This window comes from Streptomyces venetus (assembly GCF_039540295.1).
Lineage (GTDB): Bacteria > Actinomycetota > Actinomycetes > Streptomycetales > Streptomycetaceae > Streptomyces > Streptomyces venetus.
Genome location: NZ_BAABET010000012.1, coordinates 1 through 115,343 on the forward strand (window position 1 = coordinate 1; position 115,343 = coordinate 115,343).

Below are 115,343 nucleotides of genomic sequence, written 5' to 3' on the forward strand. Positions count from 1 at the left end.
GATCGCGGGTCTGTCCGTGACGGTGTGGGCGCACCACATGTACGTCACCGGCGGTGTGCTGCTGCCGTTCTTCTCCTTCATGACCTTCCTGATCGCGGTCCCGACCGGTGTGAAGTTCTTCAACTGGATCGGCACCATGTGGAAGGGCTCGCTGTCCTTCGAGACACCGATGCTGTGGGCGACCGGCTTCCTGATCACCTTCACCTTCGGTGGTCTGACCGGTGTCATCCTGGCCTCGCCGCCGATGGACTTCCACGTCTCCGACTCGTACTTCGTGGTGGCCCACTTCCACTACGTCGTCTTCGGCACCGTGGTCTTCGCGATGTTCTCCGGCTTCCACTTCTGGTGGCCGAAGTGGACCGGCAAGATGCTGGACGAGACCCTCGGCAAGATCACCTTCTGGACGCTGTTCATCGGCTTCCACGGCACGTTCCTGGTCCAGCACTGGCTGGGCGCCGAGGGCATGCCGCGTCGTTACGCCGACTACCTGGCGGCCGACGGCTTCACCGCGCTGAACACGATCTCGACGATCAGCTCGTTCCTGCTCGGCATGTCGATCCTGCCGTTCTTCTACAACGTGTGGAAGACGGCCAAGTACGGCAAGCCGGTCGGCGTCGACGACCCGTGGGGCTACGGCCGCTCCCTGGAGTGGGCGACCTCCTGCCCGCCGCCGCGGCACAACTTCATCACCATGCCGCGGATCCGCAGTGAATCCCCGGCGTTCGATCTGCACCACCCGGAGATCGCGGCTCTCGACCAGCTCGAGAACACCGGTCACGGCGAGAAGGCCATCGCTGGTGGCAAGGAGGCCGGCAAGTGAAGATCCAGGGCAAGATGTTCATGTGGCTGAGCGTCTTCGTCCTCGCCATGGCGGTCGTCTATGGCGTGTGGTCGAAGGAGCCGGCCGGTACCACGGCCCTCTTCCTGGCCTTCGGCCTGTGCATCATGATCGGCTTCTACCTCGGCTTCACGGCCAAGCGGGTGGACGTCGGCGCACAGGACAACAAGGAGGCGGACGTCGCCGACGACGCCGGCGAGGTCGGGTTCTTCAGCCCGCACAGCTGGCAGCCGTTCTTCCTGGGCATCGGTGGTGCCCTCGCCTTCCTGTCGGTCGCCATCGGCTGGTGGCTGATGTACTTCTCGCTGCCGGTCATCCTGGTCGCCGTCTGGGGCTGGGTCTTCGAGTACTACCGCGGTGAGAACCGCACCCAGTAGCACGAGCCGAGCGCTTCAGGGCCCGGACACTCCGCAGGGAGCGTCCGGGCCCGTGCTTTTGCCGCAATGCGTGTCACCCGTTCGTAGTCTCCTGGCGTGCCGCCCTTGACGCGGCTTCCTAGCGTGAGGTCATGAGCCACCCAGTGATCTCCCGCCCCCGCACCGCCGTCAGCTGCACGCTGCTGGTGACAGCCCTCTGCGCGGGCGTCACCGCCTGCGGCTCCGACGGCAACCCGCTCTCCCACCGCCCCTACGACGCGGCGGACCAGATCTCCGTGAACGCCCCCTCGGAGGGCCGCAAGAAGGCCGACCCGGACAAGCCCCTGGAAGTGGTCGCCGAGGACTCCGACGGGCGCATCACGGACGTCACGGCCTACGACGCCGACGGACGCTACGTGGCCGGCGAACTCGCCGCCGATGGCGGCCGCTGGCACAGCACCTCACCGCTCGCCGCCAACGCCAGTTACACCGTCCGCGTGAGCACCGAGGACGAGGACGGGGCACCGGGCCGCAAGGTCCTCGCCTTCGACACCGGCAAGCCGACCACCCAGAAGCGCCTGGACGTCACCTTCGGCCCCAAGAAGGGCACCTACGGCGTCGGCCAGCCCATCACGGCCGCGCTGAGCCAGCCCGTCAAGGACAGGGCCCAGCGGGCCGTCGTCGAGAATGCGCTCAAGGTCTCCTCCACGCCCGCCGTCGACGGCGCCTGGCACTGGGTGGACGACAAGACGCTGCACTACCGCCCGCAGGAGTACTGGCCCGCTCATGCCACCGTGCAGGTCCGCAGCAACCTCGCGGGCATAAAGATCGGCGACCGGATGTGGGGCGGCAAGGCGAAGCCGCTGACGATCAGCACCGCCGACAAGCTCATAGCCGTCACGGACGCCGCGGCCCACCAGATGACCGTCTACAAGAACGACGAGGTCATACGGCAGATACCGGTCACCACGGGCAAGCCCGGCTACGACACCCGCAACGGCGTCAAGGTCGTCCTCGCCAAGGAGGGCACCGTCCGTATGACCAGCGCCAGCATCGGCTCCTCGGACTTCTACGACCTGATCGTGCACCACTCCGTCCGGGTCACCAACAGCGGCGAGTACGTCCACGCCGCCCCCTGGTCCACCGGCTCCCAGGGCTTCGCCAACGTCAGCCACGGCTGCACCGGCATGAGCACCGAGAACGCCGCGTGGTTCTACGACACCGTCCGCGAGGGCGACATCGTCCAGGTCGTGAACTCCGGCGGCGAGACGATGGCCCCCTTCGGCAACGGCTTCGGCGACTGGAACCTCGACTGGGCGAAATGGCGTACCGGCAGCGCCCTCACCGACGGCACCCCCAACGGCCCCACCCCGGCGGACAGAGCCCGCCTACGCCCTCAGAGCGTCTGACCGCAAGGGGCGCGGGGAACCGCGCGACCAGCCCCCACGCACCCGCACACGCGCAACCACGTGCGGTCCCGAGCCCCTAGGCGTTCAACGCAGCCTTCTCCCGCAGCAGGGAAGCCAACGCGGAGGCGAACTCCACCGGCTCCACCGGCAACGTCACCGCCGCCTCCGCCCGGCTCCACGTCGCCAGCCACGCATCCTGCGGCCGCCCGATCAGCAGCAACACCGGCGGACACCGGAACACCTCGTCCTTGATCTGCCGGCAGACCCCCATCCCCCCCATGGGCACGGCCTCACCGTCCAGCACACAGACGTCGATCCCACCCCGGTCCAGCTCCTTGAGCACCGCGGCCGGAGTCGCGCACTCCACGAACTCCACCACAGGAACGTCCGGAGCCGGCCGTCGGCCGGTCGCGAGCCGCACCTGCTCGCGGGTGTTGGAGTCGTCGCTGTAGACCAGCACCGTGGCGGTCGGCTGCATTGTTCCTCCGTGACGTCAGCGTCGTAAGGACAGGCCCGTGGGGCGGATGCTACTCCCTTGAACACCACGTCAACACCGGTACGACCGGCTCAGACACTCCGAACGGCACCCCCCGGAGTGAGGGCGGGATAAGCGACCGACATAATGTCGGTCGTGGCGACAGCAACGACAGTAGAAACCGGGCACGCGCACCCGTCGGTCAATCGGCCGAACCTCACCAGCGTCGGAACCATCATCTGGTTGAGTTCCGAGCTGATGTTCTTCGCGGCCCTCTTCGCGATGTACTTCACCCTGCGATCGGTGACGGGTCCCGATCACTGGAAGGAGATGGCTGCCCATCTCAACTTCCCGTTCTCGGCGACGAACACCACCATCCTGGTGCTCTCCTCGCTCACCTGCCAGCTCGGCGTCTTCGCCGCCGAGCGCGGTGACGTGAAGAAGCTGCGGATGTGGTTCATCGTCACGTTCGTGATGGGTGCGATCTTCATCGGCGGTCAGGTCTTCGAGTACACGGAGCTGGTCAAGGACGCGGGCCTGTCCCTGTCCTCCGATCCGTACGGCTCGGTGTTCTACCTGACCACCGGCTTCCACGGCCTGCACGTGACAGGCGGTCTCATCGCCTTCCTGCTGGTCCTCGGCCGGACCTACGCGGCCAGCAGGTTCACCCACGAGCAGGCGACGGCCGCGATCGTCGTGTCCTACTACTGGCACTTCGTCGACGTCGTCTGGATCGGCCTCTTCGCCACGATCTACATGATCAAGTAGCCGGGCCCGCCCGCGCGCCCGACGTGGCACGCATCCCAGAAGCATCGACGCAGAAGATCCTGACACCGGGGTAATCCGTGAAAAAGCTCTCCGCACGACGACGCCACCCGTTGGCGGCGGTCGTCGTCCTACTCCTCGCTCTGCTCTTCAGCGGGGGGCTGTACGCCGTGTTCGCACCCACGAGCAAGGCTGAGGCCGACGAAACCGCCCAGTCCCTCACCATCGAGGAGGGCAAGAAGCTCTACTCGGTCGGCTGCGCCAGTTGCCACGGCACCGGCGGTCAGGGCACCTCCGACGGGCCGAGCCTGGTGGGTGTCGGCGCCGCGGCAGTCGACTTCCAGGTGGGTACGGGCCGTATGCCGGCCGCCACCTCCCAGGGTCCGCAGGTCCCGAAGAAGAAGAACATCTACAGCCAGGCCGAGATCGACCAGCTCGCGGCCTACATCGCCTCGCTGGGCGCCGGTCCGGCCGTCCCGACGGAGCAGCAGTACGGCCCCGAGGGCGCCGACATCGCCAAGGGCGGTGAGCTGTTCCGCACCAACTGCGCGCAGTGCCACAACTTCACCGGCAAGGGCGGTGCGCTGACGCACGGCAAGTACGCGCCGTCCCTCGAGGGTGTCGACCCGAAGCACATCTACGAGGCCATGCAGACCGGCCCGCAGAACATGCCGTCCTTCCCCGACACCACGCTGTCGGAGAAGAACAAGAAGGACATCATCGCGTACCTGGACGCGGTCAACAGCAGCAAGTCCGAGAGCCCCGGCGGTCTCGAGCTCGGCGGCCTCGGGCCGGTCAGCGAGGGCCTGTTCGGCTGGATCTTCGGTCTCGGCGGGCTGATCGCCGTCGCCGTGTGGGTCGCCGCCCGGACCGCAAAGGCCAAGAAGTCATGAGTAGCCAAGACATTCCAGAAGAGAACCTGCCCGCCGAACAGTCCGCAGGACACGACGAGCACGGGCACGGCGCGGTGAGCCCCGCGGACGACAAGCACCCCTTCGCCGACCCGGGCCTGCCTCCCCACGAGCACCGGATCCAGGACATCGACGAGCGGGCCGCCAAGCGGTCCGAGCGCTCGGTCGCCTTCCTGTTCACGGTGTCGATGCTGGCCACCGTCGCCTTCATCGCCTCGTTCGTGGCGATCCCGGTCGACAAGTCGGTCTTCATCTTCCCGCTGGGCCACATCAGCGCGCTGAACCTCGCGCTGGGCCTGACGCTCGGCATCGCCCTGTTCTGCATCGGCGCGGGCGCCGTCCACTGGGCCCGCACCCTGATGTCGGACGTGGAGATCGCCGACGAGCGGCACCCGATCGAGGCGGAGCCCGAGGTCCGCGAGAAGGTCTTCGCGGACTTCAAGCAGGGCGCCAAGGAGTCCGCGATCGGCCGCCGCAAGCTGATCCGCAACACCATGTTCGGCGCGCTCACGCTGGTGCCGCTCTCCGGCGTCGTGCTGCTGCGCGACCTCGGCCCGCTGCCCGAGGACAAGCTGCGCCACACGCTGTGGTCCAAGGGCAAGCTGCTCGTCAACATGAACACGAACGAGCCGCTGCGCCCGGCGGACGTCGCGGTCGGCTCGCTGACCTTCGCCAAGCCCGAGGGCCTGGAGGAGCACGACCACGACTTCCAGAACGAGATCGCCAAGGCCGCCCTGATGATCGTCCGGATCCAGCCGGAGAACATCAAGGACAAGCGCGAGCTCGAGTGGTCGCACCAGGGCATCGTCGCGTACTCGAAGATCTGCACCCACGTCGGCTGCCCGATCTCCCTGTACGAGCAGCAGACGCACCACGTGCTCTGCCCCTGCCACCAGTCCACCTTCGACCTCTCCGACGGTGCCCGAGTGATCTTCGGTCCCGCCGGTCACGCCCTGCCGCAGCTCCGCATCGGCGTGAACGAGGAGGGCTACCTCGAGGCGCTCAGCGACTTCGAAGAGCCCGTCGGCCCTGCTTTCTGGGAGCGCGGATGAGCACTGCACAGACACGCCGCAAGGCGCCCGCCGGAGAGCGGGTCGCCGACTGGGCCGACGGCCGCCTCGGGATCTACTCCCTGGCCAAGGCCAACATGCGCAAGATCTTCCCGGACCACTGGTCCTTCATGCTGGGTGAGATCTGCCTCTACAGCTTCATCATCATCATCCTGACGGGTGTGTACCTGACGCTGTTCTTCCACCCGTCGATGAACGAGGTGGAGTACCACGGCAGCTACGTCCCGCTCCAGGGGCAGCTGATGTCGGAGGCGTTCGCCTCCACCCTGGACATCAGCTTCGACGTCCGCGGCGGTCTGCTCATCCGGCAGATCCACCACTGGGCGGCGATCATCTTCCTCGCCGGCATGTTCGTGCACATGATGCGCGTCTTCTTCACCGGCGCGTTCCGCAAGCCGCGTGAGATCAACTGGCTGTTCGGCTTCCTGCTGTTCGTCCTGGGCATGTTCACCGGCTTCACCGGCTACTCGCTCCCGGACGACCTGCTCTCCGGCACCGGTGTCCGCTTCACGCAGGGCGCGATCCTGTCCGTGCCGATCGTCGGCACGTACATCTCGATGTTCCTGTTCGGCGGGGAGTTCCCGGGCACCGACTTCGTCGCCCGGTTCTACTCGATCCACATCCTGCTGCTGCCGGGCATCATGCTCGGGCTCGTGGTCGGCCACCTGATCCTGGTCTTCTACCACAAGCACACCCAGTTCGCGGGTCCCGGCCGGACCAACAAGAACGTCGTCGGCATGCCGCTGCTGCCGGTCTACATGGCCAAGGCCGGAGGCTTCTTCTTCCTGGTCTTCGGTTTCATCGCGGCCCTCGCCGGCCTCGCGACCATCAACCCGATCTGGGTCCTGGGCCCGTACCGGCCCGACCAGGTGTCGACCGGTGCCCAGCCCGACTGGTACATGGGCTTCGCCGAGGGTCTGATCCGCGCGATGCCGGGCTGGGAGATCAACCTCTGGGGTCACACACTCGTCCTCGGTGTGTTCATCCCGCTGGTGGTCTTCGGTCTCTTCCTCGGCATGATCGCCCTCTACCCGTTCATCGAGTCGTGGGTCACCGGGGACAAGCGCGAGCACCACATCCTGGACCGGCCGCGCAACGCCCCGACGCGCACGGGCTTCGGCGTCGCCTGGGTCACCGCGTACATCATCATGCTGATCGGCGGTGGCAACGACATCGTCGCCACCCACTTCCACCTGTCGATCAACTCGGTCACCTGGTTCGTCCGGATCGGGTTCTTCGCCGGGCCGGTCATCGCCTTCATCATCACCAAGCGCATCTGCCTCGGCCTGCAGCGCCGGGACAAGGAGAAGGTGCTGCACGGCCGCGAGTCGGGCATCATCAAGCGCCTGCCGCACGGTGAGTTCATCGAGGTGCACGAGCCGCTCAGCCAGGAGCAGATGTACACGCTCACCGCGCACGAGCAGTACAAGCCGGTCGAGATCGGCCCGACGGTCGACGAGAACGGTGTCGAGCGCAAGGTGAAGGGCTCCGAGAAGCTGCGCGCCAAGCTCAGCGAGTCCTACTACGGCGAGGGCGCCCAGATCCCGAAGCCCACCGCCGAGGAGTACCGGGAGATCACGAGCGGCCACGGCCACCACTGATCACTGCTTCGCCACGCCACAGAGGGGGCCCCGTCCGGTGTTCGGACGGGGCCCTTCGTGGTGTCCCGGGCTGGATAGGGTGAGACCACAGCTTTTACGTGACGTACGACGACCCAGGAGCGGCTTATGAGCGCTGTGACCCCCGCTGGAGGCGACACCGCGGCGGGCCGCACCTGGCCGGCCCTGCTGAACGGCCTGCTGGACCGCCGCGACCTGACCGCCGACGACACCGCCTGGGCCATGGACCTCATCATGCGCGGGGAGGCCACGGACGCGCAGATCGCCGGGTTCGTGGTGGCGCTGCGCGCCAAGGGCGAGACGGTCGAGGAGATCGCCGGGTTCGTCCGGGCGATGTACGAGCACGCGAACGTCATCGAGGTGCCGGGTCCGACCGTCGACATCGTCGGCACCGGCGGCGACGGAGCCAAGACCGTCAACATCTCCACGATGTCCGCGATCGTCATCGCCGGCACCGGCGCGAAGGTCGTCAAGCACGGCAACCGGGCCGCGTCGTCGGCGTCAGGGGCCTCGGACGTCCTGGAGAAGCTCGGCGTCAATCTGGAACTGCCGACACCGCGGGTGGCCGCCGTCGCCGAGGAGGCCGGGATCACCTTCTGCTTCGCGGCGAAGTTCCACCCGGCGATGCGGTACGTGGGCGCCGCCCGTGGCCAGTTGGGCATCCGGACGATCTTCAACGTCCTCGGTCCGCTGACCAACCCCGCCAAGGTGCGCGCCCAGGCCGTCGGGGTCGCGGACCCGCGCATGGCACCCATCGTCGCGGGCGTCTTCGCCGAGCGCGGCCACTCGTCGTTGGTCTTCCGCGGCGACGACGGTCTCGACGAACTCACCACCACGGCCACCTCCCGGGTGTGGGTCGTCCGCGACGGCAAGGTGACCGAGGAGTCCTTCGACCCGCGCGACGTGGGCATCGAACTGGTCCCCGTGGAGGCCCTGCGCGGTGCGGACGCCTCGTACAACGCGGAGGTCGCCCGCCGCCTGCTGGACGGCGAGACCGGCCCGGTGCGCGACGCGGTCCTGCTGAACTCGGCGGCGGCGCTGGTGGCGCTGGAGCCGGCGCGGACGCCGCTGGCCGAGCAGATCGCGGCCGGGATGGCGAAGGCCGCCGAGTCGATCGACTCCGGGGCGGCGAAGCGCACGCTGGAGCGCTGGGTGGCCGCGAGCAACGCGTAGCAAAACCCTCGGCGTCCCGCGATCCGGACTCGGGTTGCGGGGCGCCGATCTTTTCCCGTAGGTTCCTGAGCAGGTCATGAGTGACAGTCATGAGGCCCCGGCCGACTGTCCGGCAACCCTCCGTCCGTGGCGGGGTGCCCCGGGTGAAGACCGGGCTGCAGGCAGCGAGGTCTGTGGCAAGCGCGTGACGAGGAGTTTCCCGTGAACCAGCGAATGCGATAGGGCCGCAGAGCCCCGCCTCCGCACCCCCTTTTCCTTTCACCCCCGCTGGTAGCCGTACGCGTACCGCCGTACCGGCTCGCGGGCGGATTCCACCTGCCTTCACGGGAGTTCACCCATGTCTGTCTCCACCGTCGCCGCCGACCAGTCCGTTTGTGCCCCGCTGCCCGTTCTGGGACGGGACGTCACCGTGCCGCTCGTCACCGGAGGCGAGGTCACCTACGCCGCGCTCGACTACGCCGCCAGCGCCCCGGCCCTCCAGCGGGTCTGGGACGACGTCGCCGCCTACGCCCCGTACTACGGCAGCGTCCACCGTGGTGCCGGGTACCTGTCCCAGCTGTCGACCGACCTGTTCGAGAACGCCCGCCGGACGGTCGCGGAGTTCCTCGGCTGCCGGGACGGCGACCAGGTCGTGTTCACCCGGTCCACCACCGACTCCCTCAACCTGCTCGCCGACGCGCTTCCGGCCGGCTGCCAGGTCTTCGTCTTCGAGACCGAGCACCACGCCTCGCTGCTGCCCTGGCGGAACGCCCGGGTCACCTACCTCGACGCCCCGAGCAGCCCCCGCGAGGCGGTCGAGACCCTGGAGCGCGCCCTCGCCGACCGGGAGCCTCACGGACCGGCCCTCGTCTGCGTCACCGGCGCCTCGAACGTCACCGGCGAGCTGTGGCCCGTACAGGAACTGGCGGCGGCCGCGCACGCCCATGGCGCCCGGATCGTGCTCGACGCCGCCCAGCTGGCCCCGCACCACCCCGTGTCCGTCGCGGACCTCGACGTCGACTGGGTCGCCTTCTCCGGGCACAAGCTGTACGCGCCCTTCGGCTCCGGCGTCCTGGCCGGGCGTGCCGACTGGCTGCGCGAGGCCGAGCCGTACCTGGCGGGCGGCGGCGCCAGCCGCAAGGTCGCCCGGCGCACGGACGGGGGAGTGGACGTGGAGTGGCACGAGACCGCCGCCCGCCACGAGGCCGGATCGCCGAACGTCATCGGCGCCTACTCCATCGCCTCCGCCTGCGCGGCGCTCACCGAGGCCGGATTCGACCAGCTGGTCGCGCGGGAGCAGTACCTGATCGAGAAGGTGCGGGCGGGCCTGGCCGGGGTGCCGGAGGTCCGGATCCTCTCCCTCTTCGGCGACGACGCCCCGCGGGTCGGTGTGCTCTCCTTCGTCGTCGAGGGCTGGAACAGCTCCCACTTCGCCGCCGCCCTCTCCGCCGAGTACGGCATCGGGGTGCGGGACGGGCTCTTCTGCGCCCACCCCCTCCTGCGGACGCTGCTGGGCAGCGACCCGCAGACCCAGGGCGAGTGCGGCGCACCGGAGGCGGCCCCCGGCGAGAAGTCCCTCAACGCGATCCGGGTGAGCTTCGGCGCGGGCACGCCCGACGAGCACGTCGAGCGGTTCGTCGACGCCGTGCGGGAGCTGGTCCAGGACGGCGCGCGGTGGAACTACCGCACCGAGGACGGCCGTTGCGTCCCGGACACGTCGGCGTGAGTCGGTAGCCGAACGACAGGGCCTAGCTGTCCAGCCCGATCGAGAACGCCGCCTCCAGGTCGTGCTGCGAGTAGGTACGGAACGCCACGTGCGTGTCCGTGCCCTCGACGCCGGGGATCTTGCTGATCCGGCCGGGGATGACCTCGGCCAGGTCCTCGTGCTGCCGCACCCGGACCATCGCGATGAGGTCGTAGGTGCCGGTGACGGAGAAGACCTCGCTGACGCTGTCCAGCGCGGCGATCGACTCCGCGATCTCGGGGATCCGGTCCACGCTGGTCTTGATGAGGACGATCGCGGTGATCACGGTTTGTTCTCTCCCTCGGAGGCCGGAGCAGGGGCGGCCTTCACTCTAGTGGGGCTGGTCGGGCGGCCGTAGCGGAGCGACGCGTAGCCGAAGCCCAGACCGAATCCGATCAGGTGGGCGAGGTAGGCCACGCCCGGGCCGTCCGAGGCCCGCCCCGCCGCCAGCCACTGCAGCGCCGCCCAGAAGGGCAGCACCACCCAGGCCGGGAAGCGCACCGGCAGAAAGAAGAGAAACGGCAGGAGACTGGTCACCCGGGCCCTGGGGAACAGGTACAGGAATGCACCGAGGACCGCCGAGATCGCCCCCGACGCCCCCACCAGGGACTGCTCGGAGTCCGCGTTGGCGACGGCGTAGCCCAGCAGGGCCAGGTAGCCGCAGCCGACGTAGAACAGGATGAACTGAACCCGGCCCATCCGCTCCTCGGTCATCGCCCCGAAGACGTAGAGGAAGAGCATGTTGCCGAGCAGGTGCACCCAGCTGCCGTGGACGAAGAGCGCGGTCGCGGGGGTCAGTGCCGATGCGGCGGACCCTTCGAACAGTTCTGCGGGGATCACGCCCCAGCGACGGAAGCAGGCCCGCTGGGCGGCGAGCAGGTCGTCGCCCGTGCCATAGGCCGGGTTCAGGCCCGCGGCGGGGCCGGCCAGGAAGAGCACGCAGCACAGGGCGATCAGTGAGTACGTCACCGGCGCCGACGACCCCCTGACCGCTCGGCCGGCCCGGACGAGGGACGCACTCCACTTGCTGATCATGAATACAGAGCATGACGTAACCGGACGCAACAGCCCAGACCGCCTCGCCGCCGTGGACGCGTGGGCGGCGACGACCCGGCAGGCCGTAGGGTTACGAGCCACACGCACCGGGGATGCCGGTGGCGTCACGGACACTAGAAGGAAAGAGAACAGGTCACGATGACGGTTCCCCTGCCGACCGCCGAGACGCGGTGGCGCTGCACCCTCTGCGGCAACCTCACGCGGTTCGACGTGACCCGCTCGTCGAAGGTCGTCGAGTACGTCCACCTCGACCTGGCCGGAGAGCCGAAGGTCGAGGAGCGCGAGGTGCTCAGTGAGACCATCGAGTCGGTGCGCTGCCGCTGGTGCAACGCGGTGGACCAGGTGGAACTCGTGGACAGGCCGGGCGCCGGCTCCTGAGGGGAGCTGGCCCCGCACAGGCATTGGGGTGTGACGGATGGCGGAGACCACAGGCGGGGGGCCGGGCGACGGCGCCGCTGAGGTGCTCGACCGTCCGCTGCCCGACGGTGTGCGCCGCAGGGTCGTGCAGATCGTCTCCGACGGCTTCGGCTCGCTGACGGTCGGCGAGCTGCCCGCGCAACTCCGGCAGTACGCCCGGTTCGCTCCGAACCGCCGGACCAAGTTCGCCGGCAACGCGATGGCGGCCGCGCTGGAGACCGATCCGCTGTTCCGCCAGCGCATCGGGGAGAAGCTCAGAGAGACCCAGCCGGAGCTGACCGGCGCTCTCGACTCAGGCTCCCCGCCCCCGGCCGCGGACCCGCTCGACGTGGCGGCCGCGGCCTACGTACTGCGGCCCCTCGGCTGGGTGAAGCTGGTGACCGCCGCCGGCGAGGAGGCCCAGCGGGCCGACGCCGAGCGCGCCGACGAGGAGAGCCGGGCCGAGCTGGAGCGGTTGCGCGCCGAGCTGGAGCGGGCCCGCGAACACACCAGGGCCGAGACCGAGCGGCTGCGCGCGGAGCTGGATTCGGCCAAGAAGGAGACCGAGGCGCTGCACCGCAAGCTCCGCGCCGCCGTCAGCGACGTCAAGCGCGGCGAGGCGGCCCTGCGCAAGGCGCACCGCGAGACCGAGGCCGTACGCGCCGAGGGGCATGCCCAGGTGTCCGCCGCCGAGAGCGAGGCCCGGCGGCTCAAGGCCCGGCTGGGGGAGACCGAGGCCGCTCTGGAGGCCACGCGGCGGGCGGCGCGCGAGGGCCGCAGCGTCGAGGACATGCGGGTGCGGCTGCTGCTGGACACCCTGCTCGACGCCACCCAGGGGCTCCGGCGCGAACTGGCGCTGCCGCCGGTGTCGGTGCGGCCCGCCGAGACCGTGGACGCCGTCGAGCCGGGGAGGATGACCCCGAAGGACATCGCCGCCCGCGCGCTCTCCGAGGACGACCCGCAGGTCCTCGACCAGCTGCTGGCGCTGCCGCAGGCACACCTCGTCGTCGACGGTTACAACGTCACCAAAACGGGTTATCCGCAAATGCCACTGGAGAAGCAGCGGCTGCGGCTGCTCGGGCAGCTCTCGCAGCTGGCGGCGCAGAGCGGCGCCGAGGTGACGTGCGTCTTCGACGGGGCCGAACTGGTCGCACCGGTGCTGCTGGCGCCGCCCCGCGGGGTCCGGGTGCTGTTCTCGAAGCCGGGCGTCACCGCCGACGAGCTGATCCGCCAGCTGGTGCGTGCCGAACCCCCTGGCAGGCCCGTCATCGTGGCCTCGACGGACCGCGAGGTCGCCGACGGCGTGGCCAGGGCGGGCGCCCGCCCCGTGGCCTCGGCGATGCTCCTCAAGCGCCTTTCGCGAGCCTAGGAACCGTACGGGCGATGCGTAACCTCCGGGCGTGATGCCCCTATTGGTGAGACATGTGGGCCACGTTGCGTCAAGTGGGGCTCACGGCCTGTGAGTCCAGGGGAAAAGTTGGCTCACTGTGACGCAATTTTTCATCTGAGGATTTGAACTGATCACAGGAAGGTCACTAGGGTCAGGCCCCGAACCTCCTGCTCGGGTGATCGCTCATCGGGAGCGACGGCGGAGGGGCCAAGAAGGAGCTAGTCACCCGTGGCGTCCCACCGTCGTCCGAAGCAGCCGAGCCGCGCACGTGTCACCGTGCTGACCACCGCCGCTGCCGCTGCCGTCGCCTTCAGCTCGCAGGCCGCCAATGCCGCACCCAGCGAGAAGCCGAGCAAGGACGAGGTCAAGGCCAAGGTCGACAAGCTCTACGAAGAGGCGGAGCAGGCCACCGAGAAGTACAACGGGGCCAAGGAGAAGCAGGAGAAGCTCCAGAAGGAGATCTCCACCATCCAGGACAACGTCGCCCGCGGCCAGGAGGAGCTCAACGAGCTGCGCGACAGCCTGGGTCTCGCGGCCGCGTCGCAGTACCGCACCGGCTCCATCGACCCGTCCGTCCAGCTCTTCCTCTCCTCGGACCCGGACAGCTACCTCGACAAGGCCTCCACGCTCGACCAGTTGAGCAGCCAGCAGGTCGAGGCGCTGAAGAAGGTCCAGGAGAAGCAGCGCGAACTCGCCCAGGACCGCGCCGAGGCCTCCGAGAAGCTCAAGGACCTCGCCTCCACCCGCGCCGAGCTCGGCAAGAAGAAGACGGAAGTCCAGGGCAAGCTCTCCTCCGCGCAGAAGCTGCTCAACAGCCTCACCGCCGCCGAGAAGCAGGCCCTCGCCGCCGAGCAGGAACGCGCCAGCCGGGACAGCGAGCGCGACGCCATCTCCGACAACGTCCCGCCGGGCTCCGGCCGGGCCGCCGCGGCCTACGCCTTCGCGCAGAGCCAGCTCGGCAAGCCCTACGTCTACGGCGCCACCGGCACGAGCTCCTACGACTGCTCCGGCCTCACCTCCCGGGCGTACGCCGCGGCCGGCGTGCAGATCCCGCGCACCTCCGAGGCGCAGGCCCAGATCGGCACCAAGATCTACTCGACCAGCCAGCTCAAGGTCGGCGACCTGGTCTTCTTCTTCAACGACCTGCACCACGTGGGCCTCTACGCCGGCAACGGGCAGATCATCCACGCCCCGCGCACCGGCACGGTCGTCCGCTACGAGTCGATGGGCACCATCGGCGGCCCGTTCATGTTCGGCGTCCGCGTCTGACGAACCGCACCGGTCCCCGGAGTCCTCAAGATCAGGACACGGTGTCCGCCGTTCGGGCGAATCACGCCGACCTCACCTGAGGCCACGCCCCGCCAGTGACCTGCGTCAGTGGCGGGGCGTCGCGCTGTGTACCCACGGATGGTCGTTGGCGGTCCCCCGCCGCGGGGCTACTGTCTGCCGCGTTTCCATGTCCGCCAGCGGAAGGAGAGCGGCTTCCCGTGGGGTCCCATCGCCGCCTTGCACCGTCCGGGTTCGACCGTGGCGCCGGTGCCGCGGTCAGCATCCTGTCCGTCGCGGTCACCGCCCTCGGCGCGCTACCGTCCGCGGCCGCACCGCACGACGACACCCGGGCCGAGGTGGACCGCCTCTACGAGCAGGCCGAGAAGGCGACCGAGGCCTACAACGAGGCCGACGAGCGCGCCGACGCCCTGCGCGAGGAGACCGGCTCCGCCCGGGACCGGATCGCCCGGCAGCAGCAGCGCATCAACTCCATGCGGGAGTCGCTCGGTTCGCTGGCCGGTGCGCAGTACCGGTCGGGCGGTCTCGACCCGACCCTCGCCCTGCTGCTCTCCGACGACCCCGGCGAGTACCTCGACAGGGCCTCCCGGCTCGACCGGTTCACCGCCCACCAGGCCCGTGAGCTGAGGAAGCTCCAGGAGGCCATGCGCGAACTCGCCCAGGACCGCGAGGAGGCGGCGGGCAAGCTCCGCGAACTGGTGAAGAGCCGCAAGGCCGTCTCCGCCCACAAGAGGACCGTCGAGCGGAAGCTCGCGGCGGCCCGGCTGCTGCTCAACTCCCTGCCGGAGTCCGAGCGCGAGGCCTACGGCCGTGCCTCCCGCTCCGGCCGGTACGGCATGCCCTGGCTCGGAGACGCCACCGCCGCCTCGGCGCGCGGGGCCGCCGCCGTCGCGGCCGCCCGTGCCGCCCTCGGCAGGCCCTACGTCTGGGGCGCCAACGGCCCCTCCGGCTTCGACTGTTCGGGCCTGATGCAGTGGTCGTACGCGCAGGCCGGGGTCGCCATCCCGCGCACCTCGCAGGCCCAGCGGTACGCCGGCCGGCAGGTCCCGCTCTCCGAGGCGCGCCCCGGCGACCTGGTCGTCTACCGGGGCGACGCCAGCCATGTAGGGATGTACATGGGCAACGGCCAGGTCATCCACGCGCCCCATCCCGGCGCGCCCGTGCGCTACGACCCGGTCGGCATGATGCCCATCTCGTCGGTCACCAGGGTCTGACCAGCGCGGCCCGGCGCCCGTACGATCGGGAAGGTGGCTGGTGAGAGGTCGGGATCCCCGGTGGTGGCGCTCGTTCTGCTGCTCGTCTTCCTGACCGGATGCGGCGGCCGGTCCGCCGCGGACCCCGCCACCGTCGACGTCCAGCGGCTCCTCGACCGCCGGGCCGCCGCGGTCCTCGACCACGACGAGCGGGCCTACGCGCGGACGGGCGGGGGACCGCAGTACGCCGATCTGCGCGCGGTGCCGCTGGATGGCTGGTCGTACCGCGTGACCGGTCTGCGGCGCACCGGGGACACGGCCACCGCCGACGCCGAACTGCGCTACCGCGTCGCCGGATACGACCGGGCGCCGGTGACCGCCGGCCGCACCCTGCGGCTGAGCCGCGACGCGGACGGGCGGTGGTCCGTGGACTCCGACCGGCCCGCGAAGAAGTCCGCGCAGCAGCTGTGGGACCAGGGGGCGGTGCAGGCGGTCCGCGGCGAGCACAGCCTCGTCCTCGGCGTCGGGCAGTCCGGCCGGTCGCTGCGGGAGTACGCGGAGCTGGCCGACCGCGCGGTGCCCGAGGTGTCGCGGGCGTGGGGCACGGACTGGGGCCGGAGTCTCGTCGTGCTCGTGCCGAAGTCACTGGAGGGGATGGCGGCGCTGCTCGGCTCGCCCGCCTCCTCCTACCGGGGGATCGCGGCGGTCACCACCGGCGAGACGGGCGCTCCGGCACGGTCGGCGGCGGACCGCGTCATCGTCAACCCGGACGCCTTCGCCCTCCTCGGCGGTCTCGGCGAGCAGGTGGTCGTCACCCACGAGACGACCCATGTCGCGACCCGCCGCCACACCACCGCCGCCACCCCCCTCTGGTTGTCCGAGGGCTACGCCGACTGGGTCGGCTACCGCGCCACCGGCCGCACCCCGCGCGAGGCCGCCCCCGAACTGTCCCGCGCGGTCACGCAGGGCCGCATCCCGGCCGGCCTGCCGGCGGACGAGGACTTCGCCTTCACCGGCGACGCGAGCCGCCTGGCCCGCGCCTACGAGAGCGGCTGGACGGCCTGCCGGCTCATCGCCGACCGATGGGGCGAGTCCCGGCTGGACGACTTCTACCGAGCCGTCGGGGAGCACCGGAAGCGGGCCGGGGCGGTGGAGGACGCGATGCGGGAGGTGCTCGGGGTGACGCGGGGGGAGTTCACGGGGTTGTGGCAGGAGTATCTGCGGGAGCAGCTCGGCTGACGGCGTGCCGCCGCGACGGGCTGCCGTTCAGGAGGTGACCGGTGTCTCGTCCGTGCGGGCGGGCCGAGTGGGCGCCGGGGCGGGGAGCGTGCGGGGTACCGTCGCGCGCCACAGGGTGCGGGCCGCGAGGAGCGTGGCGGCCACCAGGAGGCCGTTGCGGAGGAACAGCAGGGTGAGGCCGAGGCCGTCGCTGGCCACCACGTTGCCGAAGTAGAGCGGGAACTCCAGGACCGTCACGAAGCAGGCGAGCAGGACCAGGACGACCGGCGCCCGCATCCGGCTCGCGGGGAAGTACAGGCACACCGCCGCGAGGCCGACCAGCCACACCATGTACTGGGGGCTGATCACCCGGCTGGTGGTGGTGAACATCAGCACCGCCACGAAGGCCGCGTCGGCGAGCGTGTGCTCCTCGAAACGCCGGGCCAGCAGCCGCCACAGCACGAGCCAGCCGAAGGCGGCCCCCGTCAGGAACAGCGCGGCCGTGCTCACCTCGCTCACGTACGGCCCGAGGAACTCGATCGAGCCGTAGTTCAGCCGCACCTCGCCCCGCCAGCCGAAGTGCCGGGCGACGTGGAAGACCAGCGCGCCCAGCGACTCCACTTCGGTGCCCCGGTCGCGCTGGGAGGTCAGGAAGGCGAAGCCGCCCGGCATGAGCAGGGCGAATCCGCCGGCGACCGCGATGCCCGTCAGCAGCGCCGACACCCAGGCGGCGCGCCGGCGGGCGGCCAGCAGGATCATGGCAGGCCAGACCTTCAGCAGGGCGCCGAACGCGGCCAGGGCCCCCATCGCCTTGGGGTGCCGGGCGCCCGCGAGCAGCGCGGCCACCGCCACGGCCGTGACCATGACGTCGTAGCGCGCGTACACCGTCGGCCCGAGGAGGGGCACGCCCACCCCCCACACCCAGGCGCCGCGCAGCGACCTGCCGGGGCGTCGGCCCGCGTACGTCAGCAGGGCCAGGACGGCCAGGTCCGTGACGCAGACCAGGACGAAGAAGGCGGTCGCGTAGTCCAGCAGGGGCAGCAGGCCGGGGGAGAGGATGGCCAGCGCGGCGGCGGGCGGGTACTGCCAGGTGACGTCGTGCTGGGGGAACGTCCCGGTCCGCAGGGTGCCGTACCAGCCCTGGTAGATCACGGACACGTCGCTCGTCACGTCCGGGCCGGGGAAGACGAACACCTTCAGCACGAACAGCAGCAGCACCAGCCTCGTGAGGCACCACGTCACCAGCAGCCATGCCAGGGACCGCCTCGCGCCCGTCGTCCTCACCTGATCCCTGCCCGTCCGCGTGCCGTGTCGAAGGAGCCATGATGGCCCCGACAGCTGTGAGCGTGCCACAGGTGCCGGGGCGAACGGCCGGGAGGTGCGGTTCGGTAGGGTCGGCGGCGTGCGCAAGACCCTGATCGTGACGAACGACTTCCCGCCCCGGCCGGGCGGCATCCAGGCGTTTCTGCACAACATGGCGCTGCGCCTGGACCCGCAGCGGCTGGTCGTCTACGCGTCGACCTGGAAGCGGAGCCGGGAGGGCGTCGAGGCGACCGCGGCCTTCGACGCCGAGCAGCCCTTCACCGTCGTACGGGACCGTACGACCATGCTGCTGCCCACACCGAGGGTCACCCGGCGGGCCGTCGGGCTGCTGCGGGAGCACGGGTGCACATCGGTGTGGTTCGGGGCGGCGGCGCCGCTCGGCCTGATGGCACCGGCGCTGCGCGACGCGGGCGCCGAGCGGCTGGTGGCCACCACGCACGGGCACGAGGCCGGCTGGGCCCAGCTGCCCGCGGCCCGGCAGCTGCTGCGCCGTATCGGGGACTCCACGGACACGATCACCTACCTCGGCGAGTACACCCGCTCGCGGATCGCCACCGCGCTGACGCCTCAGGCGGCCTCGCGCATGGTGCAGCTGCCGCCGGGCGTGGACGAGAAGACGTTCCATCCCGGGTCGGGCGGCGACGAGGTGCGGGCGCGGCTGGGGCTGGCGGACCGCCCGGTGGTGGTGTGCGTCTCCCGGCTGGTGCGGCGCAAGGGCCAGGACACCCTGATCCGGGCCATGCCCCGCGTCCTGGCCGCCGAGCCGGACGCCGTGCTGCTGATCGTCGGGGGCGGCCCGTACGAGAAGGACCTCCGCAAGCTGGCCCAGGACACCGGCGTCGCGGGTTCCGTCCGCTTCACGGGCCCGGTGCCCTGGTCGGAGCTGCCCGCGCACTACGGCGCCGGTGACGTCTTCGCCATGCCGTGCCGCACCCGTCGGGGCGGCCTCGACGTCGAGGGCCTCGGCATCGTCTACCTGGAGGCCTCGGCGACCGGGCTGCCGGTGGTGGCCGGAGACTCGGGCGGGGCGCCGGACGCGGTGCTCGACGGGGAGACGGGCTGGGTGGTGAGGGGCGGCTCCCCGCAGGAGGCTGCCGACCGCATCGTCACGCTCCTCGGTGACGCCGAGCTGCGCCGCAGGATGGGCGAGCGGGGCCGCGAGTGGGTCGAGGAGAAGTGGCGCTGGGACCTTCTCGCGGAGCGGCTGGAAGACTTGCTGTAGGAGTCCCGCCCCTCCACGGGCGCGAGGCTGTTGGCGGAACCAAATAATCCGCCGATGCTGCGCACATGACATCAAACCTGATGCAGCGTCAGCTGACAAGACGTCAGATCCTGGGCATGGCGGCCCTGCAGACCGCCGCCACCCTCGGCTTCACCCGCATCGGCCTCCAGTCCGCCCGGGCCGCCGAGCCGGACGCGGCCGAATCCGCCCCCGCCGTCGTCGTCGGTTCCGGCTACGGCGGCGCCGTCGCCGCCCTCCGCCTCGGCCAGGCCGGTATCCGCACCCTCGTCCTGGAGATGGGCCGCCTCTGGAACACCCCCGGCCCCGACGGCAAGGTCTTCTGTTCCACCCGTACTCCGGACCAGCGCTCCATGTGGTTCCGCACCCGCACCGAGGCCCCGCTCGCCACCTTCCTCTGGCTCGACCTGGTCAACCAGGACATCAGCGCCTACCCGGGCGTCCTGGACCGCGTGCACTACGACCACATGTCCGTGTACGTCGGCCGCGGCGTCGGCGGCGGCTCCCTGGTCAACGGCGGCATGGCGGTGACCCCGCCGCGGTCCTACTTCGCCGAGCAGTTCCCGACCGTGGACACCGACGAGATGTACCGCACGTACTTCCCCCGCGCCCGCTCCATGCTCGGCGTCAACACCGTCGACCCGGCCTGGTTCGAGTCCACCGAGTGGTACCGCTTCACCCGGATCTCCCGTAAACACGCGGACAACGCCGGGCTGAAGACCACCTTCGTGCCCAACGTCTACGACTTCGGCCACATGGAGCGCGAGGCAACCGGCACGGCGACGAAGTCCGCGCTCGCGGGTGAGGTGATCTACGGCAACAACCAGGGCAAGCGCAGCCTCGACAAGACGTACCTCGCCTCCGCCCTCGGCACCGGGAACGTCACCGTCCACGCCATGGAGCGGGTGACGTCGATCAGCAGGGCGGCCGACGGGACGTACCTGCTGACCGCCGACCGCATCGACGACACCGGCACCGTCGTCGCGACCAAGGAGTACGCCTGCACCTACCTCTTCCTCGGCGGCGGCAGCATCGGCACGACCGAACTCCTCGTCCGCGCCCGGGAGTCGGGCACACTGCCCCGGCTGGACGCGAGCGTCGGCACCGGCTGGGGCACCAACGGCAACGTGATGCTGGGCCGGGCCAACCATCTGTGGGACACGGTCGGCGCGAACCAGTCGACCATGCCGGTCATGGGCATCGACGACTGGGCCAACACGGACAACCCCGTCTTCGCCGAGATCGCGCCCCTGCCCATGGGGCTCGAACACTGGGTCAGCCTCTATCTGGCGATCACCAAGAACCCTGAGCGGGCGTCCTTCACGTACGACTCGGCGAGCGGCGCCGTGCGGCTCGGGTGGAGCGCCGCGCAGAGTGCCGTGTCGGTGGGCATGGCGAAGAAGCTGTTCGACCGGATCAACAAGGCGAACGCCACGATCTACCGCTACGACCTGTTCGGCTCGTCCAACAAGGTCTTCGCCGACGACTTCACGTACCACCCGCTGGGCGGCTGCGTCCTGGGTCGTTCGACGGACGCCTACGGCCGGGTGAAGGGGTACTCACGCCTGTACGTCACGGACGGCTCGCTCGTCCCCGGGTCGATCGGCGTCAACCCCTTCGTGACCGTCACGGCCCTCGCCGAACGCACGATGGCGCGGGTCCTCACCGAGGACACCGCGCCATGAGCGCTCGCGGAAGGCCGCGCTACTTCGCGTAGATCGCCTCGATCTCCTGCGCGTAGTCCTTCACGACCACGTTCCGCTTCAGCTTCAGTGAGGGAGTCAGGTGGCCCGACTCCTCCGTGAACTGGGAGGACAGAATGCGGAACTTCCGCACCGATTCCGCCTTCGACACCGCGGCGTTGCCGTCGTCGATCGCCGCCTGGATCGCGGCCAGCAGGTCGGGGTCCTCGCTCAGCGACGCCGCGGTGGCACCCTCCGGCTTGCCGTGGTCCGCGCACCAACGGCTCAGGAACTCCTCGTCGAGGGTGACCAGCGCGCCCACGAACGGCCGCCCGTCGCCCACCACCATGCACTCCGCGACCAGCGCGTGCGCCCGGATGCGGTCCTCGATCACGGCCGGGGCGACGTTCTTGCCGCCCGCCGTGACGATGATCTCCTTCTTGCGGCCGGTGATCCGGAGGTAGCCGTCCTCGTCGAGGGTGCCGATGTCACCGGTGTGGAACCAGCCGTCGGCCAGTGCCTCAGCGGTGGCGCCGGGGTTGTTCCAGTACTCCTTGAACAGGTGCTCGCCGTGCAGCAGCACCTCGCCGTCGTCGGCGATCCTGACCACCGAGCCGGGCAGCGGCTGGCCGACCGTGCCGATCTTCTGGCGGTCCCAGGGGTTGAACGCGGTGGCCGCGCAGGACTCGGTCAGGCCGTAGCCCTCCAGGACCGTGAAGCCGATGCCGCGGAAGAAGTGGCCGAGGCGCTCGCCCAGCGGGGCGCCACCGGAGATGGCGTACTCGCCTCGGCCGCCGAGGACCGCGCGGAGCTTGCTGTAGACGAGCTTGTCGAACGTCTTGTGCTTGATCCGAAGGCCGAGGGACGGTCCCGACGGGGTGTCCAGCGCCTTGCTGTAGGCGATCGCGGTGTCGGCGGCCTTGTCGAAGATCTTGCCCTTGCCGTCGGCCTGGGCCTTCGCGCGCGCCGAGTTGTAGACCTTCTCGAACACGCGCGGGACGCCGAGGATCAGCGTGGGGCGGAACGATGCCAGCTCGTCGGTGAGGTTCTTGATGTCCGGGACGCAGCCGAGCTTGATCGGCGCCATCATCGGCGCGATCTGCACCAGCCGGCCGAAGACGTGCGCGAGCGGCAGGAAGAGGAGCACCGAACACTCGCCCGTGCGGAACAGCGGACGCAGCCGCTCCACGATGTTGCCGCACTCGGCGAAGAAGCTGCGGTGGGTCAGCACACAGCCCTTGGGGCGGCCGGTCGTGCCCGAGGTGTAGACGATGGTCGCCGGGTCGTCGGCCCGGGCGATCGAGCTGCGCTCCTCGATCGTCTCGTCCGTGACGTCCTGGCCGAGCCGGCCCAGCTCGTCGAGGCCGCCGCCCTCGATCTGCCAGACGTGCTTGAGCGCCGGCAGCCCGTCGCGCACCGACTCGACGGCGGCCGTGTGGGCGTCCGTCTCCACGATGCAGGCGGTGGCGCCCGAGTCGCCGAGGATCCACTGCACCTGCTCCGGCGAACTGGTCTCGTAGACCGGCACGGTCACCGCGCCCGCGCTCCAGATCGCGAAGTCCAGCAGCGTCCATTCGTAACGGGTGCGGGACATCAGGCCCACCCGGTCGCCCGGCTGGACACCGGCGGCGATCAGGCCCTTCGCCGCCGTGTGCACCTCGGCGAGGAAGACGGTGGCCGTGACGTCCTGCCAGCTGCCGCCGACCTTGCGGGCGATGACGGCGACGTCCGGGTGCTGCGCGGCGTTTCTGCGGACGATGTCGGTCAGGTTTCCGTCCGCAGGGACCTCGTACAAAGCCGGAAGGCTGAACTCGCGCAAGACTGCTGCTCCTCATAGGGCGCCGGCGCCACGACGGTGTGTGCTGCGACGGTGCGGTCCAAGGCTCGGGCAGGTACTCAGGCATTCACTTGTTGAAATGCAGAGCACGACTGGACTGCCCGGACGTTACCCGCCGGTATGGCTTCTCCGACAGGGGGTCCCGTCGAGATGTTCGCTGCGTCACACAGTTGGGTATTCCTTCGCGCACAGTAGTCCAAGCGCTAAACGACTGGCCAGTAACCGCAGGTAGGGCCGCCACTGTTCACCTATGCCGCACACGCTTACCCTTGATCGTCATGGCACCCACACCAGCCGGAAACCGCAGGACGCGCGTGCACGTGGTGAGTGACGTGCACGGCAACGCCCGGGACCTGGCCAGGGCCGGCGAGGGTGCCGACGCCCTGATCTGCCTGGGCGACCTCGTCCTCTTCCTCGACTACGCCGACCACTCGCGCGGCATCTTCCCCGACCTGTTCGGCGTCGAGAACGCCGACCGCATCGTCGCGCTGCGCACCGCCCGCCGCTTCGAGGAGGCCCGGGAGTTCGGGGCCCGGCTGTGGGCCGGCGTCGGCGGGGACCGGGCCGCGGTGATCGAGAAGGCGGTACGCAATCAGTACGCGGAGCTGTTCGCCGCGTTCCCCACTCCGACGTACGCGACCTACGGCAACGTCGACATGCCACCCCTGTGGCAGGAGTACGCCGGCCCCGGCATCACCGTCCTCGACGGCGAGCGCGCCGAGATCGGCGGCCGGGTCTTCGGCTTCGTGGGCGGCGGCCTGCGCACCCCGATGCGCACGCCGTACGAGATCAGCGACGAGGAGTACGCGGCGAAGATCGAGGCCGTGGGCGAGGTCGACGTGCTGTGCACGCACATCCCGCCCGAGGTCCCGGAGCTGGTCTACGACACCGTCGCGCGCCGCTTCGAGCGCGGCAGCCGGGCCCTGCTCGACGCCATCCGCCGCACCCGCCCCCGCTACTCCCTCTTCGGGCACGTGCACCAACCGCTGGTGCCGAGGATGCGGATCGGGGCCACCGAGTGCGTGAACGTGGGGCACTTCGCGGGGACCGGGACGCCCTGGGCGCTGGAATGGTGAGGACGCCCCAGGTCGGGTGAGATCGGCGGGGCCCGTGCGCGGTAGCCTTCACGCTGCACACACGTGCGCACGACGACCTCATACCGGCCCTTATCTGGAGGAGCCACGGCGATGGCGGAACACACCAGCTCGAGCATCACCATCGAGGCGGCCCCGGCCGACGTCATGGCGGTCATCGCCGATTTCGCCCGCTACCCGGACTGGACCGGCGAGGTGAAGGAGGCGGAGGTCCTGAAGACCGACGCCCAGGGCCGCGCCGAGCAGGTCCGCCTCGTCATGGACGCCGGCGCGATCAAGGACGACCAGGTCCTCGGGTACACCTGGACCGGGGAGAACGAGGTGTCCTGGACGCTGGTGAAGTCCCAGATGCTGCGGTCCCTGGACGGCTCGTACATCCTCAAGCCGGCCGGTGCGGGCGGTACGGAGGTCACGTACGTGCTGACGGTCGACGTCAAGATCCCCATGCTCGGCATGATCAAGCGCAAGGCGGAGAAGGTCATCATCGACCGGGCGCTGGCGGGATTGAAGAAGAGGGTCGAATCTGCCTGATCGAGTCGCGCCGCCGGGGCGCCCGAGCATGGTTCGGTGCGGGCGCGTCGTGGTCGCTCGCGCAGTTCCCCGCGCCCCTTAGGGGCGTCTGGGTTAGCGTTCATCCCCATGCGCACCATCCTGATCATGGGCCCCGGCGGCAGCGGGCGCACCACACTCGCCGCTGCCACCGCGCTCACCTCTGCCCGCGAGGGCAGCCGCACCCTCGTTCTCAGCGCCGACCGCACCGACACCCTCGGTGCCGCGCTGGGTGTCGGCACCGGCCCCACCCCGGTCGAAGCCGCCCCGCGCCTCACCGCCTGGCGGCCCGACCCCGCCCGGGACTTCCGGAAGGACCTCGCCGCCCTCCAGGACCGCGCCTCCTCCGCCCTGGACCTCCTCGGCGCCTCCCGCCTCGACCCCGAGGAGCTCACCCCCCTGCCCGGCGCGGAGGAGCTCGCCCTGCTGCGCGCCCTGCGTGACGCCGCGCTGGCGGAGCGGCACGACCTCCTCGTCGTCGACCTGCCGCCGCTCCCGCAGGCCCTCGCCCTCCTCGCCCTCCCCGAGGAACTCCGCCGCTACCTGCGCCGTCTGCTCCCGCCGGAACGCCAGGCGGCCCGCGCCCTGCGCCCCGTCCTGGGCCGGCTCGCCGGCGTCCCCATGCCCGCCGAGTGGCTGTACGACACGGCCGCCCGCTGGGACCTGGAGCTGGCCGCCGTCGAGGCGGTCGTCGCGGACCGCGACACCGTCGTACGACTGGTCGCCGAGCCCGGCCCGGCCGGTGCCGACGCCCTGCGCACCGTCGGCCCGGGCCTCGCCCTGCGCGGTCTGCGCACCGAAGCCGTCGTCGCCAACCGCGTCCTGCCGGAGGCGTCCCCGGACACGTGGCTGGCCGGTCCGGTCGCCCAGCAGCGCAAGACCCTGGAGGAGTGGCGGGAGTCGTACCCCGTCCGGACCGTCGCCCACCTCGGCCGCGACCCGCGCGGCGCCGACGACCTCACCGCCCTGGAGGCACCCGGCGTCGACCGGGACACCCCTCTCGCGCCGGTCGAGTGGCCCGTGACCGACCGGCTCGGCGAGGACGGCGTGCTCGTCTGGCACATCCCGCTGCCCGGCGCCATACGCGACGAACTCGACCTCGTCCGGCGCGGCGACGAACTCGTCGTCACGGTGGGGCGGTTCCGCCGCATCGTCCCGCTGCCCTCCGCGCTGCGCCGCTGCACCGTCGACGGCGCCGGCCTGCGCGAGGGCGAGCTGCGCATCCGCTTCGCCCCCGACCCGAAGCTGTGGCCGCGGACGCGGTGACCGGTCCGTGAACCCCCGGCGCCCGTTCGGGTAACGTCGTAGAGACGAACCGTAGTCAGGAGTCCGTCATGAGCGAAGAGCTCCCCCCGCCGGACGACGCCCGCGAAGAGGCCGTGGACGAGGTGCGGGCCACCGACGCCGACGCCTGGGCGACCGCGTGCGCCGAGGACCTCCAGGCGGAGAAGGCCCGCCGCCGGAGCCAGTACGGCCCGCCCCAGGGCTCCGCGGCCGAGGAACTGAAGAAGCTCGTCGACGCCGTCTCCGACAAGTTGTCCGGGATCCAGTCCCCGCTGCTCGGCGCGGTCGCCGGCCCCGCCGCGCAGCAGGCCGTACGACAGGTCTTCCAGCAGGCGAAGGCCGCCGTGGAACCCGTCATCGAACGCAACCCGGACGTCTTCGACCACCTGGCGGCGGCCGGGAACGAACTGCTGGCCGCCTACCGCTCCGCCGTCGAGTCCCAGGAGCGCCGCTGGACCGGCCGCGACGACCAGGACGACCCGCGTGACCTGAACGAGCGCCGGGACCGGGGCGACGAATCCGGCCCCGGTGAACACATCGACCTCGACTGAGTCCCCGGCCGGGTCCCCGGTCTTGTGTGAGCGGCGCCCGGCATGACCCCGCCGGGCCTGCCCACCGGTCGGACGAGCCGAACCCGGGGGCAGTGCCTCGGGTACCGTAAGCCGTAGCGGGGCTCGACCGAAACTGAGGGATTCATGGGACTCACCATCGGCGTCGACATCGGCGGCACGAAGATCGCGGCCGGCGTGGTCGATGAGGAAGGCAACATCCTCTCGACCCACAAGGTGCCGACCCCGGGCACGCCCGAGGGCATCGTGGACGCCATCGCCTCGGCGGTGGACGGCGCACGCGTCGGTCACGACATCGTCGGCGTGGGCATCGGCGCCGCCGGCTACGTCAACCGGCAGCGCTCCGAGGTCTACTTCGCGCCCAACATCCACTGGCGCAACGAGCCGCTCAAGGAGAAGGTCGAGGCCCGCGTGGGCCTCCCGGTGGTCGTGGAGAACGACGCGAACGCCGCGGCGTGGGGCGAGTACAAGTTCGGCGCCGGCAAGGGCCACCGCAATGTCATCTGCATCACGCTGGGCACCGGCCTCGGCGGCGGCATCATCATCGGCAACAAGCTGCGCCGCGGGCACTTCGGAGTGGCCGCCGAGTTCGGCCACATCCGCATGGTCCCGGACGGCCTGCTGTGCGGCTGCGGCTCGCAGGGCTGCTGGGAGCAGTACGCCTCCGGGCGCGCCCTCGTGCGGTACGCCAAGCAGCGCGCCAACGCCACCCCCGAGAACGCCGAGATCCTGCTCGGCCTGGGCAACGGCGCGCCCGAGGGCATCGAGGGCAAGCACATCTCCATGGCCGCCCGCCAGGGCGACCGGGTGGCGGTCGACTCCTACCGCGAACTGGCCCGCTGGGTCGGCGCGGGCCTCGCCGACCTCGCCTCCCTCTTCGACCCCTCCGCCTTCATCGTCGGCGGTGGCCTCTCCGACGAGGGCGAACTGGTCCTGGGCCCGATCCGCAAGTCCTACAAGCGCTGGCTGGTGGGCGGCAACTGGCGCCCGGTGGCGGAGGTCAGAGCGGCGGAACTGGGCAACAAGGCGGGCCTGGTGGGAGCAGCCGACCTGGCCCGCGAACCCGACCCGATCATGTAAACGCTTCTCTTTTTGTTTTGGGGCGCGGGGAACCGCGCGATCAGCCACGCACCACCGGCACTCGCGCACCATCCCCGTGCCCCGCCCTTTCGGGCGTAAATTGATCACATGTCGCTGCTCCCCAACTCGCGTACAGAACCCGACGGTTCCGCAGTCATCAGGGTCCTCAGCTACAACATCCGCTCGATGCGCGACGACACCGCCGCCCTGGCCCGCGTCATCAAGGCGTGCGAGCCCGACCTGGTCCTCGTCCAAGAAGCCCCCCGCTTCTTCCGCTGGCGCAAGAAACTCGCCCGCCTGGCCCGCGCGGCCGACCTGGTGATCGTCACCGGTGGCGCCACCACCACCGGGCCGGCGATCCTCAGTTCGCTCCGGGCGGGGGTGGAACGCACCGAGGACATCCTCCTGCCCCCCACTCCCGGCCTGCACCGCCGCGGCTTCGCCACCGCCGTCGTCCGGTTCGCCGGCGCCCGGCTCGGCGTCCTGAGCTGCCATCTGTCGCTCCAGAAGGACGAGCGCTACGAGCAGGGCGGCATGCTCCTGGACCGGCTCGCCGGCATGGGCGTGGAGCACGCGATCGCCGGCGGTGACCTGAACGAACGCCCCGACGGCCGCACCTTCCGCAGGCTGGCCGACGGTCTGACGGACTGCCGGGCCGCCGCGCCCTGGGGCGGGGAGCACACCTGGACTCCCTCCGACCCCTACCAGCGCATCGACGCGATCTTCGTGACCGAGGGCATCGAGGTGCTGGGCTGCGGAGTGCCGGTCGGGCACCCCGGGGTGACCGAGACGGACCTGAGGGCGGCCACGGACCATCTGCCGGTCCTGGCCGCCCTCAGAGTGCCGCCCGTCCGGACGACCGCCGTGTAGAGGACCGCCGTCCATGACGGCCGTCCAGATGTCTGCTGTCCGGACGACCGCCGTCTGGACAGACCGCCGTCTAGACGACCGCTCCGCGTCCCGGATCGTCGTCGTCCTCGTCATCCGTCCGCATCCGCACCACCAGCGTCGCGAACCCGCCGAGGAACCCGCCGATCCCCAGCGTCGCCAGCCACCAGGTCATCTCCCAGCCGAGCAGCACGGCCAGCAGGAGCAGCACCGGTCCGCCGAGCACGCCGAGCCAGGCGAACTTCGCGGTGACGTCGGGGGTCGGCAGCGGCGGCGGCTCCGGGGGAACGAAATGCCCCTCGTCGTCCTCGTCGAAGTCGCCCTCGGCGGGCTCGGGCGCGGAGTAGTCGCGCGGGCCGACGCCGGGGGCGAAGGAGACGGAGCCGCCGAGCGGCCTGGCCGGCTTGTCTCCGGGCCCCTTGGTCTCCGGCTTCTCCGGCTCAGCGGGCTTCGCGGCGTCACCGGCCGTGTCCATCCGGCCGTCGTTGGTCTCGGACTCCAGCAGCGCCAGGTCCTCGACGGACTTGAACGGCTTGGCGCCCGGCGGGTCCGGCGGCTCCTCGCCGTACCCGGCGACGATCGCCGCCCAGGCCGCCTCCTCGTCGAACGGGACACCCTTCTCGTCCGGCTCGCGGCCCTCGCGGTCGGAGTCGTGCTCAGCCACCTGCGGTCGTCCCTTCCTTGCCGAGACCGGGCTCCTCGCGGAGACCGGACGCGAGCCGGTCGATGAACGCGCTGCTCTCCTCGAAGATCCGGTCCGCGTCATGGTCCAACGTGGCGACGTGGTAGCTCTGTTCCAGCAGGACCTCTTTCACATCGGTCGACGAGATGCGGCTGAGGACACGGGCCGAGTCGGCGGGCGGCACCACATGGTCCTGCGGGCTGCGCAGCAGCAGCACCGGCTGGGTGACCTGCGGCAGCTCGCGGTCCACGGTCCGGAAGAACTGGCGCAGGGAGTGCGCCGCGTGCAGCGGCACCCGGTCGTAGCCCAGCTCCCTGCTGTCCGGCTTGGCGATGTCGCTGGCGATCCCCTTCGTCGCGGGGACCAGGTGACGGAGGACCGGGAGGGCGTGCGCGGCCAGGCCGTGCACCTTGTTCGCCGGGTTGACGACCACCACGCCGCTGACGGCGTCGCCGTGCCGCGCGGCCAGCCGCAGGGCCAGGGCGCCGCCCATGGACAGACCGGCCACGAACACCTTCTCGCGGCGCTCGCACAGGGCACGCAGCTCGCGGTCCACCTCCGCGTACCAGTCCTGCCAGCCCGTGATCCGCAGGTCCTCCCAGCGCGTGCCGTGCCCGGGCAGCAGCGGCAGCGAGACGGTCAGGCCTCGGTCGGCGAGATGCTCCGCCCAGGGGCGCAGCGACTGCGGTGAACCGGTGAAGCCGTGGCAGAGGAGGACGGCCGCCTCCCCGCCCTCGTGGCGAAACGGCTCGGCTCCGGCAAGGACCGGCACCTTCGGCCTCCTGGTCGTGAGAAGGGACTGACACGATCACCGAATGTCACGGAACGTCATGGAAGGGGTCGCACGTCGTTCGCGGGACCTTCACGGTACGCGACGGCACTGACACCGACCAGGGCCGTCGGCGCCTTTGACGGCGGTCCGGGTTATGGTCTGATCGACACATACAGGAGGCACTCGGTTGTTGTACGGCGCGATGAAGGTCGCTGTTGGGGGGCCGCTGAAGGTCGCCTTCAGGCCTTGGGTGGAAGGCCTGGAGAACGTTCCCGCCGAGGGCCCGGCGATCCTGGCGAGCAATCACCTGTCCTTCTCGGACTCGTTCTTCCTGCCTGCCGTCCTGGACCGCAAGGTCACGTTCATCGCGAAGGCCGAGTACTTCACCACGCCCGGAGTGAAGGGCAGGCTGACGGCCGCCTTCTTCAAGGGCGTCGGCCAGCTGCCCGTGGACCGCTCCGGTGCGCGGGGCGCGGGTGAGGCCGCCATCAAGAGCGGCATCGAGGTGCTGGAGCGCGGCGAGCTGTTCGGGATCTACCCGGAGGGGACGCGCTCGCCCGACGGCCGGCTCTACCGCGGCAAGCCGGGCGGCCTCGCGCGCGTGGCGCTCGCGACGGGCGCGCCCGTCATCCCGGTCGCCATGATCGACACGGAGAAGATCCAGCCGCCCGGGAAGGTGATGCCGAAGCTGATGCGGCCCGGCATCCGGATCGGCAAGCCGCTGGACTTCAGCCGCTACCAGGGCATGGAGCACGACCGGTTCGTGCTGCGCGCGGTGACCGACGAGGTCATGTACGAGATCATGAAGCTCTCCGGCCAGGAGTACGTCGACATGTACGCGACGGCCATGAAGCGGCAGCTCGCGGAGGCGGCGAAGGCGGAGAAGGAAGCCGAGAAGACGGCGAAGGCCGCGCTGGCCCGGGCGGAGAAGGAACAGGCCGCGAAGGAGAAGGCCGAGCAGGACCGGACGGACGAGCGGCGGACCGAGCCCTAGACGGGGCCTGCGATCGGGGGGCGGGGCATGGCCAAGCGCGAGCGTGTCATGAGGATGTCGGTCGAGCAGCCGCTGTGGCGTGCGCTGACCGCCTACCGGGTGCTCACCATGCTGTACGCGGTCGGCCTGTTCGCCACCGCCTACGACGAGTTCGCCCGCCCCTGGATCGCCGTCGCCTACTACGCCGTCCTGGGCGTGTGGACCCTGGCCACGCTGCCCCGGGTCGCGAACGCCGCCGGCTGCACCAAGCGGTTCCTCACCGCCGACCTCACCATCGCCGTCGCCGGCATCCTGCTCACGCCCGTGGCCGACGCGCACGAGCGGGTGCAGGCGGGCGGCCCGACGCTGCCGTCGATATGGACCGCCGGTTCCGTGCTGGCGTTCGCCCTCAAGGGCGGCTGGCGCTGGGCGGCCCTCGCCTCCAGCCTGGTGGCCGCCGCCAACCTGGTCGAGCGCGGCACCCCGGCCCGCGACACCGTCCACAACGTCATCCTGGTCTGCATCGCCTCCATCGCCATCGGCTACGTCGTCGAGGTCGCCCGCGCCTCCGAGCGCACCCTCGCCCGTGCCCTGGAGATCGAGGCCGCGACGCGGGAGCGGGAGCGCCTCGCCCGGGACATCCACGACAGCGTGCTCCAGGTGCTGGCGATGGTGCAGCGGCGCGGTGCGGTGATCGGCGGCGAGGCGGCCGAGCTGGGCCGGATGGCCGGCGAGCAGGAGGTCGCGCTGCGCACCCTGGTCTCCGGCGGACTGGTCCCCGTCTCCCGTGTCTCGGAGGACGCCGCCGAGGGAGCGGTCGTCCGGGCCGTCGACGAGGACCCGGAGCAGAGCGGCCCCGTCGACCTGCGTGCCCTGCTCGCGCCGTACGCCGGGGCCATGGTCAGCCTCGCCGAGCCCGGCGCGCCCGTGCCCCTGACCCCGGTCGCCGCCCGCGAGGTGGCCGCCGCCGTCGGGGCCGCCCTGGACAACGTCCGCAGACACGCCGGAGAACAGGCGCGGGCGTGGATCCTGGTCGAGGACGAGCCGGACGAGGTGATCGTCACCGTGCGGGACGACGGACCCGGCATCCCCGAGGGGCGGCTCGCGCAGGCCGAGGGCGAGGGGCGGCTCGGTGTCGCCCTGTCCATCCGGGGCCGGCTGCGCGACCTCGGCGGCAGCGCGGAGCTGATCTCGGTGCCGGGACAGGGCACGGAGGTCGAGTTGAAGGTACCGAAGGACGTGACAGAGGCACGGGGGAAGGCGGAGCGGCGATGACGGAGACCACGGAGAACCGGCGGGACCCCATCAAGGACCCGATCAAGGTCATGGTGGTCGACGACCACCCCATGTGGCGCGACGCCGTCGCCCGGGACCTGGCCGAGTCGGGCTTCGAGGTGGTCGCCACCGCGGGCGACGGCGACCAGGCCGTGCGCCGCGCCAAGGCCGCCGCGCCCGAGGTTCTCGTGCTCGACCTGAACCTGCCCGGCAAGCCCGGCGTCCAGGTCTGCAAGGAGGTCGTCGCCGCCGACCCCGCGCTGCGCGTCCTCGTGCTGTCCGCGAGCGGCGAGCACGCCGACGTCCTGGAGGCGGTGAAGTCCGGCGCGACCGGTTATCTGCTGAAGTCGGCCTCCACCGAGGAACTCCGGGACGCGGTCCGCAGCACGGCCGTCGGCGACCCGGTCTTCACTCCCGGCCTCGCCGGTCTGGTCCTCGGCGAGTACCGCCGCCTGGCCTCCGAACCCGCCCCCGCTCCCGACACCGACGAACCGAAGGCGCCCCGGCTCACCGACCGCGAGACCGAGGTGCTGCGCCTGGTCGCCAAGGGCCTGAGCTACAAGCAGATCGCCGAACGCCTGGTCATCTCCCACCGCACGGTGCAGAACCACGTCCAGAACACCCTCGGCAAGCTCCAGTTGCACAACCGCGTGGAGCTGGTCAGGTACGCGATCGAGCGCGGCCTCGACGACGAGTGAGGCGCACGTCACACTGACCCTTCGTCAGGCACCTGCGGCGAAGGGACTGTTCCATGCGCGTCGGAGTACTGACCGGAGGCGGCGACTGCCCCGGGCTCAACGCCGTCATCCGGGCCATCGTCCGCAAGGGCGTGCAGGAGTACGGCTATGACTTCACCGGCTTCCGGGACGGCTGGCGGGGAGTCATGGAGGGCGACACCGTCCGGCTCGACATCCCCGCCGTACGCGGCATCCTGCCCCGCGGTGGCACGATCCTCGGCTCCTCTCGGACCAATCCGCTGAAGGCGGAGAACGGCATCCGCCGGATCGAGGAGACCCTGGCCGGGCTGGAGGTGGAGGCGCTCATCGCCATCGGCGGCGAGGACACGCTGGGCGTGGCCGCCCGGCTGTCCGACGAACACGGCGTGCCCTGCGTGGGCGTCCCGAAGACGATCGACAACGACCTGTCCGCCACCGACTACACCTTCGGCTTCGACACCGCGGTCGGCATCGCGACCGAGGCCATCGACCGGCTGCACACCACCGCCGAGTCCCATATGCGCGTCCTCGTCGTCGAGGTGATGGGCCGGCACGCCGGCTGGATCGCCCTGCACTCGGGCCTGGCCGGCGGCGCCAACGTCATCCTCATCCCCGAGCAGCGCTTCGACGTCGAGCAGGTGTGCGCCTGGGTGACCTCCCGCTTCCGGGCGTCGTACGCGCCGATCGTGGTCGTCGCCGAGGGGGCGATGCCGAAGGACGGCGACATGGTCCTCAAGGACCAGACGCTGGACTCCTTCGGGCACGTCCGGCTGTCCGGGGTGGGGGAGTGGCTGGCCAAGGAGATCGAGAAGCGCACGGGCAAGGAGGCCCGCACGACCGTCCTGGGGCACGTCCAGCGCGGCGGCACCCCGAGCGCCTTCGACCGCTGGCTCGCCACCCGCTTCGGGCTGCACGCCATCGACTGCGTCCGCGACGGCGCCTTCGGCACGATGGTCGCCCTGCGTGGCACGGACATCGTCCGGGTCCCGATCGCCGACGCGACGGCCCGCCTGAAGACGGTGGACCCGGCGCTGTACGAGGAGGTCGGGGTGTTCTTCGGCTGACCGGGAGCGGATGTCCCGGGTGCGGACGTCCGGGGGCGGCGACCCCCGGACGGCTACCGGTCGGCTACACGGTCGTGTTGCGCAACCGCCCCACCAGCTCCCGTACGACCGCGGCGCCGTTCAGCGTCAGGATCGACTCCGGATGGAACTGCACCCCGGCGAACCCGGGCCCGCGCATCGCGTGCACGTCCCCGTTCGCGGCCCGGCTGATCTCGACGCCGTGCGCGGCCAGCTCCTGGTGGGCCTCTTCGTCGCAGCGCGCCACGAAGCTGTTGTAGAAGCCGACGGTCTCCTGCCGCCCGAAGAGGTCGATCGTGGTCTGCGCGCCCTGGTACGGCACGTCCTTCCGGACGATGTCCAGCCCCAGCTCGGCCGCGATCAGCTCGTGCCCGAGGCAGACGCCGAGCACTCCGTGCGGCTGGCCGCGGATGATCTCGGCGGTGAGGTTCCGCAGGATCCGCATCTTGGGGTCGGCGAGATCGGCGGGGTCCCCGGGGCCGGGCCCGAGCACGACGGGTCCCTCGTGCGCGAGCACCGCCTCCCGCAGCCCTGCCTCGTCGTACCGCCGGACGGTCACCTCCAGCCCGCTCGAACGCAGCAGGTGCGCGAGCATCGCCGTGAAGGTGTCCTCGCCGTCGACCACCAGGGCGTGCCCGCTCAGCTCCTGCGACCGCTCCTGCATCCGCAGCCAGAACGGCGCCAGGGACGCCCGGCGCCCGTCGAGGGCGGCACGCACACGCGGGTCGTCGGCCAGCCGGGGCCGGCCGGACTCCGCACGCGGCCTTCCCGGCCGTACGCCCAGGGCCGCCAGCACGCCCGCCGCCTTCGCGTGCGTCTCCGCGACCTCACTCTCCGGGTCGGACCCGCGCACGAGGGTCGCGCCGACCGGAACCCGCAGGTGCCCGTCGGAGGAGATGTCGGCGGTGCGGATGAGGATGGGGGAGTCGAGGGTCTGGGCCCCACCGGAGTCCCGGCCGATCAGGGCCAGCGCGCCCGCGTAGTACCCCCGCCCCCCGGCCTCGTGCCGCTCGATGACCCGGCAGGCGTTCTGCACCGGAGAGCCGGTGACGGTCGCCGCGAACATCGTCTCCCGCAGCACGTCGCGCACGTCCAGCGAGGACTTCCCGCGCAGCTCGTACTCGGTGTGCGCGAGGTGGGCCATCTCCTTCAGCCGGGGCCCGACCACGACCCCGCCCATGTCACCGACGGTGCACATCATCTTGAGCTCCTCGTCGACGACCATCGACAGCTCCTCGATCTCCTTGCCGTCGGCGAGGAAGCCGAGCAGGTGCTCGGGGGTGGGCCCCTCGGCGGGGTAGCGGTAGGTGCCGCTGATCGGGTTCATGACGACCGTGCCGCCGGACATCCGCACATGCACCTCGGGGCTGGCCCCGACCAGGGTGCGGTCGCCGGTGTGCACGACGAACGTCCAGTACGCGCCTCGCTCGCCCTCCAGCAGCCGCCGGAACAGCGCCAGCGCGTCGGCCCGGCCGAACCCGCGGATCCCGCCCTCGTACGTCCGGCGGATCACGAAGTTCGCGCCCTCGCCCCGGCCGATCTCCTCCCGCAGCACGCGCCCTACGGTCCGCGCGTACTCCTCGTCCGCGACGTCGAAGCCGCCGTCCTCGACCCGCACCTCGTGCGCCGGGAGCTGTGCCAGGGCGTCGGCCAGCGGGACGCCGTACGACTCCTCGGGGGTGAGGGCCACCAGGGGCGTGCCGTCGTCGCGGACGTCGAAGCCACGCTCACGGATCTGCCGGAAGGGGACGAGCGCGAGGCTCTCGTCGGGGAGGTCGGCGAGCCGGTCGTACGTCGCGGCCGGGCCGATCAGGACCTCGACCAGCTCGTGGTCGTGGCCCGGGGTGCGGCGGCGCAGCAGGGCGAACGGACGGGGATCGTCCAGCAAGCCGAGCAGGTTCATGGGTCCGTGCTCCTTCTCCGAGGATCCGGGGATCCGGTGTGATGCAGTGGGAGAGGAACGACCCGGGAAACACCGAAGGCCGCCCCTCGGGCGGCCTTCGCGAAGTCTGTCGTACGCGCAGTCAGTGGGCCGCCGGATGAGCGGTCCACCACCAGTTCTGGATCGAATGCGCGAACATACGACGCACCCTACCCCACGTCCGCAGGGCGTACGCGGTGTCTCAATTGCTGGGCATCGGTCGGGAGGCCCGATGCGACCCCGTAATGTTGAGGCCGTGACCGTGAACGCTAAGACCAGCTCGAGTGCTGGCAACACCTGGCGAAACCTGCCCGCGGCGCAGCAGCCCGAGTACCCCGACACCGAGGCTCTGCGCGCAGTCGTTGCGGACCTCGAGTCGTATCCGCCGCTCGTCTTCGCGGGCGAGTGCGACCAGCTGCGCGCCCGGCTGGCGGCCGTCGCCAAGGGAGAGGCGTTCCTCCTCCAGGGCGGCGACTGTGCCGAGGCCTTCGACGCGGTGTCCGCCGACCACATCCGCAACAAGCTCAAGACGCTGCTCCAGATGGGCGCCGTGCTGACGTACGCCGCGTCCGTGCCGGTCGTGAAGGTCGGCCGCATCGCCGGCCAGTACTCCAAGCCGCGCTCCAAGCCGACCGAGACCCGCGACGGCGTCACGCTGCCGACGTACCGGGGCGACTCCGTCAACGGCTTCGACTTCACCGAAGAGGCCCGCGTCCCGGACCCCGAGCGGCTGAAGCGGATGTACCACGCCTCCGCCTCCACGCTGAACCTGGTGCGCGCCTTCACCACCGGCGGCTACGCCGACCTGCGCCAGGTGCACGCCTGGAACCAGGACTTCGTGAAGTCCTCCCCGTCGGGGCAGCGCTACGAGCAGCTGGCGCGCGAGATCGACAACGCGCTGAACTTCATGCACGCCTGCGGGGCGGACCCGGAGGAGTTCAAGACGGTCGAGTTCTACGCCTCGCACGAGGCGCTGCTGCTCGACTACGAGTCCGCCCTGACCAGGGTCGACTCGCGCACCGGGCAGCTGTACGACGTCTCCGGGCACATGGTGTGGATCGGTGAGCGCACCCGGCAGCTGGACCACGCGCACATCGAGTTCGCCTCGAAGATCCGCAACCCGATCGGCATCAAGCTCGGCCCGACCACGACGGCCGAGGAGGCGCTGCAGTACATCGACCGCCTCGACCCGGAGCGCGAGCCGGGCCGGCTGACCTTCATCGTCCGGATGGGTGCCGACAAGATCCGCGACAAGCTCCCGGAGCTGGTCGAGAAGGTCACCGCCTCCGGTGCCACCGTCGCCTGGATCACCGACCCGATGCACGGCAACACCTACGAGGCGGCCTCCGGGCACAAGACCCGCCGCTTCGACGACGTGCTCGACGAGGTCAAGGGCTTCTTCGAGGTCCACAAGGTGCTGGGCACGCACCCGGGCGGTATCCACGTGGAGCTGACCGGTGACGACGTCACCGAGTGCGTGGGCGGCGGCGACGAGATCTTCGTCGACGACCTGCACCAGCGCTACGAGACGGCCTGCGACCCGCGGCTCAACCGCAGCCAGTCGCTGGACCTGGCGTTCCTCGTGGCCGAGATGTACCGGGACCAGTAAGGCCCGCCCGACACCGGGGCATCGACTGGGGCGCGGATCACATACGATCCGCGCCCCTCTCGGCTTTTCCGCTTCCCACCCGGCGGGTAAGGTTAGGTTAGCCTCACCGATCAACGGGGACGGCGCCAAGGAACGAACCCGTCGGGAGGTGAACCGCGTGTACATCTGCAGTTGCTTCGGGATCACCGAGCAGCAGGTCAAGCAGCACGCGGACAGCGGCGCCTGCACCCCTCGTCAGATAGCCTCCGCCTGCAAGGCGGGCACCGACTGCGGGTCGTGCGTACGCCGGATCCAGGCACTCCTCGGCAGGGGCTCGTGCCCGCGCCGTGAGCTGGCCGACCGGGGCGAGCCGGTGCTCGCGGACCTGGAAGACGCCGCCTAGAGCCGCCTAGCTCGGCTGCTCGATCTGCTGCGCGATGTACAGCGCCTCACCCAGCTTCTCGATCAGCTCCAGCTGTGTGTCCAGGTAGTCGATGTGGTGCTCCTCGTCCTCGAGGATCGACTCGAAGAGGTTCGCGGACGTGATGTCCCCCTTGGTGCGCATCACCTCGATACCGCGCTTGAGGCGGTCGATCGCCTCGACCTCGATCTGCCGGTCGGCCTGGAACATCTCGGTGACCGTCTGGCCGACCCGTACGTGGAAGAGCCGCTGGTAGTTGGGCAGGCCGTCCAGCATGAGGATGCGCTCGGTGATCTTGTCCGCGTGCTTCATCTCGTCGATGGACTCTTCACGCGTGTACTTGGCGAGCTTGGTCCAGCCTTTGTTGTCCTGGATCCGGTAGTGCAGCCAGTACTGGTTGATCGCCGTCAGCTCGCCGGTCAACTGCTCGTTCAGGAATTCGAGGACCTCGGGGTCGCCCTGCATCGCAGAGGCTCCTTCCACGCGGGGGAACTGGCAGGTTGCGCCGCATGATTCCACCGGCGGAGAAGATCGTCCAGTAAGTCTTCACTTAGTAAGTAAGGGCATGCTTAGTTCTAGTTGTCCCGATTTGGGGTCGCCCCTGTCCGGGGCATCACCCGGGGTCTGTCAGGATGGAGTCATGGGTCAGCCGGTGGGACGCGAATCGGGAGAAGGGCACGATTCAGCAGGAGCGACGCAGCCCGGGCTGCCGCCGGGACAGCGACTGCAACGCGGCTGGCCGGTCACGCACTACGGACCCGTCCCCAAGTTCCGGCCCGAGCGCTGGGAGTTCCGGGTCTTCGGCGCCACCGCCGGCGGCGGCAAGCACTGCTGGACCCACGAGGAGTTCACGGCCCTGCCGTACACCACCGTCGTGGCCGATCTGCACTGCGTCACGAAGTTCAGCATGCTGGGCGTCGAATGGGGCGGCATCCCGGCCCGCACGATCCTCGACCTCGCCCCGCCCGCGGACGACGTCACCCATGTGATGGTGTGGGCCGAGTACGGATTCAGCTCCAACCTCCGGCTGTCCGACTTCGCCTCCGAACAGGTCCTGTTCGCCACCCACAAGGACGGCGAGCTGCTCACCGCCGAGCACGGCTTCCCGCTGCGCCTGATCGTGCCCCACCTCTACGCCTGGAAAGGCCCCAAGTGGGTGCGCGGCGTGGAGTACATGACCGCCGACCGGCGCGGTTTCTGGGAGGAACGCGGCTACCACAACATCGGCGACCCGTGGCAGGAGCAGCGCTACTCGTACCAGGAGGAGGCCGGGGACGGCCCCGGCCTCTGAGGCCGTCAGCAGTCGCGCAGCTTCTTCAGCCGCTCCACGTCCGCCGCGTGCCCCTCCTTGCCGCCCGGCGTCTCGATGACCAGCGGCACGCCCTCGGTCGCCGGATGCGTCATCAGCGCCCGGAACGGGTCCTCGCCGATGTGGCCCACGCCGATGTTCTCGTGCCGGTCCTTGTGCGCGCCCACCACGTCCTTGGAATCGTTGGCGTGGATCAGCTTCAGCCGGCCCTCGCCGACCGTGTCCACCAGCAGATCCAGCGTCTGGTGCATACCGGCGGGGCCGGTCAGGTCGTGCCCGGCGGCGAAGACGTGGCAGGTGTCCAGGCACACGCCGAGCATCGGGTGGGAGTCCAGCGCCTCGAAGTACGGGCCGAAGTCCCACGTCCGTGAGCACAGGGAGGCGCCCTGGCCGGCGGTCGACTCCAGCAGCAGGAAAGGGTCGTCGTCGTGGGTCAGCTCGTCGAGCAGCGGCAGCAGGTGCTCCCGCACCTGCTTCAGCGCCACGGACCGCTCCCGGCCACCGGTCGCGCTGCCGGTGTGCACGACCACGCCCAGCGCCCCGATCTCCCGGCCCCGCCGCAGCGAGTGCCGCAGCGACTCCACCGACCGCTCCACGGTCGCCTCGGTGTGCGAGCCGAAGTTGATCAGGTAGGGCGCGTGCACGTACGCCGGGATCGACTCGGCCTCGCACGCCGCCCGGAACGCCTCGTCCTGCTTGGGGTTCCCGGCCGGGGTGGCCCAGCCGCGTGGGTTGGCGACGAAGACCTGGACCGTCTCGGCCTTCAGGTCACGGGCGTAGGACAGGCCGACGGAGTGGAGCCCACCGGCCACGGGAACGTGGCCGCCCACCGGGTTGCGGGAGGGGCCGGACAGCTGATTGTTCACCCGTTCAGGGTGTCATGCGTCCGGCCCTGTCCCGGCCACGGGCTCCCTGCCCGCCGCCGTCACCTGATCTCGATGGTGATCGTCGAGCCCTTGGGAGCGGTCTGGCCGCCCTCGACGGACTGGCTCTTGACCTCGTCGCCGAACAGGCCGAGCAGACCGCGGTCCTCCTCGACCTGGAACCCGGCGCCCTCCAGCGTCCGCGTGGCGTCCTCGACGCTGTCCCCGACCACGTCCGGGACCTCGATCATCTCGGGGCCCTTGGACACCGTCAGCGTCACGGTGTCGCCCTCGGCCGCCCGGCCGCCGGGGTTCGGGCTCTGCTGGGCGATCTGCCCCTTGTCGAACTCGGAGGAATTGACCCGCTCCGCGGCGACCTTCACCTTCAGGCCGGCCTCCTCCAGCTCGGAACGCGCGTCGGCCAGGTCCGCACCGGTGACATCGGGGATGTCGATCGGGCTGCCCTTGCTGACGACGAGCGCTACGGCCGTGCCCGCGCGCACCTTCGTGCCGTCGGCCGGCCGCGCGGAGATCACCGAGCCCTTCGGCACGTCCTCACTGAACTCCCGGGTGACCATGCCCGGCTCGAGACCGTCGTCCTTCAGCAGGGACCGCGCCTCGTCCAGCTTCTGGCCCGCCAGGGCGGGCACCCGCACGTTCCGGGGGCCGTCGGAGATGGTGAGGGACACCGAGTCGTTGCCCCGGATGCGGGTCCCGGCCTTCGGGTCGCTGCTGATGACGGTGCCGCGGTCGACGGTGTCGCTGTAGGCGTGCTCCACCTTGCCGAGGTCAAGCCCGGCGTCCCGCAGCCGGTCCTCGGCCTGGGCCTGCGTCTTCGCCAGCAGCGGGGGCACCTCGGTGAACTGGCCCGAGTTGATGTACCAGACACCGGCACCGACGCCCAGCACGAGCAGGACGGCGACGACGATCGCCATCGGGCCGCGCCGGGGCCCGGAGCGCCGCCGGGGCGGCGGGGGCGGCGGGGACTCGAAACGGCTGGTGCGGTCGGTCGCGGCCTGCGAGCCCTCCTCGTCCTCGTTGACGGGCAGCGGACGCAGCGTGGTGAGCGCGCGCGGGATCACGCTCGTACGGTCGTCGGCGTTGTCGTGGTCCGCCGTGAGCGCCTGCGGCGGCACGACGTCCAGCTGCTCCGCGGTCAGCCGGCCGCGCCCGTCACGGACCTGCGCCAGCAGCGCCACCGCGTCGTGCGGCCGGATCTCCGGGGCGCGGGCGGTCGCCGAGGCCACCATCTCGTCCAGCTCGTACGCCAGACCGGGCACGGCGGCCGAGGGCGGCGGGACATCCTCGTGCAGGTGCTTGTAGAGGATCACGGCGGGCGAGTCCCCGTCGTGCGGCTTGTCGCCGGTCAGCATCTCGTACAGCATCACGCCGCACGCGTACACGTCGACGCGGGGGTCCGCGGTGCCGTTCTCTATCTGCTCCGGCGCGAGGTACGAGACCGTGCCGAGGACGGTGCCGGTGGTGTTCGTCACGGTGTCGACGGCCCGCACCAGGCCGAAGTCGGCGACCTTGACCCGGCCGTCGTCCCCTATCAGCACGTTCTCGGGCTTCATGTCGCGGTGCACGAACCCGGCGCGGTGCGCGGCGCCCAGCGCGGCCAGCACCGGCTCCAGGATGTCCAGGGCCGCACGCGGCTGCAGGGCCCCGCGCTCGCGCAGCACGTCCCGCAGGGTGCAGCCCGCGACGTACTCCATCGCGAGGTAGACGTACGAGCCGTCGTTGCCCTGGTCGAAGACCTGCACCACGTTCGGGTGGGCCAGCCGGGCCACGGACTTCGCCTCGCGGATGAACCGCTCGACGAACGAGGCGTCGACCGCCAGCGAGGGGTGCATCACCTTGAGCGCGAGGACCCGGTCGAGCCGGGTGTCCACGGCCCGGTAGACCGTGGCCATCCCGCCGACCGCGATCCGCGCGTCGATGCGATACCGGCCGTCGAGCACCTGCCCGACCAAGGGGTCCTGAAGGGTCGTGTCCACGCAGGCGAGTGTACGAGCCACAACTGACACCCACTCGCCGCGCCCACTTTCGGGTCACGACTGAAGCGGACCTGTGACTCAGCCTGCGGGCAGTCGTGCCGACCCAGCTGCGGGCAGTCGTGCCGCTGGGGCGATGGGGGTCCCCCCTGCTCGAGCGAAGCCGAGAGCTTGGGGGAGGGTGGGCGCAGCGGCACCTCGCTCCGCCGGGTTGCGGACCCACCCGGCCCCAGCGACATCGCACAGTTACTGAAAAGCAGGCCGCTCCGGATCAAGCGCAGCCATGCCCTGAGAGGGCGAAGACGCCTCCGCGAAGTGCCGCCGCGGAATCCGCCCCGCCCGATACGCCAACCGCCCCGCCTCCACCGCATGCCGCATGGCGTCAGCCATCAGCACCGGCTCCTGCGCCCGCGTCACAGCTGAGGCGAGCATCACACCCGCACACCCCAACTCCATCGCCAACGCCGCATCCGAGGCCGTACCGGCCCCCGCGTCCAGAACCACCGGCACCCCCGCCCCCTCCACGATCAGCTGGAAGTTGTGCGGATTGCGAATCCCCAGCCCGGACCCGATCGGCGACCCCAGCGGCATGATCGCCGCACACCCGACGTCCTCCAGCTTCCGCGCCAGCACCGGATCGTCGTTGGTGTACGGCAGCACCGTGAACCCGTCGTCGACCAGCGTCTCGGCCGCGTCCAGCAGCTCGATCGGATCCGGCAGCAGCGTCCGCTCGTCGGCGATGACCTCCAGCTTGATCAGGTCCGTGCCGAGGGCCTCGCGCGCGAGACGGGCCGTGAGGACGGCCTCACCGGCCGTGAAGCAGCCCGCGGTGTTGGGCAGTACCTGGATGCCGAGCCGCTCCAGGACGGACAGCACCGAGCCGTGCACGGAAGGGTTCACCCGGCGCATCGCGACGGTCGTCAGCTCCGTCCCGGAGGCGACCAGCGACCGCTCCAGCACGTCGAGGCTGGGCGCGCCGCCCGTACCCATGATCAGGCGGGACGTGAAGGACGTACCACCGAGGACAAACGGATCGTCGGCCATGGTCAGCCTCCTTGGACGGCGGTGAGGACTTCCACGCGGTCTCCCTCGGCCAGGGGAGTGGACGGCCACTGCGCGCGCGGGACGACGGTCTCGTTGAGGGCGGCGGCCACACCGGAGGGTGACGTGGTGAGCGAGCTCACGACGGTGGCGAGAGCCGTGCCGGGCCGGACGTCCCGGGGCTCTCCGTTGACGGAGATGTTCATGCGGGCTGCTCCGTGAGTGCGGTGACGGTGCTGAAGCGCTTCGGGGTGAAGGGGCGGGCCTCCTCGGGCAGTTCACCCGTCGTCAGGGCGTGCGCCAGGGCGTCGCCGGTGACCGGCGTGAGCAGGACGCCGTTGCGGTAGTGCCCGGTGGCCAGCAGCAGTCCCTCGAGACCGGTGGGGCCGAGCAGCGGCGCGTTGTCGGGGGAGCCGGGCCGCAGCCCGGCCCGGGTCTCGGTGAGCGGCAGCTCGGTGATGCCGGGGACCAGCTCGTGCGCGTCCCGCAGCAGCTCGTACACGCCGCCCGCGGTCACGGTGGTGTCCCAGCCGGTTTCCTCACTGGTGGCCCCGACGACCAGCTCGCCGCTCGCGCGCGGCACCAGGTAGACGTGGCTGCCGCGGACGACCGCGCGCACCGTCCGGCTCAGGAACGGCCCGTGCCGCTCGGGCATGGTCAGCCGTACGACCTGCCCCTTCACCGGCCGCACCGGCGGCAGCACGTCCTCCGGGACGCCCGCCAGCCGGCCGCTCAGGCTGCCCCCGGCCAGCACGACCTGACCGGCTCCCAGCTCGGTGCCGTCGGTCGTGACGACGCCCGTGGCCCGGTCCCCCGCGACGGTGAGCCGCTCGGCCAGGGCCCGGTGGAAGACCACCCCCGACCGTTCGCACGCGGTGACCAGCGCCCCGGCCAGTCGTCGCGGGTCGATCTGGTGGTCGCCGTCGACCCGCAGCCCGCCGCGCACGCCCGGCGCGAGCATCGGCTCCAGGCGACGGCACTCCCGCCCCGACAGCCACTGCGAGTCCAGTCCCGACTGCTGTTGCAGGGCGTGCAGTTCGCGCAGGTGCGCCCGGTCGTCGGCGTCCAGGGCGACGGCGAGCGTGCCGCACCGGCGGTAGCCGAGGTCGTGGCCGGTCAGCTCGGTGAGCTCGGCCGCGAAGTCCGGGTAGCGCCGGGCGGAGGCGAGGTTCAGGCCGAGCAGGGTCTGCTCGCCGTAGTGCAGTTCCGTGACGGCGGCCAGCATCCCGGCGGCGACCTGGGCGGCCCCGCCGCCCGGCTCGGGGTCCACCACGGCCGTGGTGAGGCCCCGCCCCGCGGCCCGCCAGGCCGTGACCAGCCCGATGATCCCGCCCCCGATGACGAGGACGTCTGACGTTCGCGTACGCGACATGGGCGTCCACCCCCTCCCTTCGCCGGCATGACCCGGATCAGGTTCGTACGGTCGGAGGCCGCCAGCCTCCCTCTCAGCCCGGTGCGTCCGGGCTCCCGCGAGTGCCTTACGTTGGCCACCAACCCTAGCCCGATGCCGTATGCCGCAGTAAGGGAGCCTCCGCCCATGGCCCGATCCCTCGACGGACTCGTCCTCGCCCCGGTGGCCGACCAGGCCCCCGGTCAGGTGGGGACCCGCACCCGGTTCACGTACCACGAACGGGAGGGTGAGATCTGGGCCGAGTACGCGGGCGGCGACGTCGTACGCGGCCGTCTCGTGGGTACCAGGGAGGGAGACAGGCTGGACTTCCGCTACGTACAGCTCAAGGAGGACGGGACCACGTCCTCCGGGCACTGTGTCTCGACGGTCGTGGACCTGCCCGACGGGCGGGTGCGGCTGGAGGAGACCTGGGAGTGGGAGTCCCAGCAGGGCAGCGGGACGAGCGTTGTGGAGCAGGTCACTGCGCTTGAGCACTGACTGACAGAACGTCAGTTGTCTATGGTGATCAGGTGAGCGAGCAGACGCAGGAAGCAGGGTCCGCGCAGCCGTGGCGGGTGGTCGTGGCGGGCGCGGGCATGGCCGGTGTGCAGACCGCGGTCGCCCTGCGGGAGCAGGGCTTCACCGGCAGCGTCCTGCTGGTCGGCGCCGAGCCCCACCAGCCGTACGACCGCCCGCCGTTGTCCAAGGCCGTCCTGCTCGGCAAGTCCGAGGGCTCCGCGTTCGACGTCGACTTCGAGGCCCTCGGCATCGAGCTGCGGCTCGGCTGCGAGGTGACCGGCCTGCGCCCGGGCGACCGGGAGCTGGACACCGAGGCCGGGCCCGTGCCGTACGACATCCTGGTCGTCGCGACCGGCGCCGAACCGATCCGGCTGCCCGGGGCGGAGGGCGTGCCGGGCGTGCATCTGCTGCGCACCCTGGACGACGCCGAGCGGCTGCGGCCGGTGCTGGCCCGCCAGCACGACATCGTCGTCGTCGGCGCGGGCTGGATCGGCGCGGAGTTCGCCACGGCCGCGCGCGAGGCCGGCTGCGCCGTGACCGTCGTGGAGGCCGCCGAGCGGCCGCTCGCCGGGGCGCTGCCCGCCGAGGTCGCCGCTCCCATGGCCGCCTGGTACGCCGACGCGGGTGCCGTCCTGAGGACGCACGCGCGCGTGGAGCGCGTCGAGCCCGGCGCCGTGCTCCTCGACGACGGCACGCGGCTGCCCGCGGGCGCCGTCGTGGTCGGCATCGGCGCCCGTCCGGCCACGGCCTGGCTGTCCGGCTCCGGGATCGAGCTGGGCGCGCACGCCGAGATCGTGGCGGACGAGCAGCTGCGCACGACCGTGCCGGACGTGTACGCGGTCGGCGACTGCGCCTCCTTCCCCTCGGGGCGGTACAGCGAGCGCCTGCTGGTGCACCACTGGGACAACGCCCTGCAGGGGCCGCGCACCGTGGCCCTGAACATCGTCGGCCGGGCCTCGGGGGAGCCGCCTGCGGTGTACGACCCGGTGCCCTACTTCTGGTCCGAGCAGTTCGGGCGGTTCGTGCAGTACGCCGGGCACCACGCGGCCGCCGACACGACCCTGTGGCGGGGCGACCCGGCCGGACCGGCCTGGACGGTCTGCTGGCTGCGCGGTGACCGGCTGGTCGCGCTCCTGGCGGTGGGCCGGCCCCGGGACCTGGCCCAGGGGCGCCGCCTGATCGAGTCGGGCACGCCGATGAATCCGACGCTGCTGGCGGACCCCGCGAGGCCGCTCAAAGCGGCGACGGCATAGCGCCGGGGAGGCCTGCCGGGCGCCGTGGGCCGCCCGGCCGGACCGGTCCGACTTCCTCCTGTCAGTGGTGGATGGCAGGCTTGTTTCCGTGACCGAGATTGACGCAAAGATCGATGCTCTCGTCCCTGCCTGGCTCACCCTCCCCGACATCGCCGAACAGTTCGGCGTCGAGGTGACGCGTGTACGGCAGCTGGTCAAGGAGGGCCAGCTCATCGCCGTACGCCGCGGTGAGAACCGCGCGCTGCACGTTCCCGCCGCCTTCATCGACGGGGACAAGGTCGTCAAGGGCCTGTCCGGCACCCTGACGCTCCTGCGGGACGACGGCTTCACGGTCGAAGAGATGCTGGAGTGGCTCTTCACCCCCGACCCCAGCCTGCCCGGCACACCGGCGCAGGCGCTGAACGAGAACCGCGGCACGGAGGTGAAGCGCCGCGCGCAGGCGCTCGCGGTCTGACCGACCCCGACCGGAACAACCGTCCGGCCCTGCCGTGCGCGCGGGGCCGGGCCCGAACAACCGCCCGGCGTGGCCGGGGCCCGTATGGGCCACGGCCCGGGGCAGTCGCGCGCCTTTTCGGGGCGACCCCGGCGGGCCGCCCCTCCCGGCTGGGCACGCGGCAGCCGCCCGGCCCGGGCCGGTGAGAGGCCTGGAGCCCGCAGGGGGCTTGCGGTGGGCCCGACCGGCGGCCACGGCCTGCGGCCGGCCGCACCTCGCCACCTGCGGGAGCGTGCGCCTTGCCGCATCCCCACCACCTGCGGGAGCGTGCGCCTTGCCGCATCTCCACCACCGGCGGGAAGCGTGCGCCTTGCCGCACCTCGCCACCACCGGCCGGGAGGGTGCGCTTTGTCGCGTCCTCGCCACCTGCGGGAGGGTGCGCTTTGCCGCACGCCCGCCACCGGCGCGAAGCGTGCGCCTTGCCGCATCTCCACCACCGGCGAGAAGCTTGCGCCTTGCCGCCCGCCCAGCACCGGCGGGAAGCTTGCCGCCTGCCGCGAGCGCACCCCGCACTCCAAGCGGCACAGCGCGCTCCGTGCCCGGCAACGACAACGGCCCGGGTCGCACCCCGCGCCCGTACGCCACCGACGAACCAGGGGGACACATGCCCGGCTCCGCCGCAACCGCCGCACCCACGACCACCGCCCGCGCCCGGCTCGCCGACGCCCGGGTCTACCTCTGCACCGACGCCCGCAGGCGGCAGGGTGATCTCGGGGAGTTCCTGGACGCCGTGCTGGCGGGCGGTGTGGACATCGTGCAGCTGCGGGACAAGGGCATGGAGGCGGCCGAGGAGCTGGAGCACCTGGCGGTCCTCGCCGACGCCTGTGCCCGGCACGGCAAGCTGCTCGCGGTCAACGACCGCGCGGACGTCGCCCACGCCGCCGGCTCCGACGTCCTGCACCTCGGCCAGGGCGACCTCCCCGTCCGGGCGGCCCGCGCGATCCTCGGTGACGACGTCCTGATCGGCCGCTCCACCCACGCCGAGTCCGAGGCCGCCGCGGCAGCCGCACAGGACGGCGTGGACTACTTCTGCACGGGCCCGTGCTGGCCCACCCCCACCAAGCCCGGCCGCCACGCCCCCGGCCTGGACCTCGTCCGGTACACCGCCGCCCTCGGCACCGACCGCCCCTGGTTCGCCATCGGCGGCATCGACCTCGCCAACCTCGACCAGGTCCTGGAAGCGGGAGCCCGGCGCGTCGTCGTCGTACGGGCGATCACCGAGGCCGACGACCCGGGTGCGGCGGCGGCGGAGTTCGCGAAGCGGCTGCGGGAGGGGTAGCAGTGCGCCTGTTTGTCCAAGGATGTGTCCAAGGAGTGGACAAGACAGCGACAATTCGGGCAAATGTCCGGGGCCCGGTTGGGGGACCGACCGCCCCTGGCTAACCTGCCGGTATGGCCCTCGGCACCGCATCCATCAGGTCGGACCACGCACGCACCGTCCGCGACATGCTCGCGACCGGCAAGGCGACGTACTCGTTCGAGTTCTACGCACCGAAGACCCCGAAGGGTGAGCGGAACCTGTGGAACGCGCTGCGCAGGGTCGAGGCGGTGGCGCCCGACTTCGTCTCCGTGACCTACGGCGCGGGCGGCTCCACCCGCGCGGGCACGGTCAAGGCGACCGAGGCGATCGCCTCGGACACCACCCTCACCCCCATCGCGCACCTCACGGCGGTCGACCACTCGGTGGCCGACCTGCGCAACATCATCGGCCAGTACGCCGACGCCGGGATCCGCAACATGCTCGCCCTGCGCGGTGACCCGCCCGGCGACCCGATGGGCGAGTGGGTGCCGCACCCCCGGGGTCTCGCCTACGCCGCCGAGCTCGTCGAGCTGATCAAGGCGTCCGGCGACTTCTGCGTGGGCGTGGCCGCCTTCCCGGCGATGCACCCCCGTTCCGCCGACTGGGACACCGACGTCCGCCACTTCGTCGACAAGTGCCGGGCGGGCGCGGACTACGCCATCACCCAGATGTTCTTCCACCCGGAGGACTACCTCCGCCTGCGCGACCGCGTCTCGGCCGCCGGCTGCGACACCCCGATCATCCCCGAGGTCATGCCGATCGCCAGCGTGAAGACGCTGGAGCGGATCGGGTCCCTCACCAACGCCGCGTTCCCGGACGCCCTTAAAGAGCGGATCCTCACAGCAAAAGACGATCCGGCCGCTGTACGCTCCATTGGTATCGAATACGCCACGGAGTTCTGTGCGCGGCTGCTCGCCGAGGGAGTGCCGGGTCTGCACTTCATCACGCTCAACAACTCCACGGCGACGCTTGAAATCTACGAGAACCTGGGCCTGCACCACTCACCGCAGGCCTAGACCGTTCGCACCGGTATACGACACACTGCGTAGCGGCCACTGGGAGAGGGGCGTACATGGGCTGGACGGTCCTCTACATCGCGTTCGGCATCGTCGCGCTGTGGCTGCTGGGCGAGGTGCTGCTGCAGTACAAGGCGCGGCTGCGCTGGCGGCTGCTGGCCTTCGCGGGCTTCCTCGGCGTCGTCGTCGGTGTCCTGATCCCGTCGGTCCCCGTGATCGGAGTGGGCGCGGCCGCCTTCGCGGTCGGGCAGACCTACGTCACCCTGTCGTTCCGCAGCGGCTTCTCGGCCGGCTGGGCGGTGAACGCGCCGGCGCTGGGCGGCGGCAAGGGCCGCCGCGGTGAGCGCGGCCGCCAGGAGCCGACCCTCGAGATCTCCGGCCTGGAGCCGGCCGACAGCGGCTACGGCGACGAGGGCGCCGCCTACCGCCGCGACACCGCCGCCTACGGCCAGGTTGACGACTACGACCGCGACGACGTCTTCACCCCCGCGCGCCCGGGCCGGCCGGCGGACGCCGAGACCACCGCCGTCTACGAGCCGCAGCCCATGCCCGAGGACACCGGCTCCTACGGCGTCTACGGCGACACCGGATACCAGTCGGGCCCGTCCCACGACCAGTACGCCGCCACGGCCCAGGGCACCGACCAGTCCTACGCCTACGACTACTCGGGCTACGGCCAGCAGCAGGGCTACGACGCGGGCGGCCAGCAGCAGTACGCCGCCTACTCCGACCCGTACATCGGCACCGGGACCTACGGCTCGGGTTCGTACGACACCGGCTACGGCGACCAGCAGTACTACGGCCAGCAGGCCTACGGGCAGGAGCAGTACGCCGGCACCTACGGCGGCGAGAACACGCCCGGCGGCGTGTGGGTGCCGCAGCAGCGCAACACCGACGAGTACGGCCAGGAACTACCGCCGGAGCAGCCGTACCCGTACCAGGGCAACGGGCAGCAGGCGCACGGGAACGGCTTCGACGAGCAGTACCGTTTCTGAAGCCGGCGGTTCCCCCGCCGGCTACTGAGAACCCCGGAAGTCCGGCCCCTCCACGATCAGCCCCGCGACCAGCGCGCCCGACATGCCCGCGTGCGGCAGACCACCGCCGGGATGCGCCCAGCCGCCCACCCTGAACAGGCCCGGTACGCGTGTGCTGTTGGACGGATGCAACAGCCGTCCGTCGCCCGCCGCCAGGGCCGGCACCGGTACCGCCCCGCCCTCCGCGCCCGTCGCGTCCGCGATGTCGGCCGGGGTGCGGACCTCCTGCCAGAGGAGGCGGTCGCGCAGTCCGGGTACGACACGTTCGGCGACCGTGATCATGTTCTCCGCGAGGTCGTCCGAGGGCTCGCCGGGCCGCGCGGGCACCACCGTCGTGAGGGTGACCGCCTCGTGGCCCGGGCCCGGGACCAGGGCCGGGTCGTCGGGCCGCAGGACCGTGACCGTGGGGCGCGGGGGCCGCGCCGCCGGGCCGAACAGGGCCTCCAACTCGGCCTCGCGGTCCGCCGCGTGCACCACCGTGCGGTGCGCCGCGCCCTCGGGGCGGTCGCCGCGCAGGGCCAGCAGCACCATGAGCCGGCTGGCCGTCGCGGGCCGCGGCGGTACCTCGCCGTCCCCCCGCAGCACCGTCCCCGCGGTGAGCCGGTCCAGCACGCCGGGGGCGACACCGGCGACCACGAAGTCCGCCTCCGCCACCGTCCCGTCGGCGAGTTCCACGCCCGAAGCCCTGCCGTCCTTCTCCAGCACCCCGGTCACCTCGGCGCCGAATCGGAACTCGACCCGCCGGGCCACGCACCGCTCGTACACCGCGCGGGCCAGCTCGCGCAGGCCGCCGCGCACGTACCAGGTGCCGAAGGCGTGCTCCATGTAGGGCAGTACGGCCGCGCTCGCCGGGGTGGTCCGCGGGTCGAGTCCCAGCTCGACGGCGTGAATCTCCAGGAGGGCGGCGAGCCGGGGATCCCGCAGTTCCCAGGCGCCGACCTCGGCGAGCGTGCTCGCCCGGCGGGTGCGCAGCAGCCGCTTGTGGGGCACCGCCGGGTACGGTTCGCGCTCGGCCAGCACCTGCCAGTTCGGCCACAGCGGCTCCTCCAGCAGCGGCCGGCGGGTCCGGTCCCAGGCCTCGCGGGCCCGGACCAGGAAGTCGCCCCACCGCGCGCCGGCCCCGGAGCCGAGCGCCTCGTCCAGGGCCGCGACGACGCCGGCGCGCGAGGCGTTCGGCAGGGACACCTCGGTGCCGTCCGCGAACACGTGCCGGGACGACGGGTCGACCTGGACCAGGTCGACGCACGTCTCCAGCGGCTCCTTGCCGGTCTTGACGAACAGGTCGCGGTGGACGGCGGGCAGCGGCAGCAGGCCGGGGCCGGTGTCGAAGGCGAACCCGTCGCGCTCGAAGCGGCGCAGCGCTCCGCCGTACGTGTCCGTCCGCTCGTACACCACCACCCGGTGGCCCGCGACGGCCAGCCGGGCGGCCGCCGCCAGCGCGCCCATCCCGGCGCCGATCACCGCAATCCGTGCCATGCCAGGGACTTTATCGGCCCCCACTGACAGTCCCCCCTGACGGCCCCCACCGGCAATCCCCCCCCGGCCGACGACCCCACCGGCAGCCCTCGCCCACGGCCTCCGAGTACGCGCGCGGAGGTGCTGGTGACCAGCGGGCGACGGAGCGCTCTGGGGCCGGGTGCGCACCCCTGAGTATCCGTACCTAGCCGGGGAGTTGAGTACCCGCGCGGATGGGGGACGACCTGCGAGGACGAGAGAGTGGAGGCACGGAGAGGGGCACGGCTCCGGCACCGGCGACACGGGGCGCCGGAACGGGGCCGGGCCCGCGATCCGCTCCTTCCGCCGACGACGTCGGCGGGAGCGAGGCACGGGGGAGTACCGGGGACGACCGAACGGGGGTCCTGCGGGGGGACGTACGGGGGAGCAGGAGAAAACGGGGGAGCAGGGAAGGCGCCGGTTCGAGGTGGCCCGCGGGGGACGCGGCCACACCGGACCGGCGCTTTCACATGTGCGCCGCGGGTTCGGTCAGCGGCAGCCGCTGACCCGTCCCTGGAGCAGCCGGGACAGGGCCGCGTGGACGTCGTCCAGGGAGCGTTCCGCCTGGAAGGACTTCCAGTCGAGCGCGGCCACCAGGACCATGCCGACCAGCGCGGACGCCGTGAGCGGGACATCGATCTCGTCGCTGAACTCGCCGGCCGCCACGCCCTCGCGCAGTACGTCCTCCACGACCGCGACGGCCTGCTGCCGGACCACCATCAGCGTGGACTGCCAGGTGCGGTTGGTGCGCCAGAGCTCGGCCACGTACAGCTGGGTGAAGGCCGGGTAGCGGTCGATGAAGACCAGTCCCGCGCGGATCATCGCGTCCAGGGCGTCGACCTTGCTGCCGCCCTCCCGGGCGGTCCGTTCCGCCGCTTCCCGCAGGGAGGCGGTGAGGAGGCCCACTCCGTGTCGCAGCAGTTCCTCGAAGAGGACGGACTTGCTGGCGAAGTTGTAGTAGACCGTGCCCTTCGCGACCCCGGCGCGCTCGGCGATCTCGTCCACGGTCGTGGCGGAGAACCCCTGCTCGGCGATGAGCGTGACGGCCGCCTCGTAGAGCTTCTGCCGGGTGGCCTCGCGGCGCGTGCTGCCGCCCGACGCGGCACTGCTGCTTTCCATGGCCCTGATTGTCACAGGAACCTTTCCGGGAGAAGTGACGGAAGGGCTCACAGGCTCAGCTCCGGGTGCAGCCGGTCCAGCGTCCACACCTGCCGGCGGCGGGCCGCCACGGCGGTCAGCGCCAGGGCACCCGCGGTGAACGCCGTCAGCACCACGCACGCCTGCCACACCGGTCCCAGACCGCCGCCCGTGATGAGCCGCCTGAGGGCATCGACGACGTAGCTCATCGGCAGGAAGGGGTGGAGCGCGTTGAAGAAGCCGGGGCTGGTCTGCACGGGGTACGTGCCGCCCGCCGAGGTCAGCTGGAGCATCAGCAGGGCGAGGACGAGGATCCGGCCCGCCGCCCCGAAGCGCGCGTTCAGCCACTGCACGATCGCCGCGAAGCAGGCCGTCACCAGGAACAGGAAGCCCACCGTCCCGGCCGCCCGCGCCATCTCCAGACCGACCGCCCAGTGCAGCACCGACATCAGGGCCACCGTCTGGAGCACCCCGATCGCCACCACCGGCAGCCAGCCCGCCAGCGCGATCCGCCACGATGAGGCGCCCGCGGCGAGCGCACGCCGATTCATCGGTGTGATCAGCATGTACGCCACCATCGCGCCCACCCACAGGGAGAGCGGGATGAAGTACGGCGCGAACCCGGTGCCGTAGTTGGGTGCGTTGTGCAGGTCCTGGGAGGCCAGCCGTACGGGGTCGGCCATGACCTCGGTGCGCCGGTCACGGTCCTGCTTGTCGTAGTCGGGGATCTTCTCCGCCCCGTCGTGCAGCCCGCCGGCCAGCTTGCCCGAGCCGCCGACCAGCTTGTAGATGCCGCCGTTGAGGTCGTCCGCTCCGGTCTTCAGTTTGCCGATGCCCTCGTCCAGGTCGACAGCGCCGGTCTTGGCCTTGCCGAGCCCCGTGTGCAGCGTCTTCGCACCCGCCGCGACCTTCGCCGCGCCGTCGTTCAGCTTGTTGATCTTCGTGACGGCGTCGTCGAGGTCCTCGGAGAGGTGCGGCGCGCGGTCGGCGAGGGCCTGGGACTGCTTCTGCAGGGTGGCGAGGTTCTTGTCGAGCTTGTCCAGGTCGCCGTCCTGGTCCGCGATCAGGGTGTTGAGGTCGTCCGCGACGAGAGTGACATCGGCGGCCGCTTCCTTGGCCTTCTTCAGGTCGGCGCAGGCGGGGTCGGGCAGCACGGGGTCGTCGCAGCGCCTGGCGTAGACGTCGTTCAGCGTGCCGGACGCCGCGTGGGCGCCCTTGGCGGCGGTCGGGGCCGTCCTCACCAGGGTGTCCAGGTGCTTGCGGATCACCCCGGAGGAGTCGGCGACCAGCTGGGCCGTGTCGCCGATGGTCTTCTCGTTGCCCTTGAGGAAGGGACCCACCTTCCCGGCCGTGCCGTTGACCCGGTCGGCGAGCTCCTGCGTGCCGTCCGCGACTCCCCGGGTGCCGTCCGCCACGGCGCCCGCGCCCTTGGTGAGCTTCTTCAGGGCGGTGGACAGCTCGCCGCTGCCGTCCTCGGCGTCCTTCAGGCCGTCGGCCAGGTCCTTGGAGCCCTTCTCGGCCTTCCCGATGCCGCCGTTGAGCTTGTCGGCCCCCTCAGCCGCCTGCACGGTCTTGCCGTGGATGTCGGAGAACGACACGAAGATCTTGTCCAGGAAGGACCGCGAGGTCTTGGTGGACGCGGCCTGCCGCACCTCGCCGAACACCGTCCGGGAGATCTGCCCGACGATGTAGTTGTTCGCGTCGTTGGTGCGCACCTGGAGGGCGCCGGTCTCCGGGGAGCTCCCGGAGCTGGAGGCGATCCGCTCGCTGAAGTCGGCGGGCATGGTGAGCGACAGGTAGTAGGTGCCGTCCTCGACGCCCCTGCGGGCCTCGGCGGCGCTCACCTCCCGCCAGTCGAAGGTCTTGCTGTCCCGCAGCCCCTTCGTGATGTCGTCGCCCGCCGTGATCTTCTTCCCGCCGGCGGTCGCCCCCTTGTCGTCGTTGACGAGCGCCACGGGGATACGGTCCAGACGGCCGTACGGGTCCCAGAACGACCAGAGGTACAGCGCGCCGTACAGCAGCGGCAGCACCAGCAGTGCGACCAGCGCGGCACGCGGCAGCTTCCCCCGGCCGAAGCGGCGGAGCTCAAGAGCGGCCAGTTTCGGTGAGCGCATCAGCCTTCTCCTCTCCCTGGTCGGCATCGGTGTTCGCGGTGTGCTCGGCGTTCTCGGCGTTCTCGGTGTCCTCGGCGGCCGGGTCGGACTCGTCGGCCCGGCCCTCCTGTGTGGACACCCTGAGGGCGCCTTCGGGGGCCTCGGCGCACACCGCCACGACGGTGGTGCCGGCCTCGGCGAGGGACCTGAGCAGGGCCCAGACCTCCTCCCGCTCGCCGTCCGAGAGCTTGAGGTCGGTGTCGTCGACCCCGAGCAGCAGGGGCCGCCCGACCAGGGCGAGAGCGACCGACAGCCGCAGCGCCTCCAGTCGCTCCAGATCGCGTACGGCGGTACGCCGCCCCTTGGGCAGCGTCTCCAGGTCGAGTCCGGCGGCGGCCAGGGCCTCGTCGATGCGCAGCCGGGCCTCGGCCGCCCGCTCGCTCCGGGGGCGCAGCAGCCCTCGCAGTGAGACACCGAACCGCCGCTGGAGCAGGGCCCGTTCCTTCAGGTGCTCGCCGACGGTCAGGGCCGGGTCCAGCTCGGTGACGCCGGGCACGTGCGCCAGGCCGCTGACGCGGCGCACCGCCGACATCTGTTTGGGCAGCCGGGCCTCGCCCACGGCCGCCACGCCCTCCGTGAGCTTCATCCGCCCCGTCAGCGCGAGCAACAGGCATGTACGGCCGGTCCCGGACGGACCCTCGATCGCGACGAGCGATCCGCGTTCGGCGTCGAAGGACACCCCGCGGAACACCCATCCGCGTGGCCCCTTGATCCCCAGGCCCTCGGCGGCGACCCGGACCCCTCCCACTCGTTCCCCCACGAGTCTCCCTCGATCGTGAAACAGAATTTGAACTGACTGGTCAGTGCAAAAACTACTCCGAACCTACGATCGAGGCAAAACAGCAGGTCAGAACGGATTGTCAGTGCCATACCTCACGATGGGTCACATACGGCACCTCCGTGTGCAGGACGTGCCGTCACGCAGACGACAGGAGGTTCGTCATGGCCAGCCACCACGCAGCAGCCGCCCGCCGGCGCCGCGCCACCGGCCCTGCCCCCTCACTGACCGGCCCGGCGAGCGACGTACACCCCGTGCTGCGCCGGGCCACGGCCCCGCCCGCGGCCCTCGACCTGCTCGCCCAGGCCCGCGCGGGCCTCGACGAGGCCACCGCCCTCGAAACGGCGAACGAGCGCTACGCGACGGCTCACCTCGCCGCCCTGCGCACCGCGGCGGCCGTGCTCGCCGCCCGGGGTCGGCCGGAGACCTCGTCCCGGGCCCGGGCCAAGATCAGGAGCGCTTGGGAAGTGCTCCCCGAGATAGCGCCCGAACTGACCGAGTGGAGCGCGCTGTTCGCCTCCGGGGCCCGGCGCCGCGCCCGGGCCGAGGCGGGCATCCAGGGCGCGGCCACCAACCGGGACGCCGACGACCTGATACGCGACGTGGCGATGTTCCTGCGCATCGTCGAACGCATGCTGGTCCTCCAGCCGGTCCTCCCGCAGCCGCGCCAGGACCGGGACCGGCCAAAGAGCCCGGGGGCGGGGAGGGACATGCCGGACGCGGGCTGACGAGGGCCGGGCGGAGCGCTGACCCACGGGCCGGCCATGCCGGCCGCCCTGCCGGAGGCAATAGGGTGGGGGACGCCTGAAGTCTTCCCTCCCCGTCGCCGGGGCCGGGGAAGGCGCCCCGTTCGCTCCGCCGCGCAAGAGGCGGTGCCGCGCCGAGGAGTCAACTGACGTGTCGGACCCGATGCGCCCCCGCGCCTCACTCCGTACCGCCGTGGTCTGGGAGGTCCTCCAGGATGCCCTGGACCGCCGGGTCAAGGCCACGGGCCGGGAGTCGCTGGACGTCCTCGACACGGGAGGCGGCAGCGGCAACTTCGCGGTGCCCGTGGCCCGCCTCGGCCACCGGGTCACCGTCGTCGACCCCAGCCCCAACGCGCTGTTCGCCTTGGAGCGCCGCGCCGCCGAGGCCGGCGTCGCCGACCGCGTGAAGGGCGTGCAGGGCGACGCCCACGGCCTCTTCGACGTGGCTGAGCGCGGTGCCTACGACGTGGTGCTGTGCCACGGCGTGCTGGAGTACGTGGACGACCCGGCCGAGGGCGTGCGCAACGTGGTGGCCGCCCTGCGCTCGGAGGGGGTCCTCAGCCTGCTCGCCGCCGGTCTCGGCGGCGCCGTGCTCTCCCGCGCCCTCGCCGGTCATTTCAAGGAGGCCAAGCAGGCGCTCGACGACCCGAACGGACGATGGGGCGCGGGTGACCCCGTCCCGCGCCGCTTCACCGCCGACCAGCTCACCGGCCTGGTCGAGGCCGCGGGCCTGCGGGTCGGTGCCGTGCACGGCGTGCGGGTCTTCGCCGACCTCGTGCCCGGCGTCCTCGTGGACACCGAGCCCGGGGCCGTGGAAGCGCTGCTGAAGCTGGAGGAGGCCGCGGCGGGGCTTCCCGCCTTCCGCTCGGTGGCCACGCAGCTTCATGTGCTCGGCGAGACCGGTGGGGCTGCTGAGACCAGCGGGGCCGGCGAGACCAACGGGGCTGCCGAGGCCTGAGCCCCTTCCTGAGGTACCGCCACTGATCAGCGCGTTGGCTGTGCATGGAGTACGCCACAGGCCCCCCGAACGGGGGCTTGGCGCCGTATGATCGAGGGAGACCGTTCCGGCATGACGGGTCGGCCGCCGGGGAATGGAAGCCTCAGCGAGCCGGGGCGTCATGGCGGGTTCCGGTTGGCCAGTTGGCGCAGAGGGGCGGGTTTCACGGGGGCGATTCCCTGCCTATCCTGAAGGGACCCCCGGGTCGCCCCGGCGACTGCACGATGAGGAGGACTCCGTGCCGCTCTCGGAGCACGAGCAGCGCATGCTCGAGCAGATGGAGCGAGCGCTGTACGCCGAAGATCCCAAGTTCGCGACGGCGCTCGAGGGAAGCGGGCTGCGTACGTACACCCGGCGACGGGTCTACCAGGCGGTCGCGGGCTTCCTCGTAGGTATTGCGCTCCTCATGGCCGGTATGGTCGCCAAGCAGGTCTGGCTCAGCGTCGTGGGCTTCCTCGTCATGCTGGGCTGCGCGGTGCTCGCCGTGACCGGCTGGCGCAAGGCCCCCAAGCCGGGGGAACAGGCGGCCGGGGCCGGAGGACAGCAGGCCCGCCGTCAGGGCCGGCAGCGGCGCTCCATGATGGACCGCATCGAGCAGCGCTGGCAGAAGCGCCGCGACGAGCAGGGCGGCCATTAGCCCCGTCAGCCCCGGAGCGCAGCTCTCCAGGACTACGTGAAGACGCGAGTCAGGGGGGTGACCACCAAGCCGGTGGTCACCCCCCTGATGTATGCCCGTGCGCCTCGCCCCGGGGCCTCCCCGCGCCCCCAGTGCGCCCTCAGCCCTGCTGTCCCGACGCCTTCCGCCACGTCAGCGGCCTCGCCGCCAGGACCCGCGCCCGCACGCCCGACCACCAGGCCGACACCGCCCACACCACACGCACCGTGGAGCGGGGAACGAGCACCGCACGAAGCCGCGCCCCGCGGCCGACCGCCGCGCTCAGACCCGCTGCCGCACGGCGCACATCCTCCGTGAGGCCCGCCATCGGGCGGGGGTGCGGGGCGTACAGGACCTGCTCCACCGCGTTCGCCACCCGGTGCACCGAGGCCGCGGCCGTCCCGTCGAGCTCGCCCAGCAGAACGATCCGGGCAGCCGCCTTGCGCGGGGTCATCGACTCGTCCGGCGGGATGCCGAAGTCCCACGCGGTGTCCGTCAGCTCCTGCCAGAGGGCCAGCGTGCGCGGCGCCGCGTCCGCTTCGCCGCGGCCGTGCGCCCCCAGCCGTACCGCGCGGGTCCGGGTGCGCCACAGCATCGGGGCCAGCGGGAGCGCCAGCACGGCGAGGCCGGCGAGGGCCCAGCCCAGCAGCGCGTACCACCTCGGGCCGTCGTCGTCGGTGGGCAGCGCCGCCTGCGGGGACTCGCTGCCGCAGCCGCCGTCCAGCTTCTTCTGCTCCGGTGTGCAGCTCTCACTCGCCGAGGGCGCCGTGGAGGGCGCGGCGGACGACGTCTCGGTCGGACGCGCCGCGTCCGGCACCGAGCTGCCGGAGTCCTCCGGCAGGGTGTAGGGCGGCATCGACCCGCGGTTCGGGGTCGGCTCGAAACGGGTCCAGCCCACGCCCTCGAAGTACAGCTCGGGCCAGGCGTGCGCGTCGCGCAGCCCCACCGACACCGAGCCGTCCGCCTGCGGGGAGCCCGGCGCGAAACCCACCGCCACCCGGGCCGGTATGCCCAGGGAGCGGGCCATCGCGGCCATCGCGAAGGAGAAGTGCACGCAGAAGCCCTGCTTGTCCTTCAGGAAGCGGGCGATCCCCTCCGAGCCGCTGCCGACCTGCACCTGGGTGTCGTACTCGAAGCCGCCGGTCACGGCGAACCAGTCCTGGAGCTTGACCGCCTGGTCGTACGGGTTGCCGGCGCCCGCGGTGACCTGACGGGCCGTGCGGCCCACCACCGCCGGCAGCGAGTCGGGCAGCTTGGTGAAATCGCGCTCGATGGACGCGGGCGGGGGCCCCGCCGAGGCCAGCTGCTCGGCCGTCGGCTGCACGTCCAGGCTCTTGACCTGGTAGGTCAGGCCGCGGGTGTTCTGGCCGTGGTCGCCGACCAGGGTCATGCCCAGCGGTTCGTAGCGCCAGTTGCCCTTGATGTCCACACCGCTCGGCGGGTACGGCATGGGCAGCCAGTCCTGGGCGTACCAGTCGGCCGCAGTGATGGTGCTGTCGACCTCCGCGCGCTTGACGTCGGGGCCGAGGCCGACCGGGGTCGGGAACGTGCCGTCGGGGACGGCGGTGATGGACCGCCGGGACGGCTTCCAGGTGGTGCCGTCGAAGTCGTCCAGGGACACGATCCGCAGATACAGGTCCGAGACGTCGGCCATCTTCGTCTTCACGGAGAGGACCTGCCGGTCCTCGTCCACGTTCAGACTGTCGCGCAGCGACACCAGCGGGTTCACGGCCGAGATGGTGCCGCCGCTGCCCGGGCCGCCGCCCGCGCCCGTGCCCACCGAGTCCAGCAGGCCGCCGTTCATCGCGGGCAGGCCGAGCGGCACCACCAGGGCGATGCCCAGCGCGACCACGCCGATGCGCCGGCCGGTGCGGACCGGGGCGAGAGCGCTGCTCGGCTCCCCGCCGGCCGTGCGCGGAGCACCGCCGAAGACCCGGCCCCACTGGGAGAGCCGGTCCCGCCCCTCGGCCAGGAGCAGCATCAGATAGCCGGCCGCCGCCACCAGGAACCACAGCCAGTCCGCGTCCCCGTCGGAGAGCCCCGCGGCCACCGAGTACAGCGCGAGCAGCGGCAGCCCGGCCGGGGCGGCGCTGCGGAAGGTCACCGCGAGGGTGTCCACCAGCAGCCCGATGATCAGGACGCCGCCGACGAGCATCAGCCGGATGCCGTCGGACTCCAGCGGCGCCGGTATCGCGTACCGGGCGATGTCGTCCCCGCCCTGGCGGAGCAGGATCGCGAAGCGGTCGAGGGCCTCGGGCCCGGGCACCAGCCCCACGAGGGCCTGCTCACGGGCGAACACGAAGGTCAGCAGCAGTACCGTGACCACGGCCTGTGCCGCCACCGTCAGCGGACGCGCCAGCGGCACCCGGCGGGCCGCCGCGCCCACGCCCGCCTGCACGGCCAGCAGGAAGGCCGCCTGCACGATCCACGTGGCCGGCCTGACGAGGGGCAGCAGGGCGCACGCGGCCATCAGCGTGGCCGCCCACGCGCCCAGCGTCAGTCGAACCCGCCCGCTCATCACGGTCCCTCCCCGCTCACGGCCACGCCCCTGCGCTCCCGGTCCGCGTGCCGCCACAGCTCGTCCAGGGAAGCCCCCCGCGGCACGCCCACGGCCGTCCAGCCCGCCTCGCGCAGCATGCGCAGCCGCTCCTCGCTCCCGTCCAACGGACCGGGCACGTCGCTCGGTTCCCGCACCCAGGCGTCGCTGTCCAGCACGAAGGCCACCGCGCCGGAGCTGCGCTGCCGCATCCGGGCCGCCACGGCCGCCTGCTCCTCGTCCAGGTCGCCGAGGAACGCCACCAGGAGTCCCTCGCTCCCGCCGCGCAGCACGTCGTAGGCCCGGGACAGACCCGCGCCGTCGGAGTGGTCGATCACCGCGAGGGTGTCCATCATCAGCCCGGCCGTGTCCGCCGATCCCTGGCTCGCGCCCGCGAAACCGTCACCGCCCTCGCCGGGCACCGCGGTGCCGGTGTCCGTCAACAGCCGCACCGAGAAGCCCCGTTCGAGCATGTGGACCAGCACGGACGCGGCGCCCGACACCGCCCATTCGAAGGCCGAGTCCGGGCCGGCGCCCGCGAAGGCGATGCCCCGGGTGTCGAGCAGTACCGTGCACCGGGCGCGTTGCGGCTGTTCCTCGCGGCGCACCATCAACTCGCCGTAGCGGGCGGTGGAGCGCCAGTGCACGCGCCGCAGGTCGTCGCCGTAGCGGTAGCCGCGCGGGATCACGTCGTCCTCGCCGGCCAGCGCCAGCGACCGCTGCCGCCCGTCGCCGTATCCCTTCGCCTCGCCGCTGAGCCGCACCGGCGCCAGCGGCTCCACGCGCGGGATCACCGTCAGGTTGTCGTACGTCGAGAAGGACCGGGTCAGCTCGCACATGCCGAACGGGTCGGTCAGGCGCAGCTGGAGCGGGCCCAGCGGATAGCGGCCCCGCAGGTCGGAACGGACCCGGTAGGACACCTCGCGCCGGCCGCCCGCCTCCACCCGGTCGAGCACGAAGCGGGGCCGCGGTCCCAGCACGTACGGCACCCGGTCCTGGAGCATCAGCAGGCCCGTGGGCAGGCGCGAGACGTTGTCCATCCGCAGATGGACCCGGGCCTCGCTGCCGGCGGGCACGCGCGCGGGGGAGAGGCGGCGGCTGCCCGCGACCCGGTAGCGCGTGCGGTACAGCACCGTCGCGCACACCAGCGGCAGCACCGCCAGCAGCAGGCCGACGCGCAGCAGGTCGCTCTGCCCGAGCACGTACGAACAGACGGCGGCCGCCACTCCGGCGGCCAGGAAGGAGCGTCCGCGGGTGGTCAGACCGGCGAGGGCGGTGCGGATGCCGCCCTTCTCGCCCCGGTCGGCCTCCGCGTGTCCCGTCCCCGCGGCCGTCATCACAGCGTCCGCGGCGGCTGCTGGGGATACGCGGGCACACCCCGGCCCAGGCCGCCCAAGCCGCTCTGCTGCTGGGGCGCCGCGGGCACCGGGGTGCGCTGCAGGATCTCCTCGACGACCTGCTCGGAGGTGCGGCGGCCCAGCTGGGCCTGCGCGGTGGGCAGCAGCCGGTGGGCCAGGACGGCGACGGCGAGCGCCTGCACGTCGTCCGGCAGGGCGTACTCCCGGCCGCTCAGGGCCGCCGACGCCTTCGCCGCGCGCAGCAGATGCAGCGTCGCGCGCGGGGAGGCGCCCAGTCTCAGGTCGGGGTGCGTGCGGGTGGCGCCGACCAGGTCCACCGCGTAGCGCCGGACCGGCTCGGCGACGTGGACGCCGCGCACCGCCTCGATCAGCTTGAGGATCTCGTCCGCGTGCGCCACGGGCTGGAGGTCCTCCAGCGGGGAGACCCCGCCGTGCACGTCCAGCATCTGCAGTTCGGCCTCCGCGCTGGGGTAGCCGACCGAGACCCGGGCCATGAAGCGGTCGCGCTGGGCCTCCGGCAGCGGGTAGGTGCCCTCCATCTCGACCGGGTTCTGCGTCGCCACCACCATGAAGGGGCTGGGCAGCTCGTAGGTCTTGCCGTCGATGGTGACCTGGCGCTCCTCCATCGACTCCAGGAGCGCGGACTGCGTCTTGGGCGAGGCGCGGTTGATCTCGTCGCCGATCACGACCTGCGCGAAGATCGCGCCGGGCTTGAACTCGAAGTCGCGGCGCTGCTGGTCCCAGATGGACACACCGGTGATGTCCGAGGGCAGCAGGTCGGGCGTGAACTGGATGCGCCGGACCGAGCAGTCGATGGACCGCGCCAGCGCCTTGGCCAGCATCGTCTTGCCGACTCCCGGGACATCCTCGATCAGCAGATGTCCCTCGGCGAGCAGTACGGTCAGCGAGAGCCGTACGACCTCGGGCTTGCCCTCGATCACGCCTTCCACCGACTCCCGCACGCGCTCCACCACGGCGGTCAGATCAGTGAGGCTCGCTCGATCGTCATAGGTCGTCACCCGGCCCTCCTCGGCCTTTCCCCAGCTCCCAGGGAGCACGGGATACCCCATTTTCCCGGGCCGACGCCGCATGACGCGGACCGGCCCACCCCGAACCACGGGCACCACGCGCGATACGTTCCGCGTGACGCCACTCCCGCATTCTTGCTGCCGTTACCGATTCGTGTCACTCGACTGTGGACAACTGGCCGCGATATGTCGGTCTTGCGGCCTTTTCGAACGTGTGACTGACAGGCTTTCGACAGCTGCGTGCAGGTGGTCGTCCGGGCGGGCCGGCCTCGGTGCCCAGGTCAGGAGGCGGGGTCGACCTCGCGCAGAAGGCCCGTCTTCACGTCGAAGACGAATCCGCGGACATCGTCCGTGTGCTGCAGGAACGGCGAGGTACGCACCCGCTGCATCGACTGCCGCACGTCCTGGTCGACGTCCGTGAAGGACTCGACGGCCCAGGCCGGGCGCTGGCCGACCTCCAGTTCCAGCTCGGTACGGAAGTCCTCGGTCAGCGATTCCAGGCCGCATCCCGTGTGGTGGATGAGCACGACGCTGCGCGTGCCGAGCTTGCGCTGGCTGATGGTCAGAGAGCGGATCACGTCGTCGGTGACGACACCGCCCGCGTTGCGGATGGTGTGGCAGTCGCCGAGCTCCAGGCCGAGTGCGGCGTGCAGGTCGAGACGGGCGTCCATGCAGGCCACGACGGCGACGTGGAGAACGGGTCGGGCGTCCATGCCGGGGTCGGTGAAGGCCGCCGCGTAACGCTGGTTCGCCTCCACGAGCCGGTCGGTGACGGTGCCGCCGGTGGTCGCGCCGTCGGGGCCAGTGGGAACCGATGCAGAAGTCATCATATCTATGACGGTACTGGTCACGAGTGTTCTCGGCCTGCTGTGAGAGGGGACAAAGAACGTCATCGGGCCTTGTAGTGAGGTAACCCACAAGGGTGGTGTGCCGACGGCCGCGACGCGCAGGCCGGTTGATTGACCGGGAGACAGGGTGGACTAAAGTGACGCGAAGCGGGAGGCGCGAGCCCTCGCTGGACTGTTCTTCCCGGAGACCCGGCGACGCCCGGAGCTCTCCCCACGTGCGCGGCGCGTACGTACGGCTCGGCCTCCTCCCGCTCCCGGCCGGCTGACGCTTCCGGCGCCGGCAGGCCTCCCCTTCACGAGCGGGCGGGGACCCGGCGGTGCGTACGGCCGCGCCGGATCTGAGAGGGCCTCTTGAGCCAGAGTCGACACGTCCCGGTGATGCTCCAGCGGTGCCTGGACCTGCTCGCACCCGCGCTGGAGGGCCCGGACCCGGTGGTCGTCGACTGCACCCTCGGCCTCGGCGGCCACAGCGAGGCGCTCCTGGAGAGGTTCCCCGAGGCCCGGCTCGTCGCCCTCGACCGCGACAAGGAGGCGCTGCGCCTGGCCGGCGAGCGGCTCGCACCCCACGGCGAGCGCGCCACCCTCGTCCACGCCGTGTACGACGAACTCCCCGAGGTGCTGGACAGGCTGGGCATCCGGCGCGTGCAGGGCGTGCTGTTCGACCTCGGCGTCTCCTCCATGCAGCTCGACGAGGCCGACCGCGGCTTCGCCTACGCCCAGGACGCCCCGCTCGACATGCGCATGGACCAGACGACCGGCGTCAGCGCCGCCGAGGTCCTCAACACCTACCCGCCGGGCGAACTCGTGCGCATCCTGCGCGCCTACGGCGAGGAGAAGCAGGCCAAGCGGATCGTGGCCGCGATCGTGCGGGAGCGGGAGAAGGAGCCGTTCAGCAACAGCGCGCGGCTGGTCGAGCTGATCCGGGACGCGCTGCCGCAGGCCGCCAAGCGCACCGGCGGCAACCCGGCGAAGCGGACGTTCCAGGCCCTGCGCATCGAGGTCAACGGTGAACTCGCCGTCCTCGAACGGGCCGTCCCGGCCGCCGTGGAGGCACTCGACGTGGGCGGGCGGATCGCGGTGCTGTCGTACCACTCGCTGGAGGACCGGCTGGTCAAGCAGGTGTTCGCGGCGGGCGCCGCCACCACCGCGCCGCCCGGGCTGCCCGTCGTGCCCGAGCGGTACCAGCCGCGGCTCAAGCTGCTCACGCGTGGTGCCGAACTCCCCACCGAGGAGGAGATCGCCGAGAACCGGCGCGCGGCACCGGCGCGGCTGCGCGGGGCGCAGCGCATCAGGGAGTCCGTCGAATGAGAGCCGTGAGCCACGTGCAGGGCGGGCGGGTGTCCGGAACCGAGGGAGCGTGAGTGAGCAGCAAACCCGAACTGAAGGGGAGGGCGGCACGTCTCGCGCGGCTCCTCCCGACCGGCCCCGGGCAGGCGGCCCGCACGCCCTTCGTCTTCCTGGTGGTCCTCCTGCTCGGCGGCGGGCTCATCTGCCTCCTGGTGCTGAACTCGGCCCTCAGCGAAGGCGCGTTCAAGCTCGACGACCTCCAGCGCGAGACCAAGAGCCTCACCGACGAGGAGCAGGCCCTCCAGCGGGACATCGACGCCTACTCCGCTCCGGAGGCGCTCCAGCGCCGCGCCCGTGAACTCGGCATGGTCCCCGGCGGCGACCCCGCCTTCCTCGACCCCGACGGCAGCGTCAAGGGCGTTCCCAGCGCCGCCCCGGGCGTCTCGCGGACCGCCGTGCACATCCCCTTGGTGCTCGCCCCCGAGGCCATGACCAACGGTCCCGCCCCGGCCCCCGGCAGGTGACGGACGTGGACGACCACCACGTCAGGCGGACCGCTCCGACCCCGACCCCCGGCAGGTGACGGAAGTGGATGACCACCACGGCAGGCAACCCCCGCGCCGCCGCGTACCCGGCCCCGCCAGGCCCGTCCGTCCCGACGCGCGACGCCGGCCAGGCCCCGGTGCCCGGCCCGCACGGCGCCCGGCGCAGGGCCGCCCGGGGGCGCCCCGGCCCCTTCGGCTCGGCAGCCCCCGGCCCCGGCTGCGCCTGGTCGGACTCGCGCTGACGCTGGTGCTGATCGCCTTCGTCGTACGGCTCTTCCAGGTGCAGGCCGTCGACGCGAGCACCTACGCCGCCAAGGCCGAGCAGAACCGGTACGTCGGGCAGGTGCTCGCCGCGGACCGGGGCGAGATCACCGACCGGTCCGGCGTGGCCCTCGCGACCAGCGAGGACGCCTACGACATCACGGCCGACCCCACGATGTTCGCCCCCGACATGCTGAAGATCGGGGACGGGCCCGAGCAGGCGGCCGCGCTGCTCGCGCCGATCCTCGGCCAGGACCAGGAGACGCTGGTCAAGAAGCTGCGGCCGAAGAACACGGCCCTGCGGTACGTCAAACTGGCCTCCCGGCAGACCCCGCAGGTCTGGAAGCAGATCAAGGACCTGAAGTCCGCGCTCGCCAAGAAGGCGGAGACGGACAAGTCCACGCACAACGTCCTCTCGGGCGTCTTCTCCGTCGCCACCAGCAAGCGTGTGTACCCGAACGGCGACCTCGCCGCCGGGATACTGGGCTGGGTCAACGGCGAGGGCAAGCCGGGCGGCGGCATCGAGCTGCAGCTGAACAAGCAGCTCGCCGGCAAGGACGGCAAGATCCGCTACGCCCAGTCCGGCGGCCGGCTCGTGCCCACCGCGGGCTCCACCGAGACGCCCGCCGTGCCCGGCAGCGACGTCGAGCTCACCATCGACCGCGACATCCAGTGGGCCGCCCAGAAGGCCATCACCGACCAGGTGCGGGAGTCCGCGGCCGACCGCGGCTACGTCATCGTCCAGGACACCCGCACCGGTCAGATCCTGGCCATGGCCAATTCGCCCGGCTTCGACCCGAACGACCTGTCCGACGCCGATCCGGCCGCCCTGGGCAACGCCGCCGTCCAGGACGCCTTCGAACCCGGCTCCACCGCCAAGGTCATGTCGATGGCCGCCGTCCTGGAGGAGAACGCCGCCACCCCGATGACCCACGTCGTCGTGCCCAACCGGCTGCACCGGGGCGACCGGCTCTTCAAGGACGACATCGACCACCCGACCTGGTACCTGACCCTGAACGGCGTCCTCGCCAAGTCCAGCAACATCGGCACCATCCTCGCCACCGGCCAGCTCGGCAAGACCCAGGCGGAGGCCAACAAGGTCCTCTACCGCTACCTGCGCGCGTTCGGCCTCGGCAGCGAGAGCGGCCTCGGTTTCCCCGGCGAGACCGAGGGCATCCTGGCCCCGCCCGACAAGTGGTCGACCTCGCAGCAGTACACGATCCCTTTCGGCCAGGGCGTCTCGCTCAACGCCATGCAGGCGGCGTCCGTGTACTCGACCATCGCCAACGGCGGCGTCCGCGTGGAACCCACCCTCGTACGCGGCACCACGGGCTCCGACGGCCGTTTCACCCCGGCCCCCGAGCCCGCGAAGAAGCGGATCGTCAGTGCGAAGACGGCGAAAACGCTCGCCCGGATGCTGGAGTCCGTCGTGGACGACGAGGAGGGCACCGGCACCAAGGCACGCATCCCCGGCTACCGCGTGGCGGGCAAGACGGGCACGGCGAACCGCGTGGATCCGGCCACCGGCAAGTACCACGGCTACACCTCGTCGTTCGCCGGGTTCGCGCCCGCCGACCAACCCCGCATCACCGTCTACTGCGCCATCCAGAACGCCACCAGCGGCAGCTACTTCGGCGGCCAGATCTGCGGCCCCGTCTACAAGCAGGTCATGGAGTTCGCGCTGAAGTCCCTCCAGGTCCCGCCGACCGGGGCCAAGCCCGCGAAGCTGCCGGTCACCTTCGCCCGCTGATCGGTCACAGCCCCCGATCAGCACGGAACCAGCCAGGAACCACCTCGTGACAACGATCACTCCCGACCCCGGGAACCAGAGCGCTGCCCGCCCCTCACTTCGCCCGGAGGCGGGTACGCCCGGTACGCTCACCGCCGTGCCACACGCTGATCAGTCCCAAACCACCCAGAAGGGCCATCCCGTGACATACCCCGGGCCGCCCAGGCCGGTGCACGTCTCCGCCACACCCCTCGCGGAGCTCGCCGATCAGCTGGGTGCTTCCGCGCCGGAGAGTGCCGCCGAGGTCACCGGCATCACCCATGACTCGCGCGCCGTACGCCCCGGCGACCTGTACGCCGCCCTCCCGGGCGCCCGGCTGCACGGCGCCGACTTCGTCAACCAGGCCGCGGGCCTCGGCGCCGCCGCCGTGCTGACCGACCCGACCGGGGCCGAGCGCGCCGCCGCGTCCGGACTGCCGGTCCTGGTCGTCGACGACCCGCGCGGGCGGATGGGCGAGCTGGCCGCCACGATCTACGGCCACCCCGGCCGGGACCTGCTCCAGATCGGCATCACCGGCACCTCCGGCAAGACCACCACCGCCTACCTGGTCGAGGGCGGCCTGAAGACGGTTCGGTCCACCGGCCTGATCGGCACGGTCGAGATGCGCATCGGCGACGAACGCATCAGGTCCGAGCGCACCACCCCCGAAGCCACCGACCTCCAGGCCCTGTTCGCCGTCATGCGCGAACGCGGGGTCGAGGCGGTCGCCATGGAGGTCTCCAGCCACGCCCTGGTGCTCGGCCGCGTCGACGGCTGCGTCTTCGACATCGGCGTCTTCACCAACCTCAGCCCGGAACACATGGAGTTCCACTCGGGCATGGAGGACTACTTCCAGGCCAAGGCGCAGCTGTTCACGCCGAAACGCGGCAAACTCGGCGTGGTCAACGTCGACGACGAGTACGGGCGCAGGCTGGCGAACGAGGCCACCGTGCCGGTCGTCACCTACTCCGCCGAGGGCCACCCCGACGCCGACTGGCGCGCCGAGGACGTCGTGGTCGGCCAGCTGGACTCGACGTTCACCGTCGTCGGTCCCAAGGGCGAGCGGATCAGCGCCAAGTCGCCGCTGCCGGGGCCCTTCAACGTGGCCAACACCCTGGCCGCGATCGTCGCCCTCGCCGTCGCCGGCCTCGACCCGCAGGCCGCCGCCGACGGCGTGGCCGCCGTACCCGGGGTGCCGGGCCGCCTGGAGCGCGTGGACGCCGGGCAGCCGTACCTCGCGGTCGTCGACTACGCCCACAAGACCGACGCCGTCGAGTCCGTGCTGCGGGCACTGCGCAAGGTCACCGAGGGCAAGCTCCACATCGTCCTCGGCTGCGGCGGCGACCGGGACAAGACCAAGCGCGAGCCCATGGGCGCCGCCGCGGCCCGGCTCGCGGACACCGCCGTACTGACCTCCGACAACCCCCGTTCCGAGGATCCCCTCGCGATCCTCGCCACGATGCTCCAGGGCGCGGCGTCCGTGCCCGCGTACGAGCGCGGCGAGGTGGCCGTCTTCGAGGACCGGGCCGCCGCGATCGCCGCCGCCGTCGCCCGCGCCGAGCCCGGCGACACCGTCCTGGTCGCGGGCAAGGGCCACGAGCAGGGCCAGGACATCGCCGGGGTGGTCCGTCCCTTCGACGACCGCCAGGTGCTTCGCGAAGCCATCCAGAAGACCCAGGGATGAAATCCCGCATGATCCAGGGGATGAACTTGTGATCGCCCTCTCCCTCGCCGAGATCGCAGAAGTCGTCGGCGGGCAGACGCACGACATACCGGATCCGTCCGTCCAGGTCACCGGCCCGGTCGTCCGGGACTCCCGCGAGGCGGGGCCGGGCAGCCTGTTCGCCGCCTTCGCCGGTGAGCGCGTGGACGGCCACGACTTCGCGGCGGCGGTCGTCGGGGCGGGAGCGGTGGCCGTGCTCGGCACCCGGCCCGTCGGTGTGCCCGCCATCGTCGTGGACGACGTCCAGACGGCCCTCGGCGCCCTCGCGCGGCACGTCGTACGACGTCTCGGTGCCACCCTCGTCGCCCTCACCGGCTCGGCGGGCAAGACCAGCACCAAGGACCTCATCGCGCAGGTACTCCAGCGCAAGGCACCGACGGTTTTCACGCCCGGCTCGCTCAACAACGAGATCGGACTGCCGCTGACCGCGCTCAGCGCCACCGAGGAGACCCGCTTCCTGGTCCTGGAGATGGGCGCCCGCGGCATCGGGCACATCCGCTACCTCGCCGGTCTGACGCCCCCCAGGATCGGCCTCGTCCTCAACGTCGGCAGCGCCCACATCGGCGAGTTCGGCGGCCGGGAGCAGATCGCCCAGGCCAAGGGCGAACTCGTCGAGGCCCTGCCGTCCGAGGCCGAGGGCGGCACCGCGATCCTCAACGCGGACGACCCCTACGTACGGGCCATGGCCTCCCGAACGAAGGCGAAGGTGATCCTTTTCGGAGAGTCCGGCGAAGCGGACGTCTCCGCCGAGAACGTCCGACTCACGGACACCGGACAGCCCGCTTTCAGGCTTCACACACCCTCCGGTGCAAGCGATGTGACCATGCGCCTGTACGGTGAGCACCACGTGTCGAACGCGCTCGCCGCGGCCGCCGTCGCCCACGAGTTGGGCATGTCCGCAGACGAGATCGCCGTTGCGCTCTCCGAGGCGGGCTCCCTCTCCCGCTGGCGGATGGAGGTCACCGAGCGCCCGGACGGCGTGACGGTCGTCAACGACGCCTACAACGCGAACCCCGAGTCCATGCGAGCCGCTCTGCGCGCGCTCGTGGCGATGGGCAAGGGGCGGCGGACGTGGGCGGTGCTCGGCAAGATGGCCGAGCTCGGGGACGAGGCTCTCGCCGAGCACGACGCGGTCGGACGGCTTGCCGTCCGGCTCAACGTCAGCAAGCTCGTCGCGGTCGGTGGCAGGGAAGCCGCCTGGCTGCAACTGGGCGCATATAACGAGGGTTCGTGGGGTGAGGAGTCGGTGCACGTGTCCGACGCACAGGCGGCGGTCGACCTGTTGCGCAGCGAGTTGCGCCCGGGAGACGTCGTACTCGTGAAGGCGTCCCGTTCGGTCGGCCTCGAGGGCGTGGCGCAGGCGCTGCTCGAGACCGGTGCCGAGGGTGAGGTTTCCGCCCGATGATGAAGCAGATCCTGTTCGCAGGAGTCATTGGTCTCTTCCTCACACTGATCGGCACCCCGCTGCTGATCAAGCTGCTCGCCCGCAAGGGCTACGGCCAGTACATCCGTGACGACGGCCCGCGCGAGCACGCCAGCAAGCGCGGTACGCCGACCATGGGCGGTATCGCCTTCATCCTGGCGACGGTCGCCGCGTACTTCCTGGCCAAGGTGATCACGGGCTATCTGGACCCGGAGGCCGACGCGGCGCCGACCTTCTCGGGTCTGCTGGTGCTCGGCCTGATGGTCGGCATGGGCCTGGTCGGCTTCCTCGACGACTACATCAAGATCGTCAAACGGCGTTCACTGGGTCTGCGGGCCAAGGCCAAGATGGCCGGCCAGCTGATCGTCGGCATCGGCTTCGCGGTGCTCTCGCTGCAGTTCGCGGACAACCGGGGCAACACCCCGGCGTCCACGAAGCTGTCGTTCATCACGGACTTCGGCTGGACGATCGGACCCGTGCTCTTCGTGGTCTGGGCGCTGTTCATGATCCTCGCGATGTCGAACGGCGTGAACCTGACCGACGGTCTGGACGGTCTGGCCACCGGCGCCTCGGTGCTCGTCTTCGGCGCCTACACCTTCATCGGCGTCTGGCAGTTCCAGGAGTCCTGCGCCAACGCGCAGACCCTGACCAACCCGGGCGCGTGCTACGAGGTGCGAGATCCGCTCGACCTGGCGGTGGTCGCCTCGGCGCTGATGGGCGCCTGCCTCGGCTTCCTGTGGTGGAACACCTCGCCGGCCAAGATCTTCATGGGTGACACCGGTTCGCTGGCGCTCGGCGGTGTGCTCGCCGGCCTCGCGATCTGCTCCCGCACCGAGCTGCTGATGGCCATCCTCGGCGGTCTGTTCGTCCTGATCACCATGTCCGTGGTGATCCAGGTCGGTTCCTTCCGCCTCACCGGCAAGCGCGTCTTCCGGATGGCGCCACTCCAACACCACTTCGAACTCAAGGGCTGGTCCGAAGTTCTTGTCGTGGTCCGCTTCTGGATCATTCAGGGCATTTGTGTGATCGTCGGACTTGGACTCTTCTACGCAGGATGGGCAGCGGACAAGTGACCTCCCCGGAGCCCTACGAGTTTCAGGGCAAGCACGTCACCGTCGCCGGGCTCGGCGTCTCCGGCGTCCCGGCGGCCAAGGTGCTGCACGGCCTCGGCGCGATCGTCACGGTCGTCAACGACGGCGCCGACGAGCGCGCGCGGGCGCAGGCGGACGAGCTGGAGGCGCTCGGCATCACCGTGCGCCTCGGTGACGGCGACACCCTGCCCGAGGGCTCCGAACTGATCGTCACCGCGCCCGGCTGGAAGCCGGACAAGCCGCTGTTCGCGGCGGCGGACCGAGCGGGCGTCCCCGTCTGGGGCGACGTCGAACTGGCCTGGCGCCTGCGCGGCCCCGACGCCGCTCCCTGGCTGGCCGTCACGGGCACCAACGGCAAGACCACCACCGTCCAGATGCTGGCGTCGATCCTGACGGCGGCCGGACTGCGCACCGCCGCCGTCGGCAACATCGGCGTCTCCCTGTTGGACGCGGTGCTCGGCGAGGAGCCGTACGACGTCCTGGCCGTGGAGCTGTCCAGCTACCAGCTGCACTGGGCGCCCTCGCTGCGCGCCCACTCGGCCGCGGTGCTCAACCTCGCCCCCGACCACCTCGACTGGCACGGCTCCATGGAGGCGTACGCCGCCGACAAGGGCCGGATCTACGAGGGCAATCGCGTCGCCTGCGTCTACAACGTCGCCGACAAGGCCACCGAGGACCTGGTCCGCGAGGCCGACGTCGAGGAGGGCTGCCGGGCGATCGGCTTCACCCTCGGCACGCCCGCGCCCTCCCAACTCGGCGTCGTGGAGGGCATCCTGGTCGACCGCGCCTTCGTCGAGAACCGGCAGAAGAACGCCCAGGAGCTCGCCGAGGTCGCGGACGTCAACCCGCCGGCCCCGCACAACATCGCCAACGCCCTCGCGGCGGCGGCCCTCGCGCGCGCCTTCGGCGTGCCCGCCCAGGCCGTACGGGACGGCCTGCGGGCCTTCACCCCGGACGCCCACCGCATCGCGCACGTGGCCGACGTGGACGGGGTCGCGTACGTCGACGACTCCAAGGCCACCAACACGCACGCCGCGGAAGCCTCGTTGGCGGCGTACGAGTCGATCGTGTGGATCGCGGGCGGGCTGGCGAAGGGCGCGACCTTCGACGAACTGGTCGCCAAGTCGGCGCCCCGGCTGCGCGGGGCCGTGCTGATCGGCGCGGACCGCGAGCTCATCCGCGAAGCCCTGGCGCGACACGCCCCGGAAGTACCCGTCGTCGACCTCGACCGGACCGACACTGGGGCGATGCGCGCGGCGGTTCAGGAGGCGCACAGGCTCGCTCGCACCGGTGACACGGTGCTGCTGGCTCCGGCCTGTGCCTCCATGGACATGTTCGCCAACTACAACAAGCGCGGGGACGCTTTCGCGGACGCCGTCCGTGAGCTCGGCTCCGCCGAGGGCTGACCCGGGTCCGCCTTGCCCGGCGGCGGTGCCGGGCGAACCTGGGAGGGACGCGTGAGACGGATGTGGCTGGTGCCCGAGCGGCCGGGGGACGTCCGCCGCACAACGTTCCCCACCGGCACGGAAGGGTGAGCGGCGATGCCCACCAGCCGTACCGGACGGCCGCCGGCTCCACGAGTTCCCAAGCGCCCCGCCGCGACCCGGCTCCCGCGCCAGACCGGCGTCCGCGCCTTCTACCACCGTGCCCGCAGAGGCTGGGACCGGCCGCTGACCGCCTACTACCTCATCTTCGGCGGCAGTCTGCTGATCACCGTGCTGGGGCTGGTGATGGTCTACTCGGCCTCGCAGATCACCGCGCTCCAGATGTCGCTGCCGGGCTCCTACTTCTTCCGCAAGCAGCTCCTCGCGGCGGTCATCGGCGCCGGTCTGCTGTTCGCGGCCTCACGGATGCCGGTGCGGCTGCACCGGGCGCTGGCCTACCCGATCCTCGCGGGCGCCGTCTTCCTCATGATCCTGGTCCAGATCCCGGGGATAGGAGTGTCGGTCAACGGCAACCAGAACTGGATCTCGCTCGGCGGCTCCTTCCAGATCCAGCCCAGTGAGTTCGGCAAGCTGGCCCTCGTCCTGTGGGGCGCCGACCTGCTCGCCCGCAAGCAGGACAAGAGGCTGCTGACCCAGTGGAAGCACATGCTCGTGCCGCTGGTGCCGGCCGCCTTCATGCTGCTCGGCCTGATCATGATCGGCGGCGACATGGGCACCGCGATCATCCTCACCGCCATCCTCTTCGGCCTGCTCTGGCTGGCCGGCGCGCCCACGCGGCTGTTCGCCGGGGTCCTGTCGGTCGCCGCCGTGCTCGGCCTGATCCTCATCAAGACCAGCGCCAACCGCATGGCCCGCCTCCAGTGCCTCGGCGCCACCGAACCCCAGTCGGGCCCCGTCGACTGCTGGCAGGCCGTGCACGGGATCTACGCCCTCGCCTCCGGCGGAATCTTCGGTTCCGGGCTGGGCGCGAGTGTGGAGAAATGGGGCCAACTCCCCGAAGCCCACACCGACTTCATCTTCGCCGTCACCGGTGAGGAACTGGGCCTGGCGGGGACGCTGTCGGTACTCGCCCTCTTCGCGGCTCTAGGCTATGCGGGTATCCGCGTGGCCGGACGCACGGAGGACCCCTTCGTCAGGTACGCCGCGGGAGGCGTGACCACCTGGATCACGGCCCAGGCCGTGATCAACATCGGTGCGGTGCTCGGTCTGCTGCCGATCGCCGGTGTCCCCCTCCCGCTGTTCTCCTACGGAGGATCCGCCCTGCTGCCGACCATGTTCGCCATCGGGTTGCTGATCGCCTTCGCGCGCGACGAGCCCGCTGCGCGGGCGGCGCTTGCGATGCGGCAACCCCGCTTTGGTAGAAAGCGGGGGGCTGGGGGCACCGGTTCCAAGCGGAGTCCCCGGAGATGGAACACGATGCGACGGCGCGCCTCGGTGGCGCGCTCGTCCGGAGAGCGGTGAATTTCGGTGCATGTCGTACTCGCCGGCGGAGGAACCGCGGGCCACATCGAGCCCGCGCTCGCCCTCGCGGACGCCCTGCGCAGGCAGGATCCGACCGTGGGCATCACGGCCCTGGGCACGGAGCGCGGCCTCGAGACACGTCTCGTACCCGAGCGTGGGTACGAACTCGCGCTGATCCCCGCCGTGCCGCTGCCACGCAAGCCCACCCCCGAGCTGATCACCGTCCCGGGCCGGCTGCGCGGCACCATCAAGGCGACCGAGCAGATCCTGGAGCGCACCAAGGCGGACGCCGTGGTCGGCTTCGGCGGTTACGTCGCCCTGCCCGGTTACCTCGCGGCCAAGCGCCTGGGCGTGCCGATCGTCATCCACGAGGCCAACGCCCGCCCCGGCCTGGCCAACAAGATCGGCTCGCGGTACGCCAGCCAGGTCGCCGTCTCCACGCCCGACAGCAAGCTGCGGAACTCCCGTTACATCGGCATCCCGCTGCGCCGCTCCATCGCCACCCTGGACCGGGCCGCCGTACGCCCGGAGGCCCGCGCCGCGTTCGGCCTGGACCCGAACCTGCCCACGCTGCTGGTCACCGGCGGCTCCCAGGGCGCCCGCCGCCTGAACGAGGTCGTCCAGCAGGTGGCGCCCTGGCTCCAGCAGGCCGGAATCCAGATCCTGCACGCGGTCGGCCCGAAGAACGAACTGCCGCAGGTCCACCAGATGCCGGGAATGCCCCCCTATGTGCCGGTAAGTTACCTGGACCGGATGGACCTCGCGTACGCCGCGGCCGACATGATGCTCTGCCGCGCGGGCGCGATGACCGTCGCCGAACTCTCCGCCGTCGGGCTTCCGGCCGCCTACGTCCCGCTGCCCATCGGCAACGGCGAACAGCGGCTCAACGCCCAGCCGGTGGTCAAGGCCGGCGGCGGTCTGCTGGTCGACGACGCGGAGCTGACCCCCGAGTGGGTCCAGCAGAACGTCCTGCCCGTGCTCGCCGACCCGCACCGGCTGTACCAGATGTCCCGCAGCGCCGCCGAGTTCGGCCGCCGGGACGCCGACGACCTGCTCGTCGGCATGGTGTACGAGGCGATCGCCGCCAGTCGTGCACAGCGCTAGGACTGTATGACGGAAGGCAGGGGAGCGTGGCCGGATCGACCACCGCCGAGCGCGGTGAACGCAAGCAGGAGTCGTCCGGCCCGCCGCTCCGTCTGCGGTCGCGGCGGGCCCGGCTTCGTGTGATCGTCATCCTGGGTCTCGTCCTGGTCTTCCTCGGCTTCCCGACGGTCTGGCTCTTCTGGGGCTCCGCGTGGCTGCGCGCCGAGAAGGTCTCCGTGTCAGGTACACGGGTCCTGACGCCGGCTCAGGTACGGGCGGCCGCCGAGGTCCCCCTCGGGAAGCCGTTGATTTCCGTGGACACGGATGCGATCGAGACGCGGCTGCGCCGGAAATTGCCCCGAATCGACTCGGTTGACGCGGTCCGTTCCTGGCCCCATGGAATCCGGCTGAAAGTGGTCGAGCGGACTCCGGTTCTGATTGTCCAAAAGGGCGGAAAGTTCGTCGAAGTGGACGATGAAGGTGTCCGTTTCGCCACGGTTTCCGAGGCGCCGAAAGGCGTGCCCGCACTGGAATTGACGCTGTCCCGGTCCAGCTCCGCGGCCGCGAGCCTGCGCCGCTTCGGCGAGTCCCGGCTGGTGCGCGAGGCGGTGGTCGTCGCGCGCGCCGTTCCGGCCGCCGTCGCGCACGGCACACGCACCGTCAAGGTCCGTTCCTACGACGACATCTCGCTGGAGTTGGCGGACGGCCGCACGGTCGGCTGGGGAAGCAGCGAGAAGGGCGCCGCGAAGGCCCGTGCGCTCACCGCCCTGATGAAAGCCTCGCCCGGCGCGCGGCACTTCGACGTGAGTGTTCCCACCGCGCCCGCGTCATCAGGGAGTTGACGCACATCCGCGCAGGCCAGCACCCTGGTTGGGCAGTGCTACGGCTGATCACATAGGGTGAAAAGAAAAACGGGAGGTTCGGCGTGTTCGTTGAACGTGCGCCACTTGTCGACTTAGTGTCCTGTTCAGAAGACTCCAAGGAACAGACACACTGGTAACCCTAAACTTCAGGGTTAGGGTTCGGGTCGGCGATACGGACCGTCCCATTCGGCATCAGTCGTCGGGTCGCGGGGCGCAGTGCGTCACAGTGATTCGGCGACACGTAACTCGAGGCGAGAGGCCTTCGACGTGGCAGCACCGCAGAACTACCTCGCAGTCATCAAAGTCATCGGTGTCGGCGGCGGTGGTGTCAATGCCATCAACCGGATGATCGAGGTCGGTCTCAAGGGCGTCGAGTTCATCGCCATCAACACCGACGCGCAAGCTCTGTTGATGAGCGACGCCGACGTCAAGCTGGACGTCGGCCGTGAACTCACCCGCGGACTCGGCGCCGGAGCCAACCCGGCCGTGGGCCGGAAGGCCGCCGAGGACCACCGCGAGGAGATCGAGGAGGTCCTCAAGGGGGCCGACATGGTCTTCGTGACAGCCGGTGAAGGCGGCGGCACCGGCACCGGCGGCGCGCCCGTCGTGGCCAACATCGCCCGCTCGCTCGGTGCCCTCACCATCGGTGTGGTCACGCGCCCGTTCACCTTCGAGGGGCGGCGCCGCGCGAACCAGGCCGAGGACGGCATCGCCGAACTCCGCGAAGAGGTCGACACCCTCATCGTCATCCCGAACGACCGGCTGCTGTCCATCTCGGACCGCCAGGTCTCGGTGCTCGACGCCTTCAAGTCGGCCGACCAGGTCCTCCTCTCCGGTGTCCAGGGCATCACCGACCTCATCACCACCCCGGGCCTCATCAACCTCGACTTCGCCGACGTCAAGTCGGTCATGTCCGAGGCCGGCTCGGCCCTGATGGGCATCGGCTCGGCCCGCGGCGACGACCGCGCGGTGGCCGCGGCCGAGATGGCGATCTCCTCGCCGCTGCTGGAGGCGTCCATCGACGGCGCCCGCGGCGTGCTGCTCTCCATCTCCGGCGGCTCGGACCTCGGTCTGTTCGAGATCAACGAGGCCGCCCAGCTGGTGAGCGAGGCCGCCCACCCCGAGGCCAACATCATCTTCGGCGCGGTGATCGACGACGCCCTCGGCGACGAGGTCCGGGTCACCGTGATCGCGGCCGGCTTCGACGGCGGCCAGCCGCCCGCCAAGCGGGACACCGTCCTCGGCTCGTCCTCCGCCAAGCGCGACGAGCCGGCCCCGGCCCGGCAGGCCGAGAGCCGCCCGTCCTTCGGATCGCTCGGCAGCGTGACCCCGAAGGAGGACCCGGAGCCCGCTCCGGAGCCGGTCAGCGACATCCCGGTCGCCCCGCCGGTCCCGCCGGCGCCGCGGACCTACTCGGACAGCGCGGCCGAGGAACTGGACGTACCGGACTTCCTCAAGTGATTCTGCTGACGTGATAGGACAGCGCGAAAGCGTGAGCGGCGCGCACTTCGGCTTCACCGACCGGTGGGGCGGGGTGAGCGCCGCTCCGTATGAGGAGCTCAACCTCGGCGGAGCGGTCGGCGACGACCCCGACGCCGTACGAACCAACCGCGAACTCGCCGCCAAGAGCTTGGGCGCCGATCCGGACCGGGTGGTCTGGATGAACCAGGTGCACGGGGCCGACGTGGCGGTGGTGGACGGACCGTGGGGATCGTCGTCCGAGATCCCGTCGGTCGACGCGATCGTCACCGTGCGGCGGGGCCTCGCCCTCGCCGTGCTCACCGCCGACTGCGTGCCGGTGCTGCTCGCCGATCCCGTGGCCGGGATCGTCGCCGCGGCCCACGCGGGCCGGCCCGGCATGATCGCCGGCGTCGTCCCGGCCGCGCTACGCGCGATGACGGAGCTGGGCGCCGAGCCCTCCCGGATCGTCGCCCGCACCGGACCCACCGTCTGCGGCCGGTGTTACGAAGTGCCCGAGGCGATGCGCGCCGAAGTGGCCGCCGTCGAGCCGGCGGCGTACGCCGAGACGAGTTGGGGCACACCGGCCGTGGATGTGAGCGCCGGAGTGCACGCCCAGCTCGAACGGCTCGGGGTGCGCGACCGGGAGCAGTCGCCGGTGTGCACGCTGGAGTCGGGCGATCATTTCTCGTACCGCCGCGACCGCACCACCGGTCGGCTCGCGGGCTATGTGTGGCTGGACTGATGGGGCATGACGGACCGTAAGGACGAACTCGCCGCGAATCTGGCGAAAGTGGAGCGTCGTATCGCCGACGCGTGCGCCGCCGCGGGGCGGGAGCGCGACGAGGTGACCTTGATCGTGGTCACCAAGACCTATCCCGCGAGCGATGTGCGGATCCTGTCGGAACTCGGCGTCCGCCATGTCGCCGAGAACCGCGACCAGGACGCGGCCCCCAAGGCCGCCGCCTGTATGGATCTGCCCCTTACTTGGCATTTTGTCGGACAACTCCAGACCAACAAGGTGCGATCCGTGGTCGGTTACGCGGACTTCGTGCAGTCCGTCGATCGTTCCAAGCTCGTCACAGCTCTGTCGAAGGAGGCTGTCCGGACCGGGCGCGAGCTGGGGTGTCTCATCCAGGTCGCACTCGACGCCGGTGAGAGCGGCCGGGGTGAGCGAGGCGGTCTGGCGCCCGAAGGCATCGGCGAGTTGGCCGGTCTCGTCGCCGAGGCGCCGGGGCTCCGGCTCGGCGGACTGATGACCGTCGCACCGCTCACCGGAGAGTACGCGGGGCGCGAACAGGCCGCGTTCGGGCGATTGCTGGATTTGTCGACTGACCTGCGCAGGAGTCATCCGACTGCCACCATGGTCTCGGCAGGGATGAGTGCGGACCTCGAACAGGCCGTGGCGGCCGGAGCGACACATGTACGCGTCGGCAGCGCGGTACTCGGAGTCCGCCCCAGGCTCCGGTAACGTCGCCAGGAAGTCGGACCACAGCAGAAAATATGGTCATTGCCGCCGTTAGGCGGACAAAGGCCTCGTGGATCGCGGGCACTTGGCAGTCGTCAGCCGATCCACCACAGAGCGGAGGACTCAGAGCATGGCCGGCGCGATGCGCAAGATGGCGGTCTACCTCGGCCTCGTGGAGGACGATGGGTACGACGGCCGCGGATTCGACCCCGACGACGACTTCGAACCCGAACTCGACCCGGAACCCGAGCGGGATCACCGACGGCACGAATCGTCCCATCAACCACATATCTCACATCAGCCCCAAAGGGACGAAGAGGTACGAGTCGTACAGCCGTCCCCTCCTCGTGAGCCGGCCGCGCGTTCCGCTTCGCTACCCGCGGAATCCGGCCGCCCGGCGCGCATCGCGCCCGTGGCATCCATCACACAAGAACGCGCAAGTCTGGAGAAGAACGCACCGGTGATCATGCCCAAGGTCGTGTCCGAACGAGAGCCTTACCGGATCACCACGCTTCACCCACGGACCTACAACGAGGCCCGTACCATCGGGGAACACTTCCGTGAAGGCACTCCGGTGATCATGAATCTGACTGAGATGGACGACACAGATGCGAAGCGACTTGTCGACTTTGCGGCCGGTCTGGTGTTTGGTCTTCACGGCAGCATCGAGCGGGTGACGCAGAAGGTGTTCCTGTTGTCGCCTGCTAACGTCGATGTCACGGCGGAGGACAAGGCCCGCATCGCAGAGGGCGGGTTCTTCAACCAGAGCTGAGACACACCATCGGAAACAGCAGCAACAAGCAGGGCACAGGGGAGAGGGAAGCAAGCGATCATGAGCGTGGTTCTGGATGTCGTCTACATCGCGCTGATGTGCTTCCTCATCGTGCTCATCTTCCGGCTGGTCATGGACTACGTCTTCCAGTTCGCCCGCTCATGGCAACCCGGCAAGCCGATGGTGGTCGTTCTTGAGGCCACTTACACTGTCACGGATCCACCGCTCAAGCTTCTGCGGCGGGTCATCCCGCCGCTGCGTCTCGGGGGCGTGGCGCTCGACCTGTCCTTCTTCGTTCTGATGATCATCGTCTACATCCTGATCACGATCGTGCGGAACGTGATGTGAGCGATGTGACAGATACGGTCTTGCCGAATGCCGACGACTACGTTGAGGTGAAGAGATGCCGTTGACCCCCGAGGACGTGCGGAACAAGCAGTTCACGACCGTCCGCCTCCGAGAAGGCTATGACGAGGACGAGGTCGATGCCTTCCTCGATGAGGTCGAAGCCGAACTGACCCGCCTGCTCCGTGAGAACGAGGACCTGCGCGCCAAACTGGCCGCGGCCACGCGCGCTGCTGCGCAGAATCAGCAGAACATGCGCAAGCCTCCGGAGCAGCAGCAGGATCAGCAGCAGCCCCCCCAGCAGCAGGGGATGCGCGGTCCCGGTGGTCCTGTACCCGCCGGCATATCGGGCCCGCCGCAGCAGCAGATGGGTGGCCCCATGGGTGGTCCGCCCCAGCTGCCGAGCGGTGCCCCGCAGCTGCCCGCCGGTCCCGGCGGTCAGGGTGGTCCGCAGGGTCCCGGTCCGATGGGCCAGGGTCCGGGCGGTCCGGGTCCGATGGGCCAGCCCCCGATGCAGCAGCAGATGGGTGGTCCGATGGGCGGCCCCATGGGCGGTCCGATGGGCGGCCCCGGTCAGGGAGGCCCCGGTGGCGACAGCGCCGCCCGTGTCCTCTCGCTGGCCCAGCAGACCGCCGACCAGGCGATCGCCGAGGCCCGTTCCGAAGCCAACAAGATCGTCGGCGAGGCGCGTTCGCGTGCCGAGGGTCTGGAGCGTGACGCCCGAGCCAAGGCCGACGCCCTGGAGCGGGACGCGCAGGAGAAGCACCGCGTCGCGATGGGCTCCCTGGAGTCCGCTCGCGCCACGCTGGAGCGCAAGGTCGAGGACCTGCGCGGCTTCGAGCGCGAGTACCGCACGCGCCTGAAGTCGTACCTGGAGTCGCAGCTGCGTCAGCTGGAGACCCAGGCCGACGACTCGCTGGCTCCGCCGCGTACTCCGGCTGCCGCGTCTCTCCCGCCGTCCCCGGCGCCTTCCATGGCTCCGGCCGGCGCGAGCGCCCCGTCCTACGGCGGCGGCAACCAGACGATGGGCGGCGCCCCGTCGCCGTCCGGTCCGTCCTACGGCGGTCAGCAGCAGATGTCGCCGGCGATGACCCAGCCGATGGCGCCGGTGCGTCCGCAGGGCCCCTCGCCGATGGGTCAGGCGCCCTCGCCCATGCGAGGCTTCCTGATCGACGAGGACGACAACTGACGGCCTGATGGCCAGTAGTACGGCGTAGGCATCGGCAGCGTTCACGGCGGGGCCCCGGGTTCACACCCGGGGCCCCGCCTTTTTGCTACGTGCGTTCGTGCGTACGCAACGCCGAAGGCCCGGACCCACCAAGATCTTTGGCGGGTCCGGGCCTTGGCGATTCTTCGGGCCGGTCGGCCCGGAGGCTACGCCTTGCGCAGGCGGAACGTGAGGGCCAGACCCTCGTCCGTGAACGGGGCGCCGTAGCTGTCCTCCGCCTCGCCCTGCGCGAAGTCCGTCGCCAGGACCTCGTCGGCGATCAGGCCCGCGTGTTCGGTGAGGGCCTCGGTGACGGCCGGGTCGGTCGCCGTCCAGCGCAGTGCGATGCGGTCGGCCACGTCGAGGCCGCTGTTCTTGCGGGCCTCCTGGATCAGGCGGATCGCGTCACGGGCCAGACCCGCACGGCGGAGCTCCTCCGTGATCTCCAGGTCCAGGGCGACCGTCGCGCCGGAGTCCGAGGCCACCGACCAGCCCTCGCGCGGGGTCTCGGTGATGATGACCTCGTCGGGAGCCAGCGTGATCGTCTCGCCATCGACCTCGACCGATGCCGTGCCCTCGCGCAGGGCGAGGGAGAGGGCGGCCGCGTCGGCGTTCGCGACGGCCTTGGCCACGTCCTGGACGCGCTTGCCGAACCGCTTGCCCAGCGCGCGGAAGTTGGCCTTGGCGGTGGTGTCCACCAGGGAGCCGCCGACCTCGCTGAGGGTGGCGAGCGACTCGACGTTCAGCTCCTCCGTGATCTGCGTGCGCAGTTCGGAGTGGAGCGCGTCGAAGCCCGAGGCGGCGATCAGCGCGCGGGATAGCGGCTGACGCGTCTTGACGCCCGACTCCGCCCGCGTGGCACGGCCCAGTTCCACGAGCCGGCGCACCAGCACCATCTGCTTCGACAGCTCCGGGTCGATGGCGGTGAGGTCCGCCTCCGGCCAGGACGACAGATGGACAGACTCGGGAGCGCCAGGGGTGACCGGCACGATCAGGTCCTGCCAGACCCGCTCGGTGATGAACGGGGTCAGCGGGGACATCAGCTGCGTCACCGTCTCGACGACCTCGTGCAGGGTGCGCAGGGCCGCCTTGTCGCCCTGCCAGAAGCGGCGGCGCGAGCGGCGCACGTACCAGTTCGACAGGTCGTCGACGAACGCGGAGAGCAGCTTGCCGGCGCGCTGGGTGTCGTAGGCGTCCAGGGACTTGGTGACCTGGTCGGTGAGCGCGTGCAGCTCGGACAGCAGCCAGCGGTCCAGGACCGGACGGTCGGCCGGGGCCGGGTCGGCCGCGGACGGGGCCCAGCCGGACGTACGGGCGTACAGGGCCTGGAAGGCGACCGTGTTCCAGTACGTGAGGAGCGTCTTGCGGACGACCTCCTGGATGGTGCCGTGGCCGACGCGGCGGGCCGCCCAGGGGGAACCGCCGGCCGCCATGAACCAGCGCACCGCGTCCGCGCCGTGCTGGTCCATGAGCGGGATGGGCTCCAGGGTGTTGCCCAGGTGCTTGGACATCTTGCGGCCGTCCTCGGCGAGGATGTGGCCGAGACAGACCACGTTCTCGTACGACGACTTGTCGAAGACCAGGGTGCCGACCGCCATCAGCGTGTAGAACCAGCCGCGCGTCTGGTCGATGGCCTCGCAGATGAACTGCGCCGGGTAGCGGGTCTCGAAGAGCTCCTTGTTCTTGTACGGGTAGCCCCACTGCGCGAACGGCATCGAACCCGAGTCGTACCAGGCGTCGATGACCTCCGGCACGCGCGTGGCCGTGCTGCCGCAGCCGTCCTGCGGGCAGGCGAAGGTGACCTCGTCGATGAAGGGGCGGTGCGGATCCAGGCCCGACTGGTCGGTGCCGGTGAGCTCGGTGAGCTCCGCGAGGGAGCCGACGCAGGTGAGGTGGTCCTCCGCGCAGCGCCAGATCGGCAGCGGCGTGCCCCAGTAGCGGTTGCGGGACAGGGCCCAGTCGATGTTGTTGTCCAGCCAGTCGCCGTACCGGCCGTGCTTGACCGTGTCCGGGAACCAGTTGGTGTTCTCGTTCTCCGCGAGGAGGCGGTCCTTGATCGCGGTGGTGCGGATGTACCAGGAGGGCTGCGCGTAGTAGAGGAGCGCGGTGTGGCAGCGCCAGCAGTGCGGGTAGCTGTGCTCGTACGGGATGTGCTTGAAGAGCAGGCCGCGGCCGTCGAGGTCCTCGGTGAGCTTCTCGTCCGCCTTCTTGAAGAAGACGCCGCCGACGAGGGGGACGTCCTCCTCGAAGGTGCCGTCCGGGCGGACCGGGTTCACGACCGGCAGGCCGTAGGAGCGGCAGACCTTGAGGTCGTCCTCACCGAAGGCGGGGGACTGGTGGACCAGACCCGTGCCGTCCTCGGTCGTGACGTAGTCGGCGTTGACGACGAAGTGCGCCGGCTCCGGGCTGTGCCCATTGGTTCCCTCGCTGACGCTCGGGAACTCGACGAGCTCGAAGGGGCGCTGGTAGGTCCAGCGCTCCATCTCGGCGCCGGTGAAGCTCTGGCCGGTGGTCTCCCAGCCCTCGCCGAGGGCCTTGGCGAGCAGCGGCTCGGCGACGACGAGCTTCTCCTCGCCGTTCGTCGCCACGACGTAGGTGACCTCGGGGTGGGCGGCGACGGCGGTGTTGGACACCAGGGTCCACGGGGTCGTCGTCCACACCAGGAGCGCGGCCTCGCCGGCGAGCGGGCCGGAGGTGAGCGGGAAGCGGACGAAGACCGAGGGGTCGACGACCGTCTCGTAGCCCTGCGCCAGCTCGTGGTCCGACAGGCCGGTGCCGCAGCGGGGGCACCAGGGGGCGACGCGGTGGTCCTGGACCAGCAGGCCCTTGTTGAAGATCTCCTTCAGCGACCACCAGACGGACTCGATGTACTCGGGGTCCATCGTGCGGTACGGGTCCTGGAGGTCGGTCCAGTAGCCCATGCGGGTCGTGAGCGCCTCGAAGGCGTCCGTGTGCCGGGTCACCGACTCGCGGCACTTCTCGTTGAACTCCGCGATGCCGTACGCCTCGATGTCCTGCTTGCCGGAGAAGCCGAGCTCCTTCTCGACGGCGAGCTCGACCGGGAGGCCGTGGCAGTCCCAGCCGGCCTTGCGGGCCACGTGGTAGCCGCGCATGGTCCGGAAGCGGGGGAAGACGTCCTTGAAGACGCGCGCCTCGATGTGGTGGGCGCCGGGCATGCCGTTGGCGGTGGGCGGGCCCTCGTAGAACACCCACTCGGGGCGGCCCTCGGACTGCTCCAGGCTCTTGGCGAAGATCTTCTGCTCGCGCCAGAAGTCGAGCACGGCGTGCTCGAGGGCGGGCAGGTCGACCTGGGCGGGTACCTGGCGATACGTCGGCGATGTCATCAGCGGGCTTCCTCCGGCGGACTTGCTGCCTTCCGTCCGGAGGGACGAGAGCTGAGTCTGTGCCTGCGCCGGCTTCGGCGCGCTCCCGCGGTACCACCCTCCTTGGCCCTCCGGCGCGGGGTGTGCGTCGGCGAGCCCCCTCATTGGGGTCGCGATGCCGGTTCTACTGGCCACTGCGCTCGGCTGCGGCTTTCTTCCGGCGGCTCCGGGGTGATCTTCACGTCGCGCTCGCCCCCGGGCTTCCACCGTCCCCGGGTCGCTCTGGGCTGCCTACGCCGCTACTCGTCCCCATCCACGCTTTTCGCTCCGCCCAGTGTACGGCGCCGCGCGGACAGCGGCCGACCGCTTTTCGGGACGGTCGGGGCCGGGGAGGCGTATGGGATTCCATATGGGGGATTTATGGGTTTGATGACCCGATTGGCGAGGTATAGGTGTTCGGATCCTGGGACGTCCGGCTCGGCGGATTACCGGGCGGGGAGCTGGGCACAACGGATGCAGGTTCGCCGCGCGGCGTGCGCGAGGCGGGCGAATCGGGCGGTGTGCCCCGTTGCCGCGGGACTCAAGTCGATTTATCGTCCCAGCACGATTTCGCGAGCAAGATCACAATATGTGAAGGGGCCGCGGCCATGGTGGCGAAGAAGACCGCCGTACAGCAGCCGGCCTCCGGCAGGTCCGCGGAGGCCTCCGGTGGTGCGGCCAAGGACGTGGGCGGGAAGAAGACCACGCAGGGAGGCTCGGCGGGGCGGGCGGCGAAGGGGGCGGCCGGTAGGGCGACCGGGGGCACGAAGGCGGCTGTCACCAGGACGAAGGCGGCCGTCAAGAAGGTGACGGCCAAGAAGGCCGTCGCCGGGAAAGCGGTGGCCAGGAAGGTCGCGGCCAAGGGGGCGGCGGCGAAGGGGGCGACGGCCAAGAAGGCGGGGGCCGAGGCTCCGGCCGAGGAGACGGCCGTCGAGAGGACGACCGGCGAGGAGACGGCGGTCGGGAACGCGGCAGCTACGAAGGCGGCGGCTACGAAGGCGGCGGCTACGAAGACGGCGGCTACGAAGACGGCGGCTACGAAGACGGCGGCTACGAAGGCGGCCGCCAGAGAGGCCGCGCCCAGAAAGACGGCAGCCACGAAGGCGGCGGCCGGAGAGGCGACGCCCAGAAAGGCGGCGGGCAAGAAGGCCCCGGCCGAGAAGGCCCGGGCGAAGGAGGCGGCGGCCACCAAGACGGCAGCCGGGAAAACGGCTGCCAAGAGGGCAGCGGCCACCAAGACGGCGGCCAAGGATGCGGCGGCCGGGAAGGTGGCAGCCACAGAAGCGGCAGCTACAGAAGCGGCAGCCGCGAAGGTGGCGCCCAAGGAGGCGGCCCCCCGGAAGGCGGTCAGCAAGACGGCGGCCAAGGAGGCGGCGACCGGGAAGGTGGCAGCCACGGAAGCGGCAGCCGCGAAGGCGGCGGCAAAGGAGGCCGCAGCCCCCAGGAAGGCGACCGCCAAGACAACGGCCACGGATGCGGCAGCCGGGAAGGTGGCCACCAAGACGGCGGCCAAGGAGGCGGCAGCCGGGAAGGCGGCCGGCAAGGCGGCGGCCGAGGGGACGGCGGCCAAGAAGGCCGCTGTCAAGAGGGCGAAGGCCGCCAAGGCCGTCGCCGCGGAGAAGGGCGGCGGGGCCGAGGGCGTTCGCGCCGGAGGCAGGAGCACCACCACGAAGGGCGCGGTCGGAAAGGGCACCACCCGGACCGGCGCGGTCACACAGGACAAGGCCGGGAGCAGCACGGCCAAGAAGGCGGGTGCGGCCGAGGCCGCGCAGCAGACGGGAGCGACGACGGTGGGTGCGAAGAAGACCCCTGGCACGGCCACGGCGGCCAAGACCGCGGTTCCCAAGGCGCGGGGCGCGGCGGAACCCGGTGAGCTCGCGGTACGCCCGGGCGAGGACCCCTGGACGGCGAAGGAGGTCGACGAGGCGCGTGCCGAGCTTCAGTCCGAGGAGACGCGGCTGCGGGAGGAGATCACCTCGTCCGAGAGGTCTCTCGCCGGCCTGATGCGGGACTCCGGGGACGGCGCGGGCGACGACCAGGCGGACACCGGCACCAAGAACATCACCCGCGAGCACGAGCTGGCCCTGGCCGCGAACGCGCGCGAGATGCTCGTGCAGACCGAGCGCGCCCTGGAACGTCTCGACTCGGGCACCTACGGCCTCTGCGAGAACTGCGGGAACCCCATCGGCAAGGCCCGGATGCAGGCCTTCCCGCGGGCCACCCTGTGCGTGGAGTGCAAGCAGAAGCAGGAGCGCCGGTACTGACCAGCGGCCGAATGCCTCCTGAGCACGTGGGGGGCACAGGGTGTGCCGTACCCTCGTCCTCAGTTTGGCACCTAGGTTGAGGGACTCACGTGGCAGAGGCGGAGCGCATCATCGGTACGCCGGACACACCGGACGCGGCTGGCAGCGGGCAGGAGCGGCCCGGCGAGCACACGGCCTCGGGCGAGCGCGCCGACTCGGAGGTCACCCGCGCCCCGGCCGATGGGTCCGGCACCGACGCGGCGGCCGCCGGAGCGTCCGGCACGGACCGGCCGGAGGCCACGCCCGGGCGGCCCCGGGGCAGGCGCCGGATCGCGGTCCTGTTCGCGGTCGCCGCCTTCGCCTACGCCCTCGACCTGGTCAGCAAGTTGATCGTGGTGGCCAAACTGGAGCACCATCCGCCCATCGAGATCATCGGGGACTGGCTGAAGTTCGAGGCGATCCGCAACGCGGGCGCGGCCTTCGGCTTCGGCGAGGCCTTCACGGTGATCTTCACCGTGATCGCGGCGTCGGTGATCGTGGTGATCGCCCGGCTCGCCCGCAAGCTCTACAGCCTGCCCTGGGCGATCGCGCTCGGCCTGCTGCTCGGCGGTGCGCTGGGCAACCTCACCGACCGGATCTTCCGGGCGCCGGGTGTCTTCGAGGGCGCGGTCGTGGACTTCATCGCGCCGAAGCACTTCGCCGTGTTCAACCTCGCCGACTCGGCGATCGTGTGCGGTGGCATCCTGATCGTGCTGCTGTCGTTCAAGGGGCTCGACCCGGACGGGACCGTCCACAAGGACTGAGCCCGCACGGGGTTGTCCACAGGCGCCGTACGGGGCTGACGATCCTGTCCGGCATACTCGACGGGTGAGCACGATTCCCGAGATCCGAACCCTGCCCGTGCCCGACGGCCTGGAGGGCGAGCGCGTCGACGCCGTCATCTCCCGCATGTTCGGCTTCTCCCGGACCAAGGCGGCCGAGCTCGCCGCCGCCGGGAAGGTCTCGGTCGACGGATCGGTGGTCGGCAAGTCGGAGCGTGTGCACGGCGGCGCCTGGCTGGAGGTCGAGATGCCGCAGGCGCCCGCGCCGGTGCAGGTGGTGGCCGAGCCGGTCGAGGGCATGGAGATCGTGCACGACGACGATGACGTGGTCGTGATCGCCAAGCCGGTCGGCGTGGCCGCGCACCCGTCGCCGGGCTGGAACGGACCGACCGTCATCGGCGGCCTCGCCGCCGCCGGGTACCGGATCTCGACGTCGGGCGCCGCCGAGCGTCAGGGGATCGTGCACCGGCTGGACGTGGGCACGTCGGGGCTGATGGTGGTGGCCAAGTCGGAGTACGCGTACACGTCGCTGAAGCGCCAGTTCAAGGAGCGCACGGTCGACAAGCGGTACCACACGCTCGTCCAGGGCCACCCCGACCCCACCAGCGGCACCATCGACGCGCCGATCGGCCGGCACCCGCAGCACGACTACAAGTGGGCGGTCACCGCCGACGGCAAGCCGTCCGTCACGCACTACGACCTCATCGAGGCGTTCCGTGCGGCCTCCCTGCTCGACGTGAAGCTGGAGACCGGCCGCACCCACCAGATCCGCGTCCACATGGCCGCCCACCGGCACCCCTGTGTCGGGGACCTCACCTACGGAGCCGATCCGACGCTCGCCAAGCGGCTCCATCTCACCCGTCAGTGGCTGCACGCGGTGCGGCTCGGCTTCGAGCACCCGGGTGACGGGCAGTGGGTGGAGTTCGCCAGCGACTATCCGGCCGACCTGCAGAAGGCCCTGGACCAGGTCCGGGAGGAGACGTACGGATGAGCAGCACGCCCTCGCCGTCGTACGGGGTGCGGGTCGCCGAGGATCCGGCCGACCGTGAGGCGTGTTTCGCCGTGCGCAAGGAGGTCTTCGTCGGCGAGCAGGGCGTGCCGGAAGAGATCGAGTACGACGCGTACGACGCCGGGGCCGTCCATGTGCTGGCCGTCCGGGAGGACGGTGTGCCGCTCGGGACCGGGCGGCTGCTGCACGGGGAGGCGGCCGTGGCGCAGACCGGGGCCGACCCGTCCGTGGGCTCCCTCGGCCGGCTGGCCGTGTCCGGCCACGCACGCGGGCTCGGTGTCGGTGTCGCCCTGGTGCGGGCCATCGAGGAGGCGGCCCGCGCGCGCGGGCTTGTGGCCGTGGACCTGCACGCGCAGACGCACGCGCTCGGCTTCTACGAGCGGCTCGGTTACGAGCCGTACGGGCCCGAGTACATGGAGGCGGGCATTCCGCACCAGGGGATGCGGCGTTCGCTCTAGCCCCGCGTGACGGGTGCCGAGACGGTTTGCCCCGGGAGTTGCGTGGCAGGCTTGAGGTCAGTCGTGTGACCATTTGACCTCCCGGAGTGCTGACCGTGGATCAGTTGGCCCTGCTGTTCGTGCTGCTGCTCGGGGCCGTGATCAGTGTGCCCGTGGGGGACCGGTTCAACGTGCCGGCGCCGGTGCTGATGACGCTCCTGGGGATAGTCCTCGCGCTGCTGCCGTTCGTGCCGAACGTCGAGATTCCGCCGGACCTGATCCTGCCGCTGCTGCTGCCGCCGCTGTTGTACGCGGCCGTGCGGCGCACCTCGTGGCGGCAGTTCACGGCGAACAAGAGGCCGATCTTCCTGCTCGCCGTGGCACTGGTGTTCGTCACCATGGCCTGTGTGGCCGCCGTGGCCGACGCGATCGTGCCGGGCCTGCCGCTCGCCGCGGCGTTTGCCCTCGGCGCGCTGGTGGCACCGCCCGACCCGGTCGCGGCGACCGCTGTCGCCGGGCAGCTGGGGCTGCCGCGCCGGCTGGTGTCGATCCTGGAGGGTGAGGGGCTCTTCAACGACGTGACGGCCATCGTCCTCTACCACGTGGCGATCGCCGCCGCCGTCAGCGGGACGTTCTCGCCCTGGAGGGCGGGGCTCGATCTGGTGCTGTCGGCCGTGGTGGCGGTGGCCGTGGGCATCGCGCTGGGCTGGGGCGCGAACAAGCTGATGGAACTGCTCGGGGACGCCACGCTCCAGATCGGGCTGACCCTGCTGGTGCCCTACGCCTCGTACGTCATGGCCGAGGAACTGCACGGGTCCGGGGTGCTCGCGGTGCTCACCACCGCGCTGTTCCTCGCGGAGCACGGGGCCGACGCCGACGACGTCATGACGCGGCTGGCGGGGCACACGTTCTGGAACATCGTCGACACGCTCGTCACCGGTGTCGCGTTCGGGTTGGTCGGCCTGGAGCTGCACAACGCCATCCGCACCGCGACCGGCCGATGGGGCGAGCTACTCGGATGGGCGGCGGTGGTGGTGGTCGTCGTCGTACTCGTCCGGCTGCTGTGGCTGCTGCCGGCGACCTGGCTCACCAAACGGCTGCACGCGCGGCGGGACTACGACGAGGACATCCCGGTGAGCTGGCGCGAGACCGTGGTGATGTGGTGGTCGGGGATGCGCGGGGTGGCCTCGGTGGCGCTGGTGCTGGCCATTCCGCTGGAGACGGACGCGGGGGCGCCGTTTCCCAGCCGGGACGAGATCATCTTCATCGCGTTCGGGGTGATCATGGCGACGCTGGTGCTACAGGGGCTGACACTGCCGTGGCTGGTGCGCCGGCTCGGCGTGAAGGCCGACACCGATCACGAGAAGGAGATGGCGAAGGAGCTGGCCGTCCGGGCGTCCAAGGCGGCGAAACACCGGCTCCGGGAGATCGAGGAGACCGAGGAGCTGCCGGAGGAGCTGTCCGAGCAGATGCTGCGGCGGGCCTTCGACATCGGGGTGCGGATCAGTCCCGAGCTGGCCGAGGACGAACGCCGGGAGGCGTACCGGGAGCGGGCGCGGCGGGTGAAGCGGGTCCGGCGGATCCAGCAGGAGATGCTGAGCGCGGCGCGGCACGAGGTGCTGGCGGCGCGGAGCGAGCCCGGGGCGGATCCGGAGGTCGTCGATCGGGTGCTGCGCCATCTCGACGTGCGCAGTCTGAAGTGAGCCGGCCGGCCGCGCGCCGCCCGTGACGCTGCCTCGAGAGGCCGGGGTTCGGCTGGGGGACGGTTGGCCGTCGGCGGCTGACGGGCCGTAAGGTCGTCGGTATGGCACGGAATGTAGTGATCAGTGGTGGAGGTACGGGGATCGGGCTCGCGGCGGCTCGGATGTTCGCCGAGGACGGGGACCGGGTGTTGCTGCTCGGGCGGCGGCCCGAGGTGCTGGAGAAGGCCGCGGTGCCCGGGGCCCTGACGTATGGGGCCGATCTCACCGAGCCGGAGGACGTGCGCGATGTCGCCTCCTTCGTGGAGCGGGAGTTCGGGGCCGTGGACGTGCTCGTGCACAGCGCCGGGGGCAGCGGGCTGCTGGAACCGGATCCCGGGAACGACGACCCCCTCGCGGCCGTCGCCCATACCTGGACCGTGAACTTCCGGCTCAACACCCTGACCGCCGTCCTCCTCACCGAGGCACTGAAGCCGCGGCTCGCCGAACCCGGCGGGCGCGTGCTGTTCCTCGGCTCCATCGCCGCCTACCGAGGTTCCGGGAGCGGGGCCTACGCGGCGGCCAAGGCCGGTCTGCACCCCTACGCCCACGATCTCGCCCGCGAACTGGGACCACGCGGCATCACGGTGAACGTGGTCGCGCCCGGCTACATCGAGGACACCGAGTTCTTCGGAGACGCGATGGACGAGGAGCGCCGGGCACGGCTGGTCGGCGAGACCTCGACGGGGCGGGCCGGCACCCCCGGGGACGTCGCCGGGACCCTGCACTGGCTCGCCTCCCCGGCCGCCGGGCACATCACCTCGCAGATCATCCAGGTCAACGGCGGAGCCGAGCGCGGTCACTGACCCGTGCGAGGACGGCCCCCCATGCCAGAGGACGGCCGCCCACACAAGAGGACGGCCGCCCGCGTCACGGGCAGCCGTCCTCGTCGCTCCGTCCTCAGCGTTCCGTGCGTCCCGAGCTGTGGTAGCGCCGCTGCTGGTGCGGCACGCCGTCCGGGGACGGGCGGTGGCCGTCCGGGGAGGGCGGCAGGACCGCGTCCGCCGTGTTCACCCGGGGCAGGGCGTACGGATGCTCGTCGGCCAGCCAGCGGACCATCTGCTCGCGGACCGTGACCCGTACGGTCCATATGTCGTCGGCGTCCTTCGCGGTCACCAGGGCCCGCACCTGCATGGTGTTCGGGGTGGTGTCCGTGACGGTCAGGTTGTAGGCGCGGCCGTCCCAGGCCGGGCACTCCCGCAGGATGTCGCGGAGCTTGTCGCGCATCGCCTCGACGGGGGCCGTGTGGTCGAGGTGCCAGAAGACGGTGCCGGTCATCTGCGGGGTGCCGCGCGACCAGTTCTCGAACGGCTTGGACGTGAAGTACGAGACCGGCATCGTGATCCGGCGCTCGTCCCAGGTGTTGACCGTCAGGAACGTCAGGGTGATCTCCTCGACCGTCCCCCATTCCCCGTCCACCACCACGGTGTCCCCCATGCGCACCATGTCGCCGAAGGCGATCTGGAACCCCGCGAACATGTTGCTGAGCGTGGACTGGGCGGCGACACCGGCGACGATGCCGAGGATGCCGGCCGAAGCCAGCAGCGAGGCACCCGCCGCCCGGAAGGCAGGGAACGTCAGCAGCATGCTCGCCGCGGCCACCACGCCGACGACCGCGGACACCACCCGCATGATCAGTGTCACCTGGGTGCGCACCCGGCGGACCCTGGCCGGGTCGCGGTGGGCCCTGGCACTGGCGTACCGGCTGTACGACGTCTCGACGATCGCAGCCGCGATACGGATCACCAGCCACGCGGTCGACCCGATCAGCACCAGGGTCAGCGCCTGGCCGATGCCCTCGCGGCGCGCCTCCAGCAGCTGAGCCTCGTCGTACGACCCTCTCAGCAGGGCCGCCAGGAGGACGAGCTGGTAAGGGATGCGGCCACGGCGCAGCAGCCCCCACAGCGGGGTCTCGTGGTGCCGTTCGTCGGCCTTGCGCAGCAGGAAGTCGCTGGCCCAGCCGATCACTAGCGTGAGCACGACCGAGCCACCGACCACGATCAGCGGTCGTAGCAGGTTTTCCATGCCCCCGAACCTAACCGGCTCCCGGGGTGCATGAACATGTGACTTCTGCGGCGCCCTGGGTAGTGCCGCCGAGCCGGGTTGTCACACCCCGCTGGCACCATGGCCTCATGAACATCATGCTCTTTCACTCGACGCAGGGGCTGCGGCCCGCGGTGCGCCAGGCCGCTGACAGACTGCGAGCGGCCGGACACGAGGTGTGGACCCCCGACCTCTTCGACGGGCGTACGTTCGACACGGTCGAGGAGGGGATGGAGCACAACGAGAAGATCGGCAAGGACGAGCTGCTGAAGCGGGCCGTGCTGGCCGCCGCGCCCTACTCGGAGCGCGGGCTGGTGTACGCGGGGTTCTCGCTCGGCGCCTCCATCGCACAGACCCTCGCCCTCGGCGACGAGAAGGCGCGCGGCCTGCTGCTCCTGCACGGCACGTCGGACATCGCGCCGGGCGTCACCGCGGAGGACCTGCCGGTCCAGCTGCACGTGGCGGAGCCGGACCCCTTCGAGACGGACGACTGGCTGAGCGCCTGGTACCTCCAGATGGGCCGCACCGGCGCCGACGTGGAGGTGTACCGGTACGCCGGGGCCGGTCACCTCTACACCGACCCCGACCTGCCCGACTACGACGAGGAGGCCGCCGAGGCCACCTGGCGGGTGGCGCTCGGCTTCCTCGACAGCCTGTAGCCGACCTCGGCTCCGCTAACCGGGGAAGCACTCCTTGGGCGGGTGGACCTGCGAGGCGAAGTGCCCGGACCACACCCAGCCCACCGGGTGCGAGTCATAGATCCGGAACCACATGTTCCCGGAGGGGGTCTTCGTGGTCGAGCACTGGATGCGCTCCTTGGTGCCCGCCCGGTCCACGCGGTACCGATGCGACGAGGAGGAGGGCTCCGCGTAGACAGGGGCACCGCCCGGGCTCAGCACGGACAGGGTGACGTAGGCCGGTGCCGCGGCGGCCGAGTCCTTCGCCTGGGCGGCAGAGGCGGTGCCGCCGGCTATGGCCAGGGCGGCCATGATGACCGCGGACTTCTTCAAGACGCCTTGGGGGGTCGCCATGAGGCTCCTCTCGGATGAGTGTCGGAACGCTGACGCGTCGTCAACTACAGAGAAAGACGTAAGCGACCCCCGGCAGGTTGTCGACTTCGATCTCCTTTTTCGTAGACGGCGGCTCACACGGGGTCGTAGACGCGCTCCACCTTCTGCGTGCCGCTGCGCGTGCGGTACGAGCGGGCCCACGCGGCCGTGGCGTCGCGTTTCGTGCGGTCGGAGACGACGTAGTAGTCCATCTGCGCGCGCTCGGCCGTGATGTCCAGGACGCCGTAGCCGTGGCGGTCGGTGTCGACCCAGTGGACATGGCGGTTGGCGGCGCGGATGGCGGGTGAGGCGACGGCCGAGACCGTGCCTTCGGGGACCTTGACGAGGTCGTCGAGGTTGTCCGAGGTGACCGAGGTGACGACGAACTCCGTGGCGGCCGACGGCGACAGCGGATAGGTGCCGGCGTCCACCGGCACGTCGTTGGCCCACGCCATGTGGATGTCGCCGGTGAGGAAGACGGTGTTGCGGATCGCGTTCGCACGCAGATGGGCGAGGATCTCGCGGCGGTCGTCGGTGTAGCCGTCCCACTGGTCGGTGTTGAGGGCGAGTCCCTCCTGCGGCAGGCCGAGCAGCTTGGCGAGGGGCTTCAGCAGGTGGGCGGAGAGCGAGCCGATGGCGAACGGCGAGATCATCACCGAGTTGCCGACCAGGCGCCAGGTCGTGTCGGAGGCCTTCAGGCCCGACTTGAGCCAGTCGAGCTGGGCGCGGCCGGTGAGTGTGCGGTCCGGGTCGTCGACCTCGCCGTTGCCGACCTTCACCTGCTGGGAGCGGAAGGACCGCAGGTCCAGCAGTGAGAGGTCGGCCAGCTTGCCGAAGCGCAGCCGGCGGTAGGTGGTGCCCGCGAGTGCCGGGCGTACCGGCATCCACTCGAAGTAGGCCTGCTTGGCCGCGGCCTGACGGGCGGACCAGGCGCCCTCCGCGCCCTCGGTGTGGTTCTCGGCGCCGCCCGACCAGGTGTCGTTGGCGAACTCGTGGTCGTCCCAGATCGCCACGACCGGGGCCGTCGCGTGCAGTGCCTGGAGGTCCGGGTCGGTCTTGTACCGCGCGTGCCGGACGCGGTAGTCGGCGAGCGTGACGATCTCGTGCGCCGGGGCGTGCGGGCGTACGACCGTGCCGCGGGTGGCGTACTCGCCGGTGCCGTACTCGTAGATGTAGTCGCCGAGGTGCAGCCAGGCGTCCAGGTCGCCGCGGCCCGCGAGATGGCGGTACGGGGAGAACCAGCCGGCCTCCCAGTTGGCGCAGGAGACCACGCCGAAGCGGAGGTTGGTGACGGCCACGTCGGCCGCCGGGGCGGTGCGGGTGCGGGCGGCGGGGGAGTCGGTACCACCGGCGGAGAAGCGGAACCAGTAGTCGGTGGCAGGCCGCAGCCCGCGGATGTCGGCCTTCACGGTGTGGTCGGAGGCGGCGGTCGCGGTGGTGGACCCCTTGGCGACGACCGTGGTGAACGCCTTGTCCTCGGCGACGACCCAGCTCACCTCGGTGTCCGGGCCGAGCCCGGAGCCCGGTATGGCCTCCGGGACGGGCGTCACACGGGTCCACAGCAGGATGCCGTCCGGCAGCGGGTCACCGGAGGCGACGCCGTGCAGGAAGGCGGGGGCCTGGCCGGCGGCGCGCGCGGGCAGGGTCGCCGCCAGCGGTCCGGCCAGGACAGCGGTCGCCGCCGCGGCCTTGACGACCGTACGGCGGCGCGGGGTGAGGGAGTTGAGGCCCTCTGACGTCTTCGATGATCTGTGTCGACTGGTCACGACCGATCAGGTTACTGATCGGTATGCACCAGAGCGGGCGAACTCGGAAAGTTCGCCCGCTCTTCACGCGGTGGTGGGTCCCTGACCCGCCGTCACTACTTCTTGAGGGCCTCGCCCACGACCCGGTTGAAGTCGGCCACCGTCATCAGCGGCGTGCCCTGGCTGTCGGCCGTGAGCTGCTTGCCGTCCATGACGAAGCCCGGGGTGCCCTTCACCCCGTCCTTGTTGTCGTCGAAGGTCTTCGACATGGCCATCGCCCAGGCGTCGTAGGTGCCCTTCTCGACCGCGTCCTGGAACTTCTTGTTGCCCTTCAGCTCCGGGACGGTGTTCGCGACCTTGATCAGGTAGCTGTCGTCCTTGAACTTGTCGGTCGTCTCGTCCGGGTGGTACTTCGCCGAGTACAGCGCGGCCTTGTAGTCGAGGAACGCCTGGTCGCTCACGTTCAGCGCGGCGCCCAGGGCGCTCAGGGCGTTCTTGGAGCCCTCGCCGTTGTCCTTGTTGTCGATGAACGTGGCGCCGACGAACTGCATCTTGAACTTGCCGTCGTCGATGTCCTTCTTCACGGTCGAGCCGACGGTCTGCTCGAACTGGGCGCAGACGGGGCAGCGCGGGTCCTCGTAGATCTTCAGGGTCTTCTTGGCCGAGTCCTTGCCGATGACGACCGTGGTGCCGTCGGTGCCGGTGGTGTTGGCGGGGGTGACGACCTTCTCGTCCTTCACCGCCTCCCAGTGCGTGGGCTTGTTGGCCTGGACGACCGCGTAACCGATGCCGCCGGCTATCGCCAGGACACCGACGATGGAGCAGGCGACGACGATCTGCCGCTTGGCCTTCGCCCGCTTGGCCTCGCGCTCGCGCTCGGCGCGCAGCCGCTCGCGGGCCGCCGTCTTCGCCGCCTGGCTGTTCCGCTTGCTCATGGTGATGTTCTCCGTAAGGGGACGCGCACACGTCGTGTGCGGAATACGTAAGGGGGACTGCTCGTGCTCGGAAGTGCCGTGCGTGAGGGCGGGTGCCTCAGGCGAAGGCGGGCGAGCACGGCGGTCCACGCCGTCCCAGGGAGTACGCGAGGACCAGGTCGCGGGCGGTCGACGTGCGATCCGCGGCCCGCGACGGCAGCCGGCGCCCGGCGGGGGCCCGCCGTACCGCCACCGCGGCGACCGCCAGCAGCAGCGGCCGGAACGTCGTCGCCGTGACCGCCCGCAGCAGCTGGGCCAGCGCCCGCTCGCCGCGGCGCAGCCAGACGGCGGCGACGAGGCCGACGCCGACGTGCGCGCCGAGCAGCAGCCAGGCGGTGCCCGGGTCGGCGTGCGCGACCGCGGCCGCGAGCCGGTCCGTGCCGGTGGCCCCGGCCATCCTGGCCAGCGGCGTGCCGACCTCGCCGCCCCCGCACAGCACGTCCAGGCCGACCGACCGCAGCGGGCCGGCCACCGGGCCGCCCGCCCGGCCGTAACAGGCGTGCTGCCCCGTGGTGAACACCGTGTCGGCGGCCAGTTCCAGCGGGATCAGCAGGGCCGCGATCCGCCCGAAGGAGCGCTCGCGGCCCGCCAGGGCGTACGCGATCACGAACACGGCGGTGGCGACCGCGGCCACCGTGCCCACCGGCAGCGGGGCCTGGGACAGCAGGACGTGCGACGCGGTGCTGAGCGTCACGACCACGGCCGTGAACAGCGCCGCGCGCACGGCTCTGAGCTGGATCCCGGATATGTCCATAGCGAAAGGAGAGTCTGTCACGGAGACCGGTAAGGGACCCTTAAAGGATGCCTGTGAGGGCGCGGACGGCCAAAGCCACCTACAGACCCGGAATCCTTCCGTTGCGGAACAGGTCCACGAAGGTCCGGTGGTCGGCACGCGCGCGTGCGCCGTAGCCGTGCGCGAAGTCGACCAGCAGCGGCGCGAAGCCCTCCTCGTCGGCCGCGATCGCCGCGTCGATGGCCCGCTCCGTGGAGAACGGCACCAGGGACTCCCCGGACTGGTCGTCCGCCGCCGAGTGCATCGTGGCCGTGGCCCGGCCGAGGTCGGCCACCACCTGGGCGATCTCCTCCGCCTCGTCGATGTCGCCCCAGTCGAGATCCACCGCGTACGGCGAGATCTCGGCGACCAGCTGGCCCGCGCCGTCCAGCTCGGTCCAGCCCAGCCACGGGTCGGCGTGCGCCTGGAGGGCGCGCTGGGAGATGACCGTGCGGTGCCCCTCGTGCTGGAAGTAGTCGCGGATCGCCCGGTCCGTGATGTGCCGGGAGACCGCCGGGGTCTGGGCCTGCTTGATGTAGATCACGACATCGTTCTCCAGGGCGTCGCTGTGGCCCTCGAGGAGGATGTTGTACGACGGCAGCCCCGCCGAGCCGATGCCGATGCCGCGGCGGCCCACGACGTCCTTCACGCGGTAGGAGTCCGGGCGGGCCAGCGAGCTGTCCGGCAGGGTCTCCAGGTAGCCGTCGAAGGCGGCGAGCACCTTGTAGCGGGTGGCCGCGTCCAGCTCCACCGAGCCGCCGCCCGGTGCGAAACGGCGCTCGAAGTCACGGATCTCCGTCATCGAGTCCAGCAGGCCGAACCGGGTCAGCGAGCGGGCGTCACGCAGCGCGTCCAGCAGCGGGCCCTGCGCGGTGTCCAGCGTGAACGGCGGCACCTCGTCGCTCTTGGCACCGGTGGCCAGGGCATGGATCCGCTCGCGGTAGGCGATCGCGTAGATCCGCACCAGCTCGGAGATCTGCTCGTCGCTGAGCGCCTTCGCGTACCCGATCAGGGCGATGGACGCGGCGAAGCGCTTGAGGTCCCAGGTGAAGGGGCCGACGTAGGCCTCGTCGAAGTCGTTGACGTTGAAGATCAGGCGGCCGTTGGCGTCCATGTACGTGCCGAAGTTCTCCGCGTGCAGGTCGCCGTGGATCCACACGCGCGAGGTGCGCTCGTCCAGGTAGGGACCGCCCCGCTTCGACCCGACGGAATCGTTCGCAGCCAGGTCGTGGTAGAAGAGGCACGCCGTGCCCCGGTAGAAGGCGAAGGCCGAGGCCGCCATCTTCCGGAACTTCACGCGGAACGCGGCCGGGTCGGCGGCCAGGAGCTCGCCGAAGGCGGTGTCGAAGACGGCGAGGATCTCCTCACCGCGGTGCTCGTCGTCGAGCTGCGGGAACGACATCGCTGGGTGCCTCCTGGTGCATACGTCTGGGGACGGCAGGTCCGTCCTCCGCCTAACGTGCGGTGGTCCGCGGGAGTGCCCGCGACCCTCGCACGAAGGTACGCGGGGCAGCCCCCCGAGTGTCAGTGCCGGGGCATAGACTTCGACGCTGTCCCCCAGACTGTCCGCAGCCTGTCGGACCCCATTGGTCGTATGTTTTTCCTGGAGGCCGCAGCCGTGTCAAAGCCGCCGTTCACGCACCTGCACGTCCACACCCAGTACTCGCTGCTGGACGGTGCCGCGCGGCTGAAGGACATGTTCAACGCGTGCAACGAGATGGGCATGTCGCACATCGCCATGTCCGACCACGGCAACCTCCACGGGGCCTACGACTTCTTCCACTCCGCGCAGAAGGCCGGGGTCACCCCGATCATCGGGATCGAGGCGTACGTGGCGCCCGAGTCCCGCCGCAACAAGCGCAAGATCCAGTGGGGCCAGCCGCACCAGAAGCGGGACGACGTCTCGGGTTCCGGTGGTTACACCCACAAGACGATGTGGGCGGTGAACAGTACCGGCCTGCACAACCTCTTCCGGCTGTCCTCCGACGCGTACGCCGAGGGCTGGCTCCAGAAGTGGCCCCGGATGGACAAGGAGACCATCGCCCAGTGGTCCGAGGGGATCGTCGCCTCCACCGGCTGCCCCTCCGGCGAGGTTCAGACCCGGCTGCGCCTCGGCCACTTCGACGAGGCCCTGAAGGCCGCCGCCGACTACCAGGACATCTTCGGCAAGGACCGCTACTTCCTGGAGCTGATGGACCACGGCATCGAGATCGAGCGCCGGGTCCGTGACGGTCTGCTGGAGATCAGCAAGAAGCTCGGCATCCCCCCGCTGGTCACCAACGACTCGCACTACACGTACGCGCACGAGGCGTCCGCCCACGACGCCCTGCTGTGCATCCAGACCGGCAAGAACCTCTCCGACCCCGACCGCTTCAGGTTCGACGGCACCGGCTACTACCTGAAGTCCACGGAGGAGATGTACGCCATCGACTCCTCGGACGCCTGGCAGGAGGGCTGCGCCAACACCCGGCTGATCGCCGAGATGGTCGACACCACGGGCATGTTCCAGAAGCGCGACCTCATGCCCAAGTTCGACATCCCCGAGGGGTACACCGAGGTCAGCTGGTTCCGCGAGGAGACCATGCGCGGCATGCACCGCCGCTTCCCGGACGGCATCCCGGACGACCGCATGAAGCAGGTCGAGTACGAGATGGACACCATCATCTCGATGGGCTTCCCGGGCTACTTCCTCGTGGTCGCCGACTTCATCATGTGGGCCAAGAAGCAGGGCATCGCGGTCGGCCCCGGCCGAGGCTCCGCGGCCGGCTCGATCGTCGCCTACGCCCTCGGCATCACCGACCTCGACCCCATCCCGCACGGCCTGATCTTCGAGCGGTTCCTCAACCCCGAGCGCATCTCCATGCCCGATGTCGACATCGACTTCGACGAGCGCCGGCGCGTCGAGGTGATCCGGTACGTGACGGAGAAGTACGGCGCCGACAAGGTCGCCATGATCGGCACGTACGGCACCATCAAGGCCAAGAACGCGATCAAGGACTCCGCGCGCGTACTGGGCTACCCCTACGCGATGGGCGACCGCCTCACCAAGGCCATGCCCGCCGACGTCCTCGGCAAGGGCATCAACCTCGACGGCATCACCAACCCCGAGCACCCCCGCTACTCGGAGGCGGGCGAGATCCGGGGGATGTACGAGAACGAGCCCGACGTGAAGAAGGTCATCGACACCGCCAAGGGCGTCGAGGGCCTGGTCCGGCAGATGGGTGTGCACGCCGCCGGCGTGATCATGTCCAGCGAGACCATCACCGACCACGTGCCCGTCTGGGTCAGGCACACGGACAACGTCACCATCACCCAGTGGGACTACCCGAGCTGCGAGTCGCTCGGCCTGCTGAAGATGGACTTCCTGGGTCTGCGCAACCTGACGATCATGGACGACGCCGTCAAGATGGTGAAGTCCAACAAGGGGATCGACATCGATCTCCTGAGCCTCCCGCTCGACGACCCCACGACCTTCGAACTGCTCCAGCGCGGCGACACCCTCGGCGTCTTCCAGTTCGACGGCGGTCCCATGCGGTCCCTGCTCCGGCTGATGAAGCCGGACAACTTCGAAGACATCTCCGCCGTGTCGGCCCTGTACCGCCCGGGCCCGATGGGCATGAACTCGCACACCAACTACGCCCTCCGCAAGAACGGCCAGCAGGAGATCACGCCGATCCACAAGGAGCTCGAAGAGCCCCTCAGGGAGGTCCTGGACGTCACCTACGGCCTGATCGTCTACCAGGAGCAGGTGCAGAAGGCCGCCCAGATCATCGCCGGCTACTCGCTCGGCGAGGCCGACATCCTCCGCCGCGTCATGGGCAAGAAGAAGCCCGAGGAACTGGCGAAGAACTTCGTCCTCTTCCAGGAGGGCGCCCGCAAGAAGGGTTACAGCGACGAGGCCATCCAGGCCCTCTGGGACGTGCTGGTCCCCTTCGCCGGCTACGCCTTCAACAAGGCGCACTCCGCGGCGTACGGACTCGTCTCGTACTGGACGGCCTACCTCAAGGCGAACCACCCCGCCGAGTACATGGCCGCGCTTCTGACCTCGGTGAAGGACGACAAGGACAAGTCGGCCGTCTACCTCAACGAGTGCCGCCGCATGGGCATCAAGGTGCTCCCGCCGGACGTCAACGAGTCGATGTCCAACTTCGCCGCCCAGGGCGACGACGTGATCCTCTTCGGCCTCTCCGCCGTCCGCAACGTCGGTACGAACGTCGTCGAGTCGATCATCAGGTGCCGCAAGGCCAAGGGGAAGTACGTCTCCTTCCCGGACTACCTCGACAAGGTGGAGGCGGTGGTCTGCAACAAGCGCACCACCGAATCGCTGATCAAGGCCGGCGCCTTCGACGCCATGGGCCACACCCGCAAGGGCCTGACCGCGCACTACGAACCCATGATCGACAACGTGGTCGCGGTCAAGCGCAAGGAGGCCGAGGGGCAGTTCGACCTCTTCGGCGGCATGGGCGAGGACGAGAGCAGCGAGCCGGGCTTCGGACTCGACGTGGAGTTCTCCCCCGACGAGTGGGACAAGACCTATCTGCTCGCCCAGGAGCGGGAGATGCTCGGTCTGTACGTCTCCGACCACCCGCTGTTCGGCCTGGAGCACATCCTGTCCGACAAGGCCGACGCGGGCATCTCCCAGCTGACCGGAGGCGACTACTCCGACGGCTCCGTGGTGACCATCGGCGGCATCATCTCCGGCCTCCAGCGCAAGATGACCAAACAGGGCAACGCCTGGGCCATCGCCACCGTCGAGGATCTCGCCGGCTCGATCGAGTGCATGTTCTTCCCCGCGACCTACCAGCTCGTCTCGACCCAACTCGTCGAGGACGCGGTGGTGTTCGTCAAGGGCCGCCTCGACAAGCGTGAGGACATCCCGCGGCTCGTCGCGATGGAGCTGATGGTGCCGGACCTGTCGAACGCGGGCACCAACGCGCCCGTGATCCTCACCATCCCCGCCACCCGGGTCACACCGCCGCTGGTCAGCCGCCTGGGCGAGGTCCTCAGTCACCACAAGGGCGACAGCGAGGTCCGGATCAAGCTCCAGGGACCCACCAAGACGACCGTGCTGCGTCTGGACCGGCACCGGGTGAAGCCCGACCCGGCGCTCTTCGGCGACCTGAAGGTGCTGCTCGGGCCGTCCTGCCTGGCGGGCTGACGCAGGGCTCCAGGACTCCAGGGCTCCAGGGGCTCCAGGGGCTCCTGGACAGGGAGCCGGAGAGCTCTCGACGCGCCTGAGGGGCGTACCCGGTACCGGGGTACGCCCCTCACGCATGTGCGGGGGTCTCAACGACCGTCCCACAGATGTCAGTTGTGGCCGAAGCTGCGCTTCCGCTTGTGGGAGGCCACGTCGCCGGGGGTCATCTCGGCCTCGGGCTGGGGCTCCGCCTCCGCCGCGGGACGGCGGTCCGCCCGCTGTCCGCGCTCGGTCGGACGCTGCTGCTTACGGTCACGGTTCTTGTTCTTGGCCATGGTGATGCCTCCTGTGGGGGATCTAGGGGCCAGGGCCGGGACCAGATTCACACAGGCCGACAACGATCGCATGTCGGACAATTACCGTGCGTGACAGGGGCGGTCGCTGCGGGAACCTCCGAAACGCCACGCCGAAGATCGAGTTCCGGCCGTTAACCTCCGCGCCGTCGGGCAGACTCGAAGCAAGCCCGAAACAAACCTCCTGGGAAGAGGGTGAGTCGCGTGGACCGCTGCATCGTCCTGGTGGACGCCGGGTATCTGCTGGGAGCCGCGGCGAGTCTCCTCGCCGGGGAACCCTCCCGCTCCCGGATCACCGTCGACCACGCCGCCCTCATCCAGGGGCTGCGCGAACGCGCCGAGTCGGACACGCAGCAGCCACTGCTGCGTATCTACTGGTTCGACGGCGCCCCCGACCGCGTCCCGCAACCCGAGCACCGCAGGCTGCGCGTGATGCCCCGGGTCACCGTCCGGCTCGGCGCGCTGACCCGCAGCGACGGCCGCTGGGCGCAGAAGGGCGTGGACGCCGCCATGCACGCCGAACTCACCGAACTGGCCCGCAACCGCGCCTGCTCCGACGTCGTCCTCGTCACCGGCGACGGCGACCTGCTGCCCGGCATGATGGCCGCCAAGGAGCACGGCGTCGCCGTCCACCTGTGGGCCGTCCAGGCCGCCGACGGCGACTACAACCAGTCGGAGGACCTGGTCGCCGAGGCCGACGAACGGCGCGTGCTGGACCGTGCGTGGATCACCAAGGCGGTCCGCGCCAAGGAGTACAACGGGGTGTGCGCCCCGCAGCCCGTGCCCCGCCCCGAGATCGCCGCGATCCTCTCCGCGCCGCTGCCCGACTCCGCCCTCGCCGCCGCGGCCGAGCGGCCCGCGCCGCAGCCCCCGCACCCGGCGGCCGGCACCGGGCAGGACGGCACGGAGGAGCGGCTGCCCGCCGCCAAAGGGGTTCCCACGCCCAAGGACCTGGCCGCCCTGCGTGGCCCCGGCGTCCAGCCCGCCCAGCACCCCGCCTCCGCAACCCTCCGCTGGTCCTCCGACAAAGGCTGGGTCGACCGGCCCACGGCCGAGCCCCCCGAGGCCGCCTCGATGCCGACGCTCGCCCAGCTGACCACGGCCGAGCAGCGCTGGGCCGACCGCGAGGAGGACATCACCACGGTCGGCGGCGACCCCTACGAGGTCGGGCAGGTCTTCGCCCGGCGCTGGGTGGAACGCCTCGGCGACCAGACCCACCTGCAGAAGCTGTCCGGCATGTACCCGCGCATCCCGCACCGCGTGGACGGGGAGCTGCTGCGCTACGCCGCCCGTTTCGGCCTGCTCGCCCACAAGGACGACCAGATCGACGAACGGGACCGCTACGCCATCCGGGGCGGATTCTGGAAGGAGATCAGCGTGCGCACGGGCGTGGAGCACGCACCCGTCGGCGACTGACGTTCTCGCCGACGGATTTCCCGCCCCGGACCGACCCGGGAGCGGACCGGGGCGCCCGACCCCGTAGTCTCGTCCCTTGTGAGTAAGCGCGCGGCACAGGCATTTCGGCACGACGGTGACGTCGTGTGCGCGGTGCGCGGGCTGACCAAGACCTATCCGGCGGTCCGGGGCCGGCGCGGCGCGCCCGGCACCCCCGAGGTCCGGGCCACGGACGACGTGACGCTGGACATCCGGCGCGGCGAGATCTTCGGCCTGCTCGGGCCGAACGGCGCCGGCAAGTCCACCCTCGTACGCCAGCTCACCGGGCTGATGCGGCCCGACACCGGCAGCGTGGAGATCCTCGGGCACGACATCGTGCGCCATCCGGAGCGGGCCGCGCGGATCCTCGCCTACCTCGGTCAGGAGTCGACCGCCCTCGACGAGCTGACCGTGTCACTGGCCGCCGAGACCACCGGTCGGCTGCGCGGCCTGGACGTACGGCAGGCGCGGGCCGAGCGGGACGACGTACTCGACGAACTGGGGCTCGCGTCGCTCGCCGGGCGTCCGCTGAAGAAGCTCTCCGGGGGCCAGCGGCGCCTGGCGTGCTTCGCCGCGGCGCTCGTGGGGGAGCGGCCGCTGCTCGTGCTCGACGAGCCCACCACCGGCATGGACCCGGTGGCGCGGCGGGCCGTCTGGTCGGCGGTCGACCGGCGGCGGGCCGAGCGCGGCACGACCGTGCTGCTCGTCACCCACAACGTCATCGAGGCCGAGACCGTGCTGGACCGGGTGGCCGTGCTGGACCGGGGGCGGGTGATCGCCTGCGACACGCCGGGCGGGCTCAAGGAACAGGTCGCCGGCGAGGTGCGGGTGGACCTGGTGTGGCGCGACGCGGCACCGCTGCACGTCCCCGAGGTGGCCGCGCTGCGGGACCGCGTCGTGGAGGCGGGCCGTCGCTGGACGCTCCGGCTCGGGCCCGACGAGGCCCGGGCGGTGGTCGCCACCGTCACCGGAGGGGCCGCCTTCGCCGCCCTGGACGACTTCACGCTGGCCACGCCGAGCCTGGAGGACGTGTACCTGGCCCTGGGCGGTGCCGCGCGGCAGGGGCTGGTGAAGGCGTGAGAAGCATCGAGGCCTTGAGTGCGCGGGCCGCCGCGTCCGTACCGAACAGGGCGACTGCCGCAGTGGACCGAGCGAAGGGAAACAGCGCGACGTGAGTGTCGTACCCGCCGATGTCCTGCCGGGCAGTGCCCTGGCCGCTGAGGAGCCCGCCGCGCGCGCGGCCGAGCTCGGACCTCGCGCGCGGTTGTGGCCGTCGCTGGCGGCCGTGTACCGGGCGCAGCTGTCCCGGGCGCGGGTCGCGCGGATCCCGCTGCTGTTCGTGGCGACCTTCCAGTCGATCGGGATCATGATCCTGATGCGCGGGGTCGTGGACGACGGCGCCGAGGCGCAGGCGGTCGTCGCCGGCTCGTCGGTCCTGGTGGTCGCCTTCGTCGCGCTGAACCTCCTCGCGCAGTACTTCGGGCAGCTGCGGGCCAGCGGCGGACTCGACCACTACGCGACCCTGCCGGTGCCGCCGGCTGCGGTGGTGCTGGGCGCGGCGGGCGCGTACGCCTCGTTCACCGTGCCGGGGACCGTCGTGACCGCGATGTTCGGCTGTGTGCTCTTCGGGCTGCCGCTGGCCCATCTGTGGATCCTCGTGGCCGTGATCCCGCTCGCGGGCGCCGCGCTCGCCGGCCTGGGGGCGGCGCTGGGGCTGCTCGCGCCCCGGCCGGAGCTGGCCACCCTGCTCGGCCAGCTGGGCATGTCCGCGGCGCTGCTGCTGGGCGTGCTGCCGGCCGACCGGATGCCGGAGGTCGTGCGCTTCACGCGGGATCTGCTGCCGTCGACGTACGGCGTCGAGGCCTTCGCCCGGACGTTCGGGCCGGATCCCGACTGGGCCTTCGTCCTCGGTGACCTCGCCGTGTGCGGGGCCGTGGGCGTGATCTCGCTGGCCGTGGCGACCTGGGCGTACCGCCGGGCGGCCGTCCGGTGAGCGGGGAGGGATCGTCCGGTGACGCGGAGCACAGCCGGGCCTGGCACGATGGCAGGGTGACCGCACCACTGACTCCGCCACCGCCCCCGCACGAACGTTCCGCGCAGGGCGCGTGGCAGCCGCCGGACGCCAAGTCCGCGGCGTACGGGCCCCAGACGCAGGAGGCGCACGCTCCCGGGTCCCAGCACGCCGAGTACGCCGGGCACGGCTGGTACGGACAGGACGGGCCCGGGATGAAGACGGAAGTGCGGGAGGCCGCCGTGATCTCGGTGGCCGTGGCGCTCGGCGGGGTGCTGCTCGGGGTCCTGTGGTGGTGGCTCGCGCCGCACGTGCCGCTGGTCGGTGCCGTGGTGAACGGCGACTGGGTGGTCTACCTCAAGGACACCGAGGGGGAGCAGGCCATCGGCGTCGACGGGACGTTCACGCTGCTCGCGCTGGGCTTCGGGGTCGTGAGTGCCCTGGTGGTGTTTCTGCTGCGGCGGCGCGGGGGTGTGCCGCTGGTGGTGGGGCTCGCCGTCGGTGGGCTGCTCGGGGCGTTGCTGGCCTGGCGGGTCGGGGTGTGGCTCGGGCCCGGCGAGGATGTCGTCGCGCGTGCGAGGGAGGTGGGCAAGGGGGTGACGTTCTCGGCGCCGTTGAAGTTGGGGGCGAAGGGGGCGTTGCTGGCCTGGCCGCTTGCCGCGCTGGTGTTTCATCTGGGGTTGACGGCGTTGTTCGGGCCTCGGGATCCGGAGCCGGAGTTCGGGGACGGGGCGTATCAGGGGCCGCCTGCTTCGTAGGACTCGGCGTTGGTGCCGGGGCGGGGGTGTTGCGCAGCCCGGCGGAGCGGGGTGCCTCCCCCAAGCTCTCGGCTTCGCTCGAGCAGGGGGAACCCCCATCGCCCCAGCGGCACGACTGCCCGCAGGCTAAGTACGTCCGATGGGCGCGAGAACCGCTTCTGTCAGCTTCTGGAGGTCCTCGGGGGACAGCTCCACCTCCAGGCCCCTCCTGCCCGCCGAGACGCAGATCGTCGGGTGGGACGTGGCCGAGGCGTCGAGGACCGTGGGAAGCCGCTTGCGCTGGCCCAACGGGGAGATGCCGCCCCTGACATAGCCCGTCGTGCGTTCCGCCAGGGTCGGGTCGGCCATCGTCGCGCGTTTGCCGCCGGTCGCCGCTGCCAGGGCCTTCAGGTCCAGTTGGCCCGCGACCGGGACCACCGCGACCGTCAGCGTGCCGTCGACGTCGGCGACCAGGGTCTTGAACACGCGGTCCGGGGAGACCCCCATCGCCTCGGCGGCCTCCTCGCCGTAGGAGGGGTGGGCGGGGTCGTGGTCGTAGGAGTGGACCGTGAACTCCACGCCCGCCGCCGTGAGCGCGACCGTCGCGGGGGTGCCGCCCGCCTGCTGCTTCTTCGACTTCTTGGCCATCCCGGTCCGCTTCAGTTGAGGCTCGTCGGGCCGCGCGTCAGTTCCGACGCCGGCAACGACGGCAGACTACGGATGACGGCCGTCTCGGAGCGAAGGAGTTTCAGCTCGTCGCGCAGCCGGGAGGCGGTGTCGGGCGCCTGGAGCAGGCGCTGCTTGGCCGGGACGTCCAGCATCATCGCCGCGGCCACCAGGTACGACACCACGCCCGGCTCGTCGGGCAACTCGGCGCCGGTCGCCAGGGACCGTTCCCGCGCACCCGCCAGCCGCTTCTGGTACTGGCGGAAGGACCGCAGCACCCCCTCGGCCAACGGCGCGGCCTCGTCGCCCGGTTCCTCCGGCAGCGTCTCCAGCTCGGCCGTCAGGAACGGGCCCGACGCCTCGACCGAGAGCAGCCGCACCCGGGTCGTGCCGGTCGCCAGCACCTCGAACGAGCCGTCGGTGCGCTCCCGGATCGTCGCCGCGTCGGCCACGCAGCCGACCTTGTGGAACGCCTTGGCCGGGTCCGTGCCGAAACCGGCCGCGGGCCCCCGCTCGGGCAGGGCCGTCGGGTCGGGCAGGCCGGGCGCGCTCGGGGCCACCTCGTGGCCGTCGCGGATCGCCACGACGGCGAACCGGCGCGGCTCGTCCTCCGGGGTCTTCAGCAGCTCGCGCATCATGGCGCGATACCGCTCCTCGAAGACGTTCAGCGGGAGCACGAGCCCCGGGAACAGTACGGAGTTCAGGGGGAAGAGGGGGAGCCGGACGGTGGTCACGACGCAGAAGCCTAATGGTCGCCGGAGCGGACTCGTCCGCCCCGTTCACTCCGTGGATGCCCGGAGGGCCGGCCGGCCGCCCCGGCCCGGATGTCGTCGCGGATTCGCAGGAAGTGGCCGAGCGGGTCGTCCGACACCTGGTCCCACGGGAACGAGGTGGCGTACGGACCGTTCACGCGCAGCTGTTCCCGGGCGTCCGCCCAGCGCTCCAGGCGCACCAGGACGAAGATGAGCAGGTTCCGCATCCGGGCGGGCCAGGGGTCGGCCGCCGGCAGCCGCGGGGACAGCGCGATCGCCCGGTCGGCGGCCGTGTCGAGCCGCTCGCGGGGGATCTCGGGCCCGCAGCCGTCGGTGAGGTAGCCGAAGGCCGCCCACAGCGGCAGGGCCTGGACGAGCGCGTCGGCGGGCGCGTCCTGCGCGGCCCGGTCGGCGAAGTCGAAGCACTCGTGGTGCGAGCCGTGCCAGTAGGTGGCCAGGTAGCGCAGCGCCGCCACATGGCATCCGTAGTGGTGCGGGGCACGGCGGACGGCGGCCGCCCACAGCTCCTCGAAGTACTTGTGCCCGGCCTGGGCGCCGAGGGCGTGGTCGAGCGCCAGCCGCCACGGCACCGGGTCCCGCTGATCGCCCCGGGCCGCGGTCGTGATCAGCGGGCTGACCTCGCGCAGCACCTCGGCCCGCGCCGGGGACTGCCAGGCGCGGTCCACCGCCAGCTGGGCCCCGACCAGCAGCGCGTCCGGGTCCTTCGGGGCCGTCGCGAGCCAGGCGTCCAGCCACTCGGGGCGCGAGCGGGCGAAGGCGGCCAGCCGGGTCACGTACCGGTCGCGCCGCTCCCACTCGGCCGCCGCGCGCGTGGCGTGGAGCAGCCCGGCCGCCGGTCCGTGGTCGCCCCGGGCGGCGGCGACCAGTGCCGGACTGAGCCGGGCGTCGGGCGCGTCGAGCAGCACCTCGTCGTCGGCGTACGGTCCGCGGACGGGGTGGGGGGAGGTCCTTGTCATCCGGCCCGGGCGGATGAACGGCAGCTGCAGAGCCATGGTGTCGACCATTGAAAGTCCGCTGGTCAGGGCGGCGCCAGTACGTTCATGGAACTCGCGGAAAGTTGTACGCCGTGTGGTCAAGACAAGGTAAAGCCGTGACAGTTCAACAACTGTGGTCACATGAGCATCATGAGTCGTGCGAGCGGCCCCGGGATCATCAGTTGCGCCGCAGCAACCGCGTCGCCCCCGCCGCCACCGTCGTCGCCAGGATCCAGCCCAGCAGGATCATCGCCGTCGCCAGCCACTGCCAGCCGCCGCGCAACTGCCAGAACCCCACCTGGCCCAGGTCGATGACCGGCAGCAGCAGATCGAGGGTGAACAGCGCGGGGCTCCACTCCGGATGCTCGCCCCGCTTCATCGGCGGATGCCCGGACTGCGCGAAGGCCAACGAGCCCGCCGCCCACAGCACCGCCATCCACACCGCGGCCCGGCCCGGCCGGTAGCCGTAGGCGACCGTCCAGTCCTGGGCGTAGCCCCAGAGCTTGGCGGCGAACGGCAGGCTCTCGCGGTGCCGGCGCTGCTTGGCGAGCAGCACCTCGCGGGCGTCCTCGTCCTCACCGCCGGCCCGCAGCACGGCCGCCAGCCGCTCGTACGGCTCCGGGTTGTACTCGGCGGTCGCCGCCGCGACCCAGTCCAGCCGCTCGGCCAGCGGGAACGGCCCGCGCGGCACGAGGTTCTCGTAGGCGAAGCCGCCCATGTGCAGCCGCCCCGGGCCCGGCCAGGCGTCCGCCCGGTCCATCAGGTTGATGATCTTCGCCCCCGACAGCACCACCCGCCCACGCTCCGGATGCTCCCCGAGGAAGCGCAGCTCCGGCGTCTGCACCCGGCGCAGCGACAGCTCCTGGTCGTCGGTGAGGGTGAACCTGGCCTGCTCGAAGTCGACGGCGTCGCCGAACCGCCCGTCGTCCAGCCGGATCCCGCCCTCACACGCGAACCGCTGGATCCGGGTCCCCTGCGCCGGGGTCATCCCGCTCATCGCCTGGGCGCCGACCCCCGCCGGAGTCAGGTACAGACTGCGCTCGACGGTCAGCTGCGGGGCGTTCAGCGCGAGCCGCGCGTACGGGTTGGCCAGCCGGGCGCCGCGCAGGCTCAGCGAGACACCGACGGTGGCGGCGCGCAGGCTCAGCTCGCCGTGCGATTCCAGCAGCTCGGCCTGTAAGTCCTGGCCGACGGTCATGCCGTCCGCGGCGACCGACCGGCCGCTGCGGTCCCGCTGTACCACCGCCTGGTTGAGCATCAGGTCCGTGCCGATCTGCGCGTCGGTGAGACGGATGCCGCGGTGGAAGCGGCAGCGCGGCAGATGCAGATCGCCCTCCGTGTGCACCCGGGCCGCCTCCAGCCGCGGCACCGAGCAGTCCACCATCCGCAGGGTCGTGAAGCGGGCCTCGGGCACCAGCACGTCCTCCTCGAACCGGCACCGGCGCATCTCGACGTAGGGCACCACCGTGCCGCCCGCGAGGTCCAGCGAGCCGCTGACCCGCACGCCGACCAGCTTCAGCGAGGACACCCGGCCGGCCAGGGCGGGCGGGCCGTCCAGCAGCAGCCAGCAGACGATCCGCGCCCGCACGGCCCGCTCCTCGCCCCACGGATGACCGCCGTGCGGATCGTCCACCACGGGATCGCCGCTGCTCAGGTCGTACACCGTGCCGTTGCGGAAGGCCTGCCACATACCGGCCTCGGCCGCGGTCAGGTCCTCGGGCGGCTCCCCGGCACGCACGCCGGCCCCCTCGGTCACGTCTCTTCCTTCCTCCCCGGGTACTCGCGGGTTCAGTTCTTCGTACAACTGTTCATGCCCGCTGGGTGACGGCCCGAACGCGAAACGTGCTGTGCTTTGTGGGGGACACCCCGCTTTGTGGGGGGACACCCCCTCACCCCCCGTGATCTTCGGGGTTTCCGCGGCGTTCTGTATCAGCCATTGATACGAGCGCACGGCGCGTCAGCGGGGTCTGAGAGAATTGAGCACGTGATCTCCCGAATCGATCTGCGCGGCGACGCCCTTCCCGAGGGCCCCGCCCTGCGTGACCTGCTGCCCCGAGCCGACTTCGACGTTGCGGCCGCCCTGGAGAAGGTGCGTCCGATCTGCGAGGACGTGCATCATCGGGGCGACGCGGCGCTGATCGAGTTCGCCGAGCGGTTCGACGGGGTCAGGCTCGACCAGGTACGGGTGCCGGCCGCCGCGCTCGGCCGCGCGCTGGAGGAGCTCGACCCGGCCGTGCGCGCGGCCCTGGAGGAGTCCATCCGCCGCGCCCGGATCGTCCACCGCGAGCAGCGCCGCGGCACGCACACCACCCAGGTGGTACCCGGCGGCTCCGTGACCGAGAAGTGGGTGCCCGTCGACCGGGTCGGGCTGTACGCGCCCGGCGGCCGCTCCGTGTATCCGTCCTCCGTGATCATGAACGTGGTGCCCGCGCAGGAGGCCGGCGTCGAGTCGATCGCCCTCGCCTCACCCGCGCAGGCCGAGTTCGGCGGCCTGCCGCACCCGACCATCCTCGCCGCCTGCGCGCTGCTCGGCGTCGACGAGGTGTACGCGGCCGGCGGCGCCACGGCCGTCGCGATGTTCGCCCACGGCACCGAGTCCTGCCCGCCCGCCAACATGGTCACCGGCCCCGGCAACATCTGGGTCGCCGCCGCCAAGCGCTACTTCACCGGCAAGATCGGCATCGACGCCGAGGCCGGCCCGACCGAGATCGCGGTCCTCGCCGACGACACGGCCGACCCGGTGCACGTCGCCTCCGACCTGATCAGCCAGGCCGAGCACGACCCGCTGGCCGCCGCCGTCCTCGTCACGGACTCCGTCGAGCTCGCGGACGCCGTGGAGAAGGAGCTGGAGCCGCAGGTCGCCGCCACCCGGCATGTCGACGACCGGATCGTCCCCGCCCTGTCCGGCAAGCAGTCCGCGATCGTCCTGGTCGACGGCATCGACGAGGGTCTGAGGGTGGTCGACGCGTACGGCGCCGAGCACCTGGAGATCCAGACGGCGGACGCGGCGGCCGTGGCCGACCGGGTCCGCAACGCCGGCGCGATCTTCATCGGCCCCTGGGCCCCGGTCTCCCTCGGCGACTACGCCGCCGGCTCCAACCACGTCCTGCCCACCGGCGGCTGCGCCTGCCACTCCTCGGGCCTGTCCGTCCAGTCCTTCCTGCGCGGCATCCACATCGTCGACTACACGCGGGACGCGCTGGCCGAGGTCGCGCATCACGTGGTGACGCTGGCGGAGGCGGAGGACCTGCCCGCGCACGGCGCGGCGATCAAGGCCAGGTTCGGCTGGAAGGTACCCGAGAGCAAGTGAACGACGTACGCATCGACGATCTCCCCGTACGGGACGAGCTGCGCGGCAAGTCCCCCTACGGCGCGCCCCAGCTGGACGTCCCCGTACGGCTGAACACCAACGAGAACCCCTACCCGCTGCCCGAGCCGCTGGTCGAGCGCATCGCCGAGCGGGTCCGCGAGGCGGCCCGCAACCTCAACCGCTACCCGGACCGGGACGCGGTCGAGCTGCGCACCAGGCTCGCCGAGTACCTGACGGACACCTCCGGCCACCAGGTCGGCCTGGCCAACGTCTGGGCCGCCAACGGCTCCAACGAGGTCATCCAGCAGCTGCTCCAGACCTTCGGCGGGCCGGGCCGCACCGCGATCGGCTTCGAGCCGTCGTACTCGATGCACGGGCTCATCTCGCGCGGTACGGGCACGGGCTGGATCTCCGGCCCCCGGAACGAGGACTTCACCATCGACCTCGCGGCGGCCGAGAAGGCCATCGCCGAGCACCGGCCGGACGTCGTCTTCATCACCACCCCCAACAACCCGACCGGCAACGCGGTCCCGCCCGAGACCGTCCTCGCGCTGTACGAGGCCGCCCAGGCGGCCAAGCCGTCGATGGTCGTGGTCGACGAGGCGTACATCGAGTTCAGCCACGGCGACTCACTGCTGCCGCTGCTCGACGGGCGCCCGAACCTGGTCATCTCGCGCACGATGTCGAAGGCGTTCGGCGCGGCGGGCCTGCGCCTCGGCTACCTCGCCGCGCACCCGGCCGTCGTGGACGCCGTCCAGCTCGTCCGGCTGCCCTACCACCTGTCGGCCGTCACCCAGGCGACCGCCCTGGCCGCCCTGGAGCACACCGCCACCCTGCTCGGCTACGTCGAGCAGCTCAAGGCCGAGCGGGACCGCCTGGTCGCCGAACTGCGCGCGACCGGCTACGAGGTCGTGGAATCCGACGCCAACTTCGTGCAGTTCGGCCGGTTCGAGAACGCGCACACGGCCTGGCAGAAGATCCTCGACCGGGGCGTCCTGGTCCGGGACAACGGCATCCCCGGATGGCTGCGGGTGTCCGCCGGAACCCCCGAAGAGAACGACGCGTTCCTCGACGCGGTACGTGCACTGAAGAAGGAGCAGAGTTCATGAGCCGCACCGGACGCGTGGAGCGGACGACCAAGGAGACCTCGGTCCTCGTCGAGATCGACCTCGACGGCACCGGCAAGACGGAGATCTCCACCGGCGTCGGCTTCTACGACCACATGCTCGACCAGCTCGGCCGGCACGGTCTGTTCGACCTCACCGTGAAGACCGAGGGCGACCTGCACATCGACTCGCACCACACCATCGAGGACACCGCCCTCGCGCTCGGCGCCGCCTTCAAGCAGGCCCTCGGCGACAAGGTCGGCATCTACCGCTTCGGCAACTGCACGGTCCCGCTGGACGAGTCCCTCGCGCAGGTCACCGTCGACCTGTCCGGCCGCCCCTACCTCGTGCACACCGAGCCCGAGAAGATGGCGCCGATGATCGGCGAGTACGACACCACCATGACCCGGCACATCCTGGAGTCCTTCGTGGCCCAGGCCCAGATCGCGCTGCACGTGCACGTGCCCTACGGGCGCAACGCGCACCACATCGTGGAGTGCCAGTTCAAGGCGCTGGCCCGGGCCCTGCGCTACGCCTCCGAGCGCGACCCGCGCGCGGCCGGCATCCTCCCCTCCACGAAGGGCGCCCTGTGAACGGCACCTCGACCCTGCTGATCGTCGTCGGCCTGTTCCTCGTCGGCGGGATCTACTC

At 71.2% G+C, this 115,343-nt stretch carries 105 protein-coding genes and 2 riboswitches (1 of these 107 running past the window's edge); of the genes, 70 read left to right on the forward strand and 35 right to left on the reverse strand.

From position 1 onward, the window contains the following. The 3 genes from ABEA82_RS32230 to ABEA82_RS32240 form a co-directional block, all read left to right on the forward strand. Positions 1–820: cytochrome c oxidase subunit I (locus ABEA82_RS32230; protein WP_345665260.1), on the forward strand; the 820-nt coding region annotated here is incomplete at its 5' end. Beyond that, a complete protein-coding gene (locus ABEA82_RS32235; RefSeq protein ID WP_345665261.1) occupies positions 817–1,215 on the forward strand; it encodes a cytochrome c oxidase subunit 4 in 399 nt (132 codons plus the stop codon). The genes ABEA82_RS32230 and ABEA82_RS32235, both read left to right, overlap by 4 nt. Positions 1,216–1,346: 131 nt before the next feature. Further along, entirely contained in the window at positions 1,347–2,603 is a 1,257-nt protein-coding gene (locus ABEA82_RS32240; protein ID WP_345665262.1) for a L,D-transpeptidase, read from the forward strand. 76 nt (positions 2,604–2,679) lie between these two features. Here ABEA82_RS32240 and ABEA82_RS32245 read toward each other — a convergent pair whose 3' ends face one another. Continuing rightward, positions 2,680–3,081 (reverse strand): response regulator, encoded by a 402-nt coding sequence (locus tag ABEA82_RS32245; protein WP_345665263.1) that lies wholly within the window; start codon positions 3,079–3,081, stop codon positions 2,680–2,682. Positions 3,082–3,225: 144 nt separating this feature from the next. Here ABEA82_RS32245 and ctaE point away from each other — a divergent pair, with 144 nt between their 5' ends. The 6 genes from ctaE (at position 3,226) to ABEA82_RS32275 (ending at position 10,321) form a co-directional block, all read left to right on the forward strand. Beyond that, positions 3,226–3,846 (forward strand): aa3-type cytochrome oxidase subunit III, encoded by a 621-nt coding sequence (gene ctaE, locus ABEA82_RS32250; protein WP_003989683.1) that lies wholly within the window; start codon positions 3,226–3,228, stop codon positions 3,844–3,846. A gap of 77 nt (positions 3,847–3,923) precedes the next feature. Then, positions 3,924–4,736, forward strand: coding sequence for a cytochrome bc1 complex diheme cytochrome c subunit (gene qcrC / locus ABEA82_RS32255; protein WP_345665264.1), 813 nt, complete (start codon positions 3,924–3,926; stop codon positions 4,734–4,736). After that, positions 4,733–5,806 (forward strand): cytochrome bc1 complex Rieske iron-sulfur subunit, encoded by a 1,074-nt coding sequence (qcrA, locus tag ABEA82_RS32260; protein WP_345665265.1) that lies wholly within the window; start codon positions 4,733–4,735, stop codon positions 5,804–5,806. The genes qcrC and qcrA overlap by 4 nt, the downstream gene beginning before the upstream one ends. After that, positions 5,803–7,425 (forward strand): cytochrome bc1 complex cytochrome b subunit, encoded by a 1,623-nt coding sequence (gene qcrB / locus ABEA82_RS32265; protein WP_345665266.1) that lies wholly within the window; start codon positions 5,803–5,805, stop codon positions 7,423–7,425. Before qcrA ends, qcrB begins: the two co-directional genes overlap by 4 nt. A 126-nt stretch (positions 7,426–7,551) precedes the next feature. Further along, positions 7,552–8,616 carry an anthranilate phosphoribosyltransferase gene (gene trpD, locus ABEA82_RS32270; protein ID WP_345665267.1) on the forward strand — a complete coding sequence of 355 codons (1,065 nt, stop codon included), beginning with the start codon at positions 7,552–7,554 and terminating at the stop codon, positions 8,614–8,616. A 72-nt stretch (positions 8,617–8,688) separates the two neighbouring features. Further along, a riboswitch (SAM riboswitch) is annotated at positions 8,689–8,805 on the forward strand. Between the two features lie 148 nt (positions 8,806–8,953). Continuing rightward, complete coding sequence (locus ABEA82_RS32275; RefSeq protein WP_345665268.1) at positions 8,954–10,321, forward strand: aminotransferase class V-fold PLP-dependent enzyme; 1,368 nt, start codon at positions 8,954–8,956, stop codon at positions 10,319–10,321. A 22-nt stretch (positions 10,322–10,343) separates the two neighbouring features. On the opposite strand, the gene ABEA82_RS32280 is transcribed toward ABEA82_RS32275, so the two are convergent. Both ABEA82_RS32280 and ABEA82_RS32285 read right to left on the reverse strand, forming a co-directional pair. Then, positions 10,344–10,625 carry an Lrp/AsnC family transcriptional regulator gene (locus tag ABEA82_RS32280; RefSeq protein ID WP_003989677.1) on the reverse strand — a complete coding sequence of 94 codons (282 nt, stop codon included), beginning with the start codon at positions 10,623–10,625 and terminating at the stop codon, positions 10,344–10,346. Further along, positions 10,622–11,374 (reverse strand): rhomboid family intramembrane serine protease, encoded by a 753-nt coding sequence (locus ABEA82_RS32285; protein ID WP_345665269.1) that lies wholly within the window; start codon positions 11,372–11,374, stop codon positions 10,622–10,624. Before ABEA82_RS32285 ends, ABEA82_RS32280 begins: the two co-directional genes overlap by 4 nt. Positions 11,375–11,533: 159 nt before the next feature. Between ABEA82_RS32285 and ABEA82_RS32290 the strand changes: the two genes are divergently transcribed. From ABEA82_RS32290 to ABEA82_RS32310, 5 genes are all read left to right on the forward strand, one after another. Next, positions 11,534–11,773 (forward strand): hypothetical protein, encoded by a 240-nt coding sequence (locus ABEA82_RS32290; RefSeq protein ID WP_003989675.1) that lies wholly within the window; start codon positions 11,534–11,536, stop codon positions 11,771–11,773. A gap of 37 nt (positions 11,774–11,810) precedes the next feature. After that, positions 11,811–13,160 (forward strand): NYN domain-containing protein, encoded by a 1,350-nt coding sequence (locus ABEA82_RS32295; protein ID WP_345665270.1) that lies wholly within the window; start codon positions 11,811–11,813, stop codon positions 13,158–13,160. Positions 13,161–13,409: 249 nt separating this feature from the next. Next, positions 13,410–14,450, forward strand: a complete 1,041-nt coding sequence (locus ABEA82_RS32300) for a C40 family peptidase (RefSeq protein ID WP_345665271.1) — start codon at positions 13,410–13,412, stop codon at positions 14,448–14,450. A 218-nt stretch (positions 14,451–14,668) separates the two neighbouring features. Beyond that, positions 14,669–15,682 (forward strand): C40 family peptidase, encoded by a 1,014-nt coding sequence (locus ABEA82_RS32305; protein WP_345665272.1) that lies wholly within the window; start codon positions 14,669–14,671, stop codon positions 15,680–15,682. Between the two features lie 33 nt (positions 15,683–15,715). Beyond that, positions 15,716–16,900, forward strand: coding sequence for a hypothetical protein (locus ABEA82_RS32310; RefSeq protein ID WP_345665273.1), 1,185 nt, complete (start codon positions 15,716–15,718; stop codon positions 16,898–16,900). A gap of 27 nt (positions 16,901–16,927) precedes the next feature. Here the strand turns inward: ABEA82_RS32310 and ABEA82_RS32315 are convergent, their stop codons facing one another. Continuing rightward, the gene (locus tag ABEA82_RS32315; protein ID WP_345665274.1) at positions 16,928–18,163 is read right to left on the reverse strand and encodes a glycosyltransferase 87 family protein; all 1,236 of its coding nucleotides are present in this window, start codon (positions 18,161–18,163) and stop codon (positions 16,928–16,930) included. A 118-nt stretch (positions 18,164–18,281) separates the two neighbouring features. Between ABEA82_RS32315 and ABEA82_RS32320 the strand changes: the two genes are divergently transcribed. After that, positions 18,282–19,424, forward strand: a complete 1,143-nt coding sequence (locus tag ABEA82_RS32320) for a glycosyltransferase family 4 protein (protein ID WP_345665275.1) — start codon at positions 18,282–18,284, stop codon at positions 19,422–19,424. Between the two features lie 65 nt (positions 19,425–19,489). Then, a complete protein-coding gene (locus ABEA82_RS32325) occupies positions 19,490–21,127 on the forward strand; it encodes a GMC oxidoreductase (RefSeq protein WP_486389422.1) in 1,638 nt (545 codons plus the stop codon). Positions 21,128–21,146: 19 nt separating this feature from the next. Here the strand turns inward: ABEA82_RS32325 and ABEA82_RS32330 are convergent, their stop codons facing one another. Then, on the reverse strand, positions 21,147–22,943 hold the full coding sequence (locus ABEA82_RS32330; protein WP_345665276.1) for an AMP-dependent synthetase/ligase: 1,797 nt from the start codon (positions 22,941–22,943) through the stop codon (positions 21,147–21,149). A 296-nt stretch (positions 22,944–23,239) separates the two neighbouring features. Here ABEA82_RS32330 and ABEA82_RS32335 point away from each other — a divergent pair, with 296 nt between their 5' ends. The 6 genes from ABEA82_RS32335 (at position 23,240) to ABEA82_RS32360 (ending at position 28,407) form a co-directional block, all read left to right on the forward strand. Further along, entirely contained in the window at positions 23,240–24,037 is a 798-nt protein-coding gene (locus ABEA82_RS32335; protein ID WP_345665277.1) for a metallophosphoesterase family protein, read from the forward strand. A 111-nt stretch (positions 24,038–24,148) separates the two neighbouring features. Beyond that, complete coding sequence (locus tag ABEA82_RS32340; RefSeq protein ID WP_003989665.1) at positions 24,149–24,586, forward strand: SRPBCC family protein; 438 nt, start codon at positions 24,149–24,151, stop codon at positions 24,584–24,586. Positions 24,587–24,694: 108 nt separating this feature from the next. Next, the gene (locus ABEA82_RS32345; RefSeq protein ID WP_345665278.1) at positions 24,695–25,870 is read left to right on the forward strand and encodes an ArsA family ATPase; all 1,176 of its coding nucleotides are present in this window, start codon (positions 24,695–24,697) and stop codon (positions 25,868–25,870) included. A gap of 68 nt (positions 25,871–25,938) precedes the next feature. Further along, a complete protein-coding gene (locus ABEA82_RS32350) occupies positions 25,939–26,439 on the forward strand; it encodes a DUF5304 domain-containing protein (protein WP_345665279.1) in 501 nt (166 codons plus the stop codon). 144 nt (positions 26,440–26,583) lie between these two features. Further along, positions 26,584–27,537: an ROK family glucokinase gene (locus ABEA82_RS32355; protein ID WP_345665280.1), complete on the forward strand. Its 954-nt coding sequence runs from the start codon at positions 26,584–26,586 to the stop codon at positions 27,535–27,537. A gap of 108 nt (positions 27,538–27,645) precedes the next feature. Further along, the gene (locus tag ABEA82_RS32360; protein ID WP_345665281.1) at positions 27,646–28,407 is read left to right on the forward strand and encodes an endonuclease/exonuclease/phosphatase family protein; all 762 of its coding nucleotides are present in this window, start codon (positions 27,646–27,648) and stop codon (positions 28,405–28,407) included. A gap of 70 nt (positions 28,408–28,477) precedes the next feature. Here the strand turns inward: ABEA82_RS32360 and ABEA82_RS32365 are convergent, their stop codons facing one another. Together ABEA82_RS32365 and ABEA82_RS32370 are read right to left on the reverse strand one after the other, a co-directional pair. Then, positions 28,478–29,089 (reverse strand): hypothetical protein, encoded by a 612-nt coding sequence (locus ABEA82_RS32365; RefSeq protein ID WP_345665282.1) that lies wholly within the window; start codon positions 29,087–29,089, stop codon positions 28,478–28,480. Next, positions 29,082–29,879 (reverse strand): alpha/beta hydrolase, encoded by a 798-nt coding sequence (locus ABEA82_RS32370; RefSeq protein WP_345665283.1) that lies wholly within the window; start codon positions 29,877–29,879, stop codon positions 29,082–29,084. The genes ABEA82_RS32365 and ABEA82_RS32370 overlap by 8 nt, the downstream gene beginning before the upstream one ends. 202 nt (positions 29,880–30,081) lie before the next feature. On the opposite strand from ABEA82_RS32370, the gene ABEA82_RS32375 reads away from it, so the two are divergent. The 4 genes from ABEA82_RS32375 to ABEA82_RS32390 are packed head-to-tail and all read left to right on the forward strand — an operon-like array spanning position 30,082 to position 33,907. Further along, positions 30,082–30,873, forward strand: coding sequence for a lysophospholipid acyltransferase family protein (locus tag ABEA82_RS32375; RefSeq protein ID WP_003989658.1), 792 nt, complete (start codon positions 30,082–30,084; stop codon positions 30,871–30,873). Positions 30,874–30,900: 27 nt separating this feature from the next. Beyond that, entirely contained in the window at positions 30,901–32,127 is a 1,227-nt protein-coding gene (gene macS / locus ABEA82_RS32380) for a MacS family sensor histidine kinase (protein WP_345665284.1), read from the forward strand. Beyond that, a complete protein-coding gene (locus ABEA82_RS32385; protein WP_345665285.1) occupies positions 32,124–32,825 on the forward strand; it encodes a response regulator in 702 nt (233 codons plus the stop codon). Before macS ends, ABEA82_RS32385 begins: the two co-directional genes overlap by 4 nt. A gap of 53 nt (positions 32,826–32,878) precedes the next feature. Beyond that, positions 32,879–33,907 carry a 6-phosphofructokinase gene (locus ABEA82_RS32390; RefSeq protein ID WP_345665286.1) on the forward strand — a complete coding sequence of 343 codons (1,029 nt, stop codon included), beginning with the start codon at positions 32,879–32,881 and terminating at the stop codon, positions 33,905–33,907. Positions 33,908–33,971: 64 nt separating this feature from the next. On the opposite strand, the gene ABEA82_RS32395 is transcribed toward ABEA82_RS32390, so the two are convergent. Then, positions 33,972–35,828: an anthranilate synthase family protein gene (locus ABEA82_RS32395; protein WP_345665287.1), complete on the reverse strand. Its 1,857-nt coding sequence runs from the start codon at positions 35,826–35,828 to the stop codon at positions 33,972–33,974. A gap of 121 nt (positions 35,829–35,949) precedes the next feature. Then, on the reverse strand, positions 35,950–36,006 hold the full coding sequence (locus ABEA82_RS38760) for a trp operon leader peptide (protein WP_076973970.1): 57 nt from the start codon (positions 36,004–36,006) through the stop codon (positions 35,950–35,952). A 96-nt stretch (positions 36,007–36,102) separates the two neighbouring features. Here ABEA82_RS38760 and ABEA82_RS32400 point away from each other — a divergent pair, with 96 nt between their 5' ends. Both ABEA82_RS32400 and ABEA82_RS32405 read left to right on the forward strand, forming a co-directional pair. Continuing rightward, positions 36,103–37,455, forward strand: coding sequence for a class II 3-deoxy-7-phosphoheptulonate synthase (locus ABEA82_RS32400; RefSeq protein WP_345665288.1), 1,353 nt, complete (start codon positions 36,103–36,105; stop codon positions 37,453–37,455). 148 nt (positions 37,456–37,603) lie between these two features. Beyond that, entirely contained in the window at positions 37,604–37,837 is a 234-nt protein-coding gene (locus tag ABEA82_RS32405) for a (2Fe-2S)-binding protein (protein WP_345665289.1), read from the forward strand. 6 nt (positions 37,838–37,843) lie between these two features. On the opposite strand, the gene bfr is transcribed toward ABEA82_RS32405, so the two are convergent. Beyond that, positions 37,844–38,320 carry a bacterioferritin gene (bfr, locus tag ABEA82_RS32410; protein WP_345665290.1) on the reverse strand — a complete coding sequence of 159 codons (477 nt, stop codon included), beginning with the start codon at positions 38,318–38,320 and terminating at the stop codon, positions 37,844–37,846. 175 nt (positions 38,321–38,495) lie between these two features. Between bfr and ABEA82_RS32415 the strand changes: the two genes are divergently transcribed. Further along, complete coding sequence (locus tag ABEA82_RS32415) at positions 38,496–39,146, forward strand: sulfite oxidase-like oxidoreductase (protein WP_345665291.1); 651 nt, start codon at positions 38,496–38,498, stop codon at positions 39,144–39,146. Positions 39,147–39,151: 5 nt separating this feature from the next. Here the strand turns inward: ABEA82_RS32415 and ABEA82_RS32420 are convergent, their stop codons facing one another. The 5 genes from ABEA82_RS32420 to thiO form a co-directional block, all read right to left on the reverse strand. Then, positions 39,152–40,030 carry a deoxyribonuclease IV gene (locus tag ABEA82_RS32420; protein ID WP_345665292.1) on the reverse strand — a complete coding sequence of 293 codons (879 nt, stop codon included), beginning with the start codon at positions 40,028–40,030 and terminating at the stop codon, positions 39,152–39,154. A 59-nt stretch (positions 40,031–40,089) separates the two neighbouring features. Beyond that, complete coding sequence (pknB, locus tag ABEA82_RS32425) at positions 40,090–42,024, reverse strand: Stk1 family PASTA domain-containing Ser/Thr kinase (protein WP_345665293.1); 1,935 nt, start codon at positions 42,022–42,024, stop codon at positions 40,090–40,092. 243 nt (positions 42,025–42,267) lie between these two features. Further along, positions 42,268–43,065 (reverse strand): thiazole synthase, encoded by a 798-nt coding sequence (locus ABEA82_RS32430; RefSeq protein WP_345665294.1) that lies wholly within the window; start codon positions 43,063–43,065, stop codon positions 42,268–42,270. 2 nt (positions 43,066–43,067) lie between these two features. Continuing rightward, a complete protein-coding gene (gene thiS / locus ABEA82_RS32435; RefSeq protein ID WP_003989646.1) occupies positions 43,068–43,268 on the reverse strand; it encodes a sulfur carrier protein ThiS in 201 nt (66 codons plus the stop codon). After that, positions 43,265–44,434, reverse strand: coding sequence for a glycine oxidase ThiO (thiO, locus tag ABEA82_RS32440; RefSeq protein WP_345665295.1), 1,170 nt, complete (start codon positions 44,432–44,434; stop codon positions 43,265–43,267). Before thiO ends, thiS begins: the two co-directional genes overlap by 4 nt. Continuing rightward, positions 44,432–44,543: riboswitch (TPP riboswitch) on the reverse strand. (Overlaps the previous gene by 3 nt.) Positions 44,544–44,599: 56 nt before the next feature. Between thiO and ABEA82_RS32445 the strand changes: the two genes are divergently transcribed. The 6 genes from ABEA82_RS32445 (at position 44,600) to ABEA82_RS32470 (ending at position 50,028) form a co-directional block, all read left to right on the forward strand. Beyond that, positions 44,600–44,950 (forward strand): avidin-fold protein, encoded by a 351-nt coding sequence (locus ABEA82_RS32445; RefSeq protein ID WP_345665296.1) that lies wholly within the window; start codon positions 44,600–44,602, stop codon positions 44,948–44,950. 32 nt (positions 44,951–44,982) lie between these two features. Further along, complete coding sequence (locus ABEA82_RS32450; protein WP_345665297.1) at positions 44,983–46,224, forward strand: NAD(P)/FAD-dependent oxidoreductase; 1,242 nt, start codon at positions 44,983–44,985, stop codon at positions 46,222–46,224. A gap of 88 nt (positions 46,225–46,312) precedes the next feature. Beyond that, positions 46,313–46,678, forward strand: coding sequence for an Rv2175c family DNA-binding protein (locus tag ABEA82_RS32455; protein ID WP_345665298.1), 366 nt, complete (start codon positions 46,313–46,315; stop codon positions 46,676–46,678). A 643-nt stretch (positions 46,679–47,321) separates the two neighbouring features. After that, a complete protein-coding gene (gene thiE, locus ABEA82_RS32460) occupies positions 47,322–47,996 on the forward strand; it encodes a thiamine phosphate synthase (protein WP_345665511.1) in 675 nt (224 codons plus the stop codon). Between the two features lie 113 nt (positions 47,997–48,109). Then, positions 48,110–49,033, forward strand: coding sequence for a methylenetetrahydrofolate reductase [NAD(P)H] (gene metF / locus ABEA82_RS32465; RefSeq protein ID WP_345665299.1), 924 nt, complete (start codon positions 48,110–48,112; stop codon positions 49,031–49,033). Between the two features lie 56 nt (positions 49,034–49,089). After that, positions 49,090–50,028: an SCO2102 family sporulation regulator gene (locus ABEA82_RS32470; protein WP_345665300.1), complete on the forward strand. Its 939-nt coding sequence runs from the start codon at positions 49,090–49,092 to the stop codon at positions 50,026–50,028. Positions 50,029–50,049: 21 nt separating this feature from the next. Here ABEA82_RS32470 and ABEA82_RS32475 read toward each other — a convergent pair whose 3' ends face one another. The 4 genes from ABEA82_RS32475 to ABEA82_RS32490 form a co-directional block, all read right to left on the reverse strand. Beyond that, positions 50,050–51,543, reverse strand: a complete 1,494-nt coding sequence (locus ABEA82_RS32475) for a phytoene desaturase family protein (RefSeq protein WP_345665301.1) — start codon at positions 51,541–51,543, stop codon at positions 50,050–50,052. 507 nt (positions 51,544–52,050) lie between these two features. After that, positions 52,051–52,680 carry a TetR/AcrR family transcriptional regulator gene (locus ABEA82_RS32480; RefSeq protein WP_345665302.1) on the reverse strand — a complete coding sequence of 210 codons (630 nt, stop codon included), beginning with the start codon at positions 52,678–52,680 and terminating at the stop codon, positions 52,051–52,053. Positions 52,681–52,727: 47 nt separating this feature from the next. Next, complete coding sequence (locus ABEA82_RS32485; RefSeq protein WP_345665303.1) at positions 52,728–54,812, reverse strand: YhgE/Pip family protein; 2,085 nt, start codon at positions 54,810–54,812, stop codon at positions 52,728–52,730. After that, positions 54,784–55,599 carry an ATP-binding cassette domain-containing protein gene (locus tag ABEA82_RS32490; RefSeq protein ID WP_345665512.1) on the reverse strand — a complete coding sequence of 272 codons (816 nt, stop codon included), beginning with the start codon at positions 55,597–55,599 and terminating at the stop codon, positions 54,784–54,786. Before ABEA82_RS32490 ends, ABEA82_RS32485 begins: the two co-directional genes overlap by 29 nt. A gap of 194 nt (positions 55,600–55,793) precedes the next feature. Here ABEA82_RS32490 and ABEA82_RS32495 point away from each other — a divergent pair, with 194 nt between their 5' ends. The 3 genes from ABEA82_RS32495 (at position 55,794) to ABEA82_RS32505 (ending at position 58,009) form a co-directional block, all read left to right on the forward strand. Further along, positions 55,794–56,357 (forward strand): SAV_6107 family HEPN domain-containing protein, encoded by a 564-nt coding sequence (locus tag ABEA82_RS32495; protein ID WP_345665304.1) that lies wholly within the window; start codon positions 55,794–55,796, stop codon positions 56,355–56,357. 169 nt (positions 56,358–56,526) lie between these two features. Continuing rightward, a complete protein-coding gene (locus ABEA82_RS32500; protein WP_345665305.1) occupies positions 56,527–57,333 on the forward strand; it encodes a methyltransferase in 807 nt (268 codons plus the stop codon). A gap of 277 nt (positions 57,334–57,610) precedes the next feature. Further along, entirely contained in the window at positions 57,611–58,009 is a 399-nt protein-coding gene (locus ABEA82_RS32505) for a DUF3040 domain-containing protein (protein ID WP_345665306.1), read from the forward strand. Positions 58,010–58,148: 139 nt separating this feature from the next. On the opposite strand, the gene ABEA82_RS32510 is transcribed toward ABEA82_RS32505, so the two are convergent. The 4 genes from ABEA82_RS32510 to ABEA82_RS32525 all read right to left on the reverse strand — a co-directional run bounded on the left by ABEA82_RS32510 (position 58,149) and on the right by ABEA82_RS32525 (position 63,842). Further along, a complete protein-coding gene (locus ABEA82_RS32510) occupies positions 58,149–60,545 on the reverse strand; it encodes a transglutaminase TgpA family protein (RefSeq protein ID WP_345665307.1) in 2,397 nt (798 codons plus the stop codon). Next, complete coding sequence (locus ABEA82_RS32515) at positions 60,545–61,900, reverse strand: DUF58 domain-containing protein (RefSeq protein ID WP_345665308.1); 1,356 nt, start codon at positions 61,898–61,900, stop codon at positions 60,545–60,547. The genes ABEA82_RS32510 and ABEA82_RS32515 overlap by 1 nt, the downstream gene beginning before the upstream one ends. After that, positions 61,900–62,940, reverse strand: coding sequence for an AAA family ATPase (locus ABEA82_RS32520; RefSeq protein ID WP_345665309.1), 1,041 nt, complete (start codon positions 62,938–62,940; stop codon positions 61,900–61,902). Before ABEA82_RS32520 ends, ABEA82_RS32515 begins: the two co-directional genes overlap by 1 nt. 290 nt (positions 62,941–63,230) lie before the next feature. Beyond that, positions 63,231–63,842 carry a beta-class carbonic anhydrase gene (locus ABEA82_RS32525; RefSeq protein ID WP_425588575.1) on the reverse strand — a complete coding sequence of 204 codons (612 nt, stop codon included), beginning with the start codon at positions 63,840–63,842 and terminating at the stop codon, positions 63,231–63,233. A 306-nt stretch (positions 63,843–64,148) separates the two neighbouring features. Here ABEA82_RS32525 and rsmH point away from each other — a divergent pair, with 306 nt between their 5' ends. From rsmH to ABEA82_RS32605, 16 genes are all read left to right on the forward strand, one after another. Next, positions 64,149–65,105 (forward strand): 16S rRNA (cytosine(1402)-N(4))-methyltransferase RsmH, encoded by a 957-nt coding sequence (rsmH, locus tag ABEA82_RS32530; protein ID WP_345665311.1) that lies wholly within the window; start codon positions 64,149–64,151, stop codon positions 65,103–65,105. 53 nt (positions 65,106–65,158) lie between these two features. Beyond that, positions 65,159–65,608 carry a cell division protein FtsL gene (gene ftsL / locus ABEA82_RS32535; protein ID WP_345665312.1) on the forward strand — a complete coding sequence of 150 codons (450 nt, stop codon included), beginning with the start codon at positions 65,159–65,161 and terminating at the stop codon, positions 65,606–65,608. Between the two features lie 64 nt (positions 65,609–65,672). After that, positions 65,673–67,640 carry a peptidoglycan D,D-transpeptidase FtsI family protein gene (locus tag ABEA82_RS32540; protein WP_345665513.1) on the forward strand — a complete coding sequence of 656 codons (1,968 nt, stop codon included), beginning with the start codon at positions 65,673–65,675 and terminating at the stop codon, positions 67,638–67,640. A gap of 181 nt (positions 67,641–67,821) precedes the next feature. Next, on the forward strand, positions 67,822–69,342 hold the full coding sequence (locus ABEA82_RS32545; RefSeq protein ID WP_345665313.1) for a UDP-N-acetylmuramoyl-L-alanyl-D-glutamate--2,6-diaminopimelate ligase: 1,521 nt from the start codon (positions 67,822–67,824) through the stop codon (positions 69,340–69,342). A 28-nt stretch (positions 69,343–69,370) separates the two neighbouring features. After that, on the forward strand, positions 69,371–70,786 hold the full coding sequence (locus ABEA82_RS32550; RefSeq protein ID WP_345665314.1) for a UDP-N-acetylmuramoyl-tripeptide--D-alanyl-D-alanine ligase: 1,416 nt from the start codon (positions 69,371–69,373) through the stop codon (positions 70,784–70,786). Next, entirely contained in the window at positions 70,786–71,877 is a 1,092-nt protein-coding gene (gene mraY / locus ABEA82_RS32555) for a phospho-N-acetylmuramoyl-pentapeptide-transferase (protein ID WP_003989622.1), read from the forward strand. Before ABEA82_RS32550 ends, mraY begins: the two co-directional genes overlap by 1 nt. Further along, positions 71,859–73,301, forward strand: coding sequence for a UDP-N-acetylmuramoyl-L-alanine--D-glutamate ligase (murD, locus tag ABEA82_RS32560; protein ID WP_345665315.1), 1,443 nt, complete (start codon positions 71,859–71,861; stop codon positions 73,299–73,301). Before mraY ends, murD begins: the two co-directional genes overlap by 19 nt. Positions 73,302–73,436: 135 nt before the next feature. Continuing rightward, positions 73,437–74,801, forward strand: coding sequence for a putative lipid II flippase FtsW (gene ftsW / locus ABEA82_RS32565; RefSeq protein WP_345665316.1), 1,365 nt, complete (start codon positions 73,437–73,439; stop codon positions 74,799–74,801). A 6-nt stretch (positions 74,802–74,807) separates the two neighbouring features. Further along, positions 74,808–75,905, forward strand: coding sequence for an undecaprenyldiphospho-muramoylpentapeptide beta-N-acetylglucosaminyltransferase (murG, locus tag ABEA82_RS32570; protein WP_345665317.1), 1,098 nt, complete (start codon positions 74,808–74,810; stop codon positions 75,903–75,905). Between the two features lie 26 nt (positions 75,906–75,931). After that, positions 75,932–76,726, forward strand: coding sequence for a cell division protein FtsQ/DivIB (locus tag ABEA82_RS32575; protein WP_345665318.1), 795 nt, complete (start codon positions 75,932–75,934; stop codon positions 76,724–76,726). A gap of 288 nt (positions 76,727–77,014) precedes the next feature. Beyond that, positions 77,015–78,208 carry a cell division protein FtsZ gene (gene ftsZ / locus ABEA82_RS32580; RefSeq protein WP_345665319.1) on the forward strand — a complete coding sequence of 398 codons (1,194 nt, stop codon included), beginning with the start codon at positions 77,015–77,017 and terminating at the stop codon, positions 78,206–78,208. A gap of 10 nt (positions 78,209–78,218) precedes the next feature. Continuing rightward, complete coding sequence (pgeF, locus tag ABEA82_RS32585) at positions 78,219–78,950, forward strand: peptidoglycan editing factor PgeF (RefSeq protein WP_345665320.1); 732 nt, start codon at positions 78,219–78,221, stop codon at positions 78,948–78,950. Between the two features lie 6 nt (positions 78,951–78,956). Continuing rightward, complete coding sequence (locus ABEA82_RS32590) at positions 78,957–79,676, forward strand: YggS family pyridoxal phosphate-dependent enzyme (protein ID WP_345665321.1); 720 nt, start codon at positions 78,957–78,959, stop codon at positions 79,674–79,676. A gap of 127 nt (positions 79,677–79,803) precedes the next feature. Beyond that, a complete protein-coding gene (locus ABEA82_RS32595) occupies positions 79,804–80,445 on the forward strand; it encodes a cell division protein SepF (protein WP_345665322.1) in 642 nt (213 codons plus the stop codon). A 60-nt stretch (positions 80,446–80,505) separates the two neighbouring features. Further along, a complete protein-coding gene (locus ABEA82_RS32600; RefSeq protein WP_345665323.1) occupies positions 80,506–80,793 on the forward strand; it encodes a YggT family protein in 288 nt (95 codons plus the stop codon). A 55-nt stretch (positions 80,794–80,848) separates the two neighbouring features. Next, the gene (locus tag ABEA82_RS32605) at positions 80,849–81,979 is read left to right on the forward strand and encodes a DivIVA domain-containing protein (RefSeq protein WP_345665324.1); all 1,131 of its coding nucleotides are present in this window, start codon (positions 80,849–80,851) and stop codon (positions 81,977–81,979) included. Between the two features lie 185 nt (positions 81,980–82,164). Here the strand turns inward: ABEA82_RS32605 and ileS are convergent, their stop codons facing one another. Next, positions 82,165–85,341: an isoleucine--tRNA ligase gene (ileS, locus tag ABEA82_RS32610; protein ID WP_345665325.1), complete on the reverse strand. Its 3,177-nt coding sequence runs from the start codon at positions 85,339–85,341 to the stop codon at positions 82,165–82,167. A 626-nt stretch (positions 85,342–85,967) separates the two neighbouring features. On the opposite strand from ileS, the gene ABEA82_RS32615 reads away from it, so the two are divergent. The 6 genes from ABEA82_RS32615 (at position 85,968) to ABEA82_RS32640 (ending at position 92,414) form a co-directional block, all read left to right on the forward strand. Beyond that, positions 85,968–87,623, forward strand: coding sequence for a TraR/DksA family transcriptional regulator (locus tag ABEA82_RS32615; protein WP_345665326.1), 1,656 nt, complete (start codon positions 85,968–85,970; stop codon positions 87,621–87,623). Positions 87,624–87,712: 89 nt separating this feature from the next. After that, positions 87,713–88,405, forward strand: a complete 693-nt coding sequence (gene lspA, locus ABEA82_RS32620; RefSeq protein ID WP_345665327.1) for a signal peptidase II — start codon at positions 87,713–87,715, stop codon at positions 88,403–88,405. A 64-nt stretch (positions 88,406–88,469) separates the two neighbouring features. Beyond that, positions 88,470–89,414 carry an RluA family pseudouridine synthase gene (locus ABEA82_RS32625; RefSeq protein ID WP_345665328.1) on the forward strand — a complete coding sequence of 315 codons (945 nt, stop codon included), beginning with the start codon at positions 88,470–88,472 and terminating at the stop codon, positions 89,412–89,414. Further along, positions 89,411–89,890 carry a GNAT family N-acetyltransferase gene (locus ABEA82_RS32630; protein WP_345665329.1) on the forward strand — a complete coding sequence of 160 codons (480 nt, stop codon included), beginning with the start codon at positions 89,411–89,413 and terminating at the stop codon, positions 89,888–89,890. The genes ABEA82_RS32625 and ABEA82_RS32630 overlap by 4 nt, the downstream gene beginning before the upstream one ends. 95 nt (positions 89,891–89,985) lie before the next feature. Beyond that, positions 89,986–91,572, forward strand: coding sequence for a Na+/H+ antiporter (locus ABEA82_RS32635; protein ID WP_345665330.1), 1,587 nt, complete (start codon positions 89,986–89,988; stop codon positions 91,570–91,572). Positions 91,573–91,673: 101 nt separating this feature from the next. Continuing rightward, a complete protein-coding gene (locus tag ABEA82_RS32640; protein WP_345665331.1) occupies positions 91,674–92,414 on the forward strand; it encodes an SDR family NAD(P)-dependent oxidoreductase in 741 nt (246 codons plus the stop codon). A 94-nt stretch (positions 92,415–92,508) separates the two neighbouring features. Here the strand turns inward: ABEA82_RS32640 and ABEA82_RS32645 are convergent, their stop codons facing one another. Next, complete coding sequence (locus ABEA82_RS32645; protein WP_345665332.1) at positions 92,509–93,633, reverse strand: mechanosensitive ion channel family protein; 1,125 nt, start codon at positions 93,631–93,633, stop codon at positions 92,509–92,511. A gap of 62 nt (positions 93,634–93,695) precedes the next feature. Here ABEA82_RS32645 and ABEA82_RS32650 point away from each other — a divergent pair, with 62 nt between their 5' ends. Beyond that, positions 93,696–94,310 (forward strand): dienelactone hydrolase family protein, encoded by a 615-nt coding sequence (locus ABEA82_RS32650; protein WP_345665514.1) that lies wholly within the window; start codon positions 93,696–93,698, stop codon positions 94,308–94,310. 15 nt (positions 94,311–94,325) lie between these two features. Here ABEA82_RS32650 and ABEA82_RS32655 read toward each other — a convergent pair whose 3' ends face one another. The 5 genes from ABEA82_RS32655 to ABEA82_RS32675 form a co-directional block, all read right to left on the reverse strand. Beyond that, the gene (locus ABEA82_RS32655) at positions 94,326–94,682 is read right to left on the reverse strand and encodes a hypothetical protein (RefSeq protein WP_345665333.1); all 357 of its coding nucleotides are present in this window, start codon (positions 94,680–94,682) and stop codon (positions 94,326–94,328) included. Positions 94,683–94,795: 113 nt separating this feature from the next. Continuing rightward, positions 94,796–96,466, reverse strand: a complete 1,671-nt coding sequence (locus ABEA82_RS32660; RefSeq protein WP_345665334.1) for an alkaline phosphatase D family protein — start codon at positions 96,464–96,466, stop codon at positions 94,796–94,798. A gap of 95 nt (positions 96,467–96,561) precedes the next feature. Further along, the gene (locus tag ABEA82_RS32665; protein ID WP_345665335.1) at positions 96,562–97,380 is read right to left on the reverse strand and encodes a thioredoxin domain-containing protein; all 819 of its coding nucleotides are present in this window, start codon (positions 97,378–97,380) and stop codon (positions 96,562–96,564) included. A 97-nt stretch (positions 97,381–97,477) separates the two neighbouring features. Beyond that, complete coding sequence (locus ABEA82_RS32670) at positions 97,478–98,173, reverse strand: hypothetical protein (protein WP_345665336.1); 696 nt, start codon at positions 98,171–98,173, stop codon at positions 97,478–97,480. Positions 98,174–98,252: 79 nt separating this feature from the next. Continuing rightward, on the reverse strand, positions 98,253–99,593 hold the full coding sequence (locus ABEA82_RS32675; protein WP_345665337.1) for a DUF2252 domain-containing protein: 1,341 nt from the start codon (positions 99,591–99,593) through the stop codon (positions 98,253–98,255). Positions 99,594–99,809: 216 nt separating this feature from the next. Between ABEA82_RS32675 and dnaE the strand changes: the two genes are divergently transcribed. Beyond that, on the forward strand, positions 99,810–103,349 hold the full coding sequence (gene dnaE / locus ABEA82_RS32680) for a DNA polymerase III subunit alpha (RefSeq protein WP_345665338.1): 3,540 nt from the start codon (positions 99,810–99,812) through the stop codon (positions 103,347–103,349). A gap of 149 nt (positions 103,350–103,498) precedes the next feature. Here the strand turns inward: dnaE and ABEA82_RS32685 are convergent, their stop codons facing one another. Next, positions 103,499–103,663 (reverse strand): hypothetical protein, encoded by a 165-nt coding sequence (locus ABEA82_RS32685; protein ID WP_345665339.1) that lies wholly within the window; start codon positions 103,661–103,663, stop codon positions 103,499–103,501. 222 nt (positions 103,664–103,885) lie between these two features. Between ABEA82_RS32685 and ABEA82_RS32690 the strand changes: the two genes are divergently transcribed. The 4 genes from ABEA82_RS32690 to ABEA82_RS32705 all read left to right on the forward strand — a co-directional run bounded on the left by ABEA82_RS32690 (position 103,886) and on the right by ABEA82_RS32705 (position 107,884). Further along, positions 103,886–105,097, forward strand: a complete 1,212-nt coding sequence (locus tag ABEA82_RS32690) for an NYN domain-containing protein (RefSeq protein WP_345665340.1) — start codon at positions 103,886–103,888, stop codon at positions 105,095–105,097. Positions 105,098–105,220: 123 nt separating this feature from the next. Continuing rightward, positions 105,221–106,195 carry an ABC transporter ATP-binding protein gene (locus ABEA82_RS32695; RefSeq protein WP_345665515.1) on the forward strand — a complete coding sequence of 325 codons (975 nt, stop codon included), beginning with the start codon at positions 105,221–105,223 and terminating at the stop codon, positions 106,193–106,195. 91 nt (positions 106,196–106,286) lie between these two features. Beyond that, entirely contained in the window at positions 106,287–107,108 is an 822-nt protein-coding gene (locus tag ABEA82_RS32700) for an ABC transporter permease (protein ID WP_345665341.1), read from the forward strand. Between the two features lie 56 nt (positions 107,109–107,164). Further along, a complete protein-coding gene (locus ABEA82_RS32705; protein ID WP_345665342.1) occupies positions 107,165–107,884 on the forward strand; it encodes an AAA family ATPase in 720 nt (239 codons plus the stop codon). Between the two features lie 126 nt (positions 107,885–108,010). Here the strand turns inward: ABEA82_RS32705 and ybaK are convergent, their stop codons facing one another. The 4 genes from ybaK to ABEA82_RS32725 form a co-directional block, all read right to left on the reverse strand. Next, entirely contained in the window at positions 108,011–108,511 is a 501-nt protein-coding gene (ybaK, locus tag ABEA82_RS32710; protein ID WP_345665343.1) for a Cys-tRNA(Pro) deacylase, read from the reverse strand. Positions 108,512–108,522: 11 nt separating this feature from the next. Beyond that, a complete protein-coding gene (locus ABEA82_RS32715; RefSeq protein WP_345665344.1) occupies positions 108,523–109,263 on the reverse strand; it encodes an LON peptidase substrate-binding domain-containing protein in 741 nt (246 codons plus the stop codon). A gap of 11 nt (positions 109,264–109,274) precedes the next feature. Beyond that, a complete protein-coding gene (locus ABEA82_RS32720) occupies positions 109,275–110,306 on the reverse strand; it encodes a hypothetical protein (RefSeq protein WP_345665345.1) in 1,032 nt (343 codons plus the stop codon). A gap of 148 nt (positions 110,307–110,454) precedes the next feature. After that, positions 110,455–112,032 (reverse strand): oxidoreductase, encoded by a 1,578-nt coding sequence (locus ABEA82_RS32725; protein WP_345665346.1) that lies wholly within the window; start codon positions 112,030–112,032, stop codon positions 110,455–110,457. Positions 112,033–112,260: 228 nt separating this feature from the next. Here ABEA82_RS32725 and hisD point away from each other — a divergent pair, with 228 nt between their 5' ends. The 4 genes in view from hisD to ABEA82_RS32745 are tightly spaced (each overlapping or abutting the next) and all read left to right on the forward strand, a layout consistent with a single transcriptional unit that may run on beyond the window. Then, entirely contained in the window at positions 112,261–113,586 is a 1,326-nt protein-coding gene (gene hisD / locus ABEA82_RS32730) for a histidinol dehydrogenase (protein WP_345665347.1), read from the forward strand. Then, on the forward strand, positions 113,583–114,695 hold the full coding sequence (locus tag ABEA82_RS32735; RefSeq protein ID WP_345665348.1) for a histidinol-phosphate transaminase: 1,113 nt from the start codon (positions 113,583–113,585) through the stop codon (positions 114,693–114,695). The genes hisD and ABEA82_RS32735 overlap by 4 nt, the downstream gene beginning before the upstream one ends. Further along, entirely contained in the window at positions 114,692–115,285 is a 594-nt protein-coding gene (gene hisB, locus ABEA82_RS32740; RefSeq protein WP_003989586.1) for an imidazoleglycerol-phosphate dehydratase HisB, read from the forward strand. The genes ABEA82_RS32735 and hisB overlap by 4 nt, the downstream gene beginning before the upstream one ends. After that, positions 115,282–115,343 carry the 5' end (the start) of a hypothetical protein gene (locus ABEA82_RS32745; protein WP_003989585.1) on the forward strand. The gene runs 103 nt beyond the window's last position, so 62 of the gene's 165 nt are visible here — the first part of the coding sequence; the start codon lies at positions 115,282–115,284; its stop codon lies off the right edge, out of view. Before hisB ends, ABEA82_RS32745 begins: the two co-directional genes overlap by 4 nt.

Coding starts and splice junctions, on each gene's coding strand:
- ABEA82_RS32245 (WP_345665263.1), bottom strand. CDS start 3,081: ATGCAGCCGACCGCCACGGTGCTGGTCTACAGCGACGACTCCAACACC.
- ABEA82_RS32595 (WP_345665322.1), top strand. CDS start 79,804: ATGGCCGGCGCGATGCGCAAGATGGCGGTCTACCTCGGCCTCGTGGAG.
- murD (WP_345665315.1), top strand. CDS start 71,859: ATGGGCAGCGGACAAGTGACCTCCCCGGAGCCCTACGAGTTTCAGGGC.
- ABEA82_RS32325 (WP_486389422.1), top strand. CDS start 19,490: ATGACATCAAACCTGATGCAGCGTCAGCTGACAAGACGTCAGATCCTG.
- ABEA82_RS32510 (WP_345665307.1), bottom strand. CDS start 60,545: ATGAGCGGGCGGGTTCGACTGACGCTGGGCGCGTGGGCGGCCACGCTG.
- thiO (WP_345665295.1), bottom strand. CDS start 44,434: ATGTCGCGTACGCGAACGTCAGACGTCCTCGTCATCGGGGGCGGGATC.
- ABEA82_RS32720 (WP_345665345.1), bottom strand. CDS start 110,306: ATGGTCGACACCATGGCTCTGCAGCTGCCGTTCATCCGCCCGGGCCGG.
- ABEA82_RS32470 (WP_345665300.1), top strand. CDS start 49,090: ATGGGCTGGACGGTCCTCTACATCGCGTTCGGCATCGTCGCGCTGTGG.
- ABEA82_RS32480 (WP_345665302.1), bottom strand. CDS start 52,680: ATGGAAAGCAGCAGTGCCGCGTCGGGCGGCAGCACGCGCCGCGAGGCC.
- ybaK (WP_345665343.1), bottom strand. CDS start 108,511: ATGGCCAAGAAGTCGAAGAAGCAGCAGGCGGGCGGCACCCCCGCGACG.
- ABEA82_RS32240 (WP_345665262.1), top strand. CDS start 1,347: ATGAGCCACCCAGTGATCTCCCGCCCCCGCACCGCCGTCAGCTGCACG.
- ABEA82_RS32290 (WP_003989675.1), top strand. CDS start 11,534: ATGACGGTTCCCCTGCCGACCGCCGAGACGCGGTGGCGCTGCACCCTC.
- ABEA82_RS32630 (WP_345665329.1), top strand. CDS start 89,411: ATGAGCAGCACGCCCTCGCCGTCGTACGGGGTGCGGGTCGCCGAGGAT.
- ftsW (WP_345665316.1), top strand. CDS start 73,437: ATGCCCACCAGCCGTACCGGACGGCCGCCGGCTCCACGAGTTCCCAAG.
- ABEA82_RS32275 (WP_345665268.1), top strand. CDS start 8,954: ATGTCTGTCTCCACCGTCGCCGCCGACCAGTCCGTTTGTGCCCCGCTG.
- ABEA82_RS32675 (WP_345665337.1), bottom strand. CDS start 99,593: ATGTCGTTCCCGCAGCTCGACGACGAGCACCGCGGTGAGGAGATCCTC.
- ABEA82_RS32415 (WP_345665291.1), top strand. CDS start 38,496: ATGGGTCAGCCGGTGGGACGCGAATCGGGAGAAGGGCACGATTCAGCA.
- ctaE (WP_003989683.1), top strand. CDS start 3,226: ATGTCGGTCGTGGCGACAGCAACGACAGTAGAAACCGGGCACGCGCAC.
- ABEA82_RS32485 (WP_345665303.1), bottom strand. CDS start 54,812: ATGCGCTCACCGAAACTGGCCGCTCTTGAGCTCCGCCGCTTCGGCCGG.
- ABEA82_RS32390 (WP_345665286.1), top strand. CDS start 32,879: ATGCGCGTCGGAGTACTGACCGGAGGCGGCGACTGCCCCGGGCTCAAC.
- ABEA82_RS32590 (WP_345665321.1), top strand. CDS start 78,957: ATGACGGACCGTAAGGACGAACTCGCCGCGAATCTGGCGAAAGTGGAG.
- ABEA82_RS32605 (WP_345665324.1), top strand. CDS start 80,849: ATGCCGTTGACCCCCGAGGACGTGCGGAACAAGCAGTTCACGACCGTC.
- mraY (WP_003989622.1), top strand. CDS start 70,786: ATGAAGCAGATCCTGTTCGCAGGAGTCATTGGTCTCTTCCTCACACTG.
- ABEA82_RS32525 (WP_425588575.1), bottom strand. CDS start 63,842: ATGACGTTCTTTGTCCCCTCTCACAGCAGGCCGAGAACACTCGTGACC.
- ABEA82_RS32375 (WP_003989658.1), top strand. CDS start 30,082: ATGAAGGTCGCTGTTGGGGGGCCGCTGAAGGTCGCCTTCAGGCCTTGG.
- macS (WP_345665284.1), top strand. CDS start 30,901: ATGGCCAAGCGCGAGCGTGTCATGAGGATGTCGGTCGAGCAGCCGCTG.
- ABEA82_RS32355 (WP_345665280.1), top strand. CDS start 26,584: ATGGGACTCACCATCGGCGTCGACATCGGCGGCACGAAGATCGCGGCC.
- ABEA82_RS32430 (WP_345665294.1), bottom strand. CDS start 43,065: ATGGCCGACGATCCGTTTGTCCTCGGTGGTACGTCCTTCACGTCCCGC.
- ABEA82_RS32515 (WP_345665308.1), bottom strand. CDS start 61,900: ATGACGGCCGCGGGGACGGGACACGCGGAGGCCGACCGGGGCGAGAAG.
- ABEA82_RS32385 (WP_345665285.1), top strand. CDS start 32,124: ATGACGGAGACCACGGAGAACCGGCGGGACCCCATCAAGGACCCGATC.
- ABEA82_RS32285 (WP_345665269.1), bottom strand. CDS start 11,374: ATGATCAGCAAGTGGAGTGCGTCCCTCGTCCGGGCCGGCCGAGCGGTC.
- ABEA82_RS32360 (WP_345665281.1), top strand. CDS start 27,646: ATGTCGCTGCTCCCCAACTCGCGTACAGAACCCGACGGTTCCGCAGTC.
- hisB (WP_003989586.1), top strand. CDS start 114,692: ATGAGCCGCACCGGACGCGTGGAGCGGACGACCAAGGAGACCTCGGTC.
- ileS (WP_345665325.1), bottom strand. CDS start 85,341: ATGACATCGCCGACGTATCGCCAGGTACCCGCCCAGGTCGACCTGCCC.
- ABEA82_RS32395 (WP_345665287.1), bottom strand. CDS start 35,828: ATGAACCTGCTCGGCTTGCTGGACGATCCCCGTCCGTTCGCCCTGCTG.
- ABEA82_RS32685 (WP_345665339.1), bottom strand. CDS start 103,663: ATGGCCAAGAACAAGAACCGTGACCGTAAGCAGCAGCGTCCGACCGAG.
- trpD (WP_345665267.1), top strand. CDS start 7,552: ATGAGCGCTGTGACCCCCGCTGGAGGCGACACCGCGGCGGGCCGCACC.
- ABEA82_RS32345 (WP_345665278.1), top strand. CDS start 24,695: ATGCGCACCATCCTGATCATGGGCCCCGGCGGCAGCGGGCGCACCACA.
- ABEA82_RS32670 (WP_345665336.1), bottom strand. CDS start 98,173: ATGGACATATCCGGGATCCAGCTCAGAGCCGTGCGCGCGGCGCTGTTC.
- ABEA82_RS32640 (WP_345665331.1), top strand. CDS start 91,674: ATGGCACGGAATGTAGTGATCAGTGGTGGAGGTACGGGGATCGGGCTC.
- ABEA82_RS32655 (WP_345665333.1), bottom strand. CDS start 94,682: ATGGCGACCCCCCAAGGCGTCTTGAAGAAGTCCGCGGTCATCATGGCC.
- ABEA82_RS32495 (WP_345665304.1), top strand. CDS start 55,794: ATGGCCAGCCACCACGCAGCAGCCGCCCGCCGGCGCCGCGCCACCGGC.
- qcrB (WP_345665266.1), top strand. CDS start 5,803: ATGAGCACTGCACAGACACGCCGCAAGGCGCCCGCCGGAGAGCGGGTC.
- ABEA82_RS32600 (WP_345665323.1), top strand. CDS start 80,506: ATGAGCGTGGTTCTGGATGTCGTCTACATCGCGCTGATGTGCTTCCTC.
- metF (WP_345665299.1), top strand. CDS start 48,110: ATGGCCCTCGGCACCGCATCCATCAGGTCGGACCACGCACGCACCGTC.
- ABEA82_RS32615 (WP_345665326.1), top strand. CDS start 85,968: ATGGTGGCGAAGAAGACCGCCGTACAGCAGCCGGCCTCCGGCAGGTCC.
- ABEA82_RS32645 (WP_345665332.1), bottom strand. CDS start 93,633: ATGGAAAACCTGCTACGACCGCTGATCGTGGTCGGTGGCTCGGTCGTG.
- ABEA82_RS32350 (WP_345665279.1), top strand. CDS start 25,939: ATGAGCGAAGAGCTCCCCCCGCCGGACGACGCCCGCGAAGAGGCCGTG.
- ABEA82_RS32665 (WP_345665335.1), bottom strand. CDS start 97,380: ATGAGCAAGCGGAACAGCCAGGCGGCGAAGACGGCGGCCCGCGAGCGG.
- thiS (WP_003989646.1), bottom strand. CDS start 43,268: ATGAACATCTCCGTCAACGGAGAGCCCCGGGACGTCCGGCCCGGCACG.
- ABEA82_RS32295 (WP_345665270.1), top strand. CDS start 11,811: ATGGCGGAGACCACAGGCGGGGGGCCGGGCGACGGCGCCGCTGAGGTG.
- ABEA82_RS32475 (WP_345665301.1), bottom strand. CDS start 51,543: ATGGCACGGATTGCGGTGATCGGCGCCGGGATGGGCGCGCTGGCGGCG.
- ABEA82_RS32445 (WP_345665296.1), top strand. CDS start 44,600: ATGGCCCGATCCCTCGACGGACTCGTCCTCGCCCCGGTGGCCGACCAG.
- thiE (WP_345665511.1), top strand. CDS start 47,322: ATGCCCGGCTCCGCCGCAACCGCCGCACCCACGACCACCGCCCGCGCC.
- bfr (WP_345665290.1), bottom strand. CDS start 38,320: ATGCAGGGCGACCCCGAGGTCCTCGAATTCCTGAACGAGCAGTTGACC.
- ABEA82_RS32335 (WP_345665277.1), top strand. CDS start 23,240: ATGGCACCCACACCAGCCGGAAACCGCAGGACGCGCGTGCACGTGGTG.
- ABEA82_RS32340 (WP_003989665.1), top strand. CDS start 24,149: ATGGCGGAACACACCAGCTCGAGCATCACCATCGAGGCGGCCCCGGCC.
- qcrA (WP_345665265.1), top strand. CDS start 4,733: ATGAGTAGCCAAGACATTCCAGAAGAGAACCTGCCCGCCGAACAGTCC.